The following is a 113843-nucleotide window of genomic DNA, read 5'->3' on the forward strand; positions in this document are numbered from 1 at the left end:
AAGGCGCTGACTGCCATCGGATCAACCTTCAAAGAGATCGCCCGCATCGATGATGGCAACGGCTGCGGCATCGACAAGCCGATCGCGCTTAGCTCCCCGCTGCCGGGCATAGAATTCAAGCCCGAAGGGCAAATGCGCTGCGAAGCTGCTCTCGCCTTGGCTCGATGGATGAAGGAAAGTGTCATTCCGTCAGCCGCGGCATTGGACAATGGCAAGATCGTCACCATCAACCAGGCCTCGACCTATGTCTGCCGGCTGCGCAACAATGCTTCCACCGGCAAGATCTCCGAGCATGCCCGCGGCAATGCCATAGATGTCGCGAGCTTCACCTTCGAAAACGGCAAGACCATCGCGATCGAGCCGCGGCGCGAAGATCCGACGCTCGCAGGCGCATTCCAGCGCGCAGCCAGCGCCTCGGCCTGCCTTTATTTCACGACCGTTCTGGACCCGGAAAGCGACGCCGCGCATGAGACCCATTTCCATCTCGACGTCATCGAGAGGAATGGCGGCTTTCGCTATTGCCACTAGAAATGCGTCGCGGAATCGACGGGGTGTTGATCTTTAAATTCTGTCATATTCAGAGACCTGCATTTGAGAACCACAGGTCTCTATAGATCGCAACCGCCGTCTCATCCGGCGCTCGATCCTGGGTGAGCCAAACCGACTGGATGGAGCGAGCCTCGCCTCCATTTGGCCTCTTCGTGGTTTGCATGGGATCGGAAGCTCCGATGCAGGGGATGAAATAGGCGGGCATCAAGGCGCGGGCGCTGAACCCCTGCTCTGCGCGTGTGATCAGGACAGCAAGCCCGACCCTATCATTCGCCTGCCAGGGCACGATGATCCGGCCGCCGAGGCGCAGCGCCTGCAACCACGATATCGGCGGCGCCACCACCCCCGCACTCACGTAGATCAGATCCGCTTGCGGAAGCTCCAGCTCGGTCGCATCGGCGCAGATGACGGAGGCGTTCTCGAACGAGGCAAGATTATCGCGGGTGCGGCTGGCCAATGCCTCATCGATCTCGACGGCGTGAACATGGCCGCCCGGTGCCACCAGCGTCGACAGAATGGCCGTGTAATATCCAGTTCCCGTGCCGATCTGGATGACCGTCTCACCGGCCTGCGGCGTGACGGCACCCAAGAAGGCAGCATGGAGAAACGGCTCGCCATTGTTGATGCCCTTGGATTTGTCCAGGGAGACCAAAACATTCTGATAGAGAAAGGCGGGATCGCTGCTTGGTGTTTCGAGATGGCGTCCCTTCACCACGATCTGCCAGGGCCCTGGCCCCATGAATGCCTCGCGCCTGACGAGGCGAAAGGCTCGTTCCAGCCTCTCATCGGAAGAATTGCTGGCCGCTGCCATCATCTTCGCATGGAAGTCCCGTATCTCATCCAAACTTGCGCGGCTGTCGGCAGTCACGATCCGCCTCCATCTTGACGATGCTTGGACCGAGCCGATTTGTTTCGGATTTCGCCAAGGTCAATAGGTTAGATATCCTACCAAAATTGGATGACAATAGCTGCGGGCGAAGCTGCCAAGCCAGCACTTCCCGACCGACAAGTTGAATCGGATTCTGAACTTAAAACAGTCCTTCGATGTATCCATGATCATTGAGAAAAATCCTCTCGGCTGCCGGCGATTTCGGCAGTCCGGGCATGGTCATGATCTCGCCGGTAATGACGACGACGAAGCCGGCCCCGGCCGAAAGTCGCACCTCGCGAACGGATACGATGTGGCCTTCGGGTGCTCCCCGGACGTTCGGATCGGTCGAGAAGGAATATTGCGTCTTCGCCATGCAGACCGGTAGATGCCCGTAACCCTGATCCTCCCAGGACCTGAGCTGATCTCGGACCGACTTGTCGGCCGTGACCTCGCCGGCATGGTAGATCTTCGAGGCGACGATCTCGATTTTCTCTAGCAAAGGAAGATTGTCAGGATAGAGCGGCTGGAATTTCGCCTGCCCGGATTCCGCAAGCTCCACCACCTTATGTGCGAGGTCGGCAATGCCGGCCGAGCCCTCGGCCCAGTGCCGGCAAAGAATCGCCTCGGCGCCGAGGCGTGCGACATAATTCTTCAGCGCCTCGATTTCGGCCTCCGTATCCGAAACGAAATGATTGATGGCGACGACGACGGGAACGCCGAACTTGCGGACATTGGCGACATGCCGGCCGAGATTGGCGCAGCCTTTCACCAGGGCTTCAACGTTCTCCCTGCCAAGATCGTCTTTCTTGACGCCGCCGTTCATCTTCAAGGCCCGCACGGTCGCGACAATTACGGCCGCATCCGGCGAAAGCCCGGATTTGCGGCATTTAATGTCGAAGAATTTTTCCGCTCCGAGATCGGCACCGAAGCCGGCTTCCGTGACCACATAATCGGCAAGCTTCAGTGCCGTGCGCGTCGCGATCACCGAATTGCAGCCATGGGCGATATTGGCGAAGGGACCGCCATGCACCAGCGCCGGATTGTTCTCCAGCGTCTGCACGAGGTTCGGCTGCATGGCGTCTTTCAGGAGCACGGCCATGGCGCCATCGGCCTTCAGATCGCGGGCATAAACCGGCGTGCGGTCGCGGCGATAGCCGATGATGATGTTGCCGAGCCGCTTTTCCAGATCCTTCAGATCGGATGCCAGGCAGAGGATCGCCATCACCTCGGAGGCAACGGTGATGTCGAAGCCGCCTTCGCGCGGAAAACCGTTCGCAACGCCGCCAAGCGACGATACGATATCGCGTAGCGCCCGATCGTTCATGTCCATCGCGCGCCGCCACGTGATGCGCCTGAGGTCGATATTCTGCTCGTTGCCCCAGTAGATGTGATTGTCGATCAGCGCCGCAAGCAGATTATGGGCCGACGTGATCGCGTGGAAATCGCCGGTGAAATGGAGGTTGATATCCTCCATCGGGATGACCTGCGCATAGCCACCGCCGGCAGCGCCGCCCTTCACGCCGAAACACGGACCGAGCGAGGCCTCGCGCACGCAGACTACCGCCTTCTTGCCGATGCGGTTCAGGCCGTCGCCGAGGCCAACCGTCGTCGTGGTCTTGCCCTCGCCCGCCGGCGTCGGATTGATCGCCGTGACGAGGATCAGCTTGCCATCCTTCTTGTCAGCCTGCGCTGCAATGAACGCGGCACCGATCTTTGCCTTGTCGTAGCCGTAAGGTGCGAGATCTTCCGCCGGAATCCCGAGCTTTGCGCCGATCTCCATAATCGGCAGCTTCTTTGCTGCGCGCGCAATCTCGATATCGGATGCCACGGTCGTCGCCATAAGTCTCGCCCCCAAACATACGGTCATTTCCCTGTCGGGATAAACCAATATCTATCGGGTGTGAATAGTGGCGAAGTACTCTGTTCGTCGAAACGCACCGCCTTGTCTCACGACGCAGGCATGCCTATTTTCGGCGTCCAATGAAAACCGAGAAGGAAAGATAAAGATATGAAGTCCCTGGAATTGCTGGTCGAGCGCATCATCCTCTCCAGTCGCTGGCTCCTGGTGATCTTCTATCTCGGCCTTGCCGCTTCGCTCGCCGTCTACGCCGTTTCGTTCGCCTATAAGTTCTACAAGGTGGCGATCAACGTCTTCGCCTATGACGAAGCCGACATGATCCTCGCCATTCTCGGCCTCATCGACGCCGCATTGGTGGCAAGCCTCATCGTCATGGTAATGATTTCCGGCTACGAGAATTTCGTCAGCCGCTTCGATGAGGCCGAAAATGGAGGCGAGGTTTCCTTCATCGGCAAGCTCGATTCAGGCAGCCTGAAGATCAAGGTCGCCTCCTCGATCGTCGCCATTTCCTCGATCCACCTGCTACAGATCTTCCTGAACGCTACTCAATACGACAACGCCAAGCTGATGTGGTTCACGATCATCCACCTGGCCTTCGTCGTGTCCGCGCTATTGTTGGGCTTTCTGGAAAAGATCATGGCGAAAGCAAAAGCCAAAGATAGCTGAGGCCGGACGAGCGGCTACTTGCCGGCCATTGCCGATGCGCTGGTCATCGGCGCAGCGGTCGTCGACGGTGCCGGCGCGACACAATCGGAAATCGATTGATTTTCGTTGCAGTTGCGCGCCGAGACTAGAGCGTCGGCATCGGCAAGCTCTGTCGTCAGCTTGAGCCTCAACGCATCCATCTGCGAAAGCAGATGGATGCCGTTCGGGTCAGTTCCAAGCATCAGATCGACAAGTCCCCGGTCCACACCCATTTTGTCAAGGAAACTCACCAGCCTCGCCCTCTGCGCCTTGTCGAGCTTCGTCGTATCGTATTTACCGACGAATTTGCGGCCGATTTCCTTCTTGGAGATGATCTTGCGCCTGCCGTCCACCATCTCATATTCGGTGCGGTACTGGACGCGCACTTCGCTATAGGTGGTGGTGATCTGATGAACGCCCAGCAGCGCGAAGGGACTGGAAACGCGCTGAACGCCGCCTGCAAAAAACAGCGGGCAGGCCGAAAAGCAGATTGCGCCGTCGGAAAATGGCTGACCTGTGATCGAGCCGTCCTTGGCAAAAGCAGCCGAGCAGATCGGCTCGGCATAGGGGCACGCCCGCGAGCGGGTACGGCCGACTGCGATCGAAAGCTTTTGCTTGCGAATGATGCGAGCCATCTCCATCGCTGCCTTGACATCGCCCCCCGGCGAACTGACGACGATGGGCAGTTTACGGTTGCCCACCTGCTTCAGGACTTTCTGCAGCTTCCGCGGCGTATCCGCCATGATCTGCCCTTCGGCGGAGACCCAGTCCGGGCAAGTGCTATCGGCTCGGCATTGGCCCATCTCACCGTGAACGAGCAAAAACTCCATCGGCGCGCCAGCGACAGCGCCGGCAGCTTCGGCCAGCATAGGCGAAACCAGAAAAAGCGAAACGCCGGTGACGAACCACAACAGCGTTTGACAACAGCGCGCCCCAAGCTGCGGAAAGAAGCGAAAATTCATAAGCTATACGCCTGCAAGCGATTACCTTGGCAAGACCGATAGCAACCGCTTTAGGCCTCCGCAAGGCGCACTGACACGGCGACGCATCATTTGAATAAAACTCATGGCCGCCTTCACGGAAAGCCTCGCGTGCAAAGAAGTACGTTTCCAAAAATTGGCTGCCGGCGCACTCAAAAGCGTGAGATTTCATGCCAGCTTATGCCGTGGGCGATAAACTGCGAACGGTACAAAACAGGCATTCCTGAATGCGCCGCCCAAAGCGCAGAACCCAGTTCAAAACCTCGGTTTCAGGCTTAATTTTGACATAGTAGGGAAGCGTCACGAGACCTCTTCGATCGTCCCAGCGATGACGTCAAATGTATGATCGCGTCGGGATCCGGCCAACCAAAGGGTGGTCGCGGGCACTTATCGCCCATTTTGGGCGAAGCCTGGGGGAATTGTATGTTTAAATATTAAAATATATGAAAATGAAAATTATTTCTGGCCGTGTGGTATTTTTGCGTCTAGCATTCACTCATAAATCGAGTATTTGATACCGATACCACGCCGCGGACACCTTAACTCATATGTCCTATATCATTACCGCCGAGAGACAATTGCTGCTTTCTGCCGAGTTGGCTGCCGCTCGGACACAGGCGGCGTTTGCAATGGGCCTGGAACGGACGGGATCGGCTTTTGGTTTCAGCCACGTGGCCCTGATGAACGCGCCGGTTCCCGATGATACGATGATGACGCCGCTGCTTATCGAGGGGACGGTGCCTGCACAGTTCGTGCGTGAGTTCGATCGACATCATCTGGTTCGCCGCTGCCCCATGCTGCTGCGCACGCGTGATTCAGTGATGCCGCGCGCGTGGCATCTGCTGGAAAAAGATGCCGAACCTGACGCCGATGTGCCGGGCGAGCTTCGAGCACTCCTGATTAGCTACAATTGTCCGATGAGCGTCGTAATCCCGGTCAATGCTCCGGATGGCCAGCGCCTCGTTTTCTGGTTCATGGGCAATCGCAACAGCCTCGGCCAGAGTGAAATCAACGAACTCACCTTGATCATGCTGCAGGCGCTCGATTCCTATAACTGCCTCAAGCGCAACGGTGGTGCCGCGCCGCATTCGCTTTCGGCACGCGAGCTGGAAGTGGTCCGCTGGACGGCCCAAGGCAAGACCTCGATCGAGATCGGCCAGATTCTTTCGCTCTCCGATCATACGGTCAACGCCTATATGATGAACGCGATCAAGAAGCTCGATTGTGTCAACCGTACCCAACTCGTCGCAAAAGCCATCCGCCTAAAGCTGATCAGCTAGAGCTTTTCTTCGAATCACGAAAACGCGCTATCTTCTTGTTTTACGCGGTTCCGGACGCAAGACTGCTTCACACTTTTGCTGGAACTGCTCTCGCTGAACTCTCCTTCAAGTGCTCTCTAAATTGAACCCGGCAGCCGGCCCCGTTAGCGACCGCCCAGGACCGTGCGGATTTCCACGAGGCTCGAGCGCACCCGCAGAATATGGAAGCCCATGGTTGCAAGATGGCTCGGCATGAAGGAGCTGTCTTCAGGCCCATTGGAAATGATGAAAGGTTGAATGCGCAAAGCCGTCTGCAGCTGCGTCGTGACATCGGCCCAGAGCGTGGCGACATTGCGTTCGGCGATCACCTGCTGGAAATCCGAGCGGGCGGCCATCAGGATACCATAGCTCGCGTAAAGCTGCCCATAAGCAAACCAGAAGCGATCGTCAGCCCGCATATCCAGCCAGCCATAGCTGTGATCCCCCGCCCTCTTGGCCAATATATCCGCCGTGCTGCCGAGATCGTTGGCAATGTGGTCGACGAACTGCAGAAGATTGTCGGCACGCCCGTCAAAAATCGCCTTGCAGTTGCCGAGGTCACCATTGAAGCTGCGCAGATTGCTCATCGCAGCGCGATAATAGCTTGGGCTCGGGGTTTTCGGTCCGAAGGGATGCAGGCCGAAATACCAGCTCGACTCGTCGAACTGCAGGTTGCCGCGCGCCTTCTGCAGATCGCTGTTGATGCCGGATGTTCCACGCACGCGGCCGAGCGTATCGACCAACTCCGCCGAGGTGCGGCGAACGACCGAATTGATGCCCCGCTGGAAGGAAGCCTTGTTGTCGAGGAAGGGCGTGTCATCCCATGAAATGCCGAAGAAGCCGAGCTTGTAAAGCAGCATCGAGGAAATCCAGGCATTCTGGTTGACGTTGAAATCGATCAGATCGGTGGCAACGTCGACGACAGCCGAGGTTTGGCAGGTCTTAGGTGCTGTTGCAGCCGCCTGCTGACCGTCCGTCGCAGGCAACTCCTGTCCGGCGGAATATTTGCGCTCGGAGAATTTGTAGACGTCCGGATAGGCCGGATTGAACCCGGTCCAGACCTGCGTTTGCCAAACGAAATAGACATAAAGCAGCGCCATCAGCGCCACGAAGGCAGCAAGCGGCAGCTTGATCAGCCAGTTGCGCTGCCGATACCAGCCATGAGCGGCGAGAAATGGCCAGCTTAGCCCAACGAAAACCAGCCCCAGCCAGCGTGCGATAGCGGCCCAGATCCGCTTGAAGAACGCCGTGATCGAGTCAAGCATGGACACGCCTCCTAAACCCTACCGCGCATCCTGCCGACACGCGAAGGACGCACCACACCAACCTGCGCAATGGACGCCGCGAAAATCGCCGCGGTCCTCGGATCATTAAGTCCTTATCGCCACTCGCGTTCCAGCAGATATGTGTTCTTGGGAAAAACAACAACCGTCCGAACGGAATTTTCCGTGACGGACAGCAATCAACCCTCAGGTTGCGTCTCTGCCGCCACTTCCCCCGGATCTGAGGATGCATGCAGCGGATGAGGCTCCAACCGTCGTTTGAAGACAGCATCGACATGAGCCTTACGCACGGCAAGATCATGCCCCGCCAGCACATTTGCCTCGAAGGCCTGGATCAGGCTCTCGACCGCTCCCGTTCGCGAAACCCTAATCGATGCCGGCTCCACTTCTGACGCCAATGCCTTGAGGAGGGCGATCCGCTGCTCGATATCGACGCTCAGCTTGGCCGCCATCGCGCCGATGGCGGCGATCTGATTGTTCAGGGCAGCCGCCAGCCCTTCGTAAATGTCTGTGAGGCGCTGCCGCACGGTACGGCGGGATTGAAGCACCTGTTCTTGCCGCCGAATGTCATCCTGCTCGGTCACCAGAGCGCGATAGTCCGCTTCGAGTTCGGACTGCAGATCGGCATGGCGTGAAGATGGGCGGTTGCGCCTCTGATACATGAGCTTTTCCGCCAGGACGTCGGCCCGGCGCTGCACCTCTTCTATCTCGAAATCGAGCTTCCTGCGCCTCTCGATCACGCCTTCGAGTTGAAGTTCGCATTCACGAAAGCACCGGGAGAATACGGGTCTCGCCTGCTTGAAAAGAAGATCGAGTTCAGCCGATACCGCAAGGGTCGCGTCGACATTGACGATGATCTCAGCCGGCCCCATGGGTCTGCGTGCAAGCACCCGGCTGAGCAAGCCTGCATTTTCAAGGCCGATCCTCTCATTGAACAATCGTCGATGCTGCAGATCAGCCTCATCGGTCGCATGATCCAGCTCTTTGACGAGCGACAGGGCGACTGATTTCCAACGGTCGAGTAATTCGACCGCTTCGCGAACAAATGCCTCTTCGACGGGAAAATTAACGGCTGCGGCGTGCTCGCTGTCCCTGGCGTGGCGGGCGAGCGTCGCTACTGCCGAATTCGCGTCATTCATAGCGTCTTCGAGCGTCGTGCGCGCCCTGTCGAGCGTGCCATCGAAGGAATGAGGCCTGAGCATGAAAACATTCCCTCCCCTACCTTTGGCGCAAGACTAGCTGCTTCCGGAGGCGAAGGAAATGCTTGGAAGCTACTGAGCAGCGGCCGGGTTCTTCAGATAGGCGATAAGATTGTCGAGATCCTTGTCGCTTTTCAGGCCTGGAAACGCCATCCGGGTGCCTTTGACGAGGAATTGCGGCGCAGGCAGATATTTCCGCAGCAACGCCTCATCCCAGACCTTGCCATCAGCCCCGAACGCCCTCATCGCCGGCGAGTAGGCGTAATCCGGCTTGCTTGCGACGGCTCGCCCGACGATCCCTATCAGCGAGGGACCGACGCGATTATCAGGGCCGGTCGCCGTGTGACATGCCCCGCATCTCTTGAAAACGACGGCACCGGCGGCCGCATCGCCATCCGCGAGCACAAAGGAAGCCGAAGCAAACAGGATGACCGCCGACGCCAGACATTGCAGTTTCATTGTCTCTCCCCGTCAGCCTCGACTTCGATACGCAATTATCGTGCCGAAAATAGTCAGAACCGCCATCGAAAGCCTGCACGAGCGGCTGCTTCACTCGCAGGTAATCGCCTCTTCCCAATGACGACGGCAGAGCGAAACATATTTGTCGCTGCCGCCGATCTCGATCTGCGCGCCTTCGCGGACGACATTGCCGGCAGCGTCCAAGCGCACCACCATCGTCGCCTTGCGCCCACAATGGCAAATGGTGCGCACCTCACGCAATTCGTCGGCGATGGTCAGCAGCTCCTGCGATCCCGGAAAAAGATGTCCATGGAAATCCGTGCGCAGCCCGTAGGTCATGACCGGAAGCTCGAGGCGGTCGACGATATGGGCAAGCTGCCAGACCTGCTCGCGCGTCAGAAATTGGGCCTCATCGACGAAGACGCAGGCAAGCGGCTCCTTTGCATGCATTTCATCGACCATCGCATAGAGATCGTCGCTGGTTTCGAACGGCAGGGCATCCATCGTCAGTCCGATGCGCGAAGCGATCGTGCCACGCCCGGCGCGATCGTCGAGAGCTGCGATGAAGGCCGCGGTGCGCATGCCGCGCTCCTGATAATTATAGGCGGCCTGCAGCAGCATGGTCGATTTGCCGGCATTCATCGTCGAATAATGGAAGTAGAGCTTGGCCATGACATTCTCCTTGAATGCTTCATGGGAGCTGCGCGACAATAAGGAAAGATAGTCTCGGCGAAAACCACAGGATTCAGGCGTGTTTCGCCGAAGGGCCAAAAGCCTTGGCCAGCGGCGGACAGAAAAAGGCGGGCGTCGCATTCAGCCCCCTCAAACCGCCGCAAATACACTGTGGTCGCTTGAAAATGTCAGTTATTGATGGTTGCTTGGGAACGTTAGACTGGGAGTCACGCAATGATAAAAATGACCCTTACTGCATTCGCTTTCGCTTCAACTCTCTCCGCATTGACATTGGGAGCCACCACAGCCTCCGCAGCCGAACCGGCAAGCTGTGGCACCGTACATTTTGCCGATGTGGGCTGGACCGATATCACCTCCACCACGGCAACCGCCTCCGTTCTTCTGAAGGCACTCGGCTACGACACGGACGTCAAGGTGCTCGCTGTCCCGGTGACCTACCAGTCCCTGAAGAACAAGGACATCGACGTCTTCCTCGGCAACTGGATGCCCTCCATGGCCGAGAACATCAAGCCTTTCGCCGCAGACAAGTCGGTCGAAACCGTGCGCGCCAACCTGGAAGGCGCCAAGTACACGCTCGCGACCAACGAAAAGGGTGCCGCCCTCGGCATCAAGGACTTCAAGGATATCGCCGCTCATAAGGACGATCTCGACGGCAAAATTTACGGCATCGAGCCGGGCAACGACGGCAACCGTCTGGTGATCGACATGGTCGACAAGAACACCTTCGGCCTCAAGGGCTTCGAAGTGGTCGAGTCCTCCGAGCAGGGCATGCTGGCGCAGGTGTCCCGTGCCGACAAGGAAGGCAAGCCGATCATCTTCCTCGGCTGGGCGCCGCATCCGATGAACACCACCTACAAGATGACCTATCTCACCGGCGGTGATGACGTGTTCGGACCGAACTTCGGTGGTGCGACGGTCTATACCAACGTCCGGGCCGGCTACCTGCAGGAATGCCCGAACGTCGGCGCCTTCGTCAAGAATCTCGTCTTCTCGCTGCCGATGGAAAACGAAATCATGGGCAAGATCCTGAACGACAGCAAGGAGCCGGAAGCGGCTGCCACCGAATGGCTGAAGGCCAATCCGTCGGCGGTCACGCCCTGGCTTGCCGGCGTCACCACCAAGGATGGCGGCGACGGCCTGGCGGCGGTCAAGGCCAAGCTCGGCCTGTAATACGAGGATGGATGGAGGGGCGGCCAAACCGCCCCTTTCTCTTCCTTGAGCGGACTGCTTGCTTTCGCGTCCCGCCATCACTCGGACAATGGTCCGCCTGGCGTGACAGACCGTTATTCTACGGCGGCACCTCCGGCATCATACGCAACCATCGGAAACGCCGCCCCCAATCGTGGGCAAAGATGTGAACTGGTTAACCGATTACCGCATCCCCATCGGGCCGTGGGCCAAAGCCGTCGTCGATTGGCTGACGAGCAATGTCACATGGTTCTTCGACGGCCTTTCCTTCTTGGTCGCGCACGGAATCAAAGGGCTGCTGTTCCTTTTGCAGGCACCGCATCCGCTGATCGTCGTCGTCGCCTTCACGGCAATTGCCTATTGGATGCGCCGGAGCGTCACCATCACGGTCCTCACCCTGATCGGCCTGCTGATCACCATCAACCAGGGCTATTGGAAAGAGACGACTGAGACGCTGGCACTGGTATTGGCCTCCACCTTCGTATGCATGCTGGTGGGCGTGCCCCTCGGCATCGCGGCAGCACGCCGTCCCTGGCTTTACTCCATCATGCGGCCGATACTCGATCTGATGCAGACCATCCCGACCTTCGTGTATCTGGTGCCGGCAATGATCCTGCTCGGTCTCGGCATGGTCCCGGGCCTGGTTGCCACAGTCGTCTTTGCTCTTCCCGCACCGATCCGCATGACTCGCCTCGGCATCATTTCCACTCCCCCTTCGCTCGTGGAGGCCGCTGAATCCTTCGGTGCGACGCCTCGCCAGGTTCTGCGCAAGGTCGAGCTGCCCTTTGCCACGCCGCAGATTATGGCTGGCCTGACGCAGACCATCATGCTGTCACTCTCGATGGTCTCGATCGCGGCACTCGTCGGCGCCCCCGGGCTCGGCGTGCCCGTGCTGCGCGCACTGAATAGCGTCAACGTCGCCAAGAGCTTCGATTCCGGCGCCTGCATCGTCATCCTGGCGATCATTCTCGACCGTATGTTCCGCGCGCCCGGCGAAGGAGACCACTCATGACCGTCGCCGTCGATTTCAAAAATGTCAGCATCATCTTCGGCGATCGTCCAGATGCCGCCCTGAAACTCGTCGACGGAGGCAAGTCGCGCGACGAGATCGGTAAATCCACCGGCATGGTGCTCGGTGTAGCCAATGCCTCACTGCAAATCGAAGAGGGCGAAATTCTCGTGCTCATGGGTCTGTCCGGCTCCGGCAAATCGACGCTGTTGCGCGCCGTCAACGGACTTGCGCCTGTGGTGCGTGGCGAGGTCGTCGTCAACACAAAGACCGGCCCGATCAACCCCTACACCTGCAGCCCCAAGGCGCTGCGTGACCTGCGCATGCACACCGTCTCCATGGTCTTCCAGCAGTTCGCCCTGCTGCCATGGCGGACGGTCGCCGACAATGTCGGCTTCGGGCTCGAGCTTGCCGGCGTGCCGGATGCCGAGCGCAAGAAGCGGGTCGACGAGCAGCTACAGCTCGTCAACCTCACGCAATGGGCCAATCGCAAGGTCAATGAACTTTCGGGCGGCATGCAGCAGCGCGTCGGTCTCGCCCGTGCCTTTGCAACCGGAGCGCCGATCCTGCTCATGGATGAGCCGTTCTCCGCGCTCGACCCGCTGATCCGCACCCGCCTGCAGGACGAACTCCTGGAATTCCAGCGCCGCCTGAAGCGCACGATCCTGTTCGTCAGCCACGATCTGGACGAGGCATTCCGCATCGGCAACCGCATCGCCATCATGGAAAGCGGCCATATCATTCAGTGCGGAACGCCGCAGGAGATCGTTAAGAACCCTGCCGACCAATATGTTGCCGACTTCGTGCAGCACATGAACCCGATCAGCATGCTGACGGCGCGGGATGTCATGCAGCAGGGCGTCGGACATTCAGCCAATGCAGGTTCCGTCACCGCGACGGCAACCGCCGCGACACCGCTCATCGATATCCTCGACGCCTTGACGCGCCAGCCGGGCAATATCGGCGTTGTTGACAATGGCACGATTATCGGAACGATCTCCGCGCAAGACGTGGTGTCGGGCCTAACCAGCCACCGGCGAAAGGAGTAGTCGTTCGCGACTGCTCCTCAATTCATGGAGCAGGGAATGAACGACAAGCCATCGGTGCTGAGGGAAACGGATGAGGATGCGCGCATTCAAGCGCGCGACCTCATGCGCACTGCCTCACACGCAGCCTTGGCCGTCATCGATCCCGACACCGGCTTTCCCTCCGTCAGCCGCGTCCTGACTGCCATGGATGCCGATGGCGCTCCAGTCATCCTGGTCTCCGGCCTCTCCTCACATACCAAGGCTTTGATGAAGGACAGCCGCGCTTCGGCGCTCTTCGGCGAGCCTGGCAAGGGCGATCCTCTCGCCCATCCTCGCCTGACCCTACGCTGCAGCGCGGAGCGCATCGATCGGCAAAGCCAAGCGCACGATCGCATCCGAACGCTTTTTCTCGATCGCCATCCGAAATCCAAGCTCTATATCGACTTTCCGGACTTCTGCTTCTTCCGCCTCGTTCCTCTCGATGCCAGCCTGAACGGCGGCTTCGGAAGGGCTTATATCTTGTCCTCACAGGACCTAATGATGCTTTAAACCGAAAACAAAGCGCGCCGGCAATAAATCATACAATAGTGCGAGAATTAGTAGTCAGACAGCTCGAAGTAGAAATGGCTGATATTGGCGGGTTGCAAATCTCCGGTGACCAAATTTGGCATATTTGCTGCTCCGAAACGATAAAAATCGACCTATTTTGGTCTAATCGAGCCCCTAGATCGGACGTTAGGGACGCTTGCATCATCGCCGGAGCATCATACGTACATATCTAAAACAGCATACTCGATACCTTAAATTTAGGTATATACAATCTTCGACTGGTCTTGGTATTGTTAGATATCGGTAAGGACCGGGTTGGAAATAGCACAGTTTCTGATGTACGCTCCGCATTGGGAAGTTTAAAAGATGAAGACAAGAGATTTGGCCGAACACTCTAATGTTGCGGCAGCATTATTATCAGCAATGGCGAACCCGAAGCGTCTTTTGATCCTTTGCAGTCTCGTTAAAGGCGAAGTTCCAGTTGGCGTTCTTGCCAATCAGGTCGGACTGAGCCAATCAGCACTTTCCCAGCATCTTTCGAAGCTTCGTGCCCAAAAGCTGGTCAAGACGCGTCGTGATGCTCAAACTATTTACTACTCCAGCACATCGGAATCCGTGATCCGTGTTCTCGAAACGCTGGAAGACATTTATTGCGAGCCGGAAAAAAGTAGATCGGCTGCCTAAGAGCTAAGATAGCTCCCGGCCTGTCGACGTATGATCTTTTGGGACAATTTAAATCTCGAAAGATCGACTTGCTTTCATTACCAGGTGTTTTACTGCTTTAACTGGCAAATCCTTGGATTTGCCAGTTTTTTCATATTGAGACTACCTCACGGTGCTTCGCGGCCCGTTTTCCTCTCCGACATGTCGACACGCATTCTTCGACGCTCAACCTGTCGCCCTCACCGTCATCTTTGCCTTGACGCCAAAAAGGCGGCTGATAATTTGACCAAGCAGTAAATATAATAGCGCGGCGTAGGCCGTAGCCGGGAAATGGCCCCCGGAATTGGCCATTGGAGAACAGCATGTCGGACCGTTTGAATGCCGCCCCCAACGATTTGCGCGCCTTCTGGATGCCGTTTACGGCCAACCGCCAGTTCAAGAAGGAACCGCGCCTCTTCGTCAGCGCCAAGGATATGTATTACACCACCCATGACGGTCGGCAGGTGCTGGATGGAACTGCGGGCCTGTGGTGCGTAAACGCCGGGCACTGCCGTCCGAAGATCACCGAGGCCATCCGCCAGCAGGCAGGCGAACTCGACTACGCACCTGCCTTCCAGCTCGGCCACCCTAAGGCTTTCGAGCTGGCGAACCGGCTGGTCGATATTGCCCCTGAGGGTATGGACCACGTTCTTTACACCAACTCCGGTTCGGAATCGGTCGAAACCGCGCTCAAGGTCGCTCTCGCCTATCACCGCGTGAAGGGCAATGGCTCGCGCTTCCGCCTCATCGGCCGCGAGCGCGGCTATCACGGTGTCAATTTCGGCGGCATCTCCGTCGGCGGCATCGTCACCAACCGCAAGATGTTCGGCACGCTGCTGACCGGCGTCGACCACATGCCGCACACCCATGTGCCCGGCAAGAACGCCTTCACGCGCGGCGAGCCAGAGCATGGCGGCGATATTGCCAGCGAACTGGAGCGTATCGTCACTCTGCATGACGCCTCGACGATCGCGGCCGTCATCGTCGAGCCGGTCGCCGGCTCCACCGGTGTGCTCATCCCGCCGAAGGGCTATCTGCAGAAACTGCGCGAAATCTGCACCAAGCACGGCATCCTGCTGATCTTCGACGAAGTCATCACCGGCTTCGGCCGTCTCGGCACCCCCTTTGCCGCCCAATATTATGATGTGAAGCCGGATATCATCACGACAGCCAAGGGCCTGACCAACGGCGTCATTCCGATGGGCGCGGTCTTCGTCACCTCGGAGATTCACGACGCCTTCATGCAGGGACCCGAGCACATGATCGAGTTCTTCCATGGCTACACCTATTCCGGCAACCCGATCGCCTCGGCCGCTGCATTGGCGACGCTGGACACCTACAAGGAAGAAGGCCTGCTCACGCGCGCAGCCGAACTCTCCGACTACTGGGCCGACGCTCTGCACTCCCTGAAAGATTGCCCGAACGTCATCGACATTAGAAACACCGGCCTGATCGGCGCCATCGAGCTCGATCCCATCGCCGGTGAACCCACCAAACGCGCCTTCACCGCCTTCCTAAAGGCCTATGAAAAGGGCCTCCTGATCCGCACCACCGGCGACATCATCGCGCTGTCGCCGCCGCTGATCATCGAGAAACATCACATCGACGAGCTGTTCGGCAAGCTGAGAGAGATCTTGCAGAATAATATCTGAGGCATAAGCTCAAACAATCTCCGCCCCTCACGCCTCCTCTTGTATGAGCAAGAGAGCCGGCATGAGGGGCGATCCATATGCGGGGGACGAAATGACTACCAAACTCGAACGCTATATCGACCAAGGCGTCGGCCGGGAGCCCGCCGATATCGTGCTGAAAAACGGTCGCTTCTTCGATCTGGTGACGGGAGAGCTGGTTGCTTCGGACATCGCCATTTGCGGCGATCGCATCGTCGGCATCTGCGGCGATTACCAGGGGCGTGAAGACATCGATATTGCCGGCCGGATCGTCGTTCCGGGCTTCATCGATACCCATCTTCATATCGAATCCTCGCTGGTGACCCCGCTCGAATTCGACCGCTGCGTTCTGCCCTATGGCGTCACGACGGTCATCTGTGATCCGCATGAGATCGCTAATGTGCTCGGCACGGACGGCATCCGCTACTTTCTCGACTGTTCGCTGGAAACCATCATCGATATCCGCGTCCAGCTTTCCTCCTGCGTACCGGCGACGCATCTGGAAACTTCCGGCGCTGACCTGCCGATCGAGAAGCTCCTGCCCTTCCGCAATCATCCCAAGGTCATCGGCCTTGCAGAATTCATGAACTTTCCCGGCGTGATCCATAAGGATCCGGTCTGCATGGCGAAGCTCGAGGCCTTCCAGGGCGGCCATATCGATGGCCACGCGCCGCTTTTGCGCGGCAATGATCTCAACGGCTATCTCTCGGCGGGTATCCGTACCGAACACGAATCGACGACATCAGAGGAGGCGCTGGAAAAGATCCGCAAAGGCATGCATATCCTCGTGCGCGAGGGCTCCGTCTCCAAGGATCTGCACGCGCTGATGCCGATCATCACGGAACGGCTGTCCCCTCATCTGGCGCTCTGCACGGACGACCGAAATCCGCTCGACATCGCCGAACAGGGCCATCTCGATTACATGATCCGCACGGCGATCGCCCATGGCGTCGAGCCGCTGGCGATCTACCGCGCCTCCTCGATCTCCGCAGCCCGCGCCTTTGGCCTTCGGGATCGCGGTCTCGTGGCGCCCGGCTGGCGCGCCGATCTCGTGGTTGTCGATAGCCTGGAAAACTGCAAGGCCGAGATTGTCTTCTCCGCAGGCCGCCGCGTTACCGCCGAACTCTTTGCGACCCGCGGTTCGGTCGAGCCGGTCGGTCTCGACAGCGTCAAGGCCCGCCCGATCAATGCCGCCGATTTCGGTGTGCCGGTAGCAGAAGGCGAGAGCTCCGTCATTGGCGTGACGCCTGGCAAGATCATCACCCAACATCGCCGCTATCGCCTGCCGACCAAAGGCAACCAGACCGCTATCGACCTCGGCAACGATATCATCAAGGTCGCCGTCATCGAGCGGCACGGCAAGAACGGCAACCATGCCAACGGCTTCGTCCAGGGTTTTGGGCTGAAGAAGGGCGCGATCGCCTCGACCGTCGGCCATGACAGCCACAATATCTGCGTCGTCGGCGTCAACGAGGATGACATGGCGCTGGCCGCCAACCGCCTCAGTGACATCAATGGCGGCTTCGTCGTCGTCGAGGATGGCGTCGTGACTGGTGAAATCGCCTTGCCCGTCGCCGGCCTGATGAGCCTCGAGCCTTATGAAAGCGTGCGCGACACGCTGCATCATCTGCGCCAGGCGGCCTATGCCCTCGGCGCAACGCTGGAAGAACCCTTCCTCCAGCTCGCCTTCCTGCCCCTGCCCGTCATTCCGCATCTGAAGATATCGGACAAGGGCCTGGTCGATGTCGACAAGTTTATGCTGATCGGCTGACGGCGGCAATCGTCCGTCCTTGTTTCGATCCCCCCACCTGGATTATCCTGTGTGCTTTCCTGCTCGGACGCCGCAGGGAGGGAATGGTGCGAAATCTCGCTTATGCGACGAGTTGGCAGCTACTTGCACTGCTGTTGACCGCGTCTCTTCCTGCATCTCAGGCCCAAGCCTTCATGCCTGACGATGTCTACACGAGCGTCTGTGTCGTTACCGGCCAGGGACCGGAAAATCGAGCCAAGGGCTTTACCGATTGTCTGGATAAGGTTCTGCCCCGCGTTTCCGGCAATTCGCGATTGGCTGACGGCCCTCTCATGCGGACCGCTCGCGAGCATGCGGCCGACTACGTCGAGGAATTCACGTATCGCGACAAGCTCGCGGGCCGTCCTATCCATGATGAGCAAGGCACCCACGACCGACCCTTCGACCTCACATGCCGCTTTCGCAAGGAACGCATCGACGATCTGCTCGAGAGGCTAGGCACCCGCCCTTGGCTCGCCAAACGGCCGGTGCTCGAAATCCTGTTGACTGTCCGTCGTGGTGACTTGAGCTATCAGGTAACAGCCGAGAGCGGTCGCGATTTGGCCATGCGCGAAGCATTCACGGCAGCGTCCGATCTCACCGGCGTCGACGTCGTTTTCCCTGCTGAGGGAAAGTTCCAAGCCGGTTCGACAGCGGGCGCCATTCCCTTATCAGGCGATTTGGAGTGGAATGAGAGCGCCCTAGGCTGGGTCGCGACATGGACGCTAAGCGATCAGCAAAGCGGTATTGAACCGCATGACGTGGCATGGCAGGTGCGAGGCGTGAGTTTCGACGATGCGTTCCGCACGGCCCTTAGAGGTGCCGCGCAGATTCTATCGGTAAACGGCGAACCCGCCGGCGCCTTGGTCCCTGTCAAACAATAGGCCTTCGGCCAACTTCGATTATTCGACCCGACCGCAATAGACGTCCAGTGCGGCAAGCGCCACCGTCGCTCCGGCATCCGCTGTGCCAAACCCCGGCATGGCGATCGTCTTGCCGAGCTTGATATCCTTGGGAACTGCGACCTTCACCGGCTTGCGGGAGAGATTGAAGACGAACAGCAGCGTCTCATCGCCCTTGGAGCGCGTGAAGGCGAGAACGCCTTCCTCCGTGTCAAGGAAGGTCATGTCGCCATCGCGCAGGACCGCATGCTCGGCACGGAAGGCAAGCGTCTGCCGATAGTGATGCAGGACGGAATCCGCATCCGCTTCCTGCTTGTCCACCGCAAGGGACGCATGCTGGTAGGGAACCGGCAGCCATGACTTGTCGGCCGTCGTAAAGCCGGCATGAGCACGGCCCGCTTCCCAGGGCATCGGCGTGCGGCATCCGTCACGCCCCTTGAAGGCCGGCCAGAAGCGAATTCCGTAGGGATCGCGCAGATCCTCGAAGGCTAACTCCGCCTCAGGCAGACCGAGTTCTTCGCCCTGATAGAGGCAGATCGAACCGCGCAATGTGGAAAGCAGCGAAATCGCGAGCTTTGCAACGCGCGGCTGCTCCTCCTCCGTTTTGGCAAAGCGGCTGACATGCCGCTGGACATCGTGGTTGGAAAAGGCCCAGCAGACCCAGCCATCAACGACATTGTCCTGAAAATCGCTGACGCAACGGCGGAAATGCGCCGGCGTGAAATCAGGCCCCAAAAGGTCGAATGTGTAGCACATATGCAGCTTGTCGCCGCCGCTGGTATAGGCGGCCACGGTCTGCAGCGAGCGCGCACCATCCCCCACTTCGCCGACGGTCGCGCGATCCTCATATTGGTCGAGCAATGCCCGGAACCGCCGCAGGAAGCTGATATTCTCCGGTTGCGTCTTGTCGTAGAGATGGTTCTGCATCCCGTAAGGGTTGCTCTCAGGGGCATCGAGCCCGCCGGTTGCGACGAGCGCCGGCGGATTGTCGCGAAGCTTCTTGTCGCAGAAATAGTAGTTGACCGTATCCAGACGAAAACCGTCCACGCCGCGATCAAGCCAGAATTTGACGGCCGAGAGCACAGCATCCTGGACCTCAAGATTGTGGAAGTTCAGGTCCGGCTGCGAGGTGAGAAAATTGTGCTGGTAATATTGCCGGCGCACGCCGTCCCACTCCCAACCCGGCCCGCCGAAAATCGACAGCCAGTTGTTCGGCGCAGTGCCATCCGGCTTCGGATCGGCCCAGACATACCAGTCCGCCTTGGGATTGTCGTGGCTTGCGCGGCTTTCGACGAACCAGGGATGCCGGTCCGACGTGTGCGAGATAACCTGGTCGATAATGACCTTCAGCCCGAGGTCGTGTGCTGCCGTCATCATCTCGTCGAAATCGGCAAGCGTGCCGAAAATCGGATCGACATCACAATAATCGGCGACGTCATAGCCCATATCGGCCATCGGTGAGGTGAAGAACGGCGCCAGCCAGATCGCATCCACTCCCAGTGTGGCAATATGAGGCAGGCGCCGGGTTATCCCCTTGATATCGCCGAGCCCGTTGGCATCCGTGTCCTGAAACGACCGCGGATAGACTTGATAGATCACGGCCCCGCGCCACCAGTCGGCTCCCGCCGCTTTATTCGTCGATTTCATCAAACCGCCTCGATATCGCACAAGGCCTGCCAGTTTGCACACTCGGGCGCAGGCGGCAAGTCGCAATCGGCCACGCTGTCAAACCCAACCTCTGGGCGATAAATTCGCAGTATCAATTTTAGAGTTTTGTGAATATGAAAGTTCACACGCTAAGCATGCCCGACTTTTTTTAACTTGAAAGCGACGTCGCTTTCGATAACTTCGCGCATTGACCTGCACGTACAGGTCACCTGCGGATCAAAAACACCCTTGTAAAACAAGGACAAGAACTCCAGAAAGGTGGGAAAACATATGGCGCATATCACCAGAAAATTTATCGCTGCGGCTTTCGTCAGCACGATATTGAGCGTTTCCGCGCATGCCGCGACCCTCAATATCCACAACGGCGGCGACCCGACTTCGCTCGATCCGCAAAAAATTTCCGGCGATTGGGAAAACCGTATCGACGGCGATATCTTCGAAGGGCTGGTGACCGAAGATCCCAAGGACAACCCAATTCCCGGCCAGGCTGCAAGCTGGACCATTTCGCCCGACCAGAAGGTCTATACCTTCAAGCTTCGCGACGGCATTAAGTGGTCGGATGGCCAACCGGTGACGGCTCAGGACTTCGTCTTTGCCTTCCAGCGCCTGATGGATCCGAAGACCGCCGCGCAATACGCCTATCTGCAGTACACGATCCTGAACGCGGAAAAGATCAACAAGGGCGAGATCAAGGATCTGACCCAGCTCGGCGTCAAGGCGATCGACGACAAGACGCTCGAAATCACGCTTGAAAACCCGACACCCTACTTCCTCAACGCCCTGATGCACTACACGGCCTATCCGCTGCCGAAGCATGTCGTGGAAGCCAAGGGCGACCAGTGGGTCAAGATCGGCAACATCGTCACCAACGGCCCGTACAAGCCCACCGAATGGGTGCCCGGTTCGCACGTCAGCATGGTCAAGAGTGACCAGTATTACGACGCCAAGGACATCAAGATCGACAACGTCAACTATTACACGTTGGAAGATCAGGCCGCTGCCTTGAAGCGCTATCGCGCCGGCGAATTCGATATCCTGACCTCCTTCCCGGCCGACCAGTTCGACTGGATCCAGAAGAACCTGCCCGGCCAGGCGCATGTGGTGCCCTTCCTTGGCACCTACTACTACGTCCTGAACTCTACCAAGCCGCCCTTCAACGACAAGCGCGTGCGCCAGGCTCTCTCCATGGCCGTCAACCGCGAGGTCATCGGCCCGAAGATTCTCGGCACCGGCGAACTGCCATCCTATTCCTGGGTACCGCCGGGTACCGCCAATTACGGTGAGCCGGCCTATGTCAGCTGGAAGGACGAGCCCTACAAGCAAAAGGTCGAAGAAGCCAAGAAGCTCCTGAAGGAAGCCGGCTTCGGTCCCGATCATCCGCTGAAGGCTCAGCTGCGCTACAACACCAACGACAACCACAAGCGCATCGCCGTTGCGATCGCCGCCATGTGGAAGCCGCTCGGCGTCGATATCGAGCTCTACAACACCGAAACCAAGGTGCATTACGATGAAATGCAGCGCGGCGAGGTGCAGATTGGCCGTGCCGGCTGGCTCGCCGACTACAACGATCCGATCAACTTCCTGAACCTGCTGTCCACCGGCGTCGAAATGAACTACGGCCGCTGGAGCAACAAGGACTACGATGCTCTGATCAAGCAGGGCAATGAAGAGATCGATCTGAAGAAGCGCGCCGAGATCTACAAGAAGGCCGAGCAGCTGGCCCTCGACGACAGCGCCGCAATCCCGATCTACTACTACGTTTCCCAGAACATCGTCGCCCCGAAGGTCCAGGGCTTCGTCGACAACATCCAGGACATCCACCGTACGCGCTGGCTGTCGGTTAAAGAATAATTGGGAACAGGCTCCCTCCCGGACACAACCGGGAGGGAGCCGTCTAAGATCATGTTTGGCTACGCTCTCCGTCGTTTGCTGTCGACAATCCCCGTTCTGTGGATTGCCGTGACAGTGTGTTTTTTCATTCTGCGCCTCGCTCCCGGCGGCCCCTTCGATGGCGAAAGGCCATTGCCGCCGGAAGTCAAAGCCAACCTCGCGGCTCACTACAACCTCGACAAGCCCCTGGTTGAGCAATACCTGATCTATGTCGGCGATGTCATGAAGGGCGACCTTGGCCCCTCCTTCGCCAATCAGGACTTCACCGTCACCCAGCAGATCATGTCCGGCTTCCCCTATACGTTGACCATCGGCGGCTCCGCCTTCGTGCTCGCGACTGTCGTCGGCGTCTTCATAGGCTGTCTCGGGGCGCTCTATCAGAACCGCGCAGCCGATTACTGGCTGGGCGGCGGCCTCCTCATCGGCCTGGTCATGCCAAGCTTCCTCATCGCCCCCATCCTTCAGCTCATCTTCGGCAATACGCTCGGCTGGCTGCCGGTCGGCGGCTGGGGCGACGGCTCGATCAAGTTCCTGATCCTGCCCATCATCGTCCTGACCCTGCCGCACGCGGCTCGCATCTCTCGCCTGATGCGAGGCTCGATGATCGAAGTGATGAGCCAGAACTTCATTCGCACCGCCAAGGCCAAGGGTATCGGCCCGCGGCTGACGATCATGCGCCACGCGCTGAAGCCGGCCATGATGCCCGTCGTCTCCTATCTCGGACCCGCGGCAAGTTACCTCCTCACCGGCTCGCTGGTGGTGGAAAGCATCTTCGGGCTCCCCGGCGTCGGCCGCTATTTCGTCGGCGCAGCGCTCAACCGCGATTATGGCATGGTTCTCGGCACGGTCGTTTTCTACATGGTCCTGATCGTGGTCCTCAACCTGCTGGTCGACATCGCCTATGCCTGGCTCGACCCGAAAGTGAGAATGCGATGATCCTCAATTCCGCCAAGAGAGAATTGCTGGAAGCGGAATTGCTTTCGGCAGAGGGGCTCGCACCCAAGGGGCGTTCCCTCACCGGCGACGCGATGCGTCGTCTCCTGCGCAACAAGGCGGCGGCACTTTCGCTGGTCATACTGGCCGCGCTGGTTCTGGTCGCCATATTCGGCCCGTATTTCCTGCCCTTCAACTATGAGGATCCGGACTGGACGTCGTTCCGCGGCGCTCCGGACTTCGCCGCCGGCCACTATTTCGGCACCGACGGCAACGGCCGCGATCTGCTAGCGCGCACGCTCTACGGCACTCGCGTCTCACTGACGGTCGCCCTTGTCGCCACCCTCGTCTCGGTCATCATCGGCGTGCTCTACGGCGCCGTTGCCGGTTATTTCGGTGGTCGCGTCGATGCGATCATGATGCGCTTCGTCGATATCATGTACGCCCTGCCTTACGTCCTCTTCGTCATTCTGCTGATGGTGATCTTCGGCCGCAACGTCTATCTGCTGTTTGCGGCGATCGGCGCACTCGAATGGCTCACCATGGCCCGTATCGTGCGCGGCCAGACCCTGTCGATCAAGCAGCGCGAATTCATCGAGGCCGCCCGCGCGTCGGGGCAGCGATCGTTCAAGATCATCCTGAAACACATCGTGCCGAACCTCGTCGGCCCGGTCGTCATCTACGCCACGCTCACCATCCCGGAAATCATCGCGACGGAGAGCTTCCTCTCCTATCTCGGCTTCGGCGTTCAGGAGCCGCTGACTTCGCTCGGCACCCTAATTGCCGAAGGTTCCGCCGGTATGGAGACGACGCCCTGGCTGCTGTTCTTCCCGGCCGGTTTCCTGGTCGCGCTGCTGATGAGCCTGCTCTTCATCGGCGACGGTCTGCGCGACGCATTCGATCCGAAGGATCGCTGACATGACAGAAACACTTCTCGAACTCAAAGACTATTCGATCACCTTCCGCACGCCTGAAGGCGAAGTGGCCGCGGTCTCGAAGATGAACCTCAAGATCGGCCGCGGCGAACGTATCGCCGTCGTCGGCGAGTCTGGCTCCGGCAAGAGCCAGACCTTCCTCGGCCTGATGGGCTTGCTCGCCAAAAACGGCCGCACCAGCGGCCAGGCACTGCTCGACGGCAAGGATCTGCTGACCTTGAAGCCTCGCGAGCTCGACCATGTGCGCGGCAAGGATATGGCCATGGTCTTCCAGGACCCGATGACCGCGCTTAACCCGTCGCTGCGCATCTCGCGGCAGCTGACGGAGCAGCTGGAAGTCCATGGCGGGCTTTCGGCGCGTGCCGCCTCGGCAGCAGCGCTCGACATGCTGAAACGGGTCGGCATCCCTGATCCGACACGCCGCTTCAACCTCTATCCGCACGAACTTTCGGGCGGCATGCGCCAGCGCATCGTCATCGCCATGGCGCTGCTGACCAAGCCGAAGCTCCTCATCGCCGATGAGCCGACGACCGCACTCGACGTGACGATCCAGGCGCAGATCCTCGATCTCTTCAATGAGCTGACGGCGGAAATGCATACGGCGCTCATCATGATCACCCATGACCTCGGTGTCGTCGCCGGCCTCGCCGACCGCGTGGCCGTCATGTATGCCGGCCGCATCGTCGAGGAAGCGCCGGTGGAGGAGCTGTTCGAAAATCCGGCTCATCCCTATACGGCGGCGCTTCACTCCGCGATCCCGCGGCCGGATCAGGATGTCGACGATCTCACGGTCATCCCCGGACGGCCGCCGAACCTGATGCATCTGCCGCGCGGCTGCTCCTTCTCGCCGCGCTGCGCCCATGTGCAGGACGACTGTCTGGACGCGGCCCCACCGCTCGATCCGTTGGCGGCACGCCGTTGCGCGGCCTGCTTCCACCCCCTTTCGGTTGATCAGGAACGGAGCCTCGTCCATGGCTGAGCAAACGCTTCTGAAGGTCGAGCATCTGACGACCGAATTCGAACTACCGTCGAAATCCCTCTTCAAGCCGCCGATGATCCTGACTGCGGTCAACGATGTCAGCTTCGAGCTGAAGACCGGCCGCACGCTTGGCATCGTCGGCGAATCCGGTTGCGGCAAGTCCACGCTCGGCCGCTCCATCCTGCGGCTGATCAAGGCGCAGAAGGGCCGCATCCTCTGGCAAGGCGGCAACCTGCTCGATCTCACCGAAGAGGAAATGCGCGCTGCCCGCCGCGATATGCAGATCATCTTCCAGGATCCGATCGCCTCGCTCGATCCGCGCATGACCGTCGGCGACATCATCGCCGAGCCGCTGACCGTCTTCGAACCGAAGCTGAGCCGCGCGCAGCGGCAGGATCGCGTTCGAGAGATCATGGCGGCTGTCGGCCTCGTTCCGGAGATGATCAACCGCTACCCGCACGAATTCTCGGGCGGACAGGCGCAGCGTATCGGCATTGCCCGCGCCGTCATCACCCGGCCGAAGCTTATCATCTGCGACGAGCCGGTCTCGGCTCTTGACGTCTCGATCCAGGGACAGGTCATCACGCTTCTGCGCCGCCTGCGCAAGGAGTTCGGCCTCACCCTGATCTTCATCAGCCACGATCTCTCGGTCGTGCGCCTGATCTCGGACGACGTGCTGGTGCTCTATCTCGGCAAGGTGGTCGAAGCGGGCGAGGCTGCGACGGTCTTCGACCATCCGGCGCATCCCTATACGCAGGCGCTGTTCTCCGCCGCGCCGATCCCCGACCCGAAACTGGCGCGTGGCCGCGAGCGCATCCGCCTGCAGGGCGATCCGCCCTCGCCGCTCAATCCGCCACCGGGCTGCGTCTTTTCGCCCCGCTGCTGGAAGGCGACCGATGTCTGCCGCACGAAGATGCCGCCGACGGAACAGGTGCGCCCAGGCCAGACGGCTGCCTGCTATCACATGGATCGGCCGTAAATCAGCTCCAGCAAAAGTGGACGGCGGCTGCCGCACGAAGATGCCGCCGACGGAACAGGTGCGCCCAGGCCAGACGGCTGCCTGCTATCACATGGATCGGCCGTAAATCAGCTCCAGCAAAAGTGGACGGCGGCTGCCGCCGTCCACCTTGCCCCGGCCGCTGCTTGCGCGTATGCAGCAACAAGGCAAATGCAGGAGGCAGTCTTGGGCGGGCGTTTTCTATCGATCGGCGAATGCATGGTGGAACTGTCGCAGGCCGATGACGGACACCTGCGCAAAGGCTTTGCCGGCGACACCTTCAACACCGCCTGGTATGCCCGAGCCTGCCTGCCTGAGGACTGGGCGATTGATTATTTCACCGCGCTCGGCGACGATGCCATGTCCGACGAGATGATCGCCTTCATGGGCAGGGCCGGCATCGGCACGCAGAGCATCCGCCGCCTTCGCGGCAAGACGCCCGGCCTCTACATGATCAATCTGAAGGACGGCGAACGCTCCTTCAGCTATTGGCGAGACAGCTCTGCCGCCCGCCAGCTTGCGACCGACGGCGATGCGTTACGTGCCGCAATCGAGGCCTCCGACGTCCTTTATTTTTCGGGCATTACACTCGCGATCCTGTCGCGCGAAGATGCCTTCACCTTGCTCGCAGAGCTGCGCCGTGCCAAAGCCGCCGGCAAGCTGGTCGCCTTCGATCCCAATCTGCGCCCTCGCCTCTGGTCCAGCCTGGACGCGATGCATACGATGATCGCCGAGGGAGCGCGTGCAGCGACGCTCGTCATGCCGAGCTTCGATGATGAAGCCGCGCATTTCAGTGACGATTCGATTGCCGCCACGATCCGCCGCTATCGGCAGTACGGAGCAGCGATGGTCATCGTCAAGAATGGCCCTGATGGCGCGACCATTGGCGACGGCGTTCAGGAGACGCTCGTCCCGGCGGTCAAGGTCGTCAAGGTTATCGACACCACCAGCGCCGGCGACAGTTTTAATGGCGCATTTCTGGCACATTATCTGCAGCACAGAGATGCGGTTACCGCCGCCGGCTTCGCGGCCAAGGTCGCGGCAAAGGTCATTCAGGAATACGGCGCGCTCGTCCCGCACGAGAAGCTCAAAACCGTCAGGTAAGCTGTAATATTTCCATCATGGACACCCCCCACAATAGAGTGGGCGCGGGAATCATGTTTGAAACACCGCAATCGCTGGCACCGTCATCATGAGGATGTGGTGCGGATGGACTGTTTTGGGCATGTTGCAACGCTTGTCAGACATCGATCAAACCACCTGGGCGCAGGCGGCGACACCTGTCGCAATACCCGAGCGGCTGCTCATCGTCAGCGATGCCTGGCATCCGCAGGTTAACGGTGTGGTTCGCTCCATCGAGAACACCAATCGGGAACTGACACGCATGGGCGTCGAGGTGTCGATGATCACGCCGGACGGCTTTCGCAACATCCCCTGCCCGACCTATCCGGAAATCCGGCTCTCGATCGCTAGCTATCGCAAGATTGCCGCCAAAATAGAAGCGCTCCGGCCGACTTATATCCACATTGCTACCGAGGGGCCTCTGGGACTCACGGCAAGGCGCTGGTCTCTGAGAAACGGTATGCCGTTTTCCACGAGCTATCATACCCGCTTTCCCGAATATGTCGCTGCTCGCCTGCCGATACCGGAAAGCTGGCTCTACGCCTTCGTCAAATGGTTTCACAATGCGGGCCATGGCTGCATGGTGGCGACGCCAAGTCTGGCAAACGAACTCAGGCAGCGTGGCATCCGCAACCTGCTGCCCTGGAGCCGTGGCATCGACTCCTCACTATTTCGACCGCAGCCCCAGGACGACGCGCCCTTCGACCTGCCTCGTCCGATTTTCATGACTGTAGGTCGCGTGGCGCTGGAAAAGAACTTGCCCGCTTTCCTCGACCTCGACCTGCCGGGATCGAAAGTTGTGGTCGGCGATGGCCCCGCGCGGGCGGAATTGCAGACACTCTATCCGGACGTCCATTTTCTGGGAGCGAAATTCGGCGAGGAACTGGCGCATGCCTATTCGCAGGCGGACGTGTTCGTCTTCCCGTCCAAGACCGACACTTTCGGCAACGCCATTCTGGAAGCATTGGCGAGCGGCGTTCCGGTCGCCGCCTACCCGGTTACCGGCCCTGCGGACATTCTTGGAGGAAACAGGGCGGCCGGCGTCGTGGATGCGGACCTGGCCACCGCCTGCCTCGCCGCGCTCTCATGCTCACGCGAGGCAGCGCGCTCCTTGGCACTCAATTACTCCTGGGAAGCGGCAACAACGCAATTTATCGGCAATGTCCGCATCGCCAATCATCGGGGCAGAGCTCATCCCCGCTGAACTCAGAGTCCACTTCTTTCATCATTGAATACTTGTTGACCTGACGCGCCAGAAACCAATGGCATTTCGTCCTTGGTTTCAAGGTCAGCACCTGAGATCCCGCCATAGCACCCCGCGTCAAAGCTCCTGGCCGAGATGCGAGTGCCGGAAAATATCTGCCGGTGACTAGTATCCTCAGAAAAGGAACAAACCCGTAGCCCAGGCATAAATTTGGGTGTACAATTATTTATCGCACGACCTACATAAGACCTCTCCGGGAGTTCTTGAGATGACTGACGACCTGTTAAAGCTGGATAACTTCATCTGCTTCGCGCTGTATTCGGCGAACCATGCGATGAACCGGCTCTATAAACCCATGCTGGACGCGCTCAATCTCACCTATCCGCAGTATCTCGTCATGGTGACGCTATGGGAAGAAGACGGACAGACCGTCGGCGGTATCGGTGAAAAGCTATTCCTGGAATCAAGCACGCTGACGCCGCTGTTGAAGCGTCTGGAGGCAGCCGGCTTCATCAAGCGCATCCGCAGCAAGGAAGATGAGCGCCAAGTAATGATCCAGCTGACCAGCGAAGGCAAGGCGCTGAAGAAGAAGGCGGCCACAGTTCCCCCATGCATTCTCGAAGCCACCGAGCAAACACCCGACGAACTGACACGCTTGAAGAGTGAAATCATCACTTTGCGCCAGGCGCTCAGCAGGAACGCAGCCTGACCGGATGCGCCCTCCCCGACCATCCGGTCGGGCAAGGTGCTTCAGGTTCGCTTCTTCTTGTTTTCGTAAGGATTTTCCGACGTGCGGAAATGGATGCGGATCGGTACGCCGGGCATTGCGAAATCTGCGCGCAGACCGTTGATCAGATAACGCACATATGACTCCGGCAGAGCATCCGAGCGAGTGCACGAGATCATGAAGGCCGGAGGCCGCGCCTTCACCTGCGTCATATATTTCAGCTTGATGCGGCGACCGGAAACGGCCGGTGGCGGATGCTGAACCTGCTGCGTCTCGAGCCAACGGTTGAGCCGAGCGGTCGAAACACGCTTGTTCCAGACCTTGTCGGTATCGACGATTGCCTGCATGAGGCGGTCAAGCCCCTCGCCCGTCTGACCGGCAATCGGAATGGCGCGAATGCCGCGTGCCTGCGGCAACAGCCGGTCGGTCTTTTCGCGCAGATCGGCAAGCACGGCCTGGCGATCCTCGATCATGTCCCATTTGTTAAAGGCGAGCACGGCGGCACGTCCTTCGCGGATCACGAGATCGACGATCTGCAAATCCTGCTTCTCGAAGGGAATGGTCGCGTCGAAGACGATGACGACGGTTTCGGCGAAGCGGATCGCGCGCAGCGTGTCGGCGACGGAAAGCTTCTCCAGCTTCTCGATGACCTTCGCCTTGCGGCGCATGCCGGCGGTATCGAACATCTTGACGGTACGACCGCGCCAACTCCAGTCGACGGAGATGGAATCGCGGGTAATCCCGGCTTCCGGCCCGGTCAGTAGCCTGTCTTCGCCAAGAAAGCGGTTGATGAGCGTCGACTTGCCGGCATTCGGGCGGCCGACGATCGCAACACGCAGCGGGCGCGTGTCGTCATAGGCCGGTTCTTCGTCGATCTCCTCGCCATCTTCGCCGACTTCTGAGCGCGGAATACTGACATTCGTCTCAGCCTCGTCTTCGTCCTCCGGGAAGGCGCGTTCGGGCCCGATGGCCTCGACGATAGCGTCGCGCAGATCCATCATGCCCTGGCCATGTTCGGCCGAGATCGGGCAAGGTTCGCCGAGGCCTAGCGTATAGGCATCGTAGAAGCCGCTGTCGGAGCCGCGCGCTTCGGATTTATTGGCGACGAGCACGACAGGCCGGCCGCGCTTACGCAGCATTTCGGCCAAGGTCTTGTCGACATGCGTCAGGCCCATCTTGGCATCGACGACGAAGAGCGTCAGATCGGCTTCATCGATCGCCGCTTCCGTCTGGGCGCGCATGCGGCCCTCCAGCGTCTCTTCGCCAGCTTCTTCGAGGCCGGCGGTATCGACAATGCGAAAGCGGAGATCGATCAGCTTGGCTTCACCCGGGCGGCGGTCACGCGTCACACCCGGCGTATCGTCGACGAGCGCCAGTTTCTTGCCAACCAGACGGTTGAACAGCGTGGACTTGCCGACATTCGGGCGACCGACGATCGCGACCGTAAAACTCATTGGGCGATCCTTAGCCTTTTGCGACCGGAGCCTTGCCGGATGCAGTGATGAGATCGAGCAGCATCTGAGCACGGTTGGCAACGTTGCGCGGGCTCTGCGGATCGTCGACAATCGCCTGGAACCATTGCCGCGCCTTGGCGAAATCGCCGGCCTTATAGGCGGCGAGGCCAAGAACGTCGCGCGCCGAATGGCGGAAGGCATCAGCCGGCACGGCAAGCTCCTGCGCCTCGGCGGCAACCTGATCGTAGGTGCCGGTATCGACGAGCAGATAGGCAGCCCGCAGGCGCGCCGCATCGCGGATAACGACGGGAAGATCCGTTTGCTTGCCGATCGCCGAGAAGGTGGCGATGGCCGCGGCCTTGTCACCTTTCTGCACTTGCAGCGTCGCGGCGCGCAGGCGCGCCAGCACCGGATAGGAACCAGGGCCGTTCTTTTCGATGGCGGCGAATGCGGCGAGCGCCTCATCCGTCTTGTTCTGATCGGCCAGCGTCAGCGCGGCAATGAACTGATCACCGCCGCTGCCAGCCTGGTTGCCGGCCCAATAGCGATAGGCGCTGTAGGCTGCGGTACCGAGAACGACGAGCACCGCAGCACCGATGATGAGCTTACCGAAACGGCGCCATATGAACCGCAACTGGTCCGAGCGCAGTTCCTCGTTCACCTCGCGGATGAAGCTATCGTCATTGAATGCCATTCTTGTCTCCGGCCCAGGCCAAATAGTTCAAAGCTTAGGTTTAGTGGGGCCTTCTACTCCATTTTGCGGCTGATGTAAGGGGGAATGGCAGAAATCGTCACATAACAAGCGGCGAAACCCCGATAATCCACGCATGAAGCTTCCAAATGATCAAGGCCCAGGCGACCACACCGATGACGATCGCATAGAGATCGTATTTCGCCGAGACGAAGGGACGCACGGTGATTTCGCCGGCCCGCTCGCGCCGTTTGAACGAAATGCGCAGGATCACACCCCAGGCGAGGAAGGCAGCAAAGAGCAATATGGCAGCGCCGTCGCCATTGGAGAGAAGATGCGCCAGCGCCCAGATCTTCACCGAAAGCACCATCGGATGCTTGGTCCTGGCCGCGATATGCCCCGCCGGCAGCAGCGAGGCGACAAGACAGATGAGAGCGAACAGCATCAGCAGGATGGTGATGTGGCTCATCCAGAACGGCGGCGACCAGACCGGCGTCATGTCGCGCGCCTGACCGAAGCCGTAGATCAGAATGATCAGCGCCACGATGCTCGCAATCGAATAGGCGCCCTTCCAGCCGCCTTCGCCAAGGCTGGCGATCAATGAGGTCCGCAGGCCGGGTGTCACGACGCGGATCAGATGGAGTCCGAGAAAAAGAACAATGCCGAGAATGAGCAATGCCATGGATGAAATCCTCTATGGTCTTGTTGTCACATCCTTATCGGCTGCCGCAAAAAAATGCCAGCATCACCGCAGCTTCGCCGCATTTGCGCGAAAGGAAGGAAGCGACCCTGAGCGCGCCATCCGATATCGCCAGACGATTCCTGGCGAGCCGTGCTCGATCCAATTAGTATCCGGTGCCCATGTTTCGCTTCGCTACCTGTCTCTCCCTCGCCCTTTCCTTGGGGCTGCCCGCAGCCGCCCAGGCCGATGGCAAGCCCAAGCAGCTCGTCATGATTTCCTTCGATGGCGCTCATGACAATGCACTCTGGACCAGGAGCCGCGAGATCGCTTCGCGCAACGGCGCGCATTTCACCTATTTCCTCTCCTGCACCTTCCTCATGAACAAGGCGCAGGCCAAGGCCTATCAGGGGCCGAAGCAGCGGCCGGGTAAATCCAATGTCGGCTTCGCCAAGAGCGAGGACGATGTCCGCACGCGCATCGCCAACATCTGGGGCGCACATCAGGAAGGCCACGACATCTCAAGCCATGCCTGCGGCCATTTCGACGGCAAGGGCTGGAGTGCTGCCGACTGGAAACAGGAATTCATGAATGCCCGCATTGCCCTTCGCGACGCCTGGAAGAATGTCGGCCTCGCCGACAAGGAACCCCAGGGCTGGGAAGACTTCGCCACAAATGACGTCAAGGGATTTCGCGCACCCTATCTTTCCACCAGCGACGGTCTCGTGCCGGCGGAAAAGGAGATGGGCTTTCAGTATGATGCAAGCCTGGTCACCAAAGGCCCTGCCCTGCCGCAGGTGATCGACGGCATCTATCGCTTCGGTCTGCCATTGATCCCCGAAGGTCCCGAGCATCGTCCGGTCATCGGCATGGACTACAATCTCTATGTCCGCCATTCCAAGGGTGTCGAGGACAAGGCCAACGCCAAGACGTATGAAGACCGCACTTTCGAAGCCTTCGAAGCCGCCTTCAACAAGCAATATGACGGCGAGCGCATTCCGCTGCAGCTCGGTTTCCATTTCGTCGAAATGAATGACGGCGCTTATTGGCGCGCCCTCGACCGCTTCGTCAGCGATGTCTGCCACAGGCAGGATGTTGCCTGCGTCAGCTATTCCGAGGCAATCCCGTTGATTGAGGCGCGCAGCAAGCCGCAGCAGGGGTGAAGAGCGGTCGAGCGGAGCCCGAGCCAAAGCGAAGGGCCAGTGATGCGGCAAAGGAAAGCCCTTCCGTTACCTCCAAAGTCTAAAGCCTGAAACCCAGCTCCTCCATTGAAAAAGGCTCCGTTTCCGGAGCCTTACTTCGTCAACCATCCGCGTGAATAACGCCTGCTTCACGCTCCAAATAGCGCTGATCGATCGGCGGCAATGGCTCGTCATAGATAGCCGCCTCGAAAGCCTTCAGACGCTTGTGGATCGACAGAAGCTCGATGATCGTCGTCCAGGAGCTGACGAGATACTGGAAAGAGTTGCTGACCTGACCGAAGGCCGTGGCGATCTGCTGCCAGATGCCGAGCGTGATCTTGTGCGCGACGAAAGTCGGAACCAGCACAAAATAGAGGAAGATCGCATCGAGCTGGCCGTAGGAATAGCGAGCGACATTGAAATAGGCGTAGTGGAAGTACATGCGGAAATAGTTGCGGCGAACGTTTGAGAAGAGTTCCGCCACAGTGGGTGGCTGTGCGCGGTCCTCGCGATCCTCGCCGTAGACAAGCTCTTTTCGATAGGCTGCCTCGACGCGCTGGTTGCGGAAGTTCAACCCCGGAAGCTTGATCCCGAAGAGCGCAAGCAGGAACGTGCCGAATACCGACCAAATCAGCGCCAGCCAAACGAGCGAATAGGGAATTGCGCCGATAATGGGCAGATCAGTCACGTATTTCGACAGTTCCAGCAGAATCGGCAGGAAGACGATGAGCGTCATGACGGAGCCGATCAGGCTGACGCCGAGCCCCTCGAGGTTGGTCGCAAAGCGCATCGTATCTTCCTGAACACGCTGCGATGCGCCTTCGATATGTCGGAGCTTTTCCCATTTCGACATATAGAAATTATTCATCGCCCACCGCCAGCGGAAGAGATAGTGGCTTAGGAAAAACGATGAAATAACGCTGACGGCGACGCCCACGAGACCGAGTTGCGTGAACGCCCATAACAATCCGTAGAAATCCCCATCCGTAACGCCGGGCTTTCCGCCGAGCGCATTTTGCAGGAGGTCAAAGAAGGGCCGGCGCCATACGTTTACTGCTACGTCGATCTGAACGCCGAAATAGGTGATGAAGACGATGAAAGCGGAACCCCACACGGACCATACGATCCAGGGGTTGCCCTTCGAAACCACATGCCAAAAACCGCAAAAGACCGCTGCACAGAGAATAAAGTAAAGATAAAACAAGAAATTAGTGGGAGTAACAAAGAACGCGGCCCCGACCGGCTGCTGTTCTTCCGGCAGCGGCGGATAACCCATGGACGTCACGACATGCGCGCCGACAAAATACCATAGGAAGACGCAGACGAGCGCCCAGGCGACTGCTGAGGAAAAAAATAATCTCGGATTCGGGAAGAAAGAATGAAACACGACGGTTAGGCTTCCTGTTGGTTCGAACGACCGCAATGGCGTGAATTTGAGGCGAGCCTAGGACAGTTCGCCGGGAGCGGCAACCGCCAGCAGCCTATTCTTACGTAGATGTAATCGCTTATCCCATGATCGTGATGCAGTTGTTCAGCAACGAAATTTCACCCATGGGATGAATTCCTTCCCTATACGGGCCAACCTTCTCCTCAAATCCATATCGTCCGCAAACCGCCCCTCTTGCAGGATACTATCTTACGATATATATCTTACGACATGACTAACGATATAAACCCTCAACTTCACAAGGAGAAACGATATGAGAGGTTTCAGAGATCGCATGTTCGGAGATAGCTTTGACATGGTCGAGGCATATATCCTACGACATGGCCGAGGCCGTGAATCACGCGGCGAGCATAGGAGAGACTTCATGAGAGGCTTCAAGGGCGGCATGTTCGGCGGCGGGTTTCGCACCGGGCGCAAGTTCGATGCAGCCGACCTGCAGCTCATCATCCTCGCTTTGCTCTCCGAGCAGCCCCGCCACGGCTATGAACTGATCAAGACCTTCGAGGAGCGCTCCGGCGGCTTCTATGTTCCGAGCCCGGGCGTCATCTACCCGGCGCTGACCTATCTCGAGGAGACCGGCCAGGCCGAAGTCGAGGTCAGCGGCACGAAGAAGCTCTACCGCATCACCGAAAGCGGCCAGAAGCGCGTCGACGACAATCGTGATCTGGTCGAGATAACGCTCGCCAAGCTCACCGCCATCGGCGAGAAAATGGCCCGCGTCCGCGAGGTCTTCGATGGCGGGGATGAGGACGGTCGCGACAATCCGTTCGATCGCCATGGCAGCGGCGATGTTCATCGCGCTCGCCACCTGCTGCGTTCCGCACTTCGCTCAAAGTTCCCCTGGAGCAAGGCCGAAGGCGCCCGCATCGCTGATATCCTCGAGCGCGCCGCCGCTGACATTATCCGCGGGGAAACGAAGACCGAGGACAGCCCGAAGGCCGACGAATGAGCTACGACATGTTGCGCAAAAGTGCGCAGCGGTTTTGCGATAACGACATGCGCAAATTAGATACCTGAAGCGCAGGACACGAAACTCAAATATTCGCGAAGCGCTTCAGGACCTCACTTGTCCGGCAATGTCAGAATGACAGGTCCGTTGCGGGTGGCAATGATCGTGTGCTCGTACTGAACCGTGGGCGCCTGCGGATCGGCGTAGAGCGTCCAGGCATCATCGCCGCCCTCTGCCCAGATCGCGCCGAGTGAAAGAAACGGCTCGACGGTAAAGACAAGCCCATCCTCAATGATCCGGCTCTCGGAAGGGTCCGCCCAGGTGGAAACCTCGGCGGGCTCTTCGTGCAGCGAGCGGCCGATGCCATGGCTGGCGAGATTGGCGATCAGCGTGTAGCGGTTCTTCTGGGCGAATGCGCCGACGGCCTGCCCGATCTTCGCAAGCGGCGCACCGCTTTTCACCTGGTTGAGGCCGACCCAGAGCGCCCTCCTGCCATCCCGGCACAGGCGCTCGATTTTCGGCTTGACCGGCGGCACGGTAAAGGATGCGCCGGTATCGGAGAAGAAGCCGTCCTTCTCGGCCGATACATCGAGATTGACCAGATCCCCCGCCTTGATCACGCGTGGACCCGGAATGCCATGCGCCACTTCCTCGTTGACGCTGATACAGGTCGCGCCGGGGAACTTGTAGACCAGTTCAGGCGCCGATTGCGCGCCAGCATCCTCCAGCACCTTGCGGCCGATAACGTCCAGCTCCAGCGTGGTGATGCCCGGCTCCAGGGCCGAGGCCATAGCCTGCAGCGCATTGGCGCAGATGCGGCCGATATCTTTGAGCTTGGTCAGTTCTTCTTCGGTCGAAACGATCATTTACGGCTTCCGGCACTCCCGCTCTCTCAGCAGCGGTTTGGCGAGAGGCTCAAGGTGGCTTTCGCCCCTTCCCTCCCGGCAGTCAACGTTTTTCTAAGGCTTTCTGCCAGATAGCGCGACTTTCCGATTCCGAAAGAGCTCAGGAGCGCGGGTCGTCCGACAGCAATGCCCAGCGCTCGTGGTCGCACCAGACGCCGCCGATCTTCAGATATTTCGGCGAGAACCCTTCCTTGCGGAAACCCAGCCGCTTGACCAGCGCGATCGAGGGATGATTGCCCGGCTGGATATTGGCCTCCAGCCGATGCAGGCCGACCGCGTCGAAGGCGTGGGCGACCGCCAGCCGAACGGCCTCCGTCATAAAGCCCTGGCCAGCAAATCCGACCATGCCATGATAGCCGAGAAAGGCGCTGCGGAAGCCTCCCCAAACCATCTGACTGATATTGACGACGCCGACAATCCCGCCGGAGCCCGGATCGCGCGCGACGAGACCTATATTCGGGCCCGTCACCGTCTGGCCGAACCATGCGTCGAAACCGTCGCGATCGAGGAAAGGATAGGCCCAGGGCACATGATGGGCGCGGCTGGCGATATTGGCGGCGATCAGCTCGTCCGCATCCGATTGCCTGACAGGCGCGATGATCACTTGCTGCATGGCTCGCTCCGTCCTTGTTCGGGAGCGAGCCTTAGCAAATCGAATCCGAAATCAAAAGCTTCGCTGAAAGAACGGAATCATTTTCCGAACCGCTTCATAGCGAAGATAAAGTCCGCCCCAGGCGATCACGCCGAGATAAACGCCGAACAGCAGATGCGAGAAGATCGGACTGCCAACCCTCAGATGTGTCGCAATCGCGCCGCCGAGAAGACCTGTCAGCAGGATGGCGCCAAGGACCGACGTTCTCGGGATCGCGTAGAGAATGGCACACGCGAGCGTAATAACGCCGAGCAGCCGCGCGAGCGCCGGATCGGCGGAATAGCCGAGCCCCGCCATCGTCTCCGTGACAACCGGCAGCGGAACGAGCTTGATCACGCCGTCGAACAGCAAGAAGGCGATGACCAGTCCGCTAAGGATCGTGCCCGCCACGCGCTGAGCCCGCGTGACCGAAGGCAAGGATGAATCGACTGCATAAGACATTGTCGTATCCCCCGGAATTGAATGGGAAAGTCAGATTCTGGCTGCCAGTGCCGCGAGCTGCTCGGCGCACTGGCCCCATCCCTGATGGAAGCCCATCTTCTCATGCGCTTCGCGATCTTCAGCCGACCAATGCAGGACAGTCGCGGTATAGCGGGTCTTGCTAGCGCCGAGATCGTCGAGCTGGATCGTCACCACCATGAAGGGCTTTGCCGACGGCACCCAGGCGCTGGCGAAGGCATCGGTGAAGACGATCCGCTCATTCGGAACGACTTCCAGATAAACGCCGTTGCCCGGATAATCCTCCCCCTCGGGGCTGCGCATGGTAATCGAGCTTGAGCCCCCAGCTCGAACGTCGACGCTGGCGGCCGACACTGTCCATGGCAGAGGCGCGAACCATTGCTTCAGAAGCTCCACTTCGGTCCAACAACGGAAAATCTTCTCGCGCGGCGCATCGATGACGCGGGTCAGGGAAAGCTCGTGGCGCTGGGGTTGCTCAGTCATGTCTTGTTTCTCTCTGCTGTTTGACGCGGCCTGTTCGGCCTATACCTTAATGACGTTCGAGATCGCCGTTTCCCGACAGCACAGACGCAAATTTTTTGATTATTTTGCAGCCGCAAGAGCATCCGCGCTCAGACGATCGAGCTGATAACGAATATGGGCTGCTTCAGCGGGCGAACGGGCGAGCGCGATCGCCCTGTCGAAGGCGACGCGTGCCTCCTGCGCGCGGCCGAGCTGCGCGAGCAAGCCGCCCCTGACGCCATGAAAGTAGAAGTAGCTGTCGAGCTGTGCTTCCAGCGTTGCAATCAGCGCCAGAGCCACCTCCGGCCCCTTCAGTTTGGAGAGCGCGACCGAACGATTGAGCGTGACGACGGGAGACGGCGTCAGCCGCTCCAGCATCTGGTAGAGAAGATCGATCTCCTCCCAATCCGTATCGACGGCGCGCTTCGCCCTTGAATGCAGCGCTGCGATCGCCGCCTGCACCTGATAGGGACCGGGCTTGCGGTGACGGATTGCCTTGTCGAGCAGCGCCAGCGCCTCGTCGATCAACGTCTGGTCCCAAAGCGAGCGATCCTGATCTTCTAGAAGGATGATCTGCCCGTCCGCATCGAACCGCGCATCCTTGCGCGATTGCTGCAGGAGCATCAGCGCCAGCAGCGCCATGGTCTCCGGCTCGGAGGGAAAGATCCGCAACAGCAACCGGCCAAGCCGGATCGCCTCGTCGGCGAAGGCGGTCGCCTCGCGATGCGTCCCGCCGGCCGAATAGCCTTCGTTGTAGATGAGGTAGATCATGGCGCTGACGAGTGCCAGCCTTTCGCTCCGCTCTACCGCGCCCGGCGTCTCAAAAGGAACGCCTGCTGCGGCGACGCGCGCCTTCGCGCGGGTAATACGCTGCTCCATCGCGCTTTCGCTGACGAGGAAGGCGCGGGCGATCTGCTGCACCGAAAGGCCGGAAACGATGCGCAGTGCCAGCGCAATCTGTTGCGTCGCCGGCAAATCCGGATGGCAGCAGATGAAGAGCAATCGCAAAATATCGTCGCGATATCCGGAGCCATCGAGCCGCTCGGCGAGATCGCTTTCGGCATCGCTCGTATCGGAGATCGCCTCCTCATCCGGCAGGCTCTGCAGTCTCGCCTGTTTGCGTACCGTATCGATACCGCTGTTGCGGCCGACAAAGATCAGCCAGGCGACGGGATCGCGCGGCGGTCCCTTATCGGGCCAGGTTTTCAAGGCCCTGAGGCAGGCCTCCTGAAAGGCCTCCTCGGCGGTGTCGAGATTGCGGAAATAACGCAAGAGCGCGCCCATCACCTGTGGCCGGGCATTGGTAAGCGCGATGTCGATCCAGGCAATATCGGTCATGTTGCAACAGCTCCCGGCCGGAAGACGTAAAGCGGACGGATTTCATAGGAACCGACGCCGGGATTGGCTGCGGCAAGCTCCTTCGAAAAACCGATGGCTTCGTCGAGGGTTTCGAAATCGACCACATAGAAGCCGAGCAACTGCTCCTTCGTTTCCGCAAAGGGACCGTCGATCACGATCGGCTCGTTCTTGCCCTTGCGCAGGGTCGTTGCTGCCGTCGTCGGCATCAGCCGTGCCACGGGCCCTAGCTTGCCAGCCTTTGCCAGCGGCTCCTGCACGGCAATCAACCGTGCCATCGTCGCGTCTTCCTGCTCCTTGGACCAGGCAAACACGGTATCTTCGTCGTTGTAGCATAGGATCGCGTAAAGCATTGAGATTCCCTTCTCCCTTTAAAGACGAAGGAATATCACCTGCACCGACAGGCTACGTCAAAAAAATATAGAAGAGGGCGTCAGGAGTTTCCGCGCCGGATCGCCAGGATACCGGCTTTCGCATCAAACTCCGCAATGGCTCCAATAAAAGCGCTTGCCGGCCGATCGCCGTGCCCGAGCGGCAAGCCGCCGAGGATCGGCACCTTCAGTTCGGCAAGATGTTCGCGCAGGATATCGATCACCGAATAAGGGCGATCGAACTCGAAATCAGTAAACTGGCCGATGGCGACACCTGCCAGGCCGTCCAGATGGCCCGCCTTGCGAAGCATCGTCATCTGCCGGTCCACCTGGCCGGGATACAGACCGATGGCCTCAAGCAGCAGGATCGCGCCGTGCATATCCGGCAACGCCCAGCCGGCCGATGCCGCCACCATATCGAGATTGCCGCCAATCAGCCGACCCTCGGCCGTTCCGCTTGTCGTCAATCGCGATGTCGGCTCTTCCGGGCGCGCGGCGATGACGAGGTCATCGGTTGTCATCAACGCTTGTCGCAGCGAGTCATGCGTATAGGTGCTAACGCTCTCTTCACCCGGCCCGACGAAAAATGCGCCGTGAATGCCGACTTGTTGGCAATGCCTCAGCAGGCTCAAATGCAATGCTGTGATGTCGCTGAAGCCGATAACGAACTTCGGATCACGTCGAACTGCAGCAAAATCTACTTGATCGGCAATGCGATATGACCCTTTGCCGCCGCGTGTGGTGAAGATCGCCCGAACCTCGGGATCGCGAATTGCAGCGTTGAGATCCGCCAGCCGCTCCTCATCGGTACCGGCAAGATAGCTCCATTTGCTAAAGGCGTGTTCGCCGAAATCGACGTTCAGCCCCCAGCCTTTCAGGATTCCGGCATGCCTCAGAACCATATCTCTGTCGGGCGAGCTTGCGGGCGACACAAAGCGCACCTTGTCGCCCGGCCGTAGTGGCGGCGGCATCAGCATTGGACTGACCTCTGCGCAATCGAGTGATTCTAAGCTGCGATCTTGGCACGGAATCACGACCGGCGTCAGCCGCAGATTGACCGTTGGCGAGCCCTTATCTCAAGGATTGATGACGGCCGCAGCCGTTAGCGGTGCCGGCCGCTTGCCCTTGGCATCGGCCTCCACCGTCCGACCGGCCTCCGTCTTGCCCTTCCATAAAGGCAGACCGATCGATTGCGACACGGCTGGGTCGCTTGTAAACACCGGACAGCCGCGCTCGATCAGCCGTTCGAGAACCTCCCGGTCCTTGCGCACATGCAGCCGCGCCAGATTTTCCTGATTGTAGACGTGCCCGCCGGAATCGGGATTGATGCCGGTGATGATGACTTCGGTCGCGCCGTTATAGATCGCGAAGAGCACGGCATTGATGCCGTTCGAGCATTTGTCGTCCGCACCAAGCTCGCTGCATTTCACCCCGCCGACGCGGTCGAGCAGCGCCATGCGCTTGTAGCGATCGACGATCTCCAGCTTGTCGTAGCTGTAATTGAACTTCCGCAACCCCTCTTCCAACCGCTCGCGCTCTTTCCGCCAGAGCAGGACGTAGAGCATCTTGGTCCGTTCGCCGTTCAGAACGCGGCGCACCTCGACGGCATTGGTGTTCGTGCCTTCGATCTGGTTGAACTGGACGAGCGTCACGTCGGGCGCCTCGATCCCCCAGGCCTTCGTCACCATCTGCGAACCGTTGATGGTGATAACCTTGAAGCTTTCGTCGAAATCCGCCGGCTTGTTCGAAACCGGCGCCGAGCCGACGACGAGAACAGGCCCATCGAACCGCTCAGCCAGCATCGGCGGCTTCGGCCGGGTCAAATGATATTTGATCTGCCGATAGTAATGTTTCTTCAGTTCAGAAAATTGAGCAGCCATTATTCGCTTTATCGTCTCTTGAGAAGGCGTCCGCCCTCAAAGGGCGCGGTCCGGCGAAATGTGACCCGGAAACCTCCCCGAGCCACAATACGAGTATCGCTGCGCGCACTTATATAAGCAAAATAAAGAAATCTTACACGACATAACCTGGGGTGAGCAGCCGATGAGTGCCGATCACCCCTGCCGTGTACTCAAGGTGCGCGAGACGGCGTTCTTCCAGCCTTTGAGCTTCGCGTTTCGAGTCTTGTTATCCATGCCGGGCTCAAAACGCTTATCGCGTGCCCAGGCTTTGGCAAAACCGGCGCGATCCGGCCAGACGCCGGCGCGGCTGCCAGCAAGCCAGGCGGCGCCCAGCGCGGTCGTCTCGAGGATCGTCGGGCGATCGACCGGTGCGTCCAGCAAATCGGCAAGTCGCTGCATCGTCCAGTCGGAGGCGACCATGCCGCCGTCGACGCGCAATACTGTCCCTTGCCCGTTGCCGTTGCGCCAATCCCTATGCATGGCATCCAGGAGATCGCGAGACTGGTAGCAGACAGCCTCCAGCGCCGCCCGGACGATTTCCTCAGGTCCGGTATTGCGCGTCAGGCCGAAGATCGCGCCGCGTGCATCCGGGTCCCAATGCGGTGCGCCGAGACCGGTAAAGGCTGGCACCAGATAGACCTCCTGCAGCGGATCGGCCTTGGCCGCCAGTTCGCCGGAATCCGAGGCACGCTGGATGGCTTTCAGACCATCCCGCAGCCACTGTACCGCAGCGCCGGCGATGAAGATCGAGCCTTCGAGGGCATAGGTCGTCTCGCCATTCAGCCGATAGGCGATGGTGGTCAAAAGGCGGTTTTTCGAGCGCACCATGTCCGCGCCGGTATTCAGTAACGCGAAGCAGCCGGTGCCATAGGTGGATTTCATCATGCCGCGTTCGAAGCAGGCCTGGCCGATCGTCGCCGCCTGCTGATCGCCGGCAACGCCGAGGATTGGGATTTCAGCGCCGAAATGCGTGGCCTCCGTGACGCCGAAATCAGCGGCGCAATCCTTCACTTCAGGCAGCATGGCAGCGGGAACGCGCAGGATATCGAGCAGCTCCTTATCCCATTCGTTCGCGCCGATATTATACATCAGCGTCCGCGAGGCATTGGTCGCATCGGTGGCGAAGCTCTTGCCCCCTGTCAGCCGCCAGATCAGGAAAGTATCGACGGTGCCGAAGCAAAGCTCGCCCTTGGCGGCGCGGGCACGCGCGCCCTTCACGTTGCTCAAGAGCCAGGACAGTTTGGTGCCGGAAAAATAGGGATCGAGCAGCAGGCCGGTACGGCGGGTAAAGAGCTTTTCCAGGTCCTGACGCTTCAGTTTCTCACAATAGCTCGCCGTGCGGCGGTCCTGCCAGACGATGGCGTTGTGGATTGGCTTGCCCGTCTCGCGATCCCAGACGACCACGGTCTCGCGCTGGTTGGTAATGCCGAGGGCAGCAATATCCTTGGCGGTGATGCCGGCGGCTTCGATGGCCTTGCGGACGGTAACGAGAACGGACGACCAGATTTCTTCCGGATCGTGCTCCACCCAGCCCGGCTTCGGATAATGCTGGGTGAACTCCTTCTGTCCGACGCCGGCAACCTTCATCTTGCCGTCGAAAACGATGGCCCGCGTCGACGTCGTTCCCTGATCGATCGCCAAGACATAACCGCTCATGCATTCCTCCCGCCTGTTGCATCCCGAAACAACAGATACGCGAGCAAAACGAATGTGAAAAGAAAGCAAAACGAAATTTTTCGCTGAAATATGCGCTTTCCTGTTCACGGCATCGTGGCCAAAGGGCTGGCAGCATTACGATTGCCATATCCGCGGGTTTGGGACTAGGCTGAAACGGTTTTGCACTGCAGCAGGAAGCTGCGCTGTCCAAGGAGAAGATCATGGCAAGAACAGTTGTCGTCACCGGTTCCACAAGCGGTATCGGCCTCGCCATCGCGGCCGCCTTCGCCGCCAAGGGCGATAACGTCGTCATCAACGGCTTCGGAAAGCCGGAAGAGATCGATGCGATCAAGACGAAGCTCGAAGCCTCCGGCGGCGGCAAGGTGACCTATCATCCGGCCGACATGACGAAGCCCGCCGAGATCGCTGATCTGATCGCGACTGCCAACTCCACCTTCGGCAGCGTCGATGTTCTCGTCAACAATGCCGGCATTCAGCATGTCGAGAAAATCGAGGATTTCCCGATAGAGAAATGGGATCAGATCATCGCAATCAATCTCTCCAGCTCCTTCCACACCATCCGCGCTGCCATTCCGCTGATGAAGGCGAAGAAATACGGGCGCATCATCAACATCGCCTCGGCGCATGGCTTGGTCGCCTCGCCCTTCAAATCCGCCTACGTCGCGGCAAAACATGGTATATTAGGCCTGACCAAGACGGCGGCGCTCGAGCTTGCCGAATTCGGCGTGACGGTAAACGCCATTTGCCCCGGCTACGTCCTGACCCCGCTTGTCGAAAAGCAGATCCCGGATACCGCCAAGGCACGCGGCATGACCGAGGAGCAGGTCAAGAACGAAGTCATCCTCAAGGCCCAGCCGACGCATGAGTTCGTCAAGGCCGAGGAGATCGGCGCCCTATCGCTCTACCTCGCAAGCGACGAGGCACGCCAGGTCACCGGCACGCACGTCTCGATTGACGGTGGCTGGACCGCGGAATAACCATTTGCGGTTAGGGCCGGATTCGTTCGCGCATCCGGCCCGACCAATAGATGAAACGGGAACGACATGAGCGACAGCATCCGCTTTATCCTCAACGGCGAGGATATCATTCTATCCAGCCTGCGCCCTACCGAGACGCTGCTCGATTTCCTGCGTCTCAACCGGCGGCTGACGGGAACGAAGGAAGGATGCGCGGAGGGCGATTGCGGCGCCTGCACGGTGCTGGTGGGCCGGCTGATCGATGGCGGGCTGTACTATGAATCCGTCAATGCCTGCATCCGTTTCGTCGGCTCACTGCATGCGACCCACGTCGTCACCGTTGAGTATCTTGCAGCTCAAAATGGCACGCTTCACCCTGTGCAGCAGGCGCTGGTCGATTGCCACGGCTCGCAATGCGGTTTCTGCACGCCGGGCTTCGTCATGTCGCTCTATGGCCTCTGGCTGACGACGGAAAAGCCCAGCCGGGCGCAGATCGAAAAATCGCTTCAGGGCAATCTCTGTCGATGCACGGGCTATGAGCCGATCGTCAAGGCCGCCGAACAGGTGAGCCAGAAGCGGCCGAGCGCGCTCTTCGATCCGCTCGAAAAGACCAGGGCTGATATCATCGCCCGCCTCTGGGCCATGCAGGGCGGCGATAACATCGAGATTTCCGAGGGCGAGGATCGCCTCATCGTGCCCGGTTCAGTATCGGCACTGGCGCAGGTGCTTGCCGACGAGCCGACCGCGACCGTCGTTGCCGGCTCGACCGATGTCGGCCTATGGGTTACCAAGCAGATGCGCCGCCTGAACCCCGTCGTCTTCATCAACCATCTAACCGACCTGCAGAAAATTACCCTTGAAGATGCAGGCCTGACCATCGGCGCCGGCGTCACCTACAGCCGCGCCTTTGCTGTTATCGCCGAAAAGATCCCGGCCTTTGCCAACCTCATCAACCGTATCGGCGGCGAGCAGGTGCGCAACATGGGCACGATCGGCGGCAATATCGCCAACGGCTCGCCGATCGGCGACACGCCGCCGCCGCTGATCGCCCTTGGCGCGACGGTTAGGTTGCGTTCGACGGCAGGCACGCGCAACCTGCCGCTCGAAGATTTTTTCATCGATTACGGCAAGCAGGACCGCAATCCCGGCGAATTCGTCGAGAGCATCTTCGTGCCCTATCCGGCCAAGGATGCGCATTTCGCCGTCTACAAGATCTCCAAGCGCCGTGACGAGGATATTTCGGCCGCCTGCGGCGCCTTCCATCTGTCACTGGACACCGCTGGCAATGTCGCAGATATCAGCATCGCCTTCGGCGGCATGGCCGGTACGCCGAAGCGCGCTCGCACGGTCGAGGCGGAATTGATCGGTAAGCCGTGGACGGAAGCAACCGTTATGGCCGCACGCGATGCCTTCGACGCCGATTATACGCCGCTCACCGATTGGCGCGCCTCGGCCGAATACCGACAACTGACCGCCAAGAACCTCCTCATCCGCTTCTATCTGGAAACATCGGGTGCGCCGCAGGAATTGAAGCGTTTCGCGACGGCGGAGGCCTGAGCCATGGATAAATCCACCTTCGAGGAGCGTAAGGTCATCAACGGCTCGATGCATGGGTCGCTGAAGCATGATTCGGCACATAAGCACGTCACCGGAGCCGCCGATTATATCGACGACATTCCCGAACCCGCTGGCCTGCTGCACGGCGCGCTCGGCCTTTCCGATCGCGCTCATGCCGAGATCGCCGGCATCGATCTGTCGGCCGTCAAAGCCTATCCCGGTGTCGTCTGGGTCTTCACGGGCGCCGATATTCCCGGCGTCAACGACACCAGCTCCAACGGCATGCATGACGAGCCGCTGCTTGCCGAGACCAAAGTCGAATTCCACGGCCAGCCCATCTTCGCCGTCATCGCCGAAACCAGAGATGCCGCCCGGCGTGCCGCGCGCCTTGCCAAGATCGATTATCGCGACCTGCCGCATTGGAGCGATATCGACGGCGCGCTCGCCAATGGCGCACCGCTCGTCTACGAGCCGATGACCCTGAAGCGCGGCGAGCCCGAAACCGAGATGGCGAATTCCAAGCATCGGATCAAGGCGCAGATGCGCATCGGTGGTCAGGAGCACTTCTATCTCGAAAGCCATATCGCCATGGCGATCCCCGGCGAGGACGACGAAGTCGCCGTCTGGTCGTCGACGCAGCATCCGAGCGAAATCCAGCACATTGTCGGCCATGTCCTGAACATCCCGTCCAACGCCGTCACCGTCAACGTGCGCCGCATGGGCGGCGGTTTCGGCGGCAAGGAAACGCAGGGCAACCAGTTCGCGGCGCTGGCCGCAGTCGCCGCCAAGAAACTCGGCTGCGCCGTGAAATTCCGGCCCGACCGCGATGAGGACATGAGCGCCACCGGCAAGCGGCACGATTTCCTGGTGGACTACGAAGTCGGTTTCGACGACGAAGGCCGCATCCACGCCGTCGACGCCACCTATGCCGCACGCTGCGGCTTCTCCTCCGATCTTTCCGGCCCAGTGACGGACCGCGCGCTATTCCATGCGGATTCCAGCTATTTCTACCCGCATGTCCATCTGGTCTCGAAGCCGCTGAAGACGCATACCGTCTCCAATACCGCCTTCCGCGGCTTCGGCGGCCCACAAGGGATGGTCGGCGGCGAGCGCATGATCGAGGAGATCGCCTATGCGCTCGGCAAGGACCCGCTCGAAATCCGACGCGCCAATTTCTACGGCCAGCCGGGCTCGGGCCGGACGCTGACCCCTTATCATCAGGAGGTGACGGACAACATCATCAGCCGCGTCGTCGACGAGCTCGAACAGAGTTCCGACTATCAGGCGCGGCGCAAGGCCATCATCGAATTCAACCGTTCCAGCCGCTTCATCCGCAAGGGCATCGCGCTGACGCCGGTGAAATTCGGCATCTCCTTCACCATGACCGCCTTCAACCAGGCCGGCGCGCTGGTGCACATCTATCAGGATGGTTCCATCCATCTGAACCACGGCGGCACCGAAATGGGCCAGGGCCTCTATACGAAGGTGGCGCAAGTTCTGGCCGATAGCTTCCAGGTCGATATCGACCGCGTGAAGATCACCGCGACGACTACAGGCAAGGTGCCGAATACATCGGCGACGGCGGCCTCCTCCGGCTCCGACCTGAACGGCATGGCAGCCTATGACGCTGCCCGGCAGATCAAGGAAAGGCTCGTGGCCTTCGCAGCCGAAAAATGGGGTGTCGGCGAAGAGGAGGTACGGTTTCTGCCAAACCGCGTGCGTGTCGGCGAAGAGGAAATCCCCTTCCCCGATTTCGTCAAGCAGGCCTATTTCGCCCGCGTCCAGCTCTCGGCCGCCGGCTTCTACAAAACGCCGAAGATCCATTGGGATCGCAAGGCCGGCCGCGGCACGCCCTTCTATTATTTCTCCTATGGCGCCGCCTGCTCGGAAGTGTCGATCGATACGTTGACGGGCGAATATCTGATTGACCGCGCCGATATCCTTCATGACGTCGGTCGCTCCCTCAACCCTGCGATCGATATCGGCCAAGTCGAAGGTGCCTTCGTGCAGGGCATGGGCTGGCTGACGACGGAGGAGCTCTGGTGGGATGCGAAGGGCCGGCTGCGCACCCACGCGCCGTCCACCTACAAGATCCCACTCGCTTCCGACCGTCCGAAGATTTTCAATGTGCGGCTGGCGGAATGGTCCGAAAATACCGAGGCCACTATCGGCCGCTCGAAGGCCGTGGGCGAGCCGCCCTTCATGCTCAGCATATCTGTGTTGGAGGCACTATCGATGGCGGTCGCCAGCGTCGCGGATTATCGCACCTGCCCGCGCCTCGATGCGCCGGCAACACCGGAACGGGTGCTCATGGCAGTCGAGCGGCTGAAGGAGATGTGATTGTCCTTCTCTGGGCTTTCACTCCCTACCACCTACAGCAGTCGGCAGTCTTCATAACGTGGCTCCCGCCCATCAAGAAATCCAAGGTCCCGCTTCAGGCGGTCCGGCATCTCATCGAGATCGAGATGCGGCGACGGCTCCGCGTGGCTGACGAAGGCCTGCGTCACCGATTCCAGAAGACGAGCCAGAATCCTTGGCCTTGCGGTTTCCAGCTGTTCCACGACATAGCAATCCATGACGATACCTCAGTCAGATCAATGATATGAATTGCAGTCTGGCGCGAAAAATGCTGAAATTCCAATCGAACTATCGTCTGCATGCATAAAGAGAACTTATCCATGAAATTGTCCATGCGCTTTCCGCTGAATGCGCTCCGCGTCTTTGAGGCCGCCGCCCGGCACGGCAGTTTCACGCGGGCGGGCGAAGAGCTTGGCATGACGCAGACGGCGGTCAGCTATCAGATCAAGCTGCTGGAAGAGACTTTGGGCGAGCCGCTATTCCTGCGCCGCCCGCGGCAGATTCTGTTGACCAAGGCCGGAGAGCAGCTTGCACCGAAAGTGTCGGAAGCCTTTGCCATGCTGCAGGAGGCCATGACTTCGATCAGAGGCGAAGTCGAAACGACGCTATGCATCCATTCGACCCCCACCTTCGCCTCGCAATGGCTGGCCCGTCATCTCGGTTCGTTTCAGCTGAAGCATCCCAATATCGCCGTCCGGCTGGATACCTCGGGCTCGATCATAGACTTCGCCCGGGAGTCAGCCGACATCGCCATCCGCACCGGCCGTGGCCAGTGGCCCGGCCTACGCTCGCACCTCCTGATGAAGGTCTATTTTACGCCGATGCTGAGTCCAGCGCTTGCGGAAACGATCGGCGGCGTACATGAACCAGCCGATCTGCTGAAGCTTCGCATCATCGACGCGGGTGACCCATGGTGGGCTCAATGGTTCAAAGAGGCCGGCGTTCCCGATCCCGGCCTTCAGGGCCGGCCGCGAAGCAGATTAGGCGCCCAGTCCTTCGAGGCGAGCGCGGCATTGGCCGGTCAGGGTGTCGCCATCCTGACCCCGGAATTCTATGCGGATGATCTGGCGTCCGGCCGGCTGATTCAGCCCTTCGATATTCTTTCGTCCGACAATACGGACTACTGGATCGCCTATCCGGAAAACAGGCGTCATACGCCGAGAATCCGCGCCTTCAGGGATTGGCTCCTCTGCGAATTCGGCATGCCGCTGGAATAGCGCTCAGTAATCCATGTCGGGCGCATAAAAGCAGCGCGGGGTGTTCTCGTCCGGAAACAGACAGAGATGATAGGCTCCGTCCGGGGAGCGCATCGTCTTACCCTGCGGCAGATTGAAGATATGCGCGTGCGTTACATAGCGATGGTCGCCAGGATTGAGCGTCACTCGATAGCCGCCGGGTACAATGGTGACAGTACGTGACGGAATCATCTCGCAATCGCCCGTCTTGCTGTCCCCATTGCAGCAATATGGATCATAGGACCAGCCGGAGGGCGCCTCGTGCGCCAGGGCGAAGGCTGCGGAGAGAAGAAAAAATACGAACGCCAGAATACCTCGCATGGGCAATTCTCCGTCGAAAAAATAGACGGCTGCCGCGGACTCGGCCCGCTCCAAGCAGCCAAGGGCATTTTATTAAAAAGCTGCCATAATCTGATCTAATGCGCCCCGGGCGCTAGACAAGGTAGCTGCTTTTTACCGGCACATCAAACACCCCTCTTCCATCCGCTCTCAACATTCTGCAAGGTATCGAGTCGGAGGAAGAAAAAGGGGAACTGAATGTATGAATACGCCATAGCGTGGGAATGGCTGGCCTTTGCCGCCCGCTGGTTCCACGTCATAACCGCCATTGCCTGGATCGGTTCGTCTTTCTACTTCATCGCGCTCGATCTCGGACTGGTGAAGCGCCCGCATCTTCCGCCCGGCGCCTATGGCGAGGAATGGCAGGTTCACGGTGGCGGTTTCTATCACATCCAGAAATATCTCGTGGCTCCCGCGCAGATGCCGGAACACCTGACCTGGTTCAAGTACGAGAGCTATTTCACCTGGCTATCTGGCTTCCTGATGCTGTGCATCGTCTATTACGGCGGCGCCAACCTCTTTCTCATCGACCGGCATGTGCTCGACGTCAGCGTTCCCGTCGCCATCCTGATTTCGCTGGCGTCGCTCGCCATCGGCTGGATCATCTACGATCTGCTCTGTAAGTCGCCGCTCGGCAACAACACCTGGGGGCTGATGGTTGTGCTTTATGCCGTCCTGGTCTTCATGGCCTGGGGCTATACGCATCTTTTCACCGGCCGCGCCGCCTTCCTGCATCTCGGTGCTTTTACCGCGACGATCATGTCTGCCAACGTCTTCATGATCATCATTCCCAACCAGAAGATCGTCGTCGCCGACCTCATCGCCGGCCGCACGCCGGACCCGAAATACGGCCGCATTGCCAAGCAGCGCTCACTCCACAACAACTACCTGACGCTGCCCGTCATCTTCTTCATGTTGTCGAACCACTATCCGCTGGCGTTCGGCACGCAGTTCAACTGGATTATCGCAGCGCTGGTGTTCCTGATGGGCGTCACCATCCGTCACTGGTTCAACACCACGCATGCGCGCAAAGGCCGCCCGACCTGGACCTGGATCGTCACGATAGTCCTTTTCATCGTCATCATGTGGCTTTCGACCGTTCCGAAGGTGCTGACCGGCGAGAAGGAAGCCAATGCGATCGCCCCCGCCTTCCAGCAATTCGCCTCCGATGCACATTTCCCAGCGGTCAAGCAAATGGTCTCGGCGCGCTGTTCCATGTGCCATGCGGCCGAACCAGTCTATGAGGGGATTGTCCGCCCGCCGAAGGGCGTAACGCTGGAAAATGACGCGGAAATCGCTATGCATGCCCGGGAGATCTATATCCAGGCTGGCCGCAGCCATGCCATGCCGCCCGGCAACGTCACCGACGTCACGCCGGAGGAACGCAAGCTGCTGGTTGCCTGGTTTGAAAGCTCCATCGGAGAAAAGAGCCAATGACCACCCTTCTGCGCGGCCGCCTGCTTTCCTTCAAGCGCCTGCCGCAAAGCCTCGATGATACCGACAGCTACGCTTATGAAAGCGATGGCGGGCTGCTGATCGAAAACGGCTTGATCGTCGCGACAGGCGCCTATGCCGATATCAAGGCGCAGGCACCGAAAGGTGTCACAGAAATCGACCATCGGCCGCGTCTGATCCTGCCGGGGTTCATCGACATGCACCTGCATTTCCCGCAGATGCAGGTGATCGCCTCCTACGCCGCCAACCTTCTGGAATGGCTGAACACCTACACCTTCCCGGAGGAATGCCGCTTCGTTGAAAGCGCACATGCGGAACGTATCGCCACGCATTTCTACGACGAGATGATCCGCCACGGCACGACGACGGCCGTCGCCTACTGCTCGGTCCATAAAACCTCCGCCGACGCCTATTTTGCCGAAGCCATGCGCCGCAACATGCGCATGGTGGGCGGCAAGGTGATGATGGATCGCCATGCCCCGCAGGGCCTGCTCGATACGCCCGAGATGGGCTACGACGAGACCCGGCAGGTGATATCTGACTGGCACGGCAAGGGCCGCAACCATGTCGCCATCACTCCACGTTTCGCCATCACCTCCACGCCGGCGCAGATGGAGGCAACGGCCGCGCTTGCCCGCGAATTTCCGGATCTGCATATCCAGACGCATCTTTCCGAGAATCACGACGAGATCGCCTTTACCTGCGAGCTCTATCCGGAGGCGATCGACTACACCGATATCTATGCCCGCTACGGACTGCTCGGCCCCAAGAGCCTGTTCGGCCATGCGATCCATCTTTCCGACCGCGAAGCCGATGCGATGAGCGAAGCCGGCGCGGTCGCCGTGCATTGCCCGACCTCGAACCTCTTCCTTGGCTCCGGCCTCTTCCCGCTGAAGGCGCTGGCCCGCCGCGAGAAGCCCGTTCGCATCGGTGTCGCCACCGATATCGGCGGCGGCTCAAACTATTCCATGCTGCGCACCATGGATGAGGCCTACAAGATCCAGCAGCTGCTCGGCGAGCGGCTGAACCCGTTGGAGAGCTTTTATTACATGACCCGTGGGAATGCCGAGTCTCTCTCCCTCGTCGATAAGATCGGCACGCTCGACGCCGGAACCGAAGCCGATCTGATCGTGCTCAACGCAGCCGCAACCCCGGCCATGGCGCTGAAGATGGAAGTGACGAAGAGCCTCACCGAAGAACTGTTCCTGTTGCAGACCATGGGCGACGACCGGGCCGTCGTCGAAACCTATGTTGCTGGAAAGCCGATGAAATCGATCCTGCAATGAGGCAATCCGAACCCGCCTCCATGTAACCGTCCAGAAGGCAAAGAGCCATGACCGCGCCGCTTACCATCGCCGAATTGAAGACGCTTGCGCAGCGGCGTGTACCGAAAATGTTCTTCCAATATGCCGATTCCGGTTCGTGGACGGAATCGACCTACCGGGCAAACGAGGCTGATTTCGCCAAGATCAAGCTACGCCAGCGCGTCCTCGTCGACATGTCGAACCGGTCGCTGGCAACCACCATGGTCGGCCAGAAGGCCTCGATGCCGGTGGCGCTGGCGCCGACAGGGATGACCGGCATGCAACATGCGGATGGCGAAATGCTGGCGGCGCGTGCAGCCGAGGAGTTCGGTATTCCCTTCACGCTGTCGACCATGAGCATATGCTCGATCGAGGATATCGCCTCGGTGACGAAGCAGCCCTTCTGGTTTCAGCTCTACGTTATGAAGGACCGCGATTTCGTCCTGAACCTCATCCAGCGCGCCAAGGCGGCGAAATGCTCGGCGCTGGTGCTGACGGCCGACCTGCAAATCCTCGGCCAGCGCCATAACGATATCCGCAACGGATTGTCGGCACCGCCGAAAATGACAGTGAAAAATCTCTGGCAGATGGCGATGCGGCCGGGCTGGTGCATGGGTATGCTGAAGACCAAGCGCCGCTCGTTCGGCAATATCATCGGCCATGCCAAGGATATTTCCGACATGACGACACTGTCGCACTGGACGCATTCGCAGTTCGACCCCAAGCTCTCCTGGAGCGATGTCGGCTGGATCAAGGAGCAATGGGGTGGCCCGCTGATCATCAAGGGCATTCTCGATGTCGAGGACGCAAAGGCAGCCGTCGATGTCGGCGCCGATGCCATCATCGTCTCCAATCACGGCGGCCGGCAACTTGACGGCGCCCATTCCTCCATCAGCATGCTGCCACGGATTGTCGATGCTGTCGGCGACAAGATCGAGGTGCATATGGATGGCGGCATCCGCTCAGGTCAGGACGTACTCAAGGCCGTAGCACTCGGCGCCAAGGGCACCTTCATCGGCCGCCCCTTCCTCTATGGCCTCGGCGCCATGGGCAAGGAAGGGGTGACGCTCGCACTTGAGATCATCCGCAAGGAGCTGGATATTTCCATGGCACTCTGCGGCAAACGGGATATCAAGGCCGTGGATCGGTCGATTCTGGCTGATTTCTAACGCAGCCAGCCTGTGGCCAGACCGCTCGCCCACTCCTCGCGGCCATTCTGCGCCGCGAGCTTCGCCATCGCCATATGATCGTAGGAGACCTGCCGGAAGACCGGTAGCCAAGTATTCCCGATCTTTTCCAGAATGGCGTAAGAAGCAAAGGGATGACCGGCTTCCACCTTATGAAAATAGGGCAGATCATCGTTGTAGGCGGGGCAGCCGACGCTGCCGGGATTGACGATCAGGCGCCCATCGGAAAGCCTGACGAGACGCGGAATATGGGTATGCCCGCACAGGATCAATGGAAAATCGATGCCGGCAGCCAGCGCCTCGATCTCTTCCAGCGGCTTCAGATAGACCTGACCGTCCGGTGAGACGGATTCGAGCCAATAGACATTGTCATCAGCCGGGGTCGCGTGGCAGAGATAGGCCTCATCCAGATAAACTGTGCTGATCGGTAAGGCGCGCAGCCATTCGAGGTGGCGCTCCGTCAGTTCAGAATGCGCTGCCCGATCTGAAATATGCATCGCCTCGGGCGCCAGTTCGATCAGATGGCGGTCGTGATTGCCGCGCACCGTCGGCGCATTCAATTCCAGCAGCATGTCCGCCGTCTTGCCCGCCGTAAGCGGCCCGCTGAAGCAGTCGCCGAGATTGACGATGTCGGTGATGCCCTGTCTGCGGATATCCGCAAGCACCGCTTCAAGTGCTAGATGATTGCCATGGATGTCCGCAATGGCTGCAAAGCGCATGTCTCAGCTCCCGCGATAGGTGGAATAGCCGTAGGGCGAGATCAGCAGCGGCACGTGGTAATGCGCCGTCGTATCGGCGATGCCGAAGCGGATGGGTACGAGATCGAGGAAAGCCGGCTCCGGCAGCTTGGTGCCAGTGGCACGCAGATAATCCCCGGCCCGAAACAGCAGCTCGTAGGTGCCTGCAACGAAGCTTTCGCCGATGAGAATTGGACCACCATCCACGCGGCCGTCCGAGTTGGTCGTAACCGTCTTCACATGCCTGCGGGCATCGCCCTCAATCCTGAAGAGATCGATCACCAGACCTTCGGCCGGCTTGCCGAGAGCGGTATCGAGCACATGGGTGGTCAGTCCGGTCATAGTGTCGGTGCTCCGATGATGAAGGGCGTGTCGAAGAAGTATTCTTCCAGATTGCTTCCAGGCCCATCGCGATCCACGATAAGGAAATCGCTCGGCTCGTCGAGTGCCATCAAGGGATAATGCCAGACATTGACCCGATAGTTCACGCCCTGGTCGCCACGCGCCAGGAAAACCTTCGGCCTGCCGGGCTTGCCGCTCTCATCCTCTGCGACGACGACAAGAAACGGACGGTCGTTCAGCGGCACGAAACATTGGCTGCCGAAGGGATGGCGCTCCATCATGTCGATCGAGAAGGGAAAAGCACGCGGCTGGCCGCGAAAAAGGTTCAGGATAACCCGCGCGCCCTCTCCGATAGCCTCGGCGGCGGACAAAGCATGAAAACGCTCGGTCGTGCCGCCATTGATGTACCGCATGGTTGCTGGATCGGCCTCGATGACATCGCCGAATGGTGCGAATGCGGCCTTTGTCAAAGGATTGATATCGAGATGCTGTGTCATTGAATGATTATTCGCCTTCCGCTCGCCAATGGCGAATGGAGTCCAGTTGCAGGAGCAACTCCGGAAGAGATTTGTGGGCAATATCCCACAGGGCCGCCAACTCGATGTCGACATACCCTTGCGCAATCCGATTCCGGAAGTCCTGCATGACATGCCAAGGCAGCTCCGGATGGTCAACGACAAACTCCGGATAGTCCTCGGCAATGCGCGTGGCAGCCTCGCCGATCAACAGAAGATTCATGCCGACGGCGCGCTGTTTCTCGACATTCTTGAAAAAGGCGGCTTGATCGGTTTCGAGGAGGAAATGGCCGGTTTCGGATGCAGCCTGCTGCATGCGTTCGAGGTAGGTAACCAGTCGATCCAAGCTCATGCTGGCTTTCCTCCGCCAGCAATACCCGATTCCGGTGCGATGGCGCGCCTCTTGGCGTCACCAATCATCCTCCGCTTCTATCTCTATCCAATGCTTTTCGTGGCCCCATGGCTCAGTATCCTGCCAAGCGGATACTAAGCCATGAGTAGACCGAAAAATAGCGCGTACCTCAACGGGAAATCAGCCCAGGGACATGATCAGGAAGGATCTCGGTCCTGAGACCAAGCGTCAGGCTTCAGGCAGCATGGATTGCAGACGCAGCAAGGCGATCTTTTCGACCTGCGCCGCCGCAGTCGCGAGTTCCGCATCCCTGCTATTGTCTATCCGCGTCTCGAAGGCGGCAAGAATATCGTCCTTGCCGAGCCCCTTCACTGCGATGATGAAGGGGAAGCCGAATTTCGTCACATAGGCGGCATTGAGTTCGGTAAACCGGGCGTGCTCCTCGGGGCTCAGCCGGTCGAGCCCGGCACCGGCCTGCTCCTTGCGGCTATCCTCGGTCAGCTGGCCGGCAATCGCCAGCCGCCCAGCGAGATCGGGGTGTGCCCGCAGCACGCCAAGTCGCTCCGCCTCGCCGGCGGCGCGGAAGACTCGCACCAGCGCGGCATGCACGCCGCCGGAGGTCAATGGCTCCGCAATGGCACCGTGATCGTAGGCGCGCTGGGCAACGAAAGGCGAATGTTCGAAGACACCGCCGAAGCGGTCGACAAAATCATCCCTCGAGATCATATCAGCGCGCGCCCCCGGGAAGGTGATTTTCATACCAGTGGTTGGCGATCTCGATTCGCTTGGGGATCCAGACCTTGTCGTGCTTCTGGACATATTCGATGAACCGGCGCAGGGCCGCGGCGCGACCGGGGCGGCCGACGAGGCGGCAATGCAGACCGACGGACATCATCTTCGGGCTGCCATGCTTGCCCTCTTCATAGAGTGTGTCGAAGGCATCCTTGAGATAGGTGAAGAACTGGTCACCGGAATTGAAGCCCTGCGGCGTCGCAAAGCGCATATCGTTGGTTTCGAGCGTATAGGGGATGATCAGGAACGGCTTGCCGTTCAGACCATCGACCCAGAAGGGCAGATCGTCGGCATAGGAATCGGAGGAATAGAGGAAACCGCCCTCCTCCATGACGAGCCGCAGCGTATTGTCGGACGGCTTGCCCTGGTATATGCCGTAGGGCCGCTCGCCGGTGAGTTCGGTATGCAGCCGCACGGCTTCGAGAATGTGCTTGCGCTCCAGATCCTCGGAGAAATCCTTGTATTCCAGCCAGCGATAGCCGTGGCTGGCGATTTCCCAGCCGGCTTCCTTCATCGCGGCAACCGCTTCCGGATTGCGCGCCATGGCCAGCGTCACGCCATAGACCGTCGCCTGAACCTTGAGTTCGGTGAACATGCGCCACAGCCGCCAGAAGCCAGCGCGCGAACCGTATTCGTAGATCGATTCCATATTGAGATTGCGCTGGTTCGGCCAGGAGGCCGCGCCAACGATCTCGGACAGCAGGTTTTCCGACCCAGGATCACCGTCGAGAATGCAGCTTTCCCCGCCCTCCTCATAATTGATCACAAACTGCACCGCGATGCGGGCATCGCCAGGCCATTTCGGATCCGGCGTGTGGCGGCCGTAGCCGATGAGATTACGGGGATAGATTTCCGACATTGGATGCACCTTCTCTGATCGAGGAACGGTAGCATCCACGCCGCGAAAGTCGAGACGGAAAGTGGGAAAATCACTTTCGCTTCAAAGCGGGGTATTGGCGTGAACACCATCCGCTAATCTAGGCGATCTTGCGGGCACTGACCTTTCCCATAGGATGCAGCGAGTGCACCCGGAAGGGGCCGCCGGCACCTTCTTCCATCATGAGCGCGATGTTGGAAACGGGGATGGGCGCAGCCAAGGCAGGCTCGAAGAAATCGCGCAGCGCACGCTCGATGCGCGCCATGTCGGCGGGGCTTACCGTACCCGTCAGCATCATCTGGAAACGGAACTCGTCCATGACGTGCGGATGCCCCCAGCGATGCAGATTGGCAAATTGCGTCGCCGACAGGCCATCCGGATCGATGCGCTCTATTTCGGCTTCGCTCAAAGGAGCCCGGTATTGATCGAAGGTCTGCACCAGCGATGCCGCCAGGAAATGCATCTGCTGGCTTGGCGCGGAGGGAACGAGGCCCAGCGCGCTGCCGAGCCGCGCGACTTCAAGCCTCGGGATTTCGAAGGGCGCGACCGTGCCCGAGAACCGCATCAGATCGCGCAGCAGCCCCGCCTCGGACATATCCTCGGCCAACCGGAACGGCGCCTTTAAAATTCCCATGAACCCATAGCGGCGCGGAACCGCGGTGTAGAAGGCGATCTCATGGATACCAAGCCCACGGACCGCCGGCGGATCGACCATCTCGCCGGAATAGACGTTGCGGCCGAGCCAATTCGCCGCCACAAGCGTCAGCGGATCGCTCGCAGACGGTGTGAAGCAAATGGCATACCGCATAAAATTCCTCCAGGGCGTAACGTCAGGCAGACCGAACCGGCACCGATGGCCAAGGAGATAGGTGATTTGCGTGACAGATTAACGACCCGAAAGAGGCTTGAATTCACGTTTTATGTGATATGACTGAAATATGACTCGCTAAAGTGAAACTCTGCGGCAAGTTGAAGCGACCGGGTGCGCCCACCGCCTCACGCACCGCCGCCTCCGCAAGCCTATGCGCCAGCCCAAAGCTCACCTTGAAGCCACCAGTCAGGGCAATCAGCGAGGGATGATCGGGATGCGCACCCACCATCGGATCGCGATCCACAGCCTTAGGACGCAGGGCGGCCCAACGCTCGACGACGTCCGCGCCAGCCAGCACCGGCACCATGATGCGCGCCGCAGTAAGCAAGTTATCGAGCTGCTCGTCCGTCGATAAGGGATCGTCAAATCGGTTCTCGCTCGTACTGCCGACCGCGACCAATCCATTCTCATGCGGAACGATGTAGAGACCATCGCGGAAGATAACAGGCATGTCGCCGTCGACATCAGCCTTCAGCATCGCCGCCTGCCCTTTGACCGGTTGGCCGAGCGAGGCTTTGCGTCCCACCGTCAATTCATCAAGGATCGGAAACGAGCGAAAGCCGGCAGAAAGGATGCAACGGCCGAAACGAATGTCGCCATCGCTTGAACGTACAATGCCCCGCTCCGGTTCGATACTCTCGACGGTAACGCCCTCGCAAAGCCGGACATGTCGTGCCGCGGCCAGAAACCTCCACATGACCTCTAGAAACGCGCGCGGCGCGACGCGGGCCGCCAGCGTATCGTGGACAAATCCGTTTTCGGCAAGGGACGGCTCGATCCAGCCTTCGACGGGCGCCGCATCCAGCACATGCCAGTGAAACTGCCGATCCCCATGCCGCCAATGCGTTTCCGCATCATGGGAATGGCCAAGGGCGATCTGCCTCAGATGCGGCTTCGGCAGCGGAATCAACCGGCCGGCACGGCGATAACCGGCTGAAAGGCCGGTCTCCGCTTCCAGGGCCGAGATCTCTTCCTCGAGTGCGACAAGCGCATCGAACTGAAACTGCTTCTTCTCGGACCATTTATCCGGCATGTGCGGCATCAGCGCGCCAAGCAGGCCACCGCTCGCCCCCTGCCCGAGACGGCCCGCTTCGACAAGCGTTGCCCGGATACCAAGGCGCTCGGCATGAACGGCCGCCCACAGGCCCATGATCCCACCACCGACAATCAGCAGATCGACGAACGATTGACCGGCAGGTCTTGGAGGATTATCCGCTCTTTCCATGACAGATCCAGTTTCCGATCGGACCAAGGCGTCCGAAACCAATGTGGCAAGCCCGGAGCTCGAATGGCGCGACGGCGATATGCCCTATTCGACCGCATTTGGCGACCATTTTTATTGCCAGACCGACGGCCGGCTGGAATGCGGTCACGTCTTCCTGGCCGGCAATGGACTGCCTGCCCGCTGGCACGGACAGCGAGATTTCCTTATCGGCGAACTCGGCTTCGGCACCGGCCTGAACTTCTGCGAGACCTGGCGCCAGTGGCGGCAGAAGGCTGCCCCTGGTTCGAACCTGCACTTCATGTCCTTCGAACTCTATCCGATGCGGGCCGAGGAAATCGACCGTGCCTTGTCGCACTGGCCCGAAATCGACAGCGAGCGCCAGGCGCTTGCCGCCGCGTGGCCGGACAACCCGCAGGGTGTCGTGTCGCTGAGGCTAGATGCGCATACGCGCCTCAGCGTCATCTGCGGTCCGGCTCTCGAAGGTGTCAGCCGCGCCGAACAGGGCTTTGACGCCTGGTATCTCGACGGTTTCGCGCCCTCCCGCAATGCCGACATGTGGTCGCCGGAATTGATGCAGGCACTCCACGACAAGACGGTTCCGAACGGTACCTTCGCCACCTATGCAGCGGCTGGCTTCGTGCGACGAAACCTGCAGGCGGCAGGATTTGTGGTGGAGCGACGCCAAGGCTTTGCCGGCAAGCGCGAAATGCTCTGCGGCATCAAGCCCGCCTGAGGCCGGAGCCGATGTACCGCGCCAGGCGGCAACCATCTCGAGGATTCAGATCAGCTCGCCAAGATGCTGGCGAACCCACTTGGCCTCTTCCGAGGCCGTCCGCCGGAAGTGCCGTTTGAAATCCCGGCTGAACTGGGCAGCACTGGCATAGCCGACCGATGCCGCCACTTCCGCAATCGTTTTGTCGTGACGCGCGATCATCAACCGCGCCTCATGCAGCCGCATTGCCTTCAGATATTGCATCGGACTGCTGCCCGTCAGGGCTTTGAAATGGACGTGATAGGAGGGAACGCTCATCCCCGCCTCACGCGCCAGCGCGGCAACCGAAATCTCGGAACTGTAGGTATCGCGCAATCGGGCCAGACTTCGCACGATCTTCCCGGAAATGCCCTGCTGTTGAAGAGCTGAGATCATCGCTCCGCCTTGCGGGCCGACCAGAACCCGGTAGTGCAGCTCGCGCAGGATGCCTGTTCCCAGAACCGCAAGCTCGACAGGATCGCTGAGCGCCCGCAGCAAACGCAGCAAGACATCCTCGATCATCGGCTCCATTCTGCTCGATATCAGGCTTCTCACTTTGCCGGTCGCTGCTCCGGACTGTCTCGCCCCCACGTCCGAGGCGATCTCCGCAGCGAGAAGCATGTCGAACTCGAGATAAACGGCAAGCAAAGGGCGTTCTACGCTGGCTGACGATTCCATCCGGAACGGAACGGGCACCGACACGGCCAGATAATGCTCCTCATCGTAGAGATAGACCTCGCCTTCAAGCACGCCCTGCTTTCGGCCCTGCAGGACGAAGACCGCGCCAGGTTTGTAGAGCACGGGAACATCATGAAGGGTCGCTTCGGTCCTGAGAATGCGGACACCGGCAAGTGCCGTTGGATTGTATCCCTGGCCGGGCGCAAGAAGGCCTGCCAGCTCTACCAACTCCCGGCGCTTTGAACCCTCATCGCTCCGTTTCATAGGATTTGGCAAGATATCCATAGCTTTTGCAATCGCCCGCGATGATTTCGAAGATTATCTGTCATAGGCATCAAGCAATCAAGACGAGATATCGATCATGTTACAGAAGACTTTTTTCATCACTGGAGCGAATTCGGGCTTCGGCTTCGCAATTGCGGCCGCCGCGATCCGGAATGGCCACAAGGTTATTGGCACCATCCGCTCGGAACAGTCGCGGGCAGCCCTCGCGGAACGCTTGCCGGCAGTACAGCCCATCCTATGCGACGTGACGGAATTTGACCGCATAGCCGACGTCGTTCGACAGACGGAAGAAGACCATGGACCGGTCGACGTGCTGATCAACAACGCCGGCTACGGCCACGAGGGAATTCTTGAAGAGTCGCCTCTCGAGGAGATGCGCCACCAGTTCGACGTGAACGTCTTCGGCGCCGTTGCGGTCGCAAGGGCCTTCCTGCCGCGCTTCCGCGAAAGGCGCAGCGGCTTCATCGTCAACGTCACTTCCATGGGCGGCATGATCACCATGCCCGGCATCGCCTATTATTGCGGAAGCAAATTTGCGCTTCAGGGTATCTCGGAGGTCATGCGAGCAGAAATGGCGCCATTCGGCGTTCGAGTGACCGCCCTCTGCCCCGGCTCCTTCCGGACCGACTGGGCCGGGCGCTCGATGGTCCGGACCGAACGATCAATCGCGGATTATGACGCGCTGTTCGATCCGATCCGGCAGGCGCGGCAATCCAAAAGCGGTAAGCAGCTCGGCGATCCTGACAAGCTCGCAGATGCCGTTCTGGGCTTGATCGAGTCCGACACGCCTCCACCGCAGCTCCTGCTGGGCAGCGATGCTCTTGGACTTGTATCGGACAGGATCGAGCGCCTCAAGCAGGAGATCGAAGCCTGGAAGGCCGTTACCGTTTCCACCGATGGCTGATGCCTGCGACGGTTGCGCCGCATTCAGCCATGCGCTCAAGTCTAAAGATCGGAACCCTAGTTCTTGGACCGATCCTCCCGGAAACCGATATCACCGAGATATTGCTGGATCTTCGTCTCAAGGAGTTCGGGGCTGATCGGCTTGGATATGCAATCGTCCATGCCCGACTGCATGCACATCATGCGATCGACATCCAGGGCCTGCGCGGTCACCCCGACGATGGGAACATGCCATCCCTGCCCGGCCTGCGTCTCGAACTGCCGGATCGTGCGGGTCGCCTGATGACCATTCATGACCGGCATGGACACATCCATGAGGATCAGCGACGGCCGGAGCTGACGCCATGCGTCCACGGCCGCCTGGCCATTCTCCACGACGAGAAACCGCAGGCCAGTTGCCTGCAGGATCTGCGTGAAGACGATCTGGTTCACCTCATTATCCTCAGCGACGAGGACGTCGATGGCATTGCCTGACTTGGCCGACGTCATCCGATCGGTGGCTTCGATCGCGGCTGCGGCTTCCGTCTCTATCGGTAGCCGACGTTCAACCGGGGCCAATCGCTCCCCCAGTTTCTTCCGCCGCGACGCGCGCACGACATCGATGATCGTGCCGCGCAGCACATTGGCTCTCACAGGCTTCATAAGATGTGCCTGGCCGTTGACGGCGGCGAATTCCCTATCGCTACCGGCGACGCCCATCGACGTCAGGAACACGATCGGCAGCGTGTCGAAACGCGGATCGGCGCGCAATGCGCTCGCGATCTGATAGCCATTCATGCCTGATATGCTGTAGTCGACGATAATCGCATCGACCGACACGCCCATATCGAAGGCAGCTTCCAGAATGGCGAGCGCGGTCCTGCCATCCTCGGCGACATGCCCGTCGAAACCCCATTGCATCAACTGTTCGCTCAAGATGCGCCGATGGATCGCGTCGTCTTCCACGATCAGAACGCGGGCATCCCTGACATTGGTCGGCAGCTCCGCGACTTTGCCGCGCGCGGCAACCAGCGGCATCGGCAGATGGACGGTGAAAGCCGATCCCTTGCCCCATTCGCTCTCTACCGACAGCGAACCGCCGAACAGATCGACGAGGCCAGCCGTGATGGCGAGACCAAGACCCGAGCCCTCAAGCCGCCGCGCAAAGGACGAATCCACCAATGAGAATTTGTCGAAGATCGTATCGAGCTTTTCTTCCGGAATGCCGATTCCGGTGTCTTCGACGCGCAGCATGAGCAATATATTGTCGTCTGCTTCCGGCCGGCTATCCAGTTCGACCAGCACATGACCTCGCTCCGTGAACTTGATCGCGTTGCCGACGAGATTGGTCACGATCTGCCGAAAGCGGCCGGCATCGCCGAGTATCGCCGCCGGCACGCCGGGAGCGATACGCGCCATCAGCTCGATATTCTTTTCCGATGCCGCGGCAGCCAACAAGGTCACGATATCCTCGACGGCCTCGGCGGGATCGAATGCCATCTTGCGCAGATGCATTTCGCCGGTATCGATGCGGGAAAAATCGAGAATGTCGTTGATGATGGTCAGCAGCGCATTGCCCGACTTGACGATGATATCGACGAAGGTCTTCTGCCTCGCATCGAGATCGGTCTTGCCAAGCAGTTCCGCCATGCCGAGAACGCCGTTCATCGGCGTGCGGATTTCATGGCTCATATGGGTCAGAAACTCGGATTTCGCCCGGTCCGCAGCATTGCTGCGCGCCAGGAGCAGCTGCAAATCCGCCTCCCGTTCCTTCATCTCGGTGACATCGGTCAGCGCCACGGTCCAACGACGATGCTCGCCGAGGGCGGCATCAAGCCGCATCCAGCGGTCGCCCTTGATCTGGAATACGCAGGAGATCGGCTTGCCGGCAGCAATGCTTTCCCCCCAGGACGCCCGCAAAGCCTCGGCATCCTCACCGAAGTCTCCGCGTTGCGCGCAATAATCGAAGGCCGCGGACCAGTTTTTACCGACCTCGAGGAAATCGGCTGGCAGCTTCAACATATCCTTCAGCCGGTCGTTGGCCAGCATGATCGTACCGTCCTGAACGATCAGCAGGCCTTGGGACATGGCCTGCATGGCATCGGCCATGAGTTCGCCGAGGCGTTCCAGCGCCAGCCGGGCTTCGGTGATCTCGCGGAATTGCTGCTTGACGGCGGAGATGTCCGTATAAGACATCAGCGTCCGCCCATTGGCGATGCGGCGCGCATCGATGATGACGGATTTGCCGTCGGCAAAATTCACTTCCGTCTGCAGATGCTCGCCCGCCTTGCGCAGTGCCGCCAGGCGCGCCTGATAGATATCGTCAAGGCTGCGGCCGTCGGAGCCGAAGCGCGCCAGATCATAGTGTTTGGCGATGAGATCCCGATAGGGACGGCCTTCGAAGCGCTCATCCTTCGAGAATTCGAAAATGTCGTAGAAGGCGTCATTCACGTATTCGACGACGTAGTCGCTGTCGTAGATCAGAACACCGATCGGCATAGAGCGAAGAATATTGTCGAGATCCTGATGCAGTCTCCTCGCAGGCGCATCCAGAAACACACCGAAAATATAGACGCGGTCTTCCGAAGGGGAAAAACTCTCGATCTGGATGCGCGATCGCTCGCGACCCGATGCGTCGAAGCACAGTGCCACCTCTTCCGAACCGAAGACCAGTGCCCGGCGCTCCCTGTCTTCCCTGTCGGCGCTCTCGCCCATATCGAGAAGATCGTGACTGCGATTGCCGATGAAATCGGAGATATCGTGCCCGAAGAACCGCGCATAGGCATCGTTGACGGCGACGTAACGAAGCTCGCTGTTCTTGATGTAGGCGGGCCTGTCCAGACTGGCGATCCGGCGGCACGCTATGTCGAGCAGTTCACCGTCCAAAGTCAAACGGAGCCTCTCTTTTCACCGCGCATGATAGTTCATGGAACGACGCTCTAGCACAATTGGCTTTAACAAGGCGTTAACCATGTTTAAACCACCGCGCCGACGTCGCGTTCAGACCATGCACTGTCCTATAACGGTCATGCCTTGGTCGCAAACGACGACGGCATACCGGGGGAAACTCTGCCAAGAATCCGTCGACGGATCATTGGGAGCGAGCGCCATGAGCGACGAAGAAAGCCTGACCTTGAACGAAGCACAGATCGCAACGGCAACGGGCGAACGGCGGCGGCGGGCTGGAGGACGTGGAGCCGAGCGCAGCCGCAAACCGAGCGGCACGAAATACCTCAACCTCGTCAACAATCTCGCTCGCACGGAACTGCTGTCGCCCGAAGCGCTCGACGATATCCACGAGGCGTCGCTGACCATTCTCGAAGAGATCGGCATGGATATCATCCTGCCGGAAGCGCGCGAGCGCATGAAGGCTGCCGGCGCGGACGTTACGCCCGGCAGGGAACGCGTTCGTTTCGACCGCAACATGATCATGGAGCTGATCGCTTCGATCCCCTCGAACTTCACGCTGCACGCCCGAAATCCCCTTAGAAACGTTGAAATCGGGGGCCGCAATCTCGTCTTCGCGCAGGTTGCCTCCGCCCCCTTCGTCGCCGACCGCGACGGCGGCAGGAGAGCCGGCAATCAGGAGGACTTCCGCAAGCTTATCAAGCTCGCCCAGTCCTTCGACGTCATCCATATGACCGGTGGCTACCCGGTCGAACCTATCGACATCCATGCCTCTGTACGCCATCTCGATTGCCTTTCCGACATCGTGAAGCTCACCGACAAGGCCTTTCATTGCTATTCGCTCGGCCAGCAGCGCAATCTCGATGCCATCGAGATCGCCCGCATCGGCCGCGGCATCACAATGGAACAGATGGAGCGCGAGCCCTCGCTCTTTACCATCATCAACTCCTCCTCGCCGCTGCGTCTCGACGGGCCGATGCTGCAGGGGATCATCGAAATGTCCTCGCGCGGTCAGGTGGTCGTGGTGACGCCGTTCACGCTGGCGGGCGCCATGGCGCCGGTGACGATCGCCGGCGCGCTGGTGCAGCAGAATGCCGAGGCGCTCTGCGGCCTCGCCTTCACCCAGATGGTGCGCAAGGGCGCACCGGTCATGTATGGCGGCTTCACCTCGAATGTCGACATGAAGACGGGCGCCCCCGCCTTCGGCACGCCGGAATATATGAAGGCTGTCATCGCGGGCGGCCAGCTCGCCCGCCGCTACGGCATCCCCTACCGCACTTCGAACACCAACGCCTCCAACACGCTCGATGCGCAGGCCGCCTACGAATCGGCGCTGTCATTATGGGCATTGACCCAGGGCGGCGGCAATTTCGTGCTGCATGCGGCCGGCTGGAGCGAGGGCGGGCTGACCGCCTCCTTCGAGAAATTCATCCTTGATGTCGACATGCTGCAGATGGTCGCGGAATTCCTGAAGCCGCTCGATGTCAGCGCCGACGCCCTGGCGCTGGATGCCGTGCGCGATGTCGGCCCCGGCGGCCACTATTTCGGCACGGCGCACACGCTCGCCCGCTACGAAACCGCCTTCTATTCGCCGATCCTGTCGGACTGGCGAAACAACGAGACATGGACGGAAGCCGGGAGCCCTACGACTTACGATCACGCCAACCGCGTCTATAAGGAAACGCTTGAGCGTTATGAACGGCCCCCACTCGATCCGGCAATCGAGGAAGAACTCGATGCATTTGTCGCGAAGCGCAAGGCAGAGGGCGGCGTCCCTACAGATTTCTGATTGAAAATCAAAGGCTTTACGCCTCAAATCATGAACGAAATTTAATGTCGCGAACCTGTTTTTGGCCGCGACTTCGCCCCCTTTCCTGCACAACGTCAAACTCGGCTTAGGCTAGGAGCCAGCCTGTGTTTTGGGAAAGGGATGTCAATGTCTGTGCTTCGCACATTAACGACGGCCGGTTTGATCGCGCTGACGCTTGGCAGCGCCGCCACCGCAACCGCCACTACCGCCAACGCGTCCGACCGCGGGGCCTTCTTCGGCGGTCTTGCCGCCGGTGTTGTGGGCGGCGCCTTGATCGCCGGGGCTGCGCGGCCCGCCTACCCGGCTTATTATCCGGCATATCCGGCCTACTACGACGGCCCAGCCTACGAGCGCGTCTATGTACGCCCCTACCCCAGCTGCTACTGGGCATGGCGTCACGATGGCTGGGGCCGTCCTTATCGTGTCGAGGTTTGCCGCTAGAGCAATTCCAGGAAAAGCGCGCGGCGGTTTTCCGTCCGGAATTGCGAGAAAACAAAGAGATAGAGCCATTTCGCGATTCGAAGAAAAGCGAAATGGCTCTAGGATCAGCAATCTCTGCATTGAGCGCATGCGCCCACATCAGATCTCGGATGCCGCCGGATTTCGGCGGCATTTTTGTATGCCTGGTGAAAAGCTTTCGCTTACACCTCTTGACATTCCTCGCATTTAAGACCAAATGCGCCTCAGCTTTCACCTTCCGGCCGCCGCGTGAGCGTGCCCTGCGGGACAATCTGTACGCAAGAGAAGGACAAAAGCGCTTTTATGAATGAGGCCGCGCCAAGCGCTGCGGCCGATGCGCTGGGAAAGCTATTTCCAACTTACAAGTTCCCACTTCACGCGGGGTTCTTGACGCCAGAGACAGACCGGACCGCATGGTGCGATCCGGCCTATTTGCTTTGGCGCCCCGAAAGGTATTGAATTGACCGATTTTCACTCGCTTGGTCTCTCCAAGCAGATCGTCGATACACTGTCGCAGAACAACTTTGCGACGCCAACGCCCATCCAGGCTCAAGCCATCCCGCTCGTTCTCCAGGGCCGTGATCTCATCGGCCTCGCCCAGACCGGCACCGGCAAGACGGCCGCTTTCGGCCTGCCGATCATCGAGATGCTGCTGAAGGAAGCCAAGCGACCCGACAACCGCACCGTCCGCACGCTGATCCTCGCTCCGACCCGCGAACTGGTAAACCAGATCGCTGATAACCTCCGTCTCTTCATGCGCAAGACGCAGCTGCGGATCAACCTCGTGGTCGGCGGCGCGTCGATCAACAAACAGCAGCTTCAACTCGAGCGCGGCACCGATATTCTGGTCGCAACGCCCGGCCGCCTCCTCGATCTCATCAACCGCCGCGCCCTCTCGCTAGGCCATGTCACCCACCTCGTCCTCGACGAAGCCGACCAGATGCTCGATCTCGGCTTCATCCACGACCTGCGCAAGATCGCCAAGATGGTTCCGGCCAAGCGCCAGACCCTACTCTTCTCGGCCACCATGCCGAAGGCGATCGCTGACCTCGCATCCGATTACCTGACCAATCCGGTCAAGGTCGAAGTCTCGCCTCCGGGCAAGGCGGCCGACAAGGTGGAGCAATATGTCCACTTCGTTGCCGGCCAGAACCACAAGACCGAAATCCTCAAGGAAACGATCTCGGCCAATCCGGATGGCCGCGCCATCGTCTTCCTGCGCACCAAGCACGGCGCCGAGAAGCTGATGAAGCACCTCGATCACGTTGGCTTTGCCGCTGCCTCCATTCACGGCAACAAGAGCCAGGGTCAGCGCGAGCGCGCGCTCAAGGGCTTCCGTGATGGCGATGTCCGCGTTCTCGTCGCAACCGACGTCGCCGCCCGCGGCATCGACATCCCCGGCGTTTCGCATGTCTACAACTTCGATCTGCCGGAAGTGCCCGACGCCTACGTTCACCGCATCGGCCGCACCGCCCGTGCCGGCCGCGACGGCATCGCCATCGCCTTCTGTTCGCCCGATGAAATCCGCCTGCTGCGCGACATCGAGCGCCTGATGGGCATCGAAATCGCCGTTGCCAGTGGCGAAGCGCCCGCCGATCGCGGTCGCCCCGTTCGCGGTAAGGGTCGCGGTGGCCAAGGTCAGGGTCAGAGCCGTGGCGCAGGCCAGGGTCGCGCCGAAGGCCGCCCGGCTCGTCCGGCCCGCCGTCCGTTCTTCGACAAGGAAAACGGCGAGGCTCGTGGTGAGGCTGGCGATCGCCAGGATCGCCGCCCGCGCAATGATCGCCCGCAGCGCGAAAACAATCGCAATGCCGATTTCCGTGGCCAGCGTCGCAACGAACCGACGCCGCGTCCGGAACCCGACAACGACCTCGCTTCGACCTCGGACTTCCGTCCCGCTCGCAAGCAGCACAACGGCCAGTCCAACGGCAACGGTGCCGCGCATGAGGGCGGAGCCCATCGCGGCCAACGCCATTCCCATGGCCGTCCCGCAGGCCGCCACAACGAAGAGCGCGGCGCCCAGGGCGAACAGCGCAATGGCGGCAACGGCCGCATGAAGCGTCGTGGCCCAGGCAATGGCGGCCAGCGCCGCGAACGTGCCTGATAGAGTTCAAGGGGGCCGATTGGCCCCCTTTTTTACGCCTCACACATCTACCCAAATGACTACCGATTCAGTCATGAGCGTAAATTCGAAACTTCGAAGCTACCCGACATTCCATTTCGCTTCGCGACCAATGTTTGGATAACTGTTTCCTGCCTGCAGACACTTCCCGGCATAGCTTGGAGCATGTCTGGAGGCTTGGGAGACGGTGCATTGCAAACGACGGCAACACAGCCAATGTCGGCAAGCGACTGGGGGCAGCTCATGCTTCTCGGCGCGCTGTGGGGCGGATCATTCTTCTTTGCCCGTGTTGCAGTCGCAGAAATCCCGCCGCTGGCGCTGGTCCTCTATAGGGTTTCGATTGCCGCGCTTGTCCTGCATCTCTGGTTGCGCCTGCGCAACATTTCCTTTGCGCCCGCCATTGCAAGATCAGCTTCGTTCCTGGGGCTGGCGCTGCTTAACAACATCATCCCGTTTTCGCTGATATTCAGCGGTCAAACGGAGATCGGAGCGGGTCTTGCCTCGGTGCTCTATGCGACCACGCCCCTGTGGACGGTCCTGGTCGCAAATCTGCTGACGAAAGACGAAAAGCTTTCCGCCAGCAAACTTGCGGGCGTGGCTCTCGGGATTGGCGGCGCCGCCATCATGATCGGCCCAGGGCTCCTCGCCAATCTCGGCGGACCAACATGGGCAAAGCTTGCGGTCATCGGAGCGGCAATTTCCTATGCGTTTGCAGCCGTTTTCGCGAAGCGATTTCGGGATATGAAGCCGGTCATTGTCGCGACCGGCCAACTGAGTGCCTCGACCATCGTTATGATGCCGACCGTCCTTCTTCTCTACAATCCGAGTGAGATCGTAAGTACGAATATCTCGATCTGGTTGTCCATCGGCACTCTCGCAATCTTGACGACTGCCTTCGCCTTCATTCTCTACTTCAATCTCATCGCCTCTGCCGGGGCGACAAATGCGTCGCTGGTGACACTGCTCGTGCCGGCAAGCGCAATCATCTTGAGTACAGCATTCCTTGGAGAGCGTCTGGAACCTTACGAGTTCCTCGGGTTGGCCCTGATCGTCTCTAGCCTGGTGGTTGTCGATGGCAGGCTTCTGCGATGGCGGCAACGGATCGATGCCCACAAGAAGCCATAGAGCCTATTCCGGCACGACTTCCGCCTGACGCCGGTTGGTGAGATAAACACCGATCACCACAATTACCGTGCCAACGATAATCGGCAATGTCAGCGGCTCGCCGAAGGCGATGGCAGCCTCGATGGCGACGGCAGGCGGCATCAGATAGATCAGCGATGCGGCGCGCGACACCTGTCCGCGGCGGATGAGATAGAGCAGCAGACCGACGGCGCCCATGGACAGGCCGAAGACCGACCAGAGCAGTGACAGGATCGCCGTCTGGGTGCCGTCGAAGCGCAGGCCTTCGAAAATGAAGGCGAGCGGCACGGTGACGATCAGCGCGCCGACATATTGCAAGGTCGCAATGGTTCTGAGGTCGCCGGTCTGCAGGTGCCGCTTCTGGTAGAGCGTACCGTAAGTCACAGAAACCATAGCCAACAGATTGACGACGAGTGGCACCGCCGATTGCCAGAGATTGGCCGTATCCGTCGCTAGAAGTTTCGGCGAGATCGCGATGGCAATGCCGAGGAAGCCGAGCAGCAGGCCGACCTTCTGGATCGGCCGCAGCCGCTCACCGACGAGAAGCGGTGCGGTCATGGCGGTCATCAGCGGCTGCAGCGCCGCAATGATCCCGGAAATGCCGGCCGGCACGCCCTCGGCAATCGCCCACCAAAGCCCCGCCAGATAAATGCCATGTAGGAAAATCCCGGAATAGATGGCCCGGAACACGCTCGTCCAGTCACGCGGCCACCTAGCCCGAGCGATCGAACAGAGCAGCACGAAGGCAAGCGCCGACAGGCTGTGGCGAATCATCAGGAAGGTGAAAGGGCCTGCATGCTGCGAGGCATATTTGGCGACGATCCAGCCGGTGGACCAGAGGAGGACGAAAATCGCCGGCGCGAGTTTATCGAGGGACATGAAAATCGGACCGATATATTTGGCGCTTCGGATCCGGAATCCTGATCGGCTCGGGGTGTCGCGCGGAGGGGTTGAAGGCTGATAGCCGATGGCGGTGGCGCGGTCAAAATCGATCTGCTGAACACAGCAATCAATTTTTCTTCACGTCCGGCAAGCTACCGCCCTGGCTTCAGAAGCCTCAGCCACTACCCAGGCGCTCAGTCCGCAAAAGAAGCAGATGCTTAAATTTTGATCCGAACATTGCGACAAGAGCCGGCAGGCAACAGCGCCATTACTCTTAAATGCCTGTAAATCCGGCATTTTTCGATATTCAGAAATTCGCTATGGCAACTGCGCATAGTTCTTGCATTGTAAAAACCGTTGTATTCAAATGGGTAAAAACACGGGGACCGCACCTTTGGCATTTGATGAAATGATTACTGCGGATGAAAGTCCGCGCGCGCCTTACGAGAAATACTTCGAGTGGTACTCAGGCCAGGACAGGGGCCATCTCATTGCCAAATCCCGCGATGCGGAAACCATCTTCCGAAAAACGGGCATTACCTTCGCGGTCTACGGACACGCAGACTCCTCCGAAAAGCTCATTCCCTTCGACATCATCCCCCGCATCATATCAGGCCGCGAATGGCGCAAGCTCGCCCAGGGCATCGAACAGCGGGTCGTCGCCCTCAACGCCTTCCTCGACGACATCTACCACAAGCAGGAAATCATCCGCGCCGGCCGCATCCCGCGCGAGCTGATCGAAAAGAACGACGCCTTCCTGCCTGAAATGATCGGCTTTCGTCCGCCGGGCGGTGTCTACACCCATATCGTCGGCACCGACATCGTGCGCACCGGCGAAGACCAGTTCTATGTGCTCGAGGACAATGCCCGCACGCCTTCCGGCGTCAGCTACATGCTGGAAAACCGCGAAACGATGATGCAGATGTTCCCCGAACTGTTTCACCAGAACAAGGTGCAGCGCGTCGAGGACTATCCGCTGCTGCTACGCCAGAGCCTGGCATCGCTCGCCCCTCCCGGATGCAAGGGCAAGCCGCGCGTCGCCGTGCTGACGCCGGGCATCTATAACTCCGCCTATTACGAGCATTCTTTCCTCGCCGACATGATGGGCGTGGAGCTCGTGGAAGGCTCCGATCTGCGCGTCATCGACGGCAAGGTGAAGATGCGCACGACACGTGGCTACGAGGCGATCGACGTGCTCTACCGCCGCGTCGATGACGATTTCCTCGATCCCCTCACCTTCCGCCCGGATTCCGCGCTCGGTATTCCCGGCATTATGGATGTCTACCGCGCCGGCAACATCACCATCGCCAATGCGCCCGGCACCGGCATTTCCGACGACAAAGCGATCTATTCCTACATGCCTGAAATCGTCGAATTCTACACCGGCCGCAAGCCGATCCTCGAGAACGTGCCGACCTGGCGCTGTTCGGAGCCCGACAGCCTGCAATATGTGCTCGATAATCTTGCCGATCTCGTCGTCAAGGAAGTTCACGGCTCCGGCGGCTATGGCATGCTCGTCGGACCGACGGCCACGAAGAAGGAGCGGACGGCCTTTGCCGAGAAACTCAAGAGCAAGCCGAACAACTACATCGCGCAGCCGACCCTTTCGCTCTCGACCGTGCCGATCCTGGTCAACAAGGGCATTGCGCCAAGGCATGTCGATTTGCGGCCCTATGTCCTCGTCTCCGACAAGGTGCGGATCATCCCAGGCGGGCTGACCCGCGTGGCGCTGAAGGAAGGCTCGCTGGTGGTCAACTCCAGCCAGGGCGGCGGCACCAAAGACACCTGGGTTCTGGAGGACTGATCGGACATGCTGGGAAGAACCGCGAATGGCCTCTACTGGATGTTCCGTTACATCGAGCGCGCCGAAAACATAGCCCGCCTGGTCGATGCCGGCCAGCGCATGTCGCTGACCCGCAGCGACGCCGTCGATGATGACTGGGACGGTGTCCTGCAAAGCGCCGGAGTGCGCGAAGCCTACGATGAGGTGCACAACAAGCTGACCGGGACCGACGCGATCGATTATCTGATGCGCGACCGCTCCAATCCGTCGAGCGTCATGTCCTGCATCGAATATGGCCGCAACAATGCCCGCATGGTGCGCACGGCGCTGACCCGCGACACCTGGGAGGCGACCAACGAATGCTGGATCGAGCTGAAGTCGCTGCTCGGCAGGAAGCTGAAGACGGCAGAGCTGCCCGAGACGATCGACGTCATCAAGCGGCGCGCCGGATTGATCCGCGGCGCCTTCCACGGCTCGATGCTGCGCAACGAGCTCTATAACTTTGCCCGCATCGGCACCTTCATCGAGCGCGCCGACAACACGGCCCGCATCCTCGACGTGAAGTATTACGTCCTGCTGCCGTCCGTCTCGCATGTCGGCTCTTCGCTCGACAATGCGCAATGGGAGTCGATCCTCAGATCGGTTTCCGCGCACCGGGCCTATAAATGGGCTTACGATCCCGAATATAAGCCGGCCAACATTGCCGACTTCCTGATCCTCAACGGGCAAATGCCGCGCTCGCTTGCCTATTGCTATGAGAAGATCGTCAGCAATATCGGCTATCTCAGCGCCGAACATGAAAAACGGTTGCCGGCGCACGATACCGCGGAGGCCATCCGCCAGTCGCTGCAGAAGCTGACGATCAAGCGCATCATGGACCAGGGCCTGCATGAGTTCCTCGAGGATTTCGTAGCCCACAACAACAAGCTGGGCGCCGAGATCTCCGACGGCTACCGGTTCTACGAATAGGCGGGCGATATCATGAGACTGACGATCAGCCATATCACGGAATATCGCTACGACGAGCCAGCGCAGTTTTCCCTGCAACGGCTTCACCTGACGCCGCTGACGGGCGTGGGACAGACGGTTATCGACTGGAAGCTTTCGGTCGAAGGGGCCAAGCCGGAAGTGGAATATGACGACCAGTTCGGCAATCGCGCCACGCTGGTTTCCCTCGACGGGCAGCAGGACGCAACAAAGATCATTGCCTCAGGCGAAGTCGAGACGCAGGACCTCAACGGCGTCGTCGGGCCGCATGAGGGCTTCAGCCCGCTCTGGCTCTTTCTGCGGGACTCGCCGCGCACTAAGGCGGGCAAGCTGACGAAGGAACTGCTGCGCAGCGTTTCAGGCGACAACGAACTCGGCAAGATGCATGCGCTGATGAAAGCGATCCACGAGACCGTGGAATACAAGCCAGGCACCAGCAATACCGAGACAACGGCGGAACAGGCATTGGAGGCAAAGAGCGGAGTCTGCCAGGACCATGCGCACATCTTTCTAGCCGGCGCCCGTGCATTGCAGATCCCTGCCCGTTACGTTTCCGGCTACCTGATGATGGAAGGCAAGAACGAGCAGGCTGCTACCCATGCCTGGGCAGAGGCGCATATTGCCGGCCTCGGCTGGGTCGGCTTCGATCCGGCCAATGACGTCTGCCCCGACGCCCGCTACGTCCGCATCGCGACCGGCCTCTGCTATCGCGACGCCGCTCCCGTGTCCGGCATGCGGATCGGCACGCCGGGCGAAACCCTTATGGTCAAGGTATCGGTGGCAAGCCAGGGGCAGAGTCAGAGCCAGAGTTAGCGGCTCACAGAAGAAAAAGGGCGGAGCTTTCGCCCCGCCCCCTTTCTTAATTCAAAACACCAATCTCAATGGCTGTCGCGGTTGTTCGGAATTTCCGAGCCGCGCGGGCCGACGAGGAAGTCGAGGTCGGCGCCGGTGTCGGCCTGCATGACCGACTTCACGTAAAGACCGCCATAGCCGCCGGTGAGCGGCTTGACCGGAGAAACCCAGGCGGCGCGGCGCTTCGCCAGTTCCTCATCCGACACTTCGAGTTGGATGGTGCGGGCGGGAACGTCGACGGCGATGATGTCGCCGTTCTGGACCAGCGCCAGCGGGCCACCATCGGCAGCTTCCGGAGCCGTGTGCAGGATGACGGTGCCGTAAGCGGTGCCGGACATGCGCGCATCGGAAATGCGGATCATGTCGGTGATGCCCTTCTTCAGCACCTTCGGCGGCAGGCCCATGTTGCCGACTTCGGCCATGCCCGGATAACCCTTCGGGCCGCAGTACTTCAGCACCATGACGCAGTTCTCGTCGATGTCGAGATCGTCACGGTTGATACGGGCGTGATAGTCCTCGATGCTTTCGAAAACTACGGCGCGGCCCTTGTGCTGCATCAGATGCGGCGAAGCGGCCGAAGGCTTCAGGACAGCGCCCTTCGGTGCGAGATTGCCGCGCAGAACGGCGATACCGCCCGACTGCGTCAGCGCCTTTTCGCGCGGGACGATAACGTCGTCATTGTAGTTTACGACATCCTTGACGCCTGCCCAGATCGTGTCGCCCGTGACCGTCATGGCGTCCTTGTGGAGCAGGCCCATTTCGCCGACTGCCTTGATGACGACGGGCAGACCGCCGGCATAGTAGAACTCTTCCATCAGATGCTTGCCCGAAGGCTGCAGGTTGACGATGGTTGGCACTTCGCGGCCCAGACGATCCCAATCGTCAAGCGACAGGTCGACGCCGACGCGGCCCGCGAGCGCGAGGAGGTGCAGAACGGCGTTGGTCGAGCCGCCGACGGCGCCGTTGACGCGGATCGCGTTTTCGAAGGCTTCCTTGGTCAGGATGTCCGATGGTTTCAGGTCTTCCTTGACCATGTCGACGATACGGCGGCCGGAAAGTTGCGAGATAACACGACGGCGCGCATCGACAGCCGGGATCGCGGCATTGCCGGGCAAGGTCATGCCGAGCGCTTCGGCCATAGACGCCATGGTCGAGGCTGTACCCATGGTCATGCAGCTGCCGGCCGAGCGGGCCATGCCCTGCTCCGCATCCATGAATTCATCCAGCGACATCTCGCCGGACTTCACCATTTCCGAGAACTGCCAGATCGCCGTGCCGGAGCCGACATCCTTACCGCGCCACTTGCCATTCAGCATCGGCCCGCCGGAAACGAGGATGACCGGAATGTCGACGGAAGCCGCGCCCATCAACAGGCTCGGCGTGGTCTTGTCGCAGCCGCCGAGCAGCACGACGCCATCGACCGGATTGCCGCGGATCGCTTCTTCCACGTCCATGGCAGCGAGGTTGCGGAACATCATGGCCGTCGGGCGCAGCGTGCTTTCGCCGACGGAGAAGACCGGGAATTCCACGGGGAAACCGCCCGCCTCGTAGACACCGCGCTTCACACGCTCTGCAAGATCGCGCAGATGCGCGTTGCAGGGCGTCAGTTCCGACCAGGTGTTACAGATACCGATGATCGGACGGCCGTCGAACGTATCGGCCGGCAGGCCCTGGTTCTTCATCCAGGAGCGATGCATGATCGCATTCTTGCCGGTGCCGCCGAACCAATCGTAGGAGCGCAGCTTGCGCGGCCATTCAGCTTTCTTTTTCATGTCTCAGTACCCTTTGCGTCGCCCAGGCCGCCTCGTTCGCGCCTGGACTTTGAAATCGATGATCAGGCGAGCGTGTAAGCCGTCTTGACGGTGGTGAAGAATTCGGCGGCATATTTGCCCTGCTCGCGCGGACCGAAGGACGAGCCCTTGCGGCCGCCGAACGGCACGTGGAAGTCGACGCCGGCCGTCGGCAGGTTGACCATCACCATACCCGCTTCCGCATTGCGCTTGAAATGCGTCGCATGCTTCAGACTCGTCGTGGCAATGCCCGAGGACAGGCCAAACGGCGTGTCGTTGGCTGTTGCCAAGGCTTCTTCGTAATCCTTGACGCGGATGACGGAAGCAACCGGGCCGAAGATCTCTTCGCGGCTGATGCGCATCTGGTTCGTCGCTTCCGTGAACAGCGTCGGCTGCAGATAGAAGCCGGGTGTGTCGCGGCTGACGAGTTCGCCGCCGAAGGCAAGCTTGGCGCCTTCTTGGCGGCCGATCTCGATATAATCAGTATCCGTCTTCAGCTGCTTGGCATCGACGACGGGGCCGATATGCGTGCCCGACTTCATGGCATTGTCGACGTTGAGCGTCTTCAGCTTTTCCGTCAGGGCCGCCACGAACCGGTCGTGAATGCCCTCGGTGACGATGAGACGCGACGAGGCCGTGCAGCGCTGGCCGGTCGAGAAGAAGGCGGAATTGGCAGCCGCTTCGACGGCGACCGTCAGATCGGCATCGTCAAGCACGACCATCGGGTTCTTGCCGCCCATTTCGAGCTGGTACTTACGACCGTGCTCGACGGAGGAAAGCGCGACGCGCTTGCCGGTGCCGACCGAGCCGGTGAAGGTGATACCCGAAAGAACCGGGCTGTCGAGCATAGCCTGACCGACGACCGAGCCCTTGCCCATGACGAGGTTCAGCACGCCCTTCGGCAGACCGGCGCGGTTCAGAATATCGACGATTGCCCACGAGCAGCCGGGCACGAGATCGGCCGGCTTGAAGACGATGGTGTTGCCATAGCAGAGCGCCGGCGCGATCTTCCAAGCAGGAATGGCGATCGGGAAGTTCCAGGGGGTGATGATGCCGATGACGCCGAGCGGCTCGCGGGTGATCTCGACGCCGATGTTCGGGCGCACGGAGGGCACCACCTCGCCTGCCAGGCGCAGCGCTTCGCCAGCGAAGAATTCGAAGATCTGCGCGGCGCGGATGGTCTCGCCGATCGCTTCCGGCAGCGTCTTGCCCTCTTCGCGGGCGAGCAGCGCGCCGAGTTCATCCTTGCGTGCCAGGATCTCGTCGCCGGCCTTCTTCAGGATCGTGTGGCGCTCCAGAATACCAGAACGCGACCAAGCCGGAAAAGCAGCCTTGGCGGCAGCGATCGCATCCGTGACATCCTGCGCGCTTGCGCTCGCATAGAGGCCGACGACCTCGTTCGTATCCGACGGGTTGATGTTTTCGGTGCCGTTCGTCCCCGTCCACTCGCCGGCGATCAAGTTCTGATGAATGGTCATGGCGTCATGCCTTCCTGGATCGTATTGGAAATGCTCGGCCGATCCCTTGCGGCCGGGCTCGATGCATTACAGCTGGCGAACAGCCACTTCTTCCTCGGCATCGATCGCCAGCGGATTGCGCAGCGGCAGGCCAAATTCGCCAACTTCGATTTCAAAGACGTCGCCGACTTCGGGCTTGATGCCTTCCGCAAAGGAAAGCGTCGCCGTGCCGAACATGTGCACATGCACATCGCCGGGAACACGGAAGATGCCGTACTTGAAGTGGTGATATTCAAGGTTCGCAAAGGTATGCGACATGTTCGCTTCGCCCGATAGGAACGGCTTTTCGAAGATCACCTTGTCGCCGCGCTTGATGCGCGACGTGCCGCGAATATCCTCGGGTGCCACACCAACGCGGATTTCCGGGCCGAAGCTTGCCGGACGCAGCTTGGAATGGGCGAGATAGAGATAGTTGATCCGCTCGGTGACGTGATCGGAAAATTCGTTCGACAGCGCAAAACCGATGCGGAACGGCGTGCCGTCCTTAGCGATGACATAGATGCCAGCCATTTCGGGCTCTTCGCCCCCATCGAGCGCAAAGGACGGAGACACGAGTGCTGCACCCGGGGACGCTGCGCCATAGCCGTTGCCCTTGTAGAACCATTCGGGCTGCACGCCCTTCTCGCCCGCCTTCGGCTTGCCGCCCTCGATGCCCATCTTGAACATCTTCATGGAGTCGGTCAGCGTCTCCTCGGCGGCTTCCGTCGTCTTCTTGTGCATGGAATCGCGCGTGGCAGCGGAGCCAAGATGCGTCAGGCCGGTGCCTGTCAGGTGCAGGTGAGCTGCGTCGGGATGCGTGATCGGCGGCAGGAAGCGGCCTTCGGCATAGGCCTTGTCGAGATCGATTGACTCGCCGAGACCATGGGCCTCGATGACTGAAGCGAGCGACTTGCCGCTATCGGCGGCTTCCATTGCAAGCTTGTAGACACTGCCGCCATTGACGACGGCCTTGGCAGCTTCGCCGGGTCCGTTGCGGACCGCAACGACGATCTCGCCGTTCGAACCCTTGATCTGCGAGATGAGCATGTCTTTCATCCTTTCCTAACAGACAGAGATCGGATGCGTTCTACCGTTCCGGCTCTCAGCGAGAGCCGGACTCTGTCATGGATTTGGTTTTAAAAGCTGGGTTGATCGCTAAACGATCAACCCTTGTTCTTGTTGTAGACGTCGATGAACACGGCAGCGAGCAACACCGCACCCTTGATCATCTTCTGGGAGTCCGTCTGGTAGCCGAGGATCGACATGCCCTGGTTCAAGACACCCATGATTAAGGCGCCAATGACGGCACCCGTTACCTTGCCGACGCCGCCGGAGGCTGAAGCGCCACCGATGAAGCAGGCTGCGATGACGTCGAGTTCGAGGCCGTCACCGCCCTTTGCGGTTGCCGAATTCAGGCGCGTCGCGATGATGATGCCGGCGATGCTCGCCAGGATGCCCATGTTGATGAAGGTGTAGAAGGTCAGGCGGCGGGTATCGATACCCGAGAGCTTCGTCGCCTTTTCATTGCCGCCCATGGCATAGATGCGGCGGCCGATCGTCGTGCGCTGTGTGGCGAAGCTGTAGAGCGCGATCAAAAGCAGCATGAGAACTAGAACGTTCGGCAAGCCCCTGTAGGAGGAGATCTGGTAGCCGATGAAGATGGCGGCGGCAGCAACCACCAGATTCTGGGCGACGAAGAAGCTGAATGGTTCGACATCGATGCCGTGCTTTTCGTTAACGGTGCGGCGGCGCCATGACAGGAAGAACATGACGATCGGGATGGCGACCGTCAGCAAGATCGATGTCGAATGGATACCGCCCATATCGACGAAATCCGGAATGAAGCCCGTTGCGACGATCTGGAACGCCGGCGGGAACGGACCGATGCTGCTGCCGTTGCCGGTCGTGTTGATGATGGTATAGGTCAGGCCGCGGAAAACCAGCATGCCCGACAATGTCACGATGAACGACGGAATGCGGTGATAGGCGATGAAATATCCATGCCAGGCGCCGACCGCGGCACCCATCAGCAGACAAATGACCGTCGCGAGTGCGAGATTCATATGCATCTGCACGACAAGAACGCCGGCGACCGCCCCGACGAAACCGACGACGGAGCCGACGGAAAGATCGATATGGCCGGCCACGATAACAAGCAGCATGCCGAGCGCCATGATGACGATGAACGAGTTCTGCAGCACGATGTTGGTCAGGTTCTGCGGCCTGAACAGAACGCCGTTCGTCAAGTACTGGAACAGCAACATGATGACGACGAGCGCGATCAACATGCCGTATTCACGGATGTTGTTGCGGATATGGTCGCCGATGGAAACGACGTGGCTGCTTTCTGTGGCTGGGTTGGCCGAACTCATTGTTGTTTCTCCCCTGAGCGCATGATAGCGCGCATGATGCTCTCCTGGCTTGCCTCTGCCTTCGGCAGTTCGGCGACGATGCGACCTTCGTTCATAACGTAGATGCGGTCGCAGGTGCCGAGAAGCTCGGGCATTTCTGATGAAATCATCAGAACGCCCTTTCCGTCAGCGGCAAGCTGGTTGATGATGGAATAGATTTCGTATTTGGCGCCGACGTCGATACCGCGCGTCGGCTCATCGAGGATCAGCACTTCCGGATCCGAGAACAGCCACTTCGACAGCACTACCTTCTGCTGGTTGCCGCCGGAAAGATTGCCCGCTTCCTGGAAGACGCCGGCCGAACGGATGCGCAGCTTGGAACGATAGTTCGTCGCCACCTGCAGTTCCCGCACGTCATCGATGACGGTTGCCTTGGAAACGCCAAGCAGATTGGCAAGCGTCGTATTGTGCAGGATGCTGTTGGTCAGAACCAGGCCCAGCTGCTTGCGGTCTTCGGTCACATAGGCAAGACCGGCATCAATCGCCCTACGCACCGTGCTGGTATCGACCGGCTTGCCGTCAAGGAGGACTTCGCCGCTGATCTTGTGGCCATAGGACTTGCCGAAGACGCTCATGGCGAATTCGGTACGGCCTGCGCCCATCAGACCGGCAATGCCGACCACTTCGCCCTTGCGCACATTGATGTTGATATCGTGCAGCACCTGACGATCGCGATGTTGCTGGTGGAAGGCGTTCCAGTTCCTGACTTCGAAGATCGTTTCGCCGATCGGCACCGAGCGTGGCGGATAGCGATCAGCCAGCTCACGCCCGACCATGTTGCGAATGATGATGTCTTCGCTGATCTCTTCCTCGTGACAGTCGAGTGCCTTCACTGTCATGCCGTCGCGCAACACCGTGATCTGGTCGGCCACCTTGCGCACTTCGTTGAGCTTGTGCGTGATGATGATCGACGTGATGCCTTGATTGCGGAACTCCATAAGGAGATTGAGCAGCGCATCGGAATCGTTTTCGTTCAGCGATGCCGTCGGCTCGTCGAGGATGAGCAGCTTGACGCTCTTCGATAGAGCCTTGGCGATCTCGACGAGCTGCTGCTTGCCGACACCGATGTCGGTTACGAGCGTATTCGGAGATTCCTTAAGGCCCACCTTGGAAAGAAGCTGTTTGGTTCGGCTGAAGGTTTCCTGCCAATTGATCATGCCATTGGCGACGACCTCGTTGCCGAGGAAGATATTTTCGGCAATCGACAGAAGCGGAACGAGCGCCAGCTCCTGGTGAATGATGATGATGCCGACGTCTTCGGAATCCTTGATGGTCTTAAACTGGCGGACCGCGCCATCGTAATAGATATCGCCGTCGTACGTGCCGGCCGGGTAGACGCCCGACAGCACCTTCATGAGGGTGGATTTGCCGGCTCCGTTTTCGCCGACCAAAGCATGAATCTCGCCCTGACGGACTTTCAAATTGACATTTTCCAAAGCGTTCACACCGGGGAACGACTTGGTGATGGTCCGCATTTCGAGGATGGTATTGTCCATTGTCCGTATCCAACGCCGCGATCAAACATAGCAGACCGCGCGATCGTCTTAAATATCAAAGCCAGGGCTCGCATTGAGCGAGCCCTGACCGCTATGTCGGAAGATTACTTCAGCTGATCAGCCTTGTAGTAACCGCCCTCAACGAGAACCTTCTCGTAGTTGGTCTTGTCGACTGCGACCGGGGTCAGCAGGTAGGACGGAACAACCTTGACACCGTTGTCGTAGGTCTTGGTGTCGTTGACTTCGGGCGTCTTGCCTTCCATCAGAGCGTTGACCATACCGACTGTGACCTTTGCGAGGTCGCGGGTGTCCTTGAAGATCGTCGAGTGCTGCTCGCCAGCGATGATCGACTTCACCGACGGGATTTCGGAGTCCTGACCGGTAACGATCGGAAGCTTCACGCCGCCGGAACCATAGCCGACGCCCTTGAGCGCGGAGAGGATGCCGATCGACAGGCCATCATACGGAGACAGAACGGCGTCGACGTGGCTGTCGGTGTAGTAGGCCGAGAGCAGGTTGTCCATGCGGGCCTGGGCCGTTGCCGGATCCCAACGCAGCGTACCGACCTTGTCCATGCCCATCTGGCCGGACTTTACGACCAGCTTGCCGCTGTCGATGTAGGGCTTCAGGACCGACATTGCGCCGTCATAGAAGAAGAAGGCGTTGTTGTCGTCCGGAGAACCGCCGAACAGCTCGATGTTGAACGGGCCCTTGCCGTCCTTGAGGCCGAGTGCGTCGACGATCGAGTTTGCCTGCAGAACGCCGACCTTGAAGTTGTCGAACGTCGCATAATAGTCGACGTTGCCGCTGTTGCGGATCAGGCGGTCATAGGCGATGACCTTGATGCCCGCATCGTGAGCCTTCTGCAGGACGTCGGACAGCGTGGTGCCGTCGATCGAAGCGATGACGAGGACCTTATCGCCCTTGGTGACCATGTTCTCGATCTGCGAGAGCTGGTTCGGGATATCGTCGTCGCCATACTGAAGGTCGGTGCCGTAACCAGCAGCCTGGAGCTGCTTGACGATGTTGTTGCCGTCATCGATCCAGCGCGCCGAAGCCTTGGTCGGCATGGCGATGCCTACCGTGCCCTTATCCGCCGCGAAGGCAGGTACCACCAGCGTAGCGACGCCGAACGCAGCGCCGGCCATCAATGAGATAATGGATTTCATTACTCTCTCCCTTGTTGTTAAATGCGGCGGACAAAAAATGCCCGCCCGAAACTGCGGCAGGTTCCGTAGAAGGAATGATTTACTTCTAATTGTGAGAAACGAAGTAGGTCTCCTCCACGCTCTCACGGTTTATGAGCTGTACCCAGCGCACAATCGGCAAACTCGTACGATTTCGTATAACTGTCAAATAGAATAACTGGCAAAACATATACCAACTTTGGTATAATGTTAAAAAATAGTACTTTTTTGCCGGCGAAGGGGAAAAATGGCCGTTATGGAGAAAATATATAACGATTATTTGAGCGAAGGCATCGAGATTCATTCCGATAATTTTCGCGACGACGCGTTGTTGAAAGCCGGTTTGAAGCTCAATCACCTGCGGATGATCGTCACGATCGAGGATCACGGGCAAATTTCCGCGGCCGCTGAGTCCATGAACATGTCACAACCTGCGGCTTCACGTATGCTCTCAGAAATGGAGTCGATTGTCAAAAGCCCGCTTTACGAGCGTGTCGCCAGAGGCGTCGTTTTGACCCCTTTCGGGCTCGCTTTGGCCAAGCGGGCACGAAAGATCCTGCTGGAGCTGCGCGAGGCAGGCCGGGAGCTTGGCGCCTTGCGAACCGGCAGGGGTGGCTCGGTCTTTCTGGGGGCGGTGACCGCGCCGGCAATCAGCCTTGTCGTCCCGGCCATCCAGCGCGTGACGCGCACCTATCCCGGCATAGAGATCAATATCGAAGTCGAGAACAGCAATGTGCTCGCGCGCGAGCTGCTAGCGGCCCGCCATGACTTCATCATCAGCCGCATCCCGGACGATCTCGATCCGCGTCTGTTCACGGCCCATGAGATCGGCGTCGAAAAGGCCTGCCTGGTGGTTCGCAACGGCCATCCGCTGCTTGAAAGAGGTGTAGCCAGCCTGCCCGATCTGGCCGGCTACGACTGGGTATTCCAACCGCCGGGCACATTGCTTCGCCGCAAGGTGGAAGACATTTTCCTCGCTGCCGGCGTGCCCTTGCCGGAAAATGTCGTCAACACCTCATCCTTGCTGCTGACGTTGGCGGTGGTCTGCAAGACGGATGCGATCGCGCCGATTGCGCTCGACATGGCGCAATTCATCTGCGGGCAGACGTCTCAGGCGGGCGAATCCTCCATCCTGCCGATTGATTTCGACATCGACGTCAGGCCCTATAGCCTCATCACCGCCCGCGAACGCGCCATGCCGCCGAGCGCGCGGCTGCTGCATGACATGATCCTGGAAGAGAGCCGGCATCTCTCGCCGACATGAACGAAGAACCGTTGCCGCCATAAGCTCCACGCCAACTTGCGCTCCTATGAAGCTTGGCGTGGAGACCACTCATGCTGTTCAAGCAATCATTGTTTCAATCCGTGCTCGATCGCCTCGATAGCGAAGAGGAGCCCGCGGAACAGGAAGAGGCCGCGCACCGCATCCGCGGCTTGAACGTCAGCTTTGCCGCAACGGTGCTGGGCGGTGAGACGCCGGACGCCCATCGGCCAGACGAAGCCTACCGCGACAATCTCGGCGACCCTAACATTCTGCCGGAGCCGGAACCTGCTCCGCAAGAACCGGCACTGCCGGTCATGCCCGAGCATCTGGCACGAACATCGCGGGAAGAAGTCGCCGCCGAGCTCGCAATTACCTCTGACCTCACGCGCGAAGCCCTGCAGGAAAAACGCCGCAGCTTCGCGAAAGCCAATCACCCCGACGGCGTCGCCGCCCTCTTCCGCGAACAGGCGACGATCCGCATGACGCTCGCCAATCAGCTGATCGACGAAGCCATACGTCGCCTCAGACGATGATTATTTCTTGTCTTCGGAGGGCGGCTCATCATCCTCGGCAGCATCGTCCTGCGCCGGCGCATCGCTGGTCGTTGCGGGCGGTTGCGGCTTGAAATTCAAGAGCAGCATCCACGCCGAATAGGCGCCGAGCGCGCCAGACAGCATTGCCCAGAACGGCTGCGAGCCCAGCGTTTCGACGGCTGCCCAGCCAAAGCAGACGGCCACGATGAGAATGCGCACCCAAAGCGGCTTGTAGATGGGATGGCTGGGATCGATCAGTTGCATGGGTCACTTTTGCCTGTTTAAGAAGACATGTCTTTAGCGCATCCTCAGGAAAATTGTGAAGTCGTCCGCATAAAATAAGGTTTCGCGTCCGGATTTCGGCTAAGTGGAGAGCCGGAATTTTCAGAATTGTGAAGTCCAGGCTGCTTGACGCCGTCGCCGGAAAATGGAATGAAAATTCCAGAGCAATTGATATTCGGTCCATTTATTCCGAATTCAGGGAGGTAATAATGACTGTCAGATTTGGTCTGCTCGGCGCCGGACGCATTGGCAAGGTGCATGCGAAAGCCGTCAGCGGCGATGCCAACGCCGAGCTCGTCGCCGTCGCGGATGCCTTTCCGGCGGCGGCGGAAGCAATCGCGTCCGCCTATGGCTGCGAAGTCCGCACGATCGAGGCGATCGAGGCCGCCAAGGATATCGATGCTGTCGTCATCTGCACGCCGACGGATACCCATGCCGATCTGATCGAGCGCTTCTCCCGTGCCGGTAAGGCCATCTTCTGCGAAAAGCCTGTCGATCTCGACGTCGCGCGCGTCCAGGCCTGCATCAAGGTTGTCAATGAGACCAAGGGCAAGCTGATGGTCGGTTTCAACCGCCGCTTCGACCCACATTTCATGGCTGTCAAGAAAGCCATCGACGAGGGCCGCATCGGCACGGTCGAAATGGTGACGATCACCTCGCGCGATCCGGGCGCCCCGCCGGTCGATTACATCAAGCGCTCCGGCGGCATCTTCCGCGACATGACGATCCATGACTTCGACATGGCGCGCTTCCTGCTCGGCGAAGAACCGGTCGCCGTCACCGCGACTGCCGCAGTTCTGGTCGACAAGGCGATCGGCGAAGCCGGCGATTACGACAGCGTTTCGGTCATCCTTCAGACGGCATCGGGCAAGCAGGCAATCATCTCCAACTCGCGCCGCGCCACTTACGGCTACGATCAGCGGATCGAAATCCATGGCTCGAAGGGCCTGGTTTCGGCTGAAAACCAACGCCCCTTCTCCATCGAAGTCGCCAACGGCGATGGCTACACCCGCCCGCCGCTGCATGATTTCTTCATGACACGCTACACCGAAGCCTATGCCAACGAGATCGCAAGCTTCATCGCCGCGATCGAAAAGGGCGCCACCATCACACCATCGGGCGCCGATGGTCTTGCCGCACTGAAGCTGGCGGATGCCGCCTTGCAGTCGGTCAAGGAAGGCCGCCTCGTCAAGATCGACTGAGCCGCCTCCATTCCTCCAGGAATGCGATCCTCCCAAAAGTCCGCCGTGATCTCCATTCGCGGCGGACTTTTTCTTTGGCGCGATCCAGAGCTCCCGAAGAGGCTTCGGTAAAAACCTCTTGCGAATCACATAAGTCCGTGCTTATCTATTTCCATGATAGAGAATGAGATATTCCGGGCCTTGGCCGATCCGACCCGCCGCGCCATCTTCGAGAAGCTGGCGACAGGCGGCATGAATGCCAGCGCCCTGCGAGACGGTATCGACATCAGCCAGCCGGCCATGTCCCAGCATCTCGCGGTTCTGCGGAGCGCCGGGCTGGTCAGGGAAGAACGACAGGGGCGTTTCGTGAATTACGAAGTCGATCCGGAGGGACTTGCCCTCATCGCCCAATGGCTAGCGAAATACCGTGCATATTGGCCGGCCCGCATCGAAGCTCTCAAGGTGTTGCTGAAGGATATGGATCAATGAACAATCCCAAGATCGCCGAGCGAAAGAACGGCATCGAGCTGGAATACCAGCTCGACGAACCGCCGCAAAAAGTCTGGCGTGCAATCAGCACCCCTGAGCTTCGCCAAAACTGGTTGCCGCAGGAGGCCTTGGCCAATCCCGAGGCTATATCGGTCACGCCGGGCAAGGAAGTCACCTACCGGCTGCGGGACGATGCAGCACCCTTCCTCGAAAGCACCGTGACTTTCAAAATATCTTCGAATGCAAACGGCGGCACCAGCCTGCGGATCATCCACGAGCTCGATGACGTTCGGCTTCGCGAAACGGAAAGAGCTGCAGCAAACAATAACAGCCTGACCGTCATGCGCGCCGCCTGACGCGCTACATCCATCAACAATTTCAAGAACATTGGAGTTCGCCGATGCGCGAAGCGATGCAACTCGTCCCTATGGTCGTTGAGCAGTCCAGCAGAGGGGAGCGATCTTTCGACATCTACTCCCGCCTGCTGCGCGAGAGAATCATCTTCCTGAATGGTGAGGTCAACGACGACGTCTCGGCCCTCGTCTGCGCGCAACTGCTGTTTCTCGAGGCCGAAAATCCCAAGAGACCGATCCACCTTTATATCAATTCGCCCGGTGGCGTCGTAACCAGCGGTCTGGCGATGTATGACACCATGCGTTACGTTCGTGCACCGGTTCATACGCTATGCATGGGAACCGCCCGTTCGATGGGCTCCTTCCTCTTGATGTCTGGTCAACCGGGCGAGCGCACCGCGCTTCCAAATGCCAGCATCCATATTCACCAGCCATTGGGCGGTTTCCAGGGACAGGCATCGGACATCTTTATTCACGCCGAAGAAATGAGGCGAACGAAGCATCGCATGACGCGGCTTTATGCCGAACATTGCGGACGCTCCTATGAGGAATTGGAACGCGCCATGGACCGCGATCACTTCATGACGGCGGAAGAGGCTCTGGAATGGGGGCTGATCGACCGTATTCTTCAGGTCCGCGAAGACGAACAGCCTTTGGGCTTGGCGGACTGATTGGGATGACAATCCTGCGGCCAAGCGCATGGCCACAGCTTGCGGCGCCCTCGCCTCTCAACCCGCCTGGTCGCGCAGCTCGACGACCGAGGCTCCCCTCTTCACGATGTCATTGTCGATGATCGAAAATGCGCGGTTCAGATGCCCTTCGAAAACGAGCGTCGGCTCGTCGGCGATGACGCGCAGCTCCGGCATGCCCTCCATGCGCACGACATGCGATTCCGCCAGACCCTCGGTTATGCCCTCGATCAGCAGATCATAGTACCTTACGCCGGGACCGGTGATGACGATCGGCATCCGCTCGTGCAGACTCAAGACACGCGAAAGGCCATTGCCGAGCGCCAGGCCCGCCTGGCGGAAGGCCAGTACGTTGCGGCGCCCGCCCTGGCGCGCACTCGTAGCGATCTTGTCGAGCTCGGCAATCGGCACGAACTTCGCCGGGATCGTGTCGAGCGGCACGTCGAAGGCCGTCCGCAGCATGGCGTAGAAACCGGCATAGGCCTCGATACATCCCCGCGCGCCGCAACGACAAAGACCGCCGCCGGGCACATGCATCATATGCCCGAAATTGGGCGCCGATATATGATGGCCGCCTTCATGTTCCCGGCGCACGATGCCGAGCCCGATACTATGGCCGAGCGACAGCGCCGCCAGCGAACGGAAGTCGCCGCGGGTGTTGATTTCTTCCTGCCGCCCGAGGGCTGCAGCCACAAGCAGGGTTTCGTTGCCGAGAATGATTTGCGCCGTCCATTCATCGCGCAGCACGTCAGCGAAGTCGATCTCGTCACGCCCGAAGATCGGAGACCAGCGCAGTACCGGCGCCGAAGTATCGACGAGCCCCTTGCTGCTGATCGAGATCATCAGCACCTTATCGCGCGGCAATCGCGATCGGGTGACAATGCGGTTCAAGGCATCGCGCAAGGCTGCCACGAAGCGCTCGACGCCCGCAACGTTCTGTTGCCTATCCTCGGTAAAGCGGTCGATCAGGCGGCCGGTATAATCGACGAGAGAATATTGCACCGCATCCGACGAGATGACGACGACGATGAGATAGCCGCACTCGCGCCGCTGCGAAAACAAAACACGCGGGCGCCCGCGGCCGCTGGCCGGCTGCTGCTCCGCCTTTTCGATGATCTGCGCCCGCTCGAGATCGGCAGTGATGACCGATACGGTCGCGGAAGAGAGCTTGGTGAAATCAGAGAGCTCGGTATGGGCGAGCGGGCCGTGCCGGCGCAGCGCCGACAAGACCAAGGCGCTGTTCTTCTGACGGACCAATTCGGTGCTCGATTTGGCCAGCATCGGCAAACTCCCTGCTCATTCAACCCTCCTCCTGCGCAGCCGCTGATAGCTTTTTCGGACGACCGATGAAACCTAGCGGCGCGGGTGTTGACAGCTGAAAAAATCTCTGACACTAAATTTCTCGACTGTCGAGAAAAAAGTCCAAGACTTTTCTTGTCAGCATTTCGCCGCGGCCGACGGGAGTTCAGGATACGTGCGGTCGCATTCACTCGGGAGGATCACATGAAAGCTTTCATCAAGCTGGCTGCGGGCGCGGCCATCGTTTTGACCATGCAGACGGCCGCCTTCGCCAAGGATCTCGTCGTCGGCGTTTCCTGGTCGAATTTCCAGGAAGAACGTTGGAAGACCGATGAGGCAGCCATCAAGAAGGCTCTGGCAGCCGTCGGGGCCAAATACATTTCCGCCGACGCCCAGTCGTCCGCTTCCAAGCAGCTGACCGACGTCGAGTCGCTAATTTCGCAGGGTGCCAACGCCCTTATCATTCTCGCCCAGGATTCCGATGCCATCGGCCCAGCCGTTGAAAAGGCTGCCGACGAAGGCATTCCGGTTGTCGGCTATGACCGCCTGATCGAAAATCCGGCCGCCTTCTACATCACCTTCGACAACAAGGAAGTGGGCCGCATGCAGGCTCGCGAAGTCCTGAAGGCAAAGCCGGAAGGCAACTACGTCTTCATCAAGGGTTCGTCGTCCGACCCGAACGCCGACTTCCTCTTCTCCGGCCAGATGGAAGTGCTGAAGCCCTCCATCGACGCCGGCAAGATCAAGAACGTCGGCGAAGCCTATACGGACGGCTGGCTGCCTCAGAACGCGCAGCGCAACATGGAACAGTTCCTGACCGCCAACAACAACAAGGTTGACGCGGTCGTCGCCTCCAACGACGGCACCGCCGGCGGCGCTGTTGCTGCACTCGACGCCCAGGGCCTTGCAGGTTCCGTTCCGGTTTCCGGCCAGGACGCCGACAAGGCAGCGCTCAACCGCATCGCGCTTGGCACGCAGACCGTTTCCATCTGGAAGGACTCGCGCGAACTCGGCAAGCGTGCCGCTGAAATCGCCATCGATCTTGCCAAGGGCAAGAAGCTGGACGAGATCTCCGGCGTTCAGACCTTCAACGGCGGCCCGAAGCACGTCGCCATGAAGTCGGTCTTCCTGACCCCGGTTGCTATCACCAAGGACAATCTGAACGTCGTCATCGACGCCGGCTGGATCTCCAAGGCTGAAGCCTGCCAGGGTGTCAAGGCAGGCGCTGTCGCGGCCTGCAAATAAACCGACTTTAGAACGAGCTTACTCATCGAAAGAGCGACGCCGCAGCGGCACACCGTTGCGGCGTCGAATGCGGATTGGAAGCCGACAACCCTCCCTTGCAGCTGGAGGCGGAGCTTCCCCGCAGTGTGGTATGCCGCCGCATCCCTTTGTCCATCGGACGGCGGTCATCGGGACCGGATAAAGGCCGGGTTGCAGGCGATGGCAGACATTTTTGAGATTGGCGCGATTGCCAGCGACTGCCAGAATGCGTCGCCGGCCGCGCCCGACAGAGGGAGAACGGCAAAGCGATGGCCGACATGACACAGTCCACTACATCGAGCGGGCCTAGGAACGCGGATGCCGGCGCGATCACCCGGTTTCTGCGCGCCACGGAAATCGATACCCGCCTGCTCGGCATGATAGGAGCGCTACTGATCATCTGGATCGGTTTTGATCTCTATCTCAGGGTCTTCGACGGCCGGGAATTTCTGACGGCGAGAAACCTTTGGAACCTTTCGGTGCAGACCTGCGAAATCGCGGTTCTCGCCACGGGCATGGTGTTGGTCATCGTCACGCGCAACATCGACCTGTCGGTAGGCTCCGTGCTCGGTTTCGTCGCCATGATCATGGGCGTCATGCAGGCAAAATGGCTGCCGCAATATCTCGGCTTCGACAGCTCCTGGACGTGGATCATCACCCTCCTCTGCGGCCTGGCGATCGGCACGGCCATCGGCACCTTCCAGGGCGCGATCATCGCCTTCATGAACGTTCCCTCCTTCATCGTGACGCTTGGCGGCCTTCTCGTCTGGCGCGGCCTTGCGTGGTACGTCACCAGCGGTCAGACCGTGGCGCCGATGGATTCCACCTTCGTTATCATGGGCGGCAGCGGCGCCACCGGCTCGATCGGCGCCACCTGGAGCTGGGTGGTCGGCGTGATTTCCTGCCTGCTAATCATTGTCGGCATCGTCGGCTCACGCCAGCAAAGAAAGCGCTTCCACTTTCCGCGCCGCCCCCTCTGGGCGGAATACTTCCTGGCCGGCCTTGGCTCCCTGCTCGTCCTCGGTACCGTCTATCTCTTCAATAGTTATGACTGGCCGGTCGGCATCGCCAAGCGCTACGCCACCGAGCACAATATCACGTGGCCCGAGAACGGCCTCGATATCCCCTATGGCATCGCGGTGCCGGTCCTTATCGCCGTTCTCATCGGCATCGCGATGACGTTCATCGCGACCCGCCTGCGTTTCGGCCGCTACGTCTTCGCGATCGGCGGCAATCCGGAAGCGGCAGAGCTTGCCGGCATCAAGACCCGCTGGGTCATCGTGAAGATCTTCGCGCTGATGGGCCTGCTCGCCGCCGTAGCCGCCGCGATTTCGACCGCCCGCCTCAATTCGGCTGTGAACTCACAGGGAACCACTTACGAACTCTTCACCATCGCTGCTGCCGTCATCGGCGGCACGTCGCTCGCCGGCGGCAGCGGCACGGTCGCCGGCGCCATGCTTGGCGCGCTGGTCATGCAGTCGCTGCAATCGGGCATGGGGCTCGCCAATGTCGACACACCGATTCAAAACGTCGTCGTCGGGGTGGTCTTGGTGGTCGCCGTCTGGCTCGACATCGTCTACCGCTCGCGCGCCAAGTAAAAGGAATTCTGAACCATGACGGATCAAACCACTCCGCTTGTGGAAATGAAGAACATTTCCATCTCCTTCGGCGGCATCCACGCGGTCGACAACGCCTCGGTGGACCTCTACCCCGGCGAAGTTGTCGCCCTTCTCGGCCATAACGGCGCCGGCAAATCGACGCTGATCAAGATTCTCTCCGGCGCCTACAAGCGCGACAGCGGCGATATCCTGATCAACGGCGAGCCCGCCGATATCCGCACCCCGCGCGACGCCAAAAAATACGGCATCGAGACGATCTACCAGACGCTCGCCGTCGCCGACAATGTCGACGCCGCCGCCAACCTCTATCTTGGCCGCGAACTGCAGACACGCTGGGGTACGCTCGACGACGTCGCGATGGAAGCCAAGGCCCGCGAAGTGATGGGACGCCTCAACCCCAACTTCAAGCGCTTCAAGGAGCCGGTGAAGGCGCTTTCCGGCGGCCAGCGCCAGTCGGTGGCGATCGCCCGCGCCATCCTCTTCGACGCCCGCATCCTGATCATGGACGAGCCGACGGCGGCGCTTGGCCCGCAGGAGACGGCGCAGGTCGGCGAGCTGATCAAGCAGTTGAAGAAGGAGGGCATCGGCATCTTCCTCATCAGCCACGACATCCACGACGTTTTCGACCTCGCCGACCGCGTGTCGGTCATGAAGAACGGCCAGGTCGTCGGCCATGCCCGCACGGAAGACGTCACCAAGGACGAAGTGTTGGGCATGATCATCCTCGGCAAGGTGCCGCCAAAGGCCATCCCCGGCCCCGGCGCCATGAAGGAATGAGCCGGAACGGTCGATAACACCAAGGCCGCGCGCTCAAAGCCCGCGGCCTTATCCCAACAAAACGTCCGATCTCACGCTTTCCTGAATTTTCCGCATTGAAGCCAAGCCTTTCCTGGGCTAAGAACCAGCCATCGGACAGGCGATTCAAACCGCCACGGCATGCACCCGTAGCTCAGCTGGATAGAGTGTTGGATTCCGATTCCAAAGGTCACAGGTTCGAATCCTGTCGGGTGCGCCATTTTCTCCGGGGTCCGTGCCAATGCAGAATAAGTTGGACCTCAATGCTACCTCCCGGCAATCGCAAAGGCTCGGCGCCGAGATAGCCATTCCGTTGCGCCACCAGCAAACGCCCGCCTACATAAAGCCCGGATTTCGCGGCAGATATTGCGTCCAGTCGCCATAGCCGGGCGATACCATCAGTAGCATGGGGAAGGTGATCCGCATGCCTTGATCGATCGCAAGGCTCAAGGCGCCGTCGCATGTGCCTGGCAGGAACGCCGATATCTTCTCGGCGGAGCCATCTGCCGCCAGCGTCAACGCCGTCGCAAAGGCATCGCGGAGAAAGTCGGGCCGCATGACCGCTAGGGGACCGATGTGCCCGTTGAAACCGATATAGCCGTAGCCGGCGATATCGTTGCCGGCGTAGAGCAAAAACCCTTTGGTCGCCGGGTCGTCGAGCAGATAGCGGTGATGTTTCTCCCGCGAGACGCCAATGGCGCGGGAATCGATCCGGACGAGATTTTCCATAGTCACAGCGCCGTTGTCGATCGCGATGGCGCGCAATGGCGGTGCTGGCAAGGTCTGCTTTATCCGTTCGCGCTCGACATTGAAAAAGTAAATCGGCATCTTGGGAAAGAGGCCGTGCCGCATGTAAAGGCCCTGCGAGACACGATTGAAGGTGAAGGTAATCAGTGCCTTGTGAGCCGCTCCGGATTTCCGGGCGTGCTCCATGGTCCGCTCCAACAGTTCATTTCCGATGCCCTGCCCCTGTCGAGCGGGGTCGACGAACAGCTGGGCGAGGAACCAAACATCGCCGCAAACCCAACTCCAGGCAAAGCCGAGAATTTCGCCCTCGTCTTCCGCGACCCAGAGTCCATCAGGGTCGTCCTTCAGCGAAAACAGCTGAAAGCCGAGAGGGCTCGCCGTCGCCATCGCGCCGAAGCCATGCCGGACGGTAAGATCGTTGATGCTGGCAACCACCAGAGTATCGGTCGCGGCCAAATCTTCCGCGCAAGCAGGTCTGTAAACAAGCGGCATTGGATAACCCCGCAAATGTTTCCGCGACAGAGCGCGCCGCGAAGCTGATCGTGTCAGCCATTCATGGGTGCGATAATAACACACCCGTTGTCGCTTTCATCCTGCCGGATGCGCGGCGAGAGGCACTTTATCCGGCGATTTCGACCTGAAAGCGTAACAGGAACGTCAGACGGCAGGAGCTTTCCTGCCGCACCGATATTACGATCCGAGAAGGTCTGGTGGCGGCTGAGCCATGGTGACAGCCAGCCTTGCTTTCAGTTCAGTGGTTCTTGTTCGGCCCTTTGCCCGTCGCGAAGCTGCAGGTCTTGATCTTGCAGCTGGGATCGTCGCTCGTCGGCACACTGGCGCTGGCCATCGCACCCTGTCCGAGGCAAGCCATCGAATTCGAAACGGTCCGATGGTACATCATCAGGCCCGGATGGTGCGAGGGATATCTCAGCACGATCGATCCTTCCCGGGCCATCTTTTCATGCACGGCGGCGCAGGTCATCGACTTGGAATTATAGGCCGACATGGCCATCGCGTTCGTGGAGAACAGTCCAATTGCGGCAAGTATGATGATCGTCTTCATGGGGCTTCCTTTGGTCGCGCCGAAGGGCGCTATCGAAAATGAGATAGTCGTTGATTAGCATTGGATTTATGACAGTGAACCGACTTCCCTTTATCGGCTGTTTGACCACTGCCAAGGGTGACCTGGCGCCCGTTTGGGTACGATTGCGCCGGAGGTCACGATGCATCGCATGGTGCCTGTCGGCAGGATGCGGTGCGAACGGAGATTTAGAAATCGCCCGTCACGACAGATAGGGCCCGATATGAAGACCGGGCCTCATTTCTGAAGATCAGCCGAGACCAAAAGCCTCAGAAAGTCCGTTCGAAGCGCAGGATACCCGAGAAGGTATCGTCGCTCGGCAGATCGTAGTGAACGTAGGTGAATTCCGGCTCGACCAGCAGGTTCTTGACCGGATTGAATTTGACGTTCGTGGTCGCTTCGAAGATCTTCGAGTCGGTATAGGCAAGCTGCAGGTTCCACTTCAGCTTGTCGTTGATCGGAACGCCGACGCCACCCCAGACGGCCCAGTCGCCCCAGCCGCAATCCGCGCCGTGAACGACGCCGTCGGAAGTCGTGCAGGCCGAGACGTTCTGGTTCGAGCCGGCATATTGGTTGAGCTTGTCGCCATCGGTGTTCCAGCCGCCCATCAGGAAGGCGGAGAAGACGCCGAAGTCGGCATCGATACGAGCCTTGATGGCACCTTCTTCGACGATAGAGTCATAACCGCCGACCACGCGGAACTGCCATGCGCCAGCCTTGTAGCCGAGACCGGCCACTACATTCGGAGCGTAGTGATCGCTCTTGGAGAGCTGCCAGCTGCCGCCATAGGCGCTTGTGGTCGTGCCGGAATTGCTGTCTTCGAGCGAGATGACACCAGTAAAGCCCGTGCCGCTATCGTAGTTATAGGTGAGCTGGTTCAATTCATACGGGCCGTCATAGATGACGTCGTCCTGGATCACATCGCCGGCATAGCCGATGAACTGGTTGTACTGCGAGTCCGTCTTACCCACGCTGAAGCCGCCGAGGGTAATGTAGGCCCACAGCAAGTTCGTGCCGGTGGAGCCACCGTCGTTCCAGTCCCAACGCACGATGGTCTCGGTCTTCAGCGGGCCATATTCGGTGTCGGTCGCCGTGTTGAGGTTGAGCTCGGCGCGGGTATGCCACTTGGTGCCGAAGTTGCTGGCGCGATTGTAGGGGTCTTTCCACTGGCCTTCGGTACGGACCTTGCCGCCGACCCTCAGACACGTCTCCGTACCGGGAATGAAGAAGTAGCCGGCGCCGAACGCGTCGCAGATGCGGACATACTCCAGCGGCTCCGGTTCTGCAGCAACGATAGCATCGGCAGCATGCGCGCCGGATACGACGCATAGCGCAGCAGCAGAACCGATAAGCAAGCTCTTGATGTTCATGGTAACTCCATCCGTCGAATGAACTTGCGCGATGGACGAACCTGGGGGTCGCTCGACATCAAGTTCCAGTGCCAAATTCGAAGCACAAGGCTTCGCTTCCGATTAGTAAGCTGCATTTACTATTTTGCTTTTACAAGGGCGTGGAGAGGTCCCAAAACATATATGACAGCAGCTTCATATGGCGCGTTGCGCAAACGACGCACATGTGTATGAGCGATGACAATCGGGTGACAATTAGATGACAAAGCAAGGCAATTAGGCCCCGTGTGCTATGCTCTGCCGAGATACATCGCTGGGCTGACAGCGATAAGTCTTGCTAGACTTCAAACTACAAGCAGCACACACATCCATCGGAAATCGCAGGCAGGATCATCATGCCGAAGATCGATATTGCAGCTGTACCCGAAATCAAGGGCACGCGCTATCCAGCCCCCTTCAATGAACCTTGCGCCGAGCGCATACGCCAGCGTCTGGGTGATGCCGGCGGCCTCGCGGATTTCGGGGTCAATCTCATGCGGCTGCCGCCTGGCAATTGGTCAAGCCAGCGGCACTGGCATTCGGAGGAGGACGAATTCGTTTATGTGCTGAAGGGCGAACTGACGCTCATCGAGGATGGCGGCGAGACCATGCTGCGCGCTGGCGATTGTGCCGCCTTCCCGAAAGGCTCGGGCAACGGCCATCACATGATCAACAAGTCGAGCACCACGGCTGTCTATCTCGAGGTCGGAACGCGCTCTCCGACCGACCTCATCACCTGTTCCGATGTCGATATGATGAGCTCGAGCACCGATGGCCGCTTCGTGCATAAGGACGGCATGCCCTATCCGGACGGCTAAGTCGGCTCATCGATATCAGCCGCAACTAGCCGATAGGACAGGAGATGCGTCGGCGCTCCATGCAGCATGACTTCGCGCTCGAAATGGAATCCACATTTTTCCAGCACGCGCCGGGAGGCGAGATTGACGGGACGTACAAGCCCGATAACGCGCTTCGCCTGCAGATCGTTATGGGCGAAAGCCAGCGCCTCCTTCACCAGCTCGGTCGCGTAGCCGCTTCCCCAATGATCGGGATGTAGATGATAGGAAAGATTGAGCCCCTCAAATTCCGTTGAAATGGTAACGCCTCCGAAGCCGATCAGCTGCCCCTCCGCTTCGATCGCCCAGCGCCCGAACCCATGCAGGCGCCAATGCGTCCGGTCACGGGCGAGACGCCGAGCGCTCTCTTCAGGAGAATCCGGTCTCGGATCCGGCCTGTGGGCGACCAGTTCGGGCCGCTGGAACAAGGCAGCAAGAAAGTCGATATCGAGCTCTTCCGGCATCCGCAAGGAAAGGCGTGAGGTACGACGGATCATGGCGCCTCCGCTCGAAGGATCAAACAGCTTCCGCGAGTTCAGGCGGATCGTAGCAGCAGGCATCCGTGGAAACGCCCATGCGGCACCCGCTGGCCTCGAGCGCTTCCTTGACAACCTCAACGAAAAGCCGGCGGAACCATACCGAGCGGCTGTCGGCTTGATCGACGCGACGATAGAGCATCGTCACAGGGTCGGCAGGCAGCTCGAACGGCGGCTCCGAAATCGTCAGGTCGTGCAGTTGCGCCATACAGCGGGCAATCGCTTCGGGAACCGTCGCAATGGCTGGAATGGCCCGGAGCGTCGTCGGCAGCGCGGAAAATCGGGGGACCGTCGCCACGACCTGCCGGCGATGGCCGAGGCGTGCGAGAGCGACATCGACGCCGGTGGATATGGCGCCTTCGAGCGAAACGGTGACATGCGGCGCATTGGCGAAATGCTTCAGGCTCAGCGGCGCCGCACATTTGAGATGCCGGCCATCGTAGATGCAGAGCGACGCCTGTTGGAACAGCGGCGCGCGAACATGCCAGGAGGCCGGTTCGTCATGCACCGAGATGCTGAAGTCGAAGGCGCCCTCGTCCAGCAGGCGCACGGCGTCGCGCCGGTCGAACGCCACGCTGGTCAGCCGCGCATTCGGCGCAAGCTGGCGCAACCGCGCCACCAGCGGTCCGAAGAAGGAGGATTCGAGATTGTCGCAGAGCCCGATGCGGAACTCGCCGTGCCAGTTTTCAGGATCGAAGGCTGCCGGCGGGCGGATGGCGCGCTCGATGCCGGAGAGCGCATCCTCGATTGCCGGCGCGATGGATAGCGCCCGCGGCGTGGGCTGCAAGCCGCGCCCGACGCGCACGAACAATTCATCATCCAGCGTCTCGCGCAGCCGGCGAAGTGCGGCAGAAAGACCAGGCTGACCGAGCAGCAGCCGCTCGGCCGCACGGCTCACATTCCGCTCCTGCATCAGCACGGAGAAGGCCAGCAGCAGATTGAGATCGATTTTTCGAAGCGTGGCATCATTCATCATTATGAGTAATACCTGACATGGTTACTATCAATTTGCAATAGGGTTTGAAGATGTACATTTTCTCGTTCCCTGCCGCTTTCACCCTCCCAAGAGATGGCAGCCTAGAAAGGAACGATCCCGATGACTTCTTCCCAAACCCGCAGCGGGGCGGGATTGGCGTTGCTGCTGCTATGCGCCGCCAATTTCCTCGACGCCATGGACGTCTCCACCATTGGCGTGGCCCTGCCCGCAATCCAGAAAGAGCTCGGCATGCAGGCGACCTCGCTGCAATGGGCCGTCAGCGCCTATGTGCTCGGCTATGGCGGCTTCCTGCTGCTCGGCGGCCGCGTTGCCGATCTCTTCGGCCACCGCCGCGTCTTCCTCTGGTCGCTCGGCGTCTTCGCCGCCGCCAGCATTGCCGGCGGTTTCGTCGATAGCGCCCCGACCCTGATCGCCGCCCGCCTGATCAAGGGCATTGCCGCTGCCTTCACAGCACCTGCCGCCCTCGCCCTCCTTCTCTCCGTCTTTGGAGAAGGCAATGCCCGCGCGAAGGCCCTAGGCGTCTTCTCCTCCACCGGTGCTGCCGGCTTCGTGCTCGGCATGGTGCTGGGCGGAGCGGCAACGCTCATCAGCTGGCGCGCGACGCTCGTCATGGGGGCGCCCGTCGCCATCCTGGCGCTAATCGTCGCCCCGCTCGTCCTGCCTGCCGATCATAAGCGAAACGGCCCACGCGCCCGCTTCGACTGGGCAGGCGCCCTGACGATCACGCCCGGCCTGCTGCTCTTCGTCTTCGGCGTCACCAATGCCGCTGCCGATGGCTGGCAGGCCTTTGCGACCTGGGGCTCGCTCCTCGCCGCATTGATCCTGATCGTGCTGTTCCTGATCGTGGAATCGCGCCATCATGATCCGATGGTGCCGCTTGCCATGTTCCGCCGCACCAAGCTCAGCCATGCCAATGCCATCGCCGCGCTGTATCAGGGAGCCTATGTAGGCTTCCAGTTCATCGCGACGCTCTATTATCAGACCGTCGTCGGCTGGTCGGCCTTTGCAACCGGCTTCGCCTTCGCCATCGGCGGCACCTGCGTCATGTTCCTGGCACCACGCTTTGCGACGATCGGCCAGAACCGCGGCACGACACTTCTCATGACCTTCGGCGTGGGACTGCAGGCCATCAGCTATCTCTTCTGGGTGCTGTCGGCTGGGCATATTGATACGGTAGTGCTCGTGGCCATCTCGCAGCTCCTGCTCGGCATCGGTTATGCCATGACCTATCCGTCGATCCAGGTCGCGGCCCTTTCTGACGTCGGCGACGACGAATCCGGCCTGGCTTCGGGCATGCTTTTTGCCTCCTTCCAGATCGGCGGCGGCATCATTCTGGCGGCGGCATCGGCCGTCTTCAGCGCAGCTCCGAACTTCGGCTGGAATCCCTATGTCGCTGGCATCGGTTTCGTGACGATCCTTGCTGCCGCCATCACGCTGCTCGCAGCGGTCGGCCCGCGTTCGTCCGCCGCTAAGGCCGCAAATTATCAGGCTGCAGAATAGCTCGAAGCAAGATGGCCCGCCTCTCCGGCGGGTCAATCCTTCTCGGCACCAGCGGCTTCGGCGGCGCGGCGCAGGAGGAGATCACGCTCCCTCTGATTTTCAGCAAGCGCGGCTGCCGTCTCGAAGGCTTGCCGCGCTTCATCATATCGACGGAGCTTGTAAAGAAGATCGCCGCGAACGCTCGGCAGAAGATGATAATCCTTCAATGCTGGCTCGTCGCGGAGGTTTTCGATGATCTCCAATGCCATCTCGGGACCTACGGCCATGCCGACCGCGACAGCGCGATTGAGTTGGACGATCGGGGAAGGAACAAGCAAGGCAAGCTCCGCATAGAGATCGGCAATCCGCCTCCAGTCGGTTTCATCGGCCGTTCCCGCTCTTGCGTGACATGCGATGATCGCGGCTTGCAACGCGTAAACTCCACCGGCACCGCCGAGCTCATGCACCCGCATCAGCGCTTTCAGGCCGCGCCGGATCTGCAGCCGATCCCAGCGGTCACGATTTTGATCGAGCAACAGAATCGGATTGCCGTCGGCGTCCGTCCTAGCCGCGGCTCGGGACGCATTCAGCTCCATCAGCGCCAGCAAAGCATGTGCCTCCGGCTCCTGCGGTGCCACGGACGTCAATATTCGCCCGAGCCGCAACGCCTCGCTGCACAATTGCAGCCGCATCCAATTCTCGCCGCGCGCAGCCGTATATCCCTCGTTGAAGATCAGATAGACGACCTCCAGCACCGAGGCGAGGCGCTGTGACAGCTCCTCGCCGTGCGGCGTCTCGTAGGAAAGCCCGGATTCCGACAAGGTCTTCTTGGCGCGGACGATACGCTGGGCAATCGTTGCCTCAGACACCAGAAACGCCCGGGCGATTTCCTCGGTCGTCAAGCCGCAGATCATTCGCAGGGCAAGCGCCACCCGCGCCTCGCGCGAGATCAGCGGATGGCATGCCGTGAAGATCAAGCGCAGCATTTCATCGCCGATATCGTCGTCGAGAGAAGTATCTAGATCGGGCATGATCTGCTCGTCCTCCTCCATCTCCCGAACGATCATTTCGTGTTTCTGGTCCAGCATCCGACGCCGCCGCAAATGGTCGAGCGCCCGGCGCTTAGCCGTGGTCATAAGCCATGCGCCGGGTCGCTCGGGGATGCCCGTCTTCGGCCATCGTTCCAAGGCGACAATCAACGCCTCCTGCGTCAGATCCTCAGCCAGCGGCACGTCGCGCAGCAACCGCGCGAGACTGGTGATCAGCCGCGGCTGTTCGATCCGCCAGACGGCCAGGATCGCCTGATGGGCGCCGGCGGCTTTCAAGGCCGCCCGCCCCGATGACAGATCGAGGGTATCACGCCCTTGCTTCAGCGAGCGGGTCGCACACACCTTCGGCATTTGGTTCGAAGTAGGCGCGTACTTCACATGTGCCTTCCCAGCCGGGCATGAAATCCTTGTGCAGCTGCATGAACTCGACTGCCAGCGCCAGGGCCTCTTCCTTGCTTTGCAGCTCGAAGATCGCATAGCCGCCGACGACCTCCTTGGCCTCGACGAAAGGGCCGTCGACGACGTTTAATTTGCCGGCCTTGATCGTGACGCGGGCGCCCGTCGCAAGCGGCATCAGTCCCGCCGTATCGATCATGCGGCCGGCCTTGATTTCTCGATCGGCGAGCTTGTGCATGGCTTCTAGCAGCTCCGGCGTCGGATGCATGTGGTCGCTAGAGGTGACGATAGACATGAAACGCATGGGAAGTATCCTCCGGAAGCGAGGTGCCGGCACCATTGCCGCTCAACAAGCCCGCTCATATTGACGACGAAGCAGCGCTCTGGAAATCGACAGTCGTTGCAAAAAAATCAGATCGCAGCCGCACAGCGGTAAATTCAACACCCATCCGTTTATCTCATCGGTGAGGCGACACCGGACCGCCTCATAGAAAAAGCAGCCAAGCGACCAGACAAACCCTCCCCTCGTTTTGTTGACTTCCCATGATCGTTGCAAGATGGTGAGACGAAATCGATCCGCGGAGTTTGAAAGCCGACGTTTCCCCTGGAGCGGGCCTTCCGTAAAGCTTCGCAGACAACACGGCAGGAGCTGTTTCATGTTCGACCATATTTCGATCGGCGTCAAAGACCTGGCGCGGGCGCAGAAATTTTATGACGCGGCCCTTTCTCCTCTCGGCTATGAGCGCGTCACCAACTTCGACGGTACGGTCGGATATGGCGCGGAACGCGCGCAATTCTGGGTGAGCGAGGTGGAACGTCCCGTGCCGGCCGATCGCGGCTCCGGGCTGCATTTCTGTTTCGTGGCCCCGAGCCAGGCAGCCGTGGACGCCTTCTATGCCGCAGGCATCGCCAATGGCGGCGAAGACAACGGCAAGCCGGGCATCAGGCCGGACTATAGCCAATTCTACTATGCCGCCTTCGTCATCGATCCCGACGGCTACCGGCTGGAAGCCTATTTCAAGACCGGCGAATAGATCGCCGCCCGGGACAAAGCGAAACGCGAACACTTTGCCGCATGCATCCGGCGCGGTTGTGCGGCCTTGATAGGCCTTCCCGATCATTGCCTTTCAGCCTGGCTTAAGGCTTCTGTCATAATAGTCGCCGATTGTAGTTTCCTGACGCCTTCACAACGCGGGCGGGCATTCATTTTGAACGTGTTTAGACAGCGGCCAGCTTTTAGATGTGCGACAACTCCATTGCTTCCACAAAACGGAATGCGCCGGTAAGCAGATACTTTTTTGTGTTTCTCGCGCTGTTCGTGCTCTGGTGGGCGCTGCTGTTTGTCTTCTATCGATTTCCGGGCATCGATCTCGCTGTTGCTAAAAGCGTCTTCACGGCGGAGCCTTGTGCATCAGCCGCCCCCGTTGGTAACGTCTGCGGTAGCTTTGTGCTCGCCAAAAACCCTTTCCTCCGGATCGTGCGAGAGGTGACACTCGCCCTGCCATACATCGCCATTCTTGTCCTGTTCGCCGCACTGATTTCATCTCGGTATAAATACGGCGCAGGCTGGCGGACATTGAAAGCGGATCGGTATATCGCCGCACTGATATCGCTTGGCGTCGGCTGCGGCCTCATCGTCAACGCGCTGCTCAAAACCTATGGCGGCAGGCCAAGACCGCGCACCACGGATATCTTCGGCGGTTCGCTGGATTTCGTTCAGGCAGGTTCGTTCACCGGTCGATGTCTTGCAAACTGTTCCTTCGTCTCGGGCGAAGCGTCGTCTGGCGGCTGGCTGCTTTGCCTGGTGCTGCTTCTGCCGCCGCGGCTGCGCTTCTCCGTGGGTATCCCGCTCGCCATTATCTCGATCATGATGCCGGTCATGCGCGTGATGACAGGAGCCCATTATCTGTCCGACGCGGTGCTCGGCTGGCTCTTGTCTTTGGTGCTCTTTGCCGCGGCCATAGCGATCATCGATTTCCTGCGGTCGGGAACGCGGGCCTGATCCCGAAGCTGGCTCGGCTTAGCCGGCATTGCGCATGCGGATCAATCGGCCGCGCCTTGCCGCCTTGCGGACACGAACCGCCATTTCGCTCAGCGCAAATGGCTTCACCAGATAATCGACGGCGCCGATATCCATGGCTCTCATCTGATCCGACAGCTGATCATAGGCCGACATGACAATGATCGGGGTCGCATCCCCGCGCGCTTCCATGAGTTTGAGCAGATCGAGGCCGCTGCCATCGGGCAATCGAAGATCGAGAAGCATCACGTCGTGCGCTTCGGCCGCAATGACAAGCTTGGCAGACTCCAAATCCATGGACCAATCGACCGACCAGCCATCGGCATTCAGATGATCCTGCACGGCGTTGCCTATCAGTGTGTTGTCTTCGACCAATAGAAGCCGCACGATTGCATCCCCAATTGCAATCGGGAACCTATGGGACGTATTTCTGACGACAACCTGAACTTTCGACACAACATCGACAAAAAGGAAAGACAGCCTGAATTCGAGCCAACCGGCTCCGCGCGGCAAATCGCCGTTCAGGTAAATGTCAGGATTGATCACCATGGTGGCGTGCTTTGACCGCCAAAGCACACCTGTAGTGATGGGCTTTTCTGCGTCAACCGCCAGCCCATGCCTCGGAGACAATCATTGACCAACGAAAAAGTAGAACCTGGCCGACAAAAATTCGCGCCAGCAATCGGCAGTATCACGCTGTGCCTTGTAGCGACGCTTTATGTACTCCTTGTGACAAACCGGATGTTCTGGACCAAGGCTTACGGCTATTTCATCGCCGAGCCGGCCGCCTTTGCCGCTTTCGTCATTGGTATCTCCGCGGCGATCATGGCGCTCTTTACATTCTTCTCCGCCAAATACGTCACGAAGCCGGTTCTTATCTTCTTCGTGCTGGTGGCTTCGGTATCTTCCTGGTTCAACGACCAGTTCGGCGTCATTATCGACAAGGAGATGATCCGCAACGCGGCTGTTTCGACAGGCGCAGAAAGCAGCCATCTGATCACGACGCGCTTCATCACCTATGTTTTGCTGACGGGTGTCTTGCCGTCTCTGCTCATCGTGTGGGTCCGGATCGTCCACCGCCCGATCCTCAAGAAGCTCGCCTACAATACCGCCGTCATCCTCGCCTGCTCGGCGATCTTCGTCGCCGCCGGAACGACGTTCTATAAGACCTACGCCGGCATCGGCCGTGCTCACCGAGACATGATGGATACGCTCAATCCTGTGATGCCGATCACAAGCGCGGTGCGGTACGTCATCGATGCGCAAAGGAATGCAAATGTCGTGGCTGAGCCACTGGGCACGGATGCCCGCAGGGTCGGCGCCGTCGACAACGGCAAGCCGCGTGTGACGATCATCGTTGCCGGAGAGACGGCCCGTGCGCAGAACTTCTCGCTCGGCGGCTATGCCAAGATGACCAATCCGGAGCTGGCAAAGCGCAACGTCGTCTATTTCCCGAATACGAGTAGCTGCGGTACCGCGACGGCCACCTCGATACCTTGCCTGTTCTCGGTCTACACGCGCCAAGAATATAGCCATCGCAAGGGGCTGGAGACGGAAAACCTGCTCGATGTGCTGACCCACGCCAAGGTCGATGTGACCTGGCTTGACAACGACACAGGCAGCTACGACGTCACCAATCGCGTTTCATATACCTTCCTGCCGCACTCTGCCGATCCGCGCTTCTGCCAGGACGGCGAATGCAAGGACGAGATCCTCGTCGATAAGGTTGACGGCTGGCTGGACAAGGTGAAGGGCGACAGCGTGTTGGTGCTGCACCAGCTCGGCAGCCATGGCCCGGCCTACTATCAGCGCTACCCCGACGAATTCCGCCGGTTTCAGCCGGATTGCCGCTCCAACGATTTCAGCTCCTGCTCGCAGGAGGAAATCACCAATGCCTATGACAACACGATCCTCTACACGGATCACATCGTCGCGATGGTCATCGACAAGCTGAAGCAGCGCTCGAACTCGATATCCGGCTCCGTGCTCTATTTCTCCGATCACGGCGAGTCGCTCGGCGAAAACGGCATCTATCTGCACGGCACACCCTATATCATCGCGCCCTCACAGCAGACGCATGTGCCGATGCTGGTATGGATGGCCGACGATCTGGCCAAGGCTGCCGGTTTCGACATGGCCTGCCTTGCCAAGCGCGCTGCCGAAGGCACCTACTCTCACGACAACATCTTCCACAGCGTTCTCGGCATGATGGACGTCTCGACGAAGGTCTATGATCCGAGCCTCGACGTGTTCGCCGCCTGCCGCACGCCATCGAACAAGCTGGCATTGAAATGATGGACTAGACGATGTCCGGCAGCTTCTTTTCTGAAGGAGCCGCCGGACCGTCGCATCACTCAGAGACGTTTTGGTTGGCGGATCGTCCGCTCATTTTCGACATTGCCGGTATTCAGCGTCGTATTGCGCTCAAACAGCACGACTTCGCAGGTCGGCTCGGCGACCGGGCAATGCTCCACCCCATGCGGAACAATGATGTATTCGCCCGGCCCGAGCACGACATCGCCGCCGTTTTCCTCGCGCAGCTTCATGCGCAGCGTGCCTTTGACGACCAGGAAGAGTTCGTCCTCTTCCTCATGATGGTGCCAATGGAATGCGCCTTCCAGCTTCACGAGCTTGATCTGGAAATCGTTGATGTCGCCGCCGACGCGCGGGTTCCACGTCTCATCCAAAGCTGCAAAAGCTTTGGTAAGATTGACCTTTTTAAGTGCGACCATGTGTTTTGTCCTTGATTCAACTGCGCTCACGTCGGAGCTAATATTGGCGTGAGTACCGCCGATCGCAACGCCGGCATTGGTGATTATCGCCGGTTGCCATCCGCATATCGAATTCTTCGAAGATTTCAGCCGAAACTTTCCGGGTAGTGGATGGTCGGGAGCGACACTACATGCTGTCTCAACATTATCATTTCGACACATGACAGGAAAAATCATGACGACAAACAATGTCGAATTCGGCCTGGATACTTTCGGCGACGTCACCTTTGACCACACGGGCATGCCGCTGCCGCATGCGCAGGTGCTGCGCAATGTCGTCGAGGAAGGCGTATTGGCCGACCAGCTCGGAATAGACTTCTTCGGCATCGGCGAGCATCACCGCGAGGATTTCGCGGTCTCTTCGCCCGAAACGATCCTGGCCGCTATTGCCAGCCGCACATCGAAAATCCATCTCGGTTCGGCGGTAACGGTACTGAGCTCGGATGACCCGATCCGCGTGTTCCAGCGCTTCTCCAGCCTGAACGCTGTTTCGAACGGTCGGGCCGAGGTCATTCTCGGCCGCGGCTCGTTTACGGAATCCTTCCCGCTGTTCGGCTTCGAGTTGTCCCAATACGAGCAGCTGTTCGAGGAAAAGCTGGATCTGTTCGCAGCTCTGCTTAAAAACGAGCCTGTAAACTGGGAGGGCAGCATCCGCCCGCCGCTGCGCAACCAGAAGGTCTTCCCGACCATCGAAAGCGGCCAGCTGAAAACCTGGATCGGCGTCGGCGGCAGCCCGGAATCGGTGGTGCGCGCCGCTCACTACGATCTGCCACTGATGCTGGCGATCATCGGCGGAAGCCCCTATCGCTTTCAGCCCTATGTCGACCTCTATCACCGAGCCTATGAGCAGCTCGGCAAGCCCGTGCAGCCGATCGGTATCCATTCGCCGGGCTACATCGCCGAAACGGACGAACAGGCGCGCGAGGAACTGTGGCCTTGCTATAAGGCGATGCGCGACCGCATCGGCCGCGAGCGCGGCTGGCCGCCCATGACGCGCGCTGAGTTCGACAACGAGATCGAAAAAGGTTCCCTCTATGTCGGCTCGCCGGAAACGGTCGCGGCCAAGCTTGCTCCAGTGGTCAAGACACTCGGCATCAGCCGCTTCCAGCTGAAATACAGCGCCGGCGCACTCGGCCATGACAAGATGCTGCGTTGTATCGAACTCTACGGCCAGAAGGTGATCCCGGCCGTACGCGCAGCTTTGGCGGAATAGTCGCAGCAAGCTCTCTGCGCTTGCCTTACAACGCGATCAAAAAGGGCGCTTTGCAATACAGCGAAGCGCCCTTTGTTTTGCGCTGTCATTCTTTTGCAGCAAATGCTACAGAAATATAATTGGTAGCATTTACTACAGAAGATATCCAATGGCAGAAACGACGCAGAACCCTCGCACTTTCGAAGACCGCGTTCTCAATGTGATCGAGACACTTGCGCCCGCAGAGCAGCGCATCGCCCGCTTTTTCGTCGATCAGAAGCAGGCTGTTCTGTTGAATTCGGCCGCCCAGATCGCACAACTCGCCGGTACCAGCGACGCCACGGTCGTCCGCACGGCGCGCAACCTCGGCTTCGAAAGCCTCTCGACGCTGCGGGCCGCCCTGCTTGAGGAACTGACCGGTACGCCATCCCCCGGAACGCGGATGCAACGCACACTGGCTGAAACGGGCAGCCAGGCCCGCGACGCGCTTCACCATGTCATCAGGATACACGAGCAGGCTTTGGAGGTTCTGCGGCGCGAGGAATTCGCCGTAAGCTTCGAACGCTGTGTCGATAGTCTTGCCAAGGCAGAGCGACGTCACGTCTTCGGCATCGGCCCCTCGGGCGCCATTGCGGACTATGCCAGCCTGCAGTTCAACCGCATCGGCCTGCCGACCAGCGCGCTCTCGGCCTCCGGCATCGCGCTCGCCGATCGCCTGCTCTGGATCGGCAAGGGTGACGTGGTGCTGATGATCGCCTATGCGCCACTCTACCGCGAAGTCGATGTGCTGCTCGAGCAGGCCGGTAAACATGGCGTTCCGGTCATTCTGATCAGCGACGATCTCGGCCTATCGCTTGCCGACAAGATGGCTGAAGTCCTGCCCGTGCCGCGCGGCAATGCCGGCCACCTCGCCATGCATGCCGGCACGATGGTGCTGGTCGAATCCCTGATCGCCGCACTCGCCGCCAAGGGGAAGGACGTCGCCATCGACAGCCTTGACCGGCTCAGCCAGCTGCGCGGCGCCATCGACAAGACATGGAGCAAGCGCGGCACGAGGAAACGCAAGTGACGACGCCGAAGTGCAGCGCGCACGCAATATCGGCATTTGGCCAAGCCTCGGCTCATCCAAGACATGAAGAATAATCGTCCGGAAAATACCATTCGCATTCAACGCCCTAACCGTCATTCGGGAATCAGTTCATGAACAGCCTCACACCCATACTCTCCACTGTGACGGCATCTTTCCTCGGCTCGTTTGTCGAAGTCGTGGAAGCCTTCACCATCGTCCTTGCCGTCGGCGTCACGCGAAGCTGGCGCCCAGCCCTCACGGGTGCCGCGCTCGCCCTTGCAGTGCTGGCCGTCCTCGTCCTCATCTTCGGACCGCTGCTGGCGCTGATCCCGATCGAAATCCTGCAATTCGTCGTCGGCGTTCTGCTGATCCTCTTCGGCATGCGCTGGCTGCGCAAGGCCATTCTCCGCTCGCTCGGCGTCATCGCCCTGCACGATGAGGAAGCGGCCTTCTCGAAGGAGACGGCCGCCCTGCAGGCACAGTCAACCGATCGCCGGGCCGATTATCTCGCCGGCCTTGCCGCCTTCAAGGCGGTGCTGCTCGAAGGTGTCGAAGTGGTCTTCATCGTGATTGCCGTCGGCGGTGCCCATGGCCTGACGCTCTATGCCGGCCTCGGCGCGCTCGCCGCCTTCGTGCTGGTCATGCTGATCGGGCTGCTGGTCCATCGCCCGCTCTCGACCGTGCCCGAAAATACCCTGAAATTCGTCGTTGGCCTGATGCTCACCAGCTTCGGCATCTTCTGGACCGGTGAAGGTATCGGCGCGCATTGGCCGGGCGAGGATCTCGCGCTGATCGCCATCTTCGCGATCGTCTCGCTCGCCTCCTACGCCATCATCCGTGCCATGCGCGGCAACCCGACAGCAAAGGCAGCCCAATGACCGTGCTTCGCATCGCCCTCTCCGAGCTCGTCGGCATGTTCATCGATGATGGTAGTCTCGCCACGCTCTGCCTCATCCTCATTCTCGTCATTGCCGGAGCGGTGGAGTTTCTCGCCTTACCACCGCTCGCGGGCGGCCTTCTGCTATTGGTCGGCTGCCTCGCCATTCTGCTCTACAGCGTCCGCCGCGCCGTGAAACGATGAGATTCACAACTCTCTGCAAGAGCTTGGATTTGCAGAGGGTTGTCGCGACACTTACCGAACAGCCTTAACTCTCGACAGAACCCTTCGCAGATGCGAAGAATTTCGCACGCGAGAGAGCCGTGCGTCCGTACGGACGCACAAAGAACGCTCTCATTGTTTGAATCTACACATCAGGCTTTCCGAAAATCGATCCCGATTTTCGGGCCGATGCTGTAGCGAAAAGGAGAAACGGCATGAGCACCGCCTATCCCGAAGTCTATCTGGTACGCCACGGACAGACGGAGTGGAGCCTCTCCGGCAGGCACACCGGCCGGACCGATATTCCCCTGACCGCTGCAGGCGAGGAAGCCGCCCGCAAACTCGCGGGCCGCCTACCCCCCATCGATTTCGCCGCCGTCTGGTCGAGCCCCTCGCAGCGCGCGCAAAACACCTGCGCGCTGGCTGGCTTCGGTGATCGCCGCGTCGTCAAGGAGGATCTGGCGGAGTGGGATTACGGCGCCTATGAGGGCATCACCACGAAGGCAATCCTTGCCGAAAGACCGGGTTGGCAAGTCTTCCGCGACGGCTGCCCGAACGGCGAATCTGCCGCCGATGTCGGCGCGCGTGCCGACCGGATCATCGGCGAACTTCGCGGCATCGACGGCTCCGTCCTGATCTTCTCCAGCGCCCATTTCCTGCGCGTCTTCGCCGCCCGCTGGGTCGGCCTGCCGCCGGAAGGTGGCGCGCATCTGGTTCTCGATACCACGAGCATCAGCGTGCTTGGTTATGAGCACGACCTGACCGAGCCGGTCATCCGCTGCTGGAACGAAATCTGACGGCCGCGCACTGATCCCCGCATCGGCATAACTAAATCGAGCGGCCACGAGCCGCTCGATATTTTTTGAGAAGTTAGTCGCGGTCGCTCACCAGCGCTTGAGACCCAGCAGCTTCTCACCGAGCGGCGTCAGTTCGGCCGTCGTCGCGTTGTGTTTTTCCCATTCACGAGGATCGCCGGGAAAGGCATCGCGTTTCGGGGAATCCAGTTCCCTCCACAGGCGGATACGCTCCTCACGTTCAACGACGTTGTCGTATTCAGCGGGATGCATGGAGATATATTGCGCCATGCGAACGCGGTTGTCCGAATGGTTGGGGCGGACGCCGTGCGCGAGCAGCGAATTGAAGATCATCAGATCGCCCGGCTCCATGTCGATATTGACGACCGAGAGTCCCGCCATGTCGGGATGCATCGGATCGCGATCCGCCGGCTGAGTCTTTTCCCATTCCTCGAAATGCTCGAAGAGCTCAGGCACGCACTGAAATCCGCCGACATCGCCATCCTGCTTCTTCAGGCTCAGAACACCCTGCACGCCGATCGGCAGCGGCCGGATCGAAGTGTCGACATCCCAATGGATGAAGCCGTGCGGGTTGCCCTTCACCTTCTTCGGCGGATTGAGATTGGCGCGATCGATGGTGACCCAGAGATCCTCGCGATCCCAGATGTCGACGAAGACATCGTAGATGCGCCTTTCCATGCGGTTGTCCCAGAGATATTGGTGATTATAGATCTCCAGCATCCCGGTATTGTTGAGCTCCTTCATCTTGTGCTCGCGCCGCTGCGGCGCATACCAGGTGGCAGGGTCGTTCGGATCCTTCTCGTCAAAGCGCCACAAGAGGTCGACAAGCCGCTCGACATTGACAGCCGGCACAGCCTGCCGCACGATCACATAGCCCTTCGTGATCCAATGCTGCCAATCGTCCTTCGACAGCACTCTGAGCGGCAATGTCTTCCGGATATCCTTCAATTGCGTCGTGACCGCGGATGCGGTCGGGTGCGCGTCTCGTTTCAAGGCAGGCTGCATAAGTTTCCTCCATCTTGGCTACCCCTTTTGCTTTCGGGTGACGGGAAAGATGTAACTTCAATTGGCGCGGCGATGTTGCTCGGCTCTGGCCAATTCTGATACTATTCCGGCTTCTATTGTATTGCGGACGCCCCATGAGGCCCTATCTCGAAGTTCTACCCCGTTCGCCGGAGGCATCCTGGAGCATGCTGAACCGCCGGCTTGACGACTGCATTCCGTTCCAATGGCACCACCATCCGGAATTCGAACTGACGCTGACGCTGAATTCCATCGGCCAGCGCTTCATCGGCGATCACAGTGGCGACTATTGCGATGGCGATCTCGTTCTCGTCGGCCCCAACCTGCCGCACAGCTGGGTTTCGCGCGCCAAGATCGAGGAAGAAAAGCCGCATATCGCGCTCGTGCTCTGGTTCAATCGCGACTGGCTTTTGCAGATAACAGGCGGCGCCATCGAATTCCGATCGATCGAAGCCATGCTGCAGCGCGGAGACAACGGCCTTCGCTTTTCGGAGGCGACCTCGACCGCCGTCCGCTCCTCGTTCGAAACCATTTTCGAAAAGCCAGCCGTCGAGCGTCTCCTATCGTTGCTCGGCATTCTGGTGAAAGTCGCGGAAGACCGGCACGCGACGCCGCTCGCAAGCGCGCCGGCGCAAGCACCGGATCTCAAGGAAAGCCGCGAGCGCATCGACCGCGTGCTGACGCATATGCATCTTCACTATGCCCGCGCGATCAGCCTTGATGAGCTGGCCGATATCGCGGCACTCAGCGTCTCCGGTCTGCACCGCATGTTTCGCCGCCATACGGGCGGAACGATATCGGACTATCTCGTGCGCATGCGCATCGGCGACGCCTGCGCTCGCCTCTCTTCCACGGATCAGGCGATCCACCATATCAGCGATTCCGTCGGCTATCTCTCGCTTGCCAATTTCAACAGGCAGTTCAGGGCTCTGAAAGGCATGACGCCACGGGAATACCGGGCGATGTTTCTCAGGCGTTGACGGGCATCGTCGCAAGCAGCCTGGCAATACTTGCCGCTGCAGCATCCGCAGCCTGAGCTTCCATGCGCGAGATACCAAGCAGCAGCCCGGGTCGCGCGGAGCCGAGATACAGCGCCGATATCGGCCGCACGGCGAAACCATTGGAATTAATTGCGCGCGCGACGGCGACATCGTCGGTCTTTCCGTCCCGGAACCAGCTCGCCACTTGCAATCCGCCACCACCCTCACCCACCTCCAGCCAATCGCTGCAATGGCGACGAAGCGCCTCGACAGTTGCTGCCATGCGCTCCGCATAGATGGCGTTCATGCGTCTCAAATGCGCACGAAACCGCCCCTCTCGCATGAAATCGGCCAGGGCGGCCTGGATATGAACGGGCACGACGGCGCCTCTCAGCCGCTGCGCCGCTTCGGTCGCCGCCAGAAGCCGCGAGGGAATGACGGCATAAGCGACGCGCAGACCGGGCGCGAGAGTCTTCGAAAAGGTGCCGATATAGGCGACCACTTCGCCGTGATCTATGCCCTGCAGGGCGGCGATCGGGCGCGACGCATATTGGAACTCACTGTCATAGTCGTCTTCCAGCACGATCGCGCCATTGGCGCGAGCGAATTCGAGCAACGCAAGGCGACGCTGCAGGCTCATGGTCACGCCGGTCGGATATTGATGCGAGGGCGTGACATAGATCAGGCGCGGCGACGGCCCGGTCCCTTGCGCGATATCGATGCCCTCGGCATTGCAAGGCACCGGCACGAGGCAGGCCCCAGCCATCCGCAGGATCGCCTGCGCGCTGGCATAGCCCGGGTCCTCCATCCAAACGATGTCGCCTGGATGATCGGGCTGAAGCAACACGCTCGCTAGCAGCCCGATTGTAGCACCCGTCGACGGCACGATCACGATCTGCTCGGGCCGGGCGACCACGCCACGCGTCGTCGAGATGTGTTCGAGGATCGCCTCGCGCAACTCGCGAATGCCGCCATGATCGCTGTAGCCGAGATCATGCACCCGCAGCGATCGGCCCCGAGCACCGAGACAGCGCGCCCAGGCGGCATGGGGAAAGGTCGAGACATCGGGCACCCCCGGCTCGAATAATCCTCCCCTTTTGAATTCGGTAACGCGCGGCAGATTTGGCGGCGGTGGTGCGGCCTGCCCCGACAATGGCGTCGTCGGGAATGCCGCGACGCGTGTCGCCGC

Annotated in this window: 110 protein-coding genes and 1 tRNA gene (1 of these 111 running past the window's edge); 58 read left to right on the top strand and 53 right to left on the bottom strand. The window is 59.8% G+C overall.

Going from position 1 to position 113843, the window contains the following annotated elements; all coding sequences use genetic code 11:
• On the top strand, nt 1-528 hold a 528-nt coding region (locus tag AC13QE_RS28170; protein ID WP_488486192.1), incomplete at its 5' end, for an extensin-like domain-containing protein.
• A gap of 49 nt (nt 529-577) precedes the next feature.
• Here the strand turns inward: AC13QE_RS28170 and AC13QE_RS28175 are convergent.
• Together AC13QE_RS28175 and AC13QE_RS28180 are read right to left on the bottom strand one after the other, a co-directional pair.
• Nucleotides 578-1417 carry a protein-L-isoaspartate O-methyltransferase family protein gene (locus tag AC13QE_RS28175; RefSeq protein ID WP_488486193.1) on the bottom strand — a complete coding sequence of 280 codons (840 nt, stop codon included), beginning with the start codon at nt 1415-1417 and terminating at the stop codon, nt 578-580.
• Nucleotides 1418-1577: 160 nt separating this feature from the next.
• Entirely contained in the window at nt 1578-3260 is a 1683-nt protein-coding gene (locus AC13QE_RS28180) for a formate--tetrahydrofolate ligase (protein ID WP_488486194.1), read from the bottom strand.
• A 168-nt stretch (nt 3261-3428) separates the two neighbouring features.
• Between AC13QE_RS28180 and AC13QE_RS28185 the strand changes: the two genes are divergently transcribed.
• Nucleotides 3429-3944, top strand: a complete 516-nt coding sequence (locus tag AC13QE_RS28185; RefSeq protein ID WP_015340669.1) for a TIGR00645 family protein — start codon at nt 3429-3431, stop codon at nt 3942-3944.
• Nucleotides 3945-3958: 14 nt separating this feature from the next.
• Here AC13QE_RS28185 and AC13QE_RS28190 read toward each other — a convergent pair whose 3' ends face one another.
• Entirely contained in the window at nt 3959-4924 is a 966-nt protein-coding gene (locus AC13QE_RS28190) for a COG3904 family protein (protein ID WP_488486195.1), read from the bottom strand.
• A gap of 566 nt (nt 4925-5490) precedes the next feature.
• Between AC13QE_RS28190 and AC13QE_RS28195 the strand changes: the two genes are divergently transcribed.
• The gene (locus tag AC13QE_RS28195) at nt 5491-6222 is read left to right on the top strand and encodes a helix-turn-helix transcriptional regulator (RefSeq protein ID WP_488486196.1); all 732 of its coding nucleotides are present in this window, start codon (nt 5491-5493) and stop codon (nt 6220-6222) included.
• A gap of 143 nt (nt 6223-6365) precedes the next feature.
• Here the strand turns inward: AC13QE_RS28195 and AC13QE_RS28200 are convergent, their stop codons facing one another.
• The 4 genes from AC13QE_RS28200 to AC13QE_RS28215 form a co-directional block, all read right to left on the bottom strand.
• Entirely contained in the window at nt 6366-7505 is a 1140-nt protein-coding gene (locus AC13QE_RS28200; protein ID WP_488486197.1) for a DUF2333 family protein, read from the bottom strand.
• A 197-nt stretch (nt 7506-7702) separates the two neighbouring features.
• Nucleotides 7703-8725 carry a hypothetical protein gene (locus tag AC13QE_RS28205; RefSeq protein ID WP_488486198.1) on the bottom strand — a complete coding sequence of 341 codons (1023 nt, stop codon included), beginning with the start codon at nt 8723-8725 and terminating at the stop codon, nt 7703-7705.
• 69 nt (nt 8726-8794) lie between these two features.
• On the bottom strand, nt 8795-9181 hold the full coding sequence (locus AC13QE_RS28210; RefSeq protein WP_488486199.1) for a c-type cytochrome: 387 nt from the start codon (nt 9179-9181) through the stop codon (nt 8795-8797).
• 90 nt (nt 9182-9271) lie between these two features.
• Nucleotides 9272-9853 carry a thymidine kinase gene (locus AC13QE_RS28215; RefSeq protein WP_488486200.1) on the bottom strand — a complete coding sequence of 194 codons (582 nt, stop codon included), beginning with the start codon at nt 9851-9853 and terminating at the stop codon, nt 9272-9274.
• A gap of 243 nt (nt 9854-10096) precedes the next feature.
• On the opposite strand from AC13QE_RS28215, the gene AC13QE_RS28220 reads away from it, so the two are divergent.
• The 8 genes from AC13QE_RS28220 (at nt 10097) to AC13QE_RS28255 (ending at nt 18693) form a co-directional block, all read left to right on the top strand.
• Complete coding sequence (locus tag AC13QE_RS28220) at nt 10097-11044, top strand: choline ABC transporter substrate-binding protein (protein ID WP_488486272.1); 948 nt, start codon at nt 10097-10099, stop codon at nt 11042-11044.
• Nucleotides 11045-11228: 184 nt separating this feature from the next.
• Nucleotides 11229-12074 carry a choline ABC transporter permease subunit gene (gene choW, locus AC13QE_RS28225; RefSeq protein ID WP_488486201.1) on the top strand — a complete coding sequence of 282 codons (846 nt, stop codon included), beginning with the start codon at nt 11229-11231 and terminating at the stop codon, nt 12072-12074.
• Nucleotides 12071-13120 carry a choline ABC transporter ATP-binding protein gene (choV, locus tag AC13QE_RS28230; RefSeq protein ID WP_132717194.1) on the top strand — a complete coding sequence of 350 codons (1050 nt, stop codon included), beginning with the start codon at nt 12071-12073 and terminating at the stop codon, nt 13118-13120. Before choW ends, choV begins: the two co-directional genes overlap by 4 nt.
• A 36-nt stretch (nt 13121-13156) precedes the next feature.
• Nucleotides 13157-13648 (top strand): HugZ family pyridoxamine 5'-phosphate oxidase, encoded by a 492-nt coding sequence (locus AC13QE_RS28235; protein WP_488486202.1) that lies wholly within the window; start codon nt 13157-13159, stop codon nt 13646-13648.
• A 366-nt stretch (nt 13649-14014) separates the two neighbouring features.
• A complete protein-coding gene (locus AC13QE_RS28240) occupies nt 14015-14332 on the top strand; it encodes an ArsR/SmtB family transcription factor (protein WP_015340680.1) in 318 nt (105 codons plus the stop codon).
• A gap of 341 nt (nt 14333-14673) precedes the next feature.
• The gene (gene aptA, locus AC13QE_RS28245; RefSeq protein WP_112399126.1) at nt 14674-16002 is read left to right on the top strand and encodes an omega-aminotransferase AptA; all 1329 of its coding nucleotides are present in this window, start codon (nt 14674-14676) and stop codon (nt 16000-16002) included.
• Nucleotides 16003-16093: 91 nt separating this feature from the next.
• The gene (ade, locus tag AC13QE_RS28250) at nt 16094-17791 is read left to right on the top strand and encodes an adenine deaminase (protein WP_488486203.1); all 1698 of its coding nucleotides are present in this window, start codon (nt 16094-16096) and stop codon (nt 17789-17791) included.
• An 86-nt stretch (nt 17792-17877) separates the two neighbouring features.
• The gene (locus AC13QE_RS28255) at nt 17878-18693 is read left to right on the top strand and encodes a DUF2066 domain-containing protein (protein ID WP_488486204.1); all 816 of its coding nucleotides are present in this window, start codon (nt 17878-17880) and stop codon (nt 18691-18693) included.
• A gap of 18 nt (nt 18694-18711) precedes the next feature.
• Here the strand turns inward: AC13QE_RS28255 and bglA are convergent, their stop codons facing one another.
• Nucleotides 18712-20358 carry a beta-galactosidase BglA gene (bglA, locus tag AC13QE_RS28260; RefSeq protein ID WP_488486205.1) on the bottom strand — a complete coding sequence of 549 codons (1647 nt, stop codon included), beginning with the start codon at nt 20356-20358 and terminating at the stop codon, nt 18712-18714.
• A 291-nt stretch (nt 20359-20649) separates the two neighbouring features.
• On the opposite strand from bglA, the gene AC13QE_RS28265 reads away from it, so the two are divergent.
• From AC13QE_RS28265 to AC13QE_RS28300, 8 genes are all read left to right on the top strand, one after another.
• A complete protein-coding gene (locus AC13QE_RS28265) occupies nt 20650-22230 on the top strand; it encodes a peptide ABC transporter substrate-binding protein (RefSeq protein WP_112399129.1) in 1581 nt (526 codons plus the stop codon).
• 51 nt (nt 22231-22281) lie between these two features.
• Nucleotides 22282-23205: an ABC transporter permease subunit gene (locus AC13QE_RS28270; protein WP_132717199.1), complete on the top strand. Its 924-nt coding sequence runs from the start codon at nt 22282-22284 to the stop codon at nt 23203-23205.
• On the top strand, nt 23202-24119 hold the full coding sequence (locus tag AC13QE_RS28275; protein WP_132717200.1) for an ABC transporter permease subunit: 918 nt from the start codon (nt 23202-23204) through the stop codon (nt 24117-24119). The genes AC13QE_RS28270 and AC13QE_RS28275 overlap by 4 nt, the downstream gene beginning before the upstream one ends.
• A 1-nt stretch (nt 24120) precedes the next feature.
• Nucleotides 24121-25116: an ABC transporter ATP-binding protein gene (locus tag AC13QE_RS28280; protein ID WP_488486206.1), complete on the top strand. Its 996-nt coding sequence runs from the start codon at nt 24121-24123 to the stop codon at nt 25114-25116.
• Nucleotides 25109-26095, top strand: a complete 987-nt coding sequence (locus AC13QE_RS28285) for an oligopeptide/dipeptide ABC transporter ATP-binding protein (protein ID WP_132717201.1) — start codon at nt 25109-25111, stop codon at nt 26093-26095. Before AC13QE_RS28280 ends, AC13QE_RS28285 begins: the two co-directional genes overlap by 8 nt.
• Before the next feature lie 204 nt (nt 26096-26299).
• A complete protein-coding gene (locus AC13QE_RS28290; RefSeq protein ID WP_488486207.1) occupies nt 26300-27217 on the top strand; it encodes a sugar kinase in 918 nt (305 codons plus the stop codon).
• Between the two features lie 121 nt (nt 27218-27338).
• A complete protein-coding gene (locus AC13QE_RS28295; protein WP_488486208.1) occupies nt 27339-28439 on the top strand; it encodes a glycosyltransferase family 4 protein in 1101 nt (366 codons plus the stop codon).
• A gap of 268 nt (nt 28440-28707) precedes the next feature.
• Nucleotides 28708-29148: a MarR family winged helix-turn-helix transcriptional regulator gene (locus AC13QE_RS28300; RefSeq protein WP_488486209.1), complete on the top strand. Its 441-nt coding sequence runs from the start codon at nt 28708-28710 to the stop codon at nt 29146-29148.
• Nucleotides 29149-29189: 41 nt separating this feature from the next.
• Here the strand turns inward: AC13QE_RS28300 and der are convergent, their stop codons facing one another.
• The 3 genes from der to AC13QE_RS28315 all read right to left on the bottom strand — a co-directional run bounded on the left by der (nt 29190) and on the right by AC13QE_RS28315 (nt 31993).
• Nucleotides 29190-30620 (bottom strand): ribosome biogenesis GTPase Der, encoded by a 1431-nt coding sequence (gene der / locus AC13QE_RS28305; protein WP_015340696.1) that lies wholly within the window; start codon nt 30618-30620, stop codon nt 29190-29192.
• A 10-nt stretch (nt 30621-30630) separates the two neighbouring features.
• On the bottom strand, nt 30631-31314 hold the full coding sequence (locus AC13QE_RS28310; RefSeq protein ID WP_488486210.1) for a tetratricopeptide repeat protein: 684 nt from the start codon (nt 31312-31314) through the stop codon (nt 30631-30633).
• Nucleotides 31315-31411: 97 nt separating this feature from the next.
• Nucleotides 31412-31993 carry an NnrU family protein gene (locus AC13QE_RS28315; RefSeq protein WP_488486211.1) on the bottom strand — a complete coding sequence of 194 codons (582 nt, stop codon included), beginning with the start codon at nt 31991-31993 and terminating at the stop codon, nt 31412-31414.
• A gap of 179 nt (nt 31994-32172) precedes the next feature.
• On the opposite strand from AC13QE_RS28315, the gene AC13QE_RS28320 reads away from it, so the two are divergent.
• Entirely contained in the window at nt 32173-33153 is a 981-nt protein-coding gene (locus tag AC13QE_RS28320; protein WP_488486212.1) for a polysaccharide deacetylase family protein, read from the top strand.
• A gap of 139 nt (nt 33154-33292) precedes the next feature.
• Here the strand turns inward: AC13QE_RS28320 and sbmA are convergent, their stop codons facing one another.
• Entirely contained in the window at nt 33293-34558 is a 1266-nt protein-coding gene (gene sbmA, locus AC13QE_RS28325) for a peptide antibiotic transporter SbmA (RefSeq protein ID WP_132717209.1), read from the bottom strand.
• A gap of 424 nt (nt 34559-34982) precedes the next feature.
• Between sbmA and AC13QE_RS28330 the strand changes: the two genes are divergently transcribed.
• Nucleotides 34983-35567 (top strand): PadR family transcriptional regulator, encoded by a 585-nt coding sequence (locus AC13QE_RS28330; protein ID WP_488486213.1) that lies wholly within the window; start codon nt 34983-34985, stop codon nt 35565-35567.
• Nucleotides 35568-35680: 113 nt separating this feature from the next.
• On the opposite strand, the gene map is transcribed toward AC13QE_RS28330, so the two are convergent.
• From map to glpK, 9 genes are all read right to left on the bottom strand, one after another.
• Nucleotides 35681-36433, bottom strand: coding sequence for a type I methionyl aminopeptidase (gene map, locus AC13QE_RS28335; protein WP_488486214.1), 753 nt, complete (start codon nt 36431-36433; stop codon nt 35681-35683).
• A gap of 139 nt (nt 36434-36572) precedes the next feature.
• Nucleotides 36573-37085 (bottom strand): GNAT family N-acetyltransferase, encoded by a 513-nt coding sequence (locus AC13QE_RS28340; RefSeq protein ID WP_488486215.1) that lies wholly within the window; start codon nt 37083-37085, stop codon nt 36573-36575.
• A gap of 51 nt (nt 37086-37136) precedes the next feature.
• The gene (locus tag AC13QE_RS28345) at nt 37137-37565 is read right to left on the bottom strand and encodes a DoxX family protein (RefSeq protein ID WP_132717212.1); all 429 of its coding nucleotides are present in this window, start codon (nt 37563-37565) and stop codon (nt 37137-37139) included.
• 30 nt (nt 37566-37595) lie between these two features.
• Entirely contained in the window at nt 37596-38066 is a 471-nt protein-coding gene (locus AC13QE_RS28350; protein ID WP_488486216.1) for an SRPBCC family protein, read from the bottom strand.
• 99 nt (nt 38067-38165) lie between these two features.
• A complete protein-coding gene (locus AC13QE_RS28355) occupies nt 38166-39422 on the bottom strand; it encodes an RNA polymerase sigma factor (RefSeq protein ID WP_488486217.1) in 1257 nt (418 codons plus the stop codon).
• Complete coding sequence (locus AC13QE_RS28360) at nt 39419-39793, bottom strand: YciI family protein (RefSeq protein ID WP_015340707.1); 375 nt, start codon at nt 39791-39793, stop codon at nt 39419-39421. The genes AC13QE_RS28355 and AC13QE_RS28360 overlap by 4 nt, the downstream gene beginning before the upstream one ends.
• An 80-nt stretch (nt 39794-39873) precedes the next feature.
• Complete coding sequence (locus AC13QE_RS28365) at nt 39874-40788, bottom strand: S66 peptidase family protein (protein WP_488486218.1); 915 nt, start codon at nt 40786-40788, stop codon at nt 39874-39876.
• Nucleotides 40789-40887: 99 nt separating this feature from the next.
• On the bottom strand, nt 40888-41691 hold the full coding sequence (locus AC13QE_RS28370) for a membrane-anchored protein (protein WP_488486219.1): 804 nt from the start codon (nt 41689-41691) through the stop codon (nt 40888-40890).
• 174 nt (nt 41692-41865) lie between these two features.
• A complete protein-coding gene (glpK, locus tag AC13QE_RS28375) occupies nt 41866-43368 on the bottom strand; it encodes a glycerol kinase GlpK (protein ID WP_488486220.1) in 1503 nt (500 codons plus the stop codon).
• 221 nt (nt 43369-43589) lie between these two features.
• Between glpK and AC13QE_RS28380 the strand changes: the two genes are divergently transcribed.
• The 3 genes from AC13QE_RS28380 to xdhB all read left to right on the top strand — a co-directional run bounded on the left by AC13QE_RS28380 (nt 43590) and on the right by xdhB (nt 48242).
• Nucleotides 43590-44366, top strand: coding sequence for a 3-hydroxybutyrate dehydrogenase (locus AC13QE_RS28380; RefSeq protein WP_488486221.1), 777 nt, complete (start codon nt 43590-43592; stop codon nt 44364-44366).
• 66 nt (nt 44367-44432) lie between these two features.
• Nucleotides 44433-45902: a xanthine dehydrogenase small subunit gene (xdhA, locus tag AC13QE_RS28385; RefSeq protein ID WP_488486222.1), complete on the top strand. Its 1470-nt coding sequence runs from the start codon at nt 44433-44435 to the stop codon at nt 45900-45902.
• Nucleotides 45903-45905: 3 nt separating this feature from the next.
• The gene (xdhB, locus tag AC13QE_RS28390; protein WP_488486223.1) at nt 45906-48242 is read left to right on the top strand and encodes a xanthine dehydrogenase molybdopterin binding subunit; all 2337 of its coding nucleotides are present in this window, start codon (nt 45906-45908) and stop codon (nt 48240-48242) included.
• A gap of 32 nt (nt 48243-48274) precedes the next feature.
• Here xdhB and AC13QE_RS28395 read toward each other — a convergent pair whose 3' ends face one another.
• Entirely contained in the window at nt 48275-48478 is a 204-nt protein-coding gene (locus AC13QE_RS28395; protein WP_488486224.1) for a hypothetical protein, read from the bottom strand.
• A gap of 81 nt (nt 48479-48559) precedes the next feature.
• On the opposite strand from AC13QE_RS28395, the gene AC13QE_RS28400 reads away from it, so the two are divergent.
• Nucleotides 48560-49477 (top strand): LysR substrate-binding domain-containing protein, encoded by a 918-nt coding sequence (locus AC13QE_RS28400; protein WP_488486225.1) that lies wholly within the window; start codon nt 48560-48562, stop codon nt 49475-49477.
• 3 nt (nt 49478-49480) lie between these two features.
• On the opposite strand, the gene AC13QE_RS28405 is transcribed toward AC13QE_RS28400, so the two are convergent.
• Nucleotides 49481-49816 (bottom strand): hypothetical protein, encoded by a 336-nt coding sequence (locus AC13QE_RS28405; RefSeq protein ID WP_015340716.1) that lies wholly within the window; start codon nt 49814-49816, stop codon nt 49481-49483.
• Nucleotides 49817-50032: 216 nt separating this feature from the next.
• On the opposite strand from AC13QE_RS28405, the gene puuD reads away from it, so the two are divergent.
• Genes puuD through AC13QE_RS28420 form a run of 3 tightly spaced genes read left to right on the top strand, consistent with a single transcriptional unit; the run spans nt 50033 to nt 53762 of the window.
• On the top strand, nt 50033-51271 hold the full coding sequence (gene puuD, locus AC13QE_RS28410; protein ID WP_488486226.1) for a urate hydroxylase PuuD: 1239 nt from the start codon (nt 50033-50035) through the stop codon (nt 51269-51271).
• Nucleotides 51268-52575, top strand: coding sequence for a guanine deaminase (gene guaD / locus AC13QE_RS28415; protein WP_488486227.1), 1308 nt, complete (start codon nt 51268-51270; stop codon nt 52573-52575). Before puuD ends, guaD begins: the two co-directional genes overlap by 4 nt.
• Before the next feature lie 47 nt (nt 52576-52622).
• The gene (locus AC13QE_RS28420) at nt 52623-53762 is read left to right on the top strand and encodes an alpha-hydroxy acid oxidase (RefSeq protein WP_488486228.1); all 1140 of its coding nucleotides are present in this window, start codon (nt 52623-52625) and stop codon (nt 53760-53762) included.
• Here AC13QE_RS28420 and AC13QE_RS28425 read toward each other — a convergent pair.
• From AC13QE_RS28425 to AC13QE_RS28460, 8 genes are all read right to left on the bottom strand, one after another.
• A complete protein-coding gene (locus tag AC13QE_RS28425) occupies nt 53759-54499 on the bottom strand; it encodes a metallophosphoesterase family protein (protein ID WP_488486229.1) in 741 nt (246 codons plus the stop codon). The two genes, AC13QE_RS28420 and AC13QE_RS28425, sit on opposite strands and share 4 nt — an antisense overlap.
• Nucleotides 54500-54502: 3 nt before the next feature.
• Nucleotides 54503-54859, bottom strand: a complete 357-nt coding sequence (gene uraH, locus AC13QE_RS28430) for a hydroxyisourate hydrolase (RefSeq protein WP_488486230.1) — start codon at nt 54857-54859, stop codon at nt 54503-54505.
• Nucleotides 54856-55356: an ureidoglycolate lyase gene (locus AC13QE_RS28435; RefSeq protein WP_488486231.1), complete on the bottom strand. Its 501-nt coding sequence runs from the start codon at nt 55354-55356 to the stop codon at nt 54856-54858. The genes uraH and AC13QE_RS28435 overlap by 4 nt, the downstream gene beginning before the upstream one ends.
• Nucleotides 55357-55363: 7 nt before the next feature.
• The gene (locus tag AC13QE_RS28440) at nt 55364-55726 is read right to left on the bottom strand and encodes a HepT-like ribonuclease domain-containing protein (protein ID WP_132717229.1); all 363 of its coding nucleotides are present in this window, start codon (nt 55724-55726) and stop codon (nt 55364-55366) included.
• 228 nt (nt 55727-55954) lie between these two features.
• Complete coding sequence (gene uraD, locus AC13QE_RS28445) at nt 55955-56452, bottom strand: 2-oxo-4-hydroxy-4-carboxy-5-ureidoimidazoline decarboxylase (protein WP_488486232.1); 498 nt, start codon at nt 56450-56452, stop codon at nt 55955-55957.
• Between the two features lies 1 nt (nt 56453).
• Nucleotides 56454-57377, bottom strand: a complete 924-nt coding sequence (gene puuE, locus AC13QE_RS28450; RefSeq protein WP_488486233.1) for an allantoinase PuuE — start codon at nt 57375-57377, stop codon at nt 56454-56456.
• Nucleotides 57378-57495: 118 nt separating this feature from the next.
• Nucleotides 57496-58203: a DUF1045 domain-containing protein gene (locus AC13QE_RS28455; RefSeq protein ID WP_488486234.1), complete on the bottom strand. Its 708-nt coding sequence runs from the start codon at nt 58201-58203 to the stop codon at nt 57496-57498.
• A gap of 103 nt (nt 58204-58306) precedes the next feature.
• Nucleotides 58307-59491 (bottom strand): NAD(P)/FAD-dependent oxidoreductase, encoded by a 1185-nt coding sequence (locus tag AC13QE_RS28460; protein ID WP_488486235.1) that lies wholly within the window; start codon nt 59489-59491, stop codon nt 58307-58309.
• On the opposite strand from AC13QE_RS28460, the gene mnmC2 reads away from it, so the two are divergent.
• Nucleotides 59490-60224 carry a tRNA (5-methylaminomethyl-2-thiouridine)(34)-methyltransferase MnmC2 gene (mnmC2, locus tag AC13QE_RS28465; RefSeq protein ID WP_488486236.1) on the top strand — a complete coding sequence of 245 codons (735 nt, stop codon included), beginning with the start codon at nt 59490-59492 and terminating at the stop codon, nt 60222-60224. The genes AC13QE_RS28460 and mnmC2 overlap by 2 nt on opposite strands.
• A 45-nt stretch (nt 60225-60269) precedes the next feature.
• Here mnmC2 and AC13QE_RS28470 read toward each other — a convergent pair whose 3' ends face one another.
• On the bottom strand, nt 60270-61199 hold the full coding sequence (locus AC13QE_RS28470) for an AraC family transcriptional regulator (protein WP_488486273.1): 930 nt from the start codon (nt 61197-61199) through the stop codon (nt 60270-60272).
• A gap of 82 nt (nt 61200-61281) precedes the next feature.
• On the opposite strand from AC13QE_RS28470, the gene AC13QE_RS28475 reads away from it, so the two are divergent.
• A complete protein-coding gene (locus AC13QE_RS28475; RefSeq protein ID WP_488486237.1) occupies nt 61282-62109 on the top strand; it encodes an oxidoreductase in 828 nt (275 codons plus the stop codon).
• A 56-nt stretch (nt 62110-62165) separates the two neighbouring features.
• Here AC13QE_RS28475 and AC13QE_RS28480 read toward each other — a convergent pair whose 3' ends face one another.
• Nucleotides 62166-64979, bottom strand: a complete 2814-nt coding sequence (locus AC13QE_RS28480; protein WP_488486238.1) for a response regulator — start codon at nt 64977-64979, stop codon at nt 62166-62168.
• Nucleotides 64980-65196: 217 nt separating this feature from the next.
• Between AC13QE_RS28480 and AC13QE_RS28485 the strand changes: the two genes are divergently transcribed.
• The 4 genes from AC13QE_RS28485 (at nt 65197) to AC13QE_RS28500 (ending at nt 70507) form a co-directional block, all read left to right on the top strand.
• Nucleotides 65197-66783 (top strand): trimethylamine methyltransferase family protein, encoded by a 1587-nt coding sequence (locus AC13QE_RS28485; RefSeq protein ID WP_488486239.1) that lies wholly within the window; start codon nt 65197-65199, stop codon nt 66781-66783.
• A 147-nt stretch (nt 66784-66930) separates the two neighbouring features.
• A complete protein-coding gene (locus AC13QE_RS28490) occupies nt 66931-67245 on the top strand; it encodes a hypothetical protein (protein ID WP_132717238.1) in 315 nt (104 codons plus the stop codon).
• A 478-nt stretch (nt 67246-67723) separates the two neighbouring features.
• Entirely contained in the window at nt 67724-69364 is a 1641-nt protein-coding gene (locus tag AC13QE_RS28495; RefSeq protein WP_488486240.1) for a DEAD/DEAH box helicase, read from the top strand.
• Nucleotides 69365-69598: 234 nt separating this feature from the next.
• Nucleotides 69599-70507 carry a DMT family transporter gene (locus AC13QE_RS28500; protein ID WP_488486274.1) on the top strand — a complete coding sequence of 303 codons (909 nt, stop codon included), beginning with the start codon at nt 69599-69601 and terminating at the stop codon, nt 70505-70507.
• 3 nt (nt 70508-70510) lie between these two features.
• Here AC13QE_RS28500 and AC13QE_RS28505 read toward each other — a convergent pair whose 3' ends face one another.
• A complete protein-coding gene (locus AC13QE_RS28505; protein ID WP_488486241.1) occupies nt 70511-71404 on the bottom strand; it encodes a DMT family transporter in 894 nt (297 codons plus the stop codon).
• Between the two features lie 397 nt (nt 71405-71801).
• Between AC13QE_RS28505 and AC13QE_RS28510 the strand changes: the two genes are divergently transcribed.
• From AC13QE_RS28510 to AC13QE_RS28520, 3 genes are read left to right on the top strand one after another with little or no spacing between them, the layout of a single operon-like run.
• Nucleotides 71802-73211 (top strand): circularly permuted type 2 ATP-grasp protein, encoded by a 1410-nt coding sequence (locus tag AC13QE_RS28510; protein WP_132717242.1) that lies wholly within the window; start codon nt 71802-71804, stop codon nt 73209-73211.
• 6 nt (nt 73212-73217) lie between these two features.
• Complete coding sequence (locus AC13QE_RS28515) at nt 73218-74159, top strand: alpha-E domain-containing protein (RefSeq protein WP_488486242.1); 942 nt, start codon at nt 73218-73220, stop codon at nt 74157-74159.
• Between the two features lie 12 nt (nt 74160-74171).
• Entirely contained in the window at nt 74172-74990 is an 819-nt protein-coding gene (locus tag AC13QE_RS28520) for a transglutaminase-like domain-containing protein (RefSeq protein WP_132717244.1), read from the top strand.
• A gap of 65 nt (nt 74991-75055) precedes the next feature.
• Here AC13QE_RS28520 and araD read toward each other — a convergent pair whose 3' ends face one another.
• The 6 genes from araD to chvE form a co-directional block, all read right to left on the bottom strand.
• Nucleotides 75056-76801: an L-arabinonate dehydratase gene (gene araD / locus AC13QE_RS28525; RefSeq protein WP_488486243.1), complete on the bottom strand. Its 1746-nt coding sequence runs from the start codon at nt 76799-76801 to the stop codon at nt 75056-75058.
• Between the two features lie 62 nt (nt 76802-76863).
• The gene (locus AC13QE_RS28530; RefSeq protein WP_488486244.1) at nt 76864-78297 is read right to left on the bottom strand and encodes an aldehyde dehydrogenase family protein; all 1434 of its coding nucleotides are present in this window, start codon (nt 78295-78297) and stop codon (nt 76864-76866) included.
• 66 nt (nt 78298-78363) lie between these two features.
• The gene (gene araD1, locus AC13QE_RS28535) at nt 78364-79362 is read right to left on the bottom strand and encodes an AraD1 family protein (RefSeq protein ID WP_488486245.1); all 999 of its coding nucleotides are present in this window, start codon (nt 79360-79362) and stop codon (nt 78364-78366) included.
• A 116-nt stretch (nt 79363-79478) separates the two neighbouring features.
• On the bottom strand, nt 79479-80687 hold the full coding sequence (gene mmsB / locus AC13QE_RS28540; protein WP_132717246.1) for a multiple monosaccharide ABC transporter permease: 1209 nt from the start codon (nt 80685-80687) through the stop codon (nt 79479-79481).
• Complete coding sequence (mmsA, locus tag AC13QE_RS28545; protein ID WP_132717247.1) at nt 80684-82222, bottom strand: multiple monosaccharide ABC transporter ATP-binding protein; 1539 nt, start codon at nt 82220-82222, stop codon at nt 80684-80686. The genes mmsB and mmsA overlap by 4 nt, the downstream gene beginning before the upstream one ends.
• Before the next feature lie 104 nt (nt 82223-82326).
• Nucleotides 82327-83391, bottom strand: a complete 1065-nt coding sequence (gene chvE / locus AC13QE_RS28550) for a multiple monosaccharide ABC transporter substrate-binding protein (protein ID WP_112334212.1) — start codon at nt 83389-83391, stop codon at nt 82327-82329.
• Between the two features lie 274 nt (nt 83392-83665).
• Here chvE and AC13QE_RS28555 point away from each other — a divergent pair, with 274 nt between their 5' ends.
• Both AC13QE_RS28555 and AC13QE_RS28560 read left to right on the top strand, forming a co-directional pair.
• On the top strand, nt 83666-84673 hold the full coding sequence (locus AC13QE_RS28555) for a LysR family transcriptional regulator (RefSeq protein WP_488486246.1): 1008 nt from the start codon (nt 83666-83668) through the stop codon (nt 84671-84673).
• A 71-nt stretch (nt 84674-84744) separates the two neighbouring features.
• Nucleotides 84745-85206 carry a hypothetical protein gene (locus AC13QE_RS28560; RefSeq protein ID WP_488486247.1) on the top strand — a complete coding sequence of 154 codons (462 nt, stop codon included), beginning with the start codon at nt 84745-84747 and terminating at the stop codon, nt 85204-85206.
• Here AC13QE_RS28560 and AC13QE_RS28565 read toward each other — a convergent pair whose 3' ends face one another.
• Entirely contained in the window at nt 85207-85470 is a 264-nt protein-coding gene (locus AC13QE_RS28565; RefSeq protein WP_132717250.1) for a hypothetical protein, read from the bottom strand.
• 227 nt (nt 85471-85697) lie between these two features.
• Here AC13QE_RS28565 and iolG point away from each other — a divergent pair, with 227 nt between their 5' ends.
• From iolG to AC13QE_RS28585, 4 genes are all read left to right on the top strand, one after another.
• The gene (iolG, locus tag AC13QE_RS28570) at nt 85698-86690 is read left to right on the top strand and encodes an inositol 2-dehydrogenase (RefSeq protein WP_488486248.1); all 993 of its coding nucleotides are present in this window, start codon (nt 85698-85700) and stop codon (nt 86688-86690) included.
• A 153-nt stretch (nt 86691-86843) separates the two neighbouring features.
• A complete protein-coding gene (locus AC13QE_RS28575) occupies nt 86844-87158 on the top strand; it encodes an ArsR/SmtB family transcription factor (RefSeq protein ID WP_488486249.1) in 315 nt (104 codons plus the stop codon).
• Nucleotides 87155-87514 carry an SRPBCC family protein gene (locus AC13QE_RS28580; RefSeq protein ID WP_132717253.1) on the top strand — a complete coding sequence of 120 codons (360 nt, stop codon included), beginning with the start codon at nt 87155-87157 and terminating at the stop codon, nt 87512-87514. Before AC13QE_RS28575 ends, AC13QE_RS28580 begins: the two co-directional genes overlap by 4 nt.
• Before the next feature lie 44 nt (nt 87515-87558).
• Complete coding sequence (locus AC13QE_RS28585; protein WP_488486250.1) at nt 87559-88182, top strand: ATP-dependent Clp protease proteolytic subunit; 624 nt, start codon at nt 87559-87561, stop codon at nt 88180-88182.
• 57 nt (nt 88183-88239) lie between these two features.
• Here the strand turns inward: AC13QE_RS28585 and AC13QE_RS28590 are convergent, their stop codons facing one another.
• Nucleotides 88240-89481 (bottom strand): ROK family protein, encoded by a 1242-nt coding sequence (locus AC13QE_RS28590; protein ID WP_488486251.1) that lies wholly within the window; start codon nt 89479-89481, stop codon nt 88240-88242.
• Between the two features lie 222 nt (nt 89482-89703).
• On the opposite strand from AC13QE_RS28590, the gene xylF reads away from it, so the two are divergent.
• From xylF to AC13QE_RS28610, 4 genes are all read left to right on the top strand, one after another.
• Nucleotides 89704-90744, top strand: coding sequence for a D-xylose ABC transporter substrate-binding protein (xylF, locus tag AC13QE_RS28595; protein ID WP_132717255.1), 1041 nt, complete (start codon nt 89704-89706; stop codon nt 90742-90744).
• A gap of 287 nt (nt 90745-91031) precedes the next feature.
• Nucleotides 91032-92360: a sugar ABC transporter permease gene (locus tag AC13QE_RS28600; protein ID WP_015340759.1), complete on the top strand. Its 1329-nt coding sequence runs from the start codon at nt 91032-91034 to the stop codon at nt 92358-92360.
• Nucleotides 92361-92375: 15 nt separating this feature from the next.
• Nucleotides 92376-93158, top strand: coding sequence for an ATP-binding cassette domain-containing protein (locus tag AC13QE_RS28605; RefSeq protein WP_015340760.1), 783 nt, complete (start codon nt 92376-92378; stop codon nt 93156-93158).
• 161 nt (nt 93159-93319) lie between these two features.
• Nucleotides 93320-93396: transfer RNA gene (locus AC13QE_RS28610), tRNA-Arg, on the top strand.
• 116 nt (nt 93397-93512) lie between these two features.
• Here AC13QE_RS28610 and AC13QE_RS28615 read toward each other — a convergent pair.
• The 3 genes from AC13QE_RS28615 to AC13QE_RS28625 all read right to left on the bottom strand — a co-directional run bounded on the left by AC13QE_RS28615 (nt 93513) and on the right by AC13QE_RS28625 (nt 96374).
• Nucleotides 93513-94415: a GNAT family N-acetyltransferase gene (locus AC13QE_RS28615; RefSeq protein WP_488486252.1), complete on the bottom strand. Its 903-nt coding sequence runs from the start codon at nt 94413-94415 to the stop codon at nt 93513-93515.
• A 259-nt stretch (nt 94416-94674) separates the two neighbouring features.
• Entirely contained in the window at nt 94675-94986 is a 312-nt protein-coding gene (locus tag AC13QE_RS28620) for a hypothetical protein (protein WP_488486253.1), read from the bottom strand.
• Between the two features lie 287 nt (nt 94987-95273).
• Entirely contained in the window at nt 95274-96374 is a 1101-nt protein-coding gene (locus AC13QE_RS28625; RefSeq protein ID WP_488486254.1) for a porin, read from the bottom strand.
• A 374-nt stretch (nt 96375-96748) separates the two neighbouring features.
• Between AC13QE_RS28625 and AC13QE_RS28630 the strand changes: the two genes are divergently transcribed.
• Nucleotides 96749-97210: a cupin domain-containing protein gene (locus AC13QE_RS28630; RefSeq protein ID WP_488486255.1), complete on the top strand. Its 462-nt coding sequence runs from the start codon at nt 96749-96751 to the stop codon at nt 97208-97210.
• On the opposite strand, the gene AC13QE_RS28635 is transcribed toward AC13QE_RS28630, so the two are convergent.
• Complete coding sequence (locus AC13QE_RS28635; protein ID WP_488486256.1) at nt 97207-97725, bottom strand: GNAT family N-acetyltransferase; 519 nt, start codon at nt 97723-97725, stop codon at nt 97207-97209. The two genes, AC13QE_RS28630 and AC13QE_RS28635, sit on opposite strands and share 4 nt — an antisense overlap.
• 19 nt (nt 97726-97744) lie before the next feature.
• Entirely contained in the window at nt 97745-98740 is a 996-nt protein-coding gene (locus tag AC13QE_RS28640) for a LysR family transcriptional regulator (RefSeq protein WP_488486257.1), read from the bottom strand.
• Between the two features lie 120 nt (nt 98741-98860).
• Between AC13QE_RS28640 and AC13QE_RS28645 the strand changes: the two genes are divergently transcribed.
• Nucleotides 98861-100261 carry an MFS transporter gene (locus tag AC13QE_RS28645; RefSeq protein WP_488486258.1) on the top strand — a complete coding sequence of 467 codons (1401 nt, stop codon included), beginning with the start codon at nt 98861-98863 and terminating at the stop codon, nt 100259-100261.
• Nucleotides 100262-100293: 32 nt separating this feature from the next.
• Here the strand turns inward: AC13QE_RS28645 and AC13QE_RS28650 are convergent, their stop codons facing one another.
• Both AC13QE_RS28650 and AC13QE_RS28655 read right to left on the bottom strand, forming a co-directional pair.
• Nucleotides 100294-101565, bottom strand: coding sequence for an RNA polymerase sigma factor (locus tag AC13QE_RS28650; protein WP_488486275.1), 1272 nt, complete (start codon nt 101563-101565; stop codon nt 100294-100296).
• A gap of 31 nt (nt 101566-101596) precedes the next feature.
• Entirely contained in the window at nt 101597-101989 is a 393-nt protein-coding gene (locus AC13QE_RS28655) for a YciI family protein (RefSeq protein WP_488486259.1), read from the bottom strand.
• 352 nt (nt 101990-102341) lie between these two features.
• Here AC13QE_RS28655 and AC13QE_RS28660 point away from each other — a divergent pair, with 352 nt between their 5' ends.
• Complete coding sequence (locus tag AC13QE_RS28660; RefSeq protein WP_015340769.1) at nt 102342-102719, top strand: VOC family protein; 378 nt, start codon at nt 102342-102344, stop codon at nt 102717-102719.
• Between the two features lie 266 nt (nt 102720-102985).
• Nucleotides 102986-103687, top strand: a complete 702-nt coding sequence (locus AC13QE_RS28665; RefSeq protein ID WP_488486260.1) for a phosphatase PAP2 family protein — start codon at nt 102986-102988, stop codon at nt 103685-103687.
• 18 nt (nt 103688-103705) lie between these two features.
• Here the strand turns inward: AC13QE_RS28665 and AC13QE_RS28670 are convergent, their stop codons facing one another.
• Complete coding sequence (locus AC13QE_RS28670) at nt 103706-104092, bottom strand: response regulator (RefSeq protein ID WP_015340771.1); 387 nt, start codon at nt 104090-104092, stop codon at nt 103706-103708.
• 228 nt (nt 104093-104320) lie between these two features.
• Between AC13QE_RS28670 and AC13QE_RS28675 the strand changes: the two genes are divergently transcribed.
• Complete coding sequence (locus AC13QE_RS28675; RefSeq protein ID WP_488486261.1) at nt 104321-106000, top strand: phosphoethanolamine transferase; 1680 nt, start codon at nt 104321-104323, stop codon at nt 105998-106000.
• A gap of 59 nt (nt 106001-106059) precedes the next feature.
• Here AC13QE_RS28675 and AC13QE_RS28680 read toward each other — a convergent pair whose 3' ends face one another.
• Complete coding sequence (locus AC13QE_RS28680) at nt 106060-106437, bottom strand: cupin domain-containing protein (protein ID WP_488486262.1); 378 nt, start codon at nt 106435-106437, stop codon at nt 106060-106062.
• Nucleotides 106438-106651: 214 nt separating this feature from the next.
• On the opposite strand from AC13QE_RS28680, the gene AC13QE_RS28685 reads away from it, so the two are divergent.
• The 5 genes from AC13QE_RS28685 (at nt 106652) to AC13QE_RS28705 (ending at nt 110633) form a co-directional block, all read left to right on the top strand.
• Entirely contained in the window at nt 106652-107689 is a 1038-nt protein-coding gene (locus AC13QE_RS28685) for an LLM class flavin-dependent oxidoreductase (RefSeq protein WP_488486263.1), read from the top strand.
• A 148-nt stretch (nt 107690-107837) separates the two neighbouring features.
• A complete protein-coding gene (locus AC13QE_RS28690) occupies nt 107838-108737 on the top strand; it encodes a MurR/RpiR family transcriptional regulator (protein ID WP_488486264.1) in 900 nt (299 codons plus the stop codon).
• A 131-nt stretch (nt 108738-108868) separates the two neighbouring features.
• Nucleotides 108869-109615: a COG4280 domain-containing protein gene (locus AC13QE_RS28695; RefSeq protein WP_132717293.1), complete on the top strand. Its 747-nt coding sequence runs from the start codon at nt 108869-108871 to the stop codon at nt 109613-109615.
• Nucleotides 109612-109818, top strand: coding sequence for a hypothetical protein (locus AC13QE_RS28700; protein ID WP_488486265.1), 207 nt, complete (start codon nt 109612-109614; stop codon nt 109816-109818). Before AC13QE_RS28695 ends, AC13QE_RS28700 begins: the two co-directional genes overlap by 4 nt.
• 233 nt (nt 109819-110051) lie before the next feature.
• Nucleotides 110052-110633, top strand: coding sequence for a histidine phosphatase family protein (locus AC13QE_RS28705; RefSeq protein ID WP_488486266.1), 582 nt, complete (start codon nt 110052-110054; stop codon nt 110631-110633).
• Nucleotides 110634-110720: 87 nt separating this feature from the next.
• On the opposite strand, the gene AC13QE_RS28710 is transcribed toward AC13QE_RS28705, so the two are convergent.
• Nucleotides 110721-111656, bottom strand: a complete 936-nt coding sequence (locus tag AC13QE_RS28710; protein WP_488486267.1) for a phytanoyl-CoA dioxygenase family protein — start codon at nt 111654-111656, stop codon at nt 110721-110723.
• A 134-nt stretch (nt 111657-111790) separates the two neighbouring features.
• On the opposite strand from AC13QE_RS28710, the gene AC13QE_RS28715 reads away from it, so the two are divergent.
• Nucleotides 111791-112654 carry a helix-turn-helix domain-containing protein gene (locus tag AC13QE_RS28715; protein ID WP_488486268.1) on the top strand — a complete coding sequence of 288 codons (864 nt, stop codon included), beginning with the start codon at nt 111791-111793 and terminating at the stop codon, nt 112652-112654.
• Here the strand turns inward: AC13QE_RS28715 and pdxR are convergent.
• Nucleotides 112644-113843, bottom strand: the 3' portion of a protein-coding gene (gene pdxR, locus AC13QE_RS28720) for a MocR-like pyridoxine biosynthesis transcription factor PdxR (protein WP_488486269.1). The gene runs 225 nt beyond the window's last position; 1200 of the gene's 1425 nt are visible here — the last part of the coding sequence; its start codon lies off the right edge, out of view — the gene reads right to left on this strand; the stop codon is at nt 112644-112646. The two genes, AC13QE_RS28715 and pdxR, sit on opposite strands and share 11 nt — an antisense overlap.

The sequence above is a fragment of the Martinezella sp. CNPSo 3957 genome (assembly GCF_057784395.1).

Coding starts and splice junctions, on each gene's coding strand:
- AC13QE_RS28280 (WP_488486206.1), top strand. CDS start 24,121: ATGACAGAAACACTTCTCGAACTCAAAGACTATTCGATCACCTTCCGC.
- AC13QE_RS28635 (WP_488486256.1), bottom strand. CDS start 97,725: ATGATCCGTCGTACCTCACGCCTTTCCTTGCGGATGCCGGAAGAGCTC.
- AC13QE_RS28395 (WP_488486224.1), bottom strand. CDS start 48,478: ATGGATTGCTATGTCGTGGAACAGCTGGAAACCGCAAGGCCAAGGATT.
- AC13QE_RS28615 (WP_488486252.1), bottom strand. CDS start 94,415: ATGCCGCTTGTTTACAGACCTGCTTGCGCGGAAGATTTGGCCGCGACC.
- AC13QE_RS28310 (WP_488486210.1), bottom strand. CDS start 31,314: ATGGCATTCAATGACGATAGCTTCATCCGCGAGGTGAACGAGGAACTG.
- AC13QE_RS28190 (WP_488486195.1), bottom strand. CDS start 4,924: ATGAATTTTCGCTTCTTTCCGCAGCTTGGGGCGCGCTGTTGTCAAACG.
- xylF (WP_132717255.1), top strand. CDS start 89,704: ATGAAAGCTTTCATCAAGCTGGCTGCGGGCGCGGCCATCGTTTTGACC.
- glpK (WP_488486220.1), bottom strand. CDS start 43,368: ATGAGCGGTTATGTCTTGGCGATCGATCAGGGAACGACGTCGACGCGG.
- uraH (WP_488486230.1), bottom strand. CDS start 54,859: ATGACCGGACTGACCACCCATGTGCTCGATACCGCTCTCGGCAAGCCG.
- AC13QE_RS28490 (WP_132717238.1), top strand. CDS start 66,931: ATGTCTGTGCTTCGCACATTAACGACGGCCGGTTTGATCGCGCTGACG.
- AC13QE_RS28195 (WP_488486196.1), top strand. CDS start 5,491: ATGTCCTATATCATTACCGCCGAGAGACAATTGCTGCTTTCTGCCGAG.
- AC13QE_RS28600 (WP_015340759.1), top strand. CDS start 91,032: ATGGCCGACATGACACAGTCCACTACATCGAGCGGGCCTAGGAACGCG.
- AC13QE_RS28235 (WP_488486202.1), top strand. CDS start 13,157: ATGAACGACAAGCCATCGGTGCTGAGGGAAACGGATGAGGATGCGCGC.
- AC13QE_RS28380 (WP_488486221.1), top strand. CDS start 43,590: ATGGCAAGAACAGTTGTCGTCACCGGTTCCACAAGCGGTATCGGCCTC.
- AC13QE_RS28285 (WP_132717201.1), top strand. CDS start 25,109: ATGGCTGAGCAAACGCTTCTGAAGGTCGAGCATCTGACGACCGAATTC.
- AC13QE_RS28295 (WP_488486208.1), top strand. CDS start 27,339: ATGTTGCAACGCTTGTCAGACATCGATCAAACCACCTGGGCGCAGGCG.
- AC13QE_RS28365 (WP_488486218.1), bottom strand. CDS start 40,788: ATGCTGATGCCGCCGCCACTACGGCCGGGCGACAAGGTGCGCTTTGTG.
- AC13QE_RS28685 (WP_488486263.1), top strand. CDS start 106,652: ATGACGACAAACAATGTCGAATTCGGCCTGGATACTTTCGGCGACGTC.
- AC13QE_RS28675 (WP_488486261.1), top strand. CDS start 104,321: ATGCCTCGGAGACAATCATTGACCAACGAAAAAGTAGAACCTGGCCGA.
- map (WP_488486214.1), bottom strand. CDS start 36,433: ATGATCGTTTCGACCGAAGAAGAACTGACCAAGCTCAAAGATATCGGC.
- AC13QE_RS28205 (WP_488486198.1), bottom strand. CDS start 8,725: ATGCTCAGGCCTCATTCCTTCGATGGCACGCTCGACAGGGCGCGCACG.
- AC13QE_RS28710 (WP_488486267.1), bottom strand. CDS start 111,656: ATGCAGCCTGCCTTGAAACGAGACGCGCACCCGACCGCATCCGCGGTC.
- AC13QE_RS28690 (WP_488486264.1), top strand. CDS start 107,838: ATGGCAGAAACGACGCAGAACCCTCGCACTTTCGAAGACCGCGTTCTC.
- AC13QE_RS28475 (WP_488486237.1), top strand. CDS start 61,282: ATGTTACAGAAGACTTTTTTCATCACTGGAGCGAATTCGGGCTTCGGC.
- AC13QE_RS28270 (WP_132717199.1), top strand. CDS start 22,282: ATGTTTGGCTACGCTCTCCGTCGTTTGCTGTCGACAATCCCCGTTCTG.
- xdhA (WP_488486222.1), top strand. CDS start 44,433: ATGAGCGACAGCATCCGCTTTATCCTCAACGGCGAGGATATCATTCTA.
- AC13QE_RS28630 (WP_488486255.1), top strand. CDS start 96,749: ATGCCGAAGATCGATATTGCAGCTGTACCCGAAATCAAGGGCACGCGC.
- ade (WP_488486203.1), top strand. CDS start 16,094: ATGACTACCAAACTCGAACGCTATATCGACCAAGGCGTCGGCCGGGAG.
- AC13QE_RS28715 (WP_488486268.1), top strand. CDS start 111,791: ATGAGGCCCTATCTCGAAGTTCTACCCCGTTCGCCGGAGGCATCCTGG.
- AC13QE_RS28500 (WP_488486274.1), top strand. CDS start 69,599: ATGTCGGCAAGCGACTGGGGGCAGCTCATGCTTCTCGGCGCGCTGTGG.
- mnmC2 (WP_488486236.1), top strand. CDS start 59,490: ATGACAGATCCAGTTTCCGATCGGACCAAGGCGTCCGAAACCAATGTG.
- AC13QE_RS28400 (WP_488486225.1), top strand. CDS start 48,560: ATGCATAAAGAGAACTTATCCATGAAATTGTCCATGCGCTTTCCGCTG.
- AC13QE_RS28275 (WP_132717200.1), top strand. CDS start 23,202: ATGATCCTCAATTCCGCCAAGAGAGAATTGCTGGAAGCGGAATTGCTT.
- bglA (WP_488486205.1), bottom strand. CDS start 20,358: ATGAAATCGACGAATAAAGCGGCGGGAGCCGACTGGTGGCGCGGGGCC.
- AC13QE_RS28200 (WP_488486197.1), bottom strand. CDS start 7,505: ATGCTTGACTCGATCACGGCGTTCTTCAAGCGGATCTGGGCCGCTATC.
- AC13QE_RS28555 (WP_488486246.1), top strand. CDS start 83,666: ATGGAGAAAATATATAACGATTATTTGAGCGAAGGCATCGAGATTCAT.
- AC13QE_RS28405 (WP_015340716.1), bottom strand. CDS start 49,816: ATGCGAGGTATTCTGGCGTTCGTATTTTTTCTTCTCTCCGCAGCCTTC.
- mmsB (WP_132717246.1), bottom strand. CDS start 80,687: ATGAGTTCGGCCAACCCAGCCACAGAAAGCAGCCACGTCGTTTCCATC.
- AC13QE_RS28265 (WP_112399129.1), top strand. CDS start 20,650: ATGGCGCATATCACCAGAAAATTTATCGCTGCGGCTTTCGTCAGCACG.
- araD (WP_488486243.1), bottom strand. CDS start 76,801: ATGAAAAAGAAAGCTGAATGGCCGCGCAAGCTGCGCTCCTACGATTGG.
- AC13QE_RS28705 (WP_488486266.1), top strand. CDS start 110,052: ATGAGCACCGCCTATCCCGAAGTCTATCTGGTACGCCACGGACAGACG.
- AC13QE_RS28350 (WP_488486216.1), bottom strand. CDS start 38,066: ATGACTGAGCAACCCCAGCGCCACGAGCTTTCCCTGACCCGCGTCATC.
- araD1 (WP_488486245.1), bottom strand. CDS start 79,362: ATGCTCATCTCGCAGATCAAGGGTTCGAACGGCGAGATCGTCGTTGCG.
- AC13QE_RS28625 (WP_488486254.1), bottom strand. CDS start 96,374: ATGAACATCAAGAGCTTGCTTATCGGTTCTGCTGCTGCGCTATGCGTC.
- AC13QE_RS28330 (WP_488486213.1), top strand. CDS start 34,983: ATGAGAGGCTTCAAGGGCGGCATGTTCGGCGGCGGGTTTCGCACCGGG.
- uraD (WP_488486232.1), bottom strand. CDS start 56,452: ATGATCTCGAGGGATGATTTTGTCGACCGCTTCGGCGGTGTCTTCGAA.
- AC13QE_RS28565 (WP_132717250.1), bottom strand. CDS start 85,470: ATGCAACTGATCGATCCCAGCCATCCCATCTACAAGCCGCTTTGGGTG.
- AC13QE_RS28560 (WP_488486247.1), top strand. CDS start 84,745: ATGCTGTTCAAGCAATCATTGTTTCAATCCGTGCTCGATCGCCTCGAT.
- AC13QE_RS28370 (WP_488486219.1), bottom strand. CDS start 41,691: ATGGCTGCTCAATTTTCTGAACTGAAGAAACATTACTATCGGCAGATC.
- AC13QE_RS28360 (WP_015340707.1), bottom strand. CDS start 39,793: ATGCTTTACGCGATCCTATGCTACAACGACGAAGATACCGTGTTTGCC.
- AC13QE_RS28485 (WP_488486239.1), top strand. CDS start 65,197: ATGAGCGACGAAGAAAGCCTGACCTTGAACGAAGCACAGATCGCAACG.
- puuD (WP_488486226.1), top strand. CDS start 50,033: ATGTATGAATACGCCATAGCGTGGGAATGGCTGGCCTTTGCCGCCCGC.
- AC13QE_RS28695 (WP_132717293.1), top strand. CDS start 108,869: ATGAACAGCCTCACACCCATACTCTCCACTGTGACGGCATCTTTCCTC.
- AC13QE_RS28655 (WP_488486259.1), bottom strand. CDS start 101,989: ATGCGTTTCATGTCTATCGTCACCTCTAGCGACCACATGCATCCGACG.
- AC13QE_RS28215 (WP_488486200.1), bottom strand. CDS start 9,853: ATGGCCAAGCTCTACTTCCATTATTCGACGATGAATGCCGGCAAATCG.
- AC13QE_RS28320 (WP_488486212.1), top strand. CDS start 32,173: ATGTTTCGCTTCGCTACCTGTCTCTCCCTCGCCCTTTCCTTGGGGCTG.
- puuE (WP_488486233.1), bottom strand. CDS start 57,377: ATGTCGGAAATCTATCCCCGTAATCTCATCGGCTACGGCCGCCACACG.
- AC13QE_RS28590 (WP_488486251.1), bottom strand. CDS start 89,481: ATGCTGGCCAAATCGAGCACCGAATTGGTCCGTCAGAAGAACAGCGCC.
- AC13QE_RS28530 (WP_488486244.1), bottom strand. CDS start 78,297: ATGACCATTCATCAGAACTTGATCGCCGGCGAGTGGACGGGGACGAAC.
- AC13QE_RS28620 (WP_488486253.1), bottom strand. CDS start 94,986: ATGAAGACGATCATCATACTTGCCGCAATTGGACTGTTCTCCACGAAC.
- AC13QE_RS28680 (WP_488486262.1), bottom strand. CDS start 106,437: ATGGTCGCACTTAAAAAGGTCAATCTTACCAAAGCTTTTGCAGCTTTG.
- AC13QE_RS28660 (WP_015340769.1), top strand. CDS start 102,342: ATGTTCGACCATATTTCGATCGGCGTCAAAGACCTGGCGCGGGCGCAG.
- AC13QE_RS28515 (WP_488486242.1), top strand. CDS start 73,218: ATGCTGGGAAGAACCGCGAATGGCCTCTACTGGATGTTCCGTTACATC.
- AC13QE_RS28460 (WP_488486235.1), bottom strand. CDS start 59,491: ATGGAAAGAGCGGATAATCCTCCAAGACCTGCCGGTCAATCGTTCGTC.
- AC13QE_RS28505 (WP_488486241.1), bottom strand. CDS start 71,404: ATGTCCCTCGATAAACTCGCGCCGGCGATTTTCGTCCTCCTCTGGTCC.
- AC13QE_RS28520 (WP_132717244.1), top strand. CDS start 74,172: ATGAGACTGACGATCAGCCATATCACGGAATATCGCTACGACGAGCCA.
- aptA (WP_112399126.1), top strand. CDS start 14,674: ATGTCGGACCGTTTGAATGCCGCCCCCAACGATTTGCGCGCCTTCTGG.
- AC13QE_RS28580 (WP_132717253.1), top strand. CDS start 87,155: ATGAACAATCCCAAGATCGCCGAGCGAAAGAACGGCATCGAGCTGGAA.
- der (WP_015340696.1), bottom strand. CDS start 30,620: ATGAGTTTTACGGTCGCGATCGTCGGTCGCCCGAATGTCGGCAAGTCC.
- guaD (WP_488486227.1), top strand. CDS start 51,268: ATGACCACCCTTCTGCGCGGCCGCCTGCTTTCCTTCAAGCGCCTGCCG.
- AC13QE_RS28355 (WP_488486217.1), bottom strand. CDS start 39,422: ATGACCGATATTGCCTGGATCGACATCGCGCTTACCAATGCCCGGCCA.
- AC13QE_RS28700 (WP_488486265.1), top strand. CDS start 109,612: ATGACCGTGCTTCGCATCGCCCTCTCCGAGCTCGTCGGCATGTTCATC.
- AC13QE_RS28180 (WP_488486194.1), bottom strand. CDS start 3,260: ATGGCGACGACCGTGGCATCCGATATCGAGATTGCGCGCGCAGCAAAG.
- AC13QE_RS28220 (WP_488486272.1), top strand. CDS start 10,097: ATGACCCTTACTGCATTCGCTTTCGCTTCAACTCTCTCCGCATTGACA.
- AC13QE_RS28435 (WP_488486231.1), bottom strand. CDS start 55,356: ATGACACAGCATCTCGATATCAATCCTTTGACAAAGGCCGCATTCGCA.
- AC13QE_RS28605 (WP_015340760.1), top strand. CDS start 92,376: ATGACGGATCAAACCACTCCGCTTGTGGAAATGAAGAACATTTCCATC.
- chvE (WP_112334212.1), bottom strand. CDS start 83,391: ATGAAATCCATTATCTCATTGATGGCCGGCGCTGCGTTCGGCGTCGCT.
- AC13QE_RS28240 (WP_015340680.1), top strand. CDS start 14,015: ATGAAGACAAGAGATTTGGCCGAACACTCTAATGTTGCGGCAGCATTA.
- AC13QE_RS28645 (WP_488486258.1), top strand. CDS start 98,861: ATGACTTCTTCCCAAACCCGCAGCGGGGCGGGATTGGCGTTGCTGCTG.
- AC13QE_RS28425 (WP_488486229.1), bottom strand. CDS start 54,499: ATGCGCTTTGCAGCCATTGCGGACATCCATGGCAATCATCTAGCACTT.
- AC13QE_RS28300 (WP_488486209.1), top strand. CDS start 28,708: ATGACTGACGACCTGTTAAAGCTGGATAACTTCATCTGCTTCGCGCTG.
- xdhB (WP_488486223.1), top strand. CDS start 45,906: ATGGATAAATCCACCTTCGAGGAGCGTAAGGTCATCAACGGCTCGATG.
- iolG (WP_488486248.1), top strand. CDS start 85,698: ATGACTGTCAGATTTGGTCTGCTCGGCGCCGGACGCATTGGCAAGGTG.
- AC13QE_RS28640 (WP_488486257.1), bottom strand. CDS start 98,740: ATGATGAATGATGCCACGCTTCGAAAAATCGATCTCAATCTGCTGCTG.
- AC13QE_RS28210 (WP_488486199.1), bottom strand. CDS start 9,181: ATGAAACTGCAATGTCTGGCGTCGGCGGTCATCCTGTTTGCTTCGGCT.
- AC13QE_RS28185 (WP_015340669.1), top strand. CDS start 3,429: ATGAAGTCCCTGGAATTGCTGGTCGAGCGCATCATCCTCTCCAGTCGC.
- AC13QE_RS28345 (WP_132717212.1), bottom strand. CDS start 37,565: ATGTCTTATGCAGTCGATTCATCCTTGCCTTCGGTCACGCGGGCTCAG.
- AC13QE_RS28340 (WP_488486215.1), bottom strand. CDS start 37,085: ATGCAGCAAGTGATCATCGCGCCTGTCAGGCAATCGGATGCGGACGAG.
- AC13QE_RS28315 (WP_488486211.1), bottom strand. CDS start 31,993: ATGGCATTGCTCATTCTCGGCATTGTTCTTTTTCTCGGACTCCATCTG.
- choV (WP_132717194.1), top strand. CDS start 12,071: ATGACCGTCGCCGTCGATTTCAAAAATGTCAGCATCATCTTCGGCGAT.
- AC13QE_RS28585 (WP_488486250.1), top strand. CDS start 87,559: ATGCGCGAAGCGATGCAACTCGTCCCTATGGTCGTTGAGCAGTCCAGC.
- AC13QE_RS28440 (WP_132717229.1), bottom strand. CDS start 55,726: ATGAGCTTGGATCGACTGGTTACCTACCTCGAACGCATGCAGCAGGCT.
- mmsA (WP_132717247.1), bottom strand. CDS start 82,222: ATGGACAATACCATCCTCGAAATGCGGACCATCACCAAGTCGTTCCCC.
- AC13QE_RS28575 (WP_488486249.1), top strand. CDS start 86,844: ATGATAGAGAATGAGATATTCCGGGCCTTGGCCGATCCGACCCGCCGC.
- AC13QE_RS28420 (WP_488486228.1), top strand. CDS start 52,623: ATGACCGCGCCGCTTACCATCGCCGAATTGAAGACGCTTGCGCAGCGG.
- AC13QE_RS28455 (WP_488486234.1), bottom strand. CDS start 58,203: ATGCGGTATGCCATTTGCTTCACACCGTCTGCGAGCGATCCGCTGACG.